The sequence below is a fragment of the Pseudomonas arsenicoxydans genome (assembly GCF_006438915.1).
In the GTDB taxonomy this organism is placed as follows: domain Bacteria; phylum Pseudomonadota; class Gammaproteobacteria; order Pseudomonadales; family Pseudomonadaceae; genus Aquipseudomonas; species Aquipseudomonas arsenicoxydans_A.
Genome location: NZ_RCZE01000001.1, coordinates 1 through 115,343 on the forward strand (window position 1 = coordinate 1; position 115,343 = coordinate 115,343).

The following is a 115,343-nucleotide window of genomic DNA, read 5'->3' on the forward strand; positions in this document are numbered from 1 at the left end:
AAGCGAACGAGCACCAGATTGCGGTGTGTGAAGACGATACATTGTCGAAAGTTCGAATCAAACACACAAATCTATTACATACCCATTCGCTGGAGCGTGATCTCGCAAGAGAAAACGACCTGGCTACCGAATTTCTTGACGACCATAGAGCATTGGAACCACCTGATCCCATCCCGAACTCAGCAGTGAAACGATGCATCGCCGATGGTAGTGTGGGGTTTCCCCATGTGAGAGTAGGTCATCGTCAAGATTAAATTCCGAAACCCCTATCTGCGTATGCAGGTAGGGGTTTTGTTTTGTCCGCAGGAAAGTTCGTACAGCATTACCGGACAGCTCCCGGCTGTCACAGTCTGCCGACAATGCTAAGGTTCGGCCCTAGCGTTTGTATTTTCCCAAGGAAGCCTTTATGCCGGACGCCACGTCCCTCAACGCTGCTTTTATGGTGGTTCAAAGCAACAGTCTGAATGAACTGCGCAGCCTCGTGATCAGCGTAATGCGGCGTTACCCGCTGGCTCCCCTGGAAAATGAAATCGCCTTGGTGCAGAGCAATGGCATCGCGCAGTGGCTCAAGTTGGCACTGGCTGAAGATCCGGAAGAGGATGACATGGGCGGCTGCGGTATCGCCGCCGCCATCGACGTGCAGTTACCCGGTAGCTTCATGTGGCAGCTTTATCGCATGGTCCTTGGACGGGATGAAATCCCGGTCAAATCCTTGCTCGATAAAGCGCCCCTGACCTGGCGTCTGATGCGCCTCCTCCCGCAACTGATCAACCAGCCGCACTTCGAGCCACTGCAGCGCTTCCTGACCCATGACACCGATTTGCGTAAGCGCTACCAGTTGGCCGAGCGACTCGCAGACTTGTTCGACCAATACCAGGTGTACCGCGCCGACTGGCTCGAAGACTGGGCAGAAGGTCGTCACCAATTGCGCAACGGCAGAGGCGAAGCCAAGCCACTGGCCCCGGCCAACTGCTGGCAGGCCGAGTTATGGCGAGCGCTGTTGCTGGATGTGGGTGAGGAAGGCATGGCGCAAAGCCGTGCCGGTGTTCATCAACGGTTTATCGAACGCATCAACAGCCTCGACGTCGCTCCCATCGGTTTACCCTCCCGGGTGATCGTTTTCGGGATTTCTTCTCTCCCAGCTCAAGCCCTTGAGGCACTCGCCGGACTGGCCCGTTTCAGTCAGGTTCTGCTGTGTGTGCACAATCCATGTCGCTACCATTGGGCTGACATCGTCGCCGATAAAGACCTATTACGGCATCAATACAAGCGCCAAGCCCGCAAGAGCGGCATGCCCGTTGTGCTCGACCCGCAAACGCTCCACCAGCATGCTCACCCGCTGCTGGCTGCCTGGGGCAAACAGGGGCGGGACTACATCAATCTTCTCGACAGCTATGACGATCCCAACAGCTACAGCTCGGCATTTCGTGACGGACGTATCGACCTGTTCAGTGACAATCAGCCGAAGAACATGCTCAATCAATTGCAGGACGACATTCTCGAATTACGCCCACTGAGCGAAACACGGGAATGCTGGCCAGCCGTCGATCTTGAGCAAGACGAGTCGATCCGTTTTCACATCGCCCACAGTGCCCAGCGTGAAGTCGAGATCCTTCATGATCAGTTGCTCGCACGCTTCAGCGCTGATCCCGATCTAAGGCCTCGGGACATCATTGTGATGGTCCCGGACATCGACAGTTACGCACCGCATATTCGCGCCGTATTCGGTCAGCTTGAACGCCAGGACCCTCGTTTCATTCCTTTCACGCTTGCGGATCAGGGCCAGCGTGGTCGCGATCCCCTGCTGATTGCGGTCGAACACCTGCTCAAACTTCCCGACAGTCGTTTCCCCGTCAGCGAGATCCTCGACCTACTGGACGTTCCGGCGTTACGTGCCCGCTTCGGCGTCGAGGAGCGTGATCTGCCAACGCTGCACCGGTGGATCGAGGGGGCGGGCATCCGTTGGGGAATGAATGCCGAGCAGCGTGCGGGTCTGGGATTGCCTGAAGCGCTGGAGCAAAACAGCTGGCGATTCGGCCTGCGCCGGATGCTGCTGGGTTATGCAGTGGGCAGCGCCATTGCGTGCGAAGGCATCGAGCCTTACGACGAAATTGGCGGTCTGGATGCCGCGCTCATCGGACCTTTGGTAGCCCTGTTGGATGCATTGGAGATCGCGCACCAGGAACTGACTCAACCTGCACCGCCCAAGCAATGGGGCGTGCGCTTGCAAGCGTTGGTGCAGCTGTTCTTCCTGGCCAGCAATGAACACGACGACTACTTGCTGGCCCAACTCGAAGAGTTGCGCGAAACCTGGCTCGACACCTGCGAGTCCGTAGGTTTGCACGACGATTTGCCGCTGACCGTAGTTCGGGAAGCGTGGCTGGCCGGACTGGATCAGGGTCGCCTGTCCCAGCGCTTTCTGGCCGGTGCCGTCAACTTCTGCACCTTGATGCCCATGCGGGCGATCCCGTTCAAACGGGTCTGTTTGCTAGGCATGAACGATGGCGACTACCCTCGTGCGCAACCGCCACTGGATTTCGATCTCATGGGCAGTGACTACCGCCCTGGCGATCGCTCCCGACGTGAAGATGACCGTTATCTCCTGTTGGAAGCGCTGTTGTCGGCACGTGATCAGCTCTACATCAGCTGGGTGGGCCGAAGCATCCGGGATAACAGCGAACGCCCGGCCTCCGTGTTGATTGGCCAATTGCGTGACCATCTCGCCAGCGGCTGGCAACTGCAGGATGAGGACAAGGACCTGCTGGAGGCCATGACTCAGGAACACCCATTGCAGCCTTTCAGTGCTCGTTACTTCCATGAGGGTGACGCGCTGTTCAGCTACGCCAATGAATGGCAGGTACTTCATCAAATCAGCAATCAGGTGGCTGAAGGCGAAGTACTTGAAGCTTACGTACAAGAGGAGCCGCTGAGCCTCGGTCAACTGCAGGATTTCCTGCGCAATCCCGTACGACACTTTTTCAGCCAGCGTCTCAAGGTGTTCTTCGAAGCGGCTGAAGTACCCTTGGCCGATGAAGAACCCTTTGTCCTCGATGCGCTGCAACGCTATAGCCTCAGCGACAGTTTGCTTGCAGCAGCGCTGAGACAGATCGATCACGCCGATCAGGCACTGGAAGACCAGGCCCAACGTCTGCAAAACAGTGGGCTGCTGCCCATGGCCGGATTCGGCGAATGCCTTCAGCGTGAGTTGATCGAGCCGCTGCCAGATCTGCTGCAGCGTTATCAACAGCTCCTGGCGTTATGGCCGACACCGCTGACCAGCGCTCTGCCTGTAAATCTTGAGCTGGAAGGACTGCGCCTCGAAGGTTGGCTCAGTGGTCTACACCAGCGTGCAGACGGCGGCTTGCTGTCGGTCACCACCATTCCCAACAGCATCGGCTCAATCAAAAACCGCAAATGGCACCGGTTGACGCGGCCCTGGGTCAACCATCTGGTTGCCTGCGCCAGCGGCATCCCGATGACCACCGCGCTGGTGGCCAGCGACGATAGCCTGCTGCTGGAGCCGCTGGAGAAGGGCGCCGCACTAAAAACGCTGGGCCAACTTCTGGAAGCCTGGCAGGCGGGCATGCGTCAACCCCTGCCGGTTGCAGTAAAAACTGCCTTCGCCTGGCTGGGCCAGACCGATCTGCTGAAAGCCGAAGCCGCTGCCCGCAAAGCCTATGAAGGCGATGGCCAGACCACTGACGGAGAGCGGCGCGAAAGCCCTGCACTCACTCGACAGTTTGCTGACTTCGACGCGCTGGTTACCGACGAAACGTTCCCTGACTGGTGCAACGCCTTGTACAAGCCAATGCTTGAAGCCCCGTGGCGTTCACTGACCAGCGAGGGGGCTCGTTCATGACCACCAAAACACCTCTGGCACTGGCCTTCCCACTGCGCGGCAGCCAACTGATCGAAGCCAGCGCCGGGACCGGCAAGACCTTCACCATCTCAGCGCTTTATCTGCGACTCGTCCTGGGTCACGGCAGTGACGAGAGTGGTTTCGGGCGTGAACTGTTGCCGCCGCAAATCCTCGTCGTGACCTTCACCGATGCTGCCACCAAAGAGCTGCGTGAACGTATCCGTACACGTCTGGCGGAGGCTGCGCGGTTCTTCCGTGATGAGACCCCGGCACCGGATGGCCTCATTGCCGAACTGCGTGATCAGTACCTGCCCGAACAGTGGTCCGGGTGCGCAAACCGGCTGGACATCGCCGCGCAATGGATGGATGAGGCGGCCGTCTCGACCATCCACAGTTGGTGTCAGCGCATGCTGCGCGAACATGCGTTCGACAGCGGCAGCCTGTTTACCCAGACTCTGGAAACCGATCACAGCGATTTGCTGGGCGAAGTCCTGCGTGATTACTGGCGGTTGTTTTGTTACCCGATGCAAGGCGATGCACTGAACTGGGTCCGCAGCAATTGGGGCGGACCGGCAGCGTTGTTGCCGCGCGTGCGTGGTTTGTTTGCCAGCGAGCGCGACAGTGTTGAAGGAAAAGAGCCGGCCGAACTGATCAACGAATGTTTGCAGGAACGACGTAGCGCGTTGCTCGAACTCAAGATGCCTTGGCGCCAATGGGCGGACGAGCTGCTGGTGATCTGTCACCAGGGGGTTGCGAGCAAAAGCGTCGACGGTCGAAAGATGCAGGCACGCTACTTCGAGCCCTGGTTCGAAAAAATCAAAACCTGGGCCGAAGATGAAGCGCTTGAACAACTGGACATCGGCACCGGTTTCACACGTCTGACGCCGGATGGCATGGCCGAAGCCTGGAAGGGCGAAGTACCCCGTCACCCTGGATTGGATGCGATGCCCGGTCTCAAGGCCAGCCTCGACGGACTGCCAACCCCCGACGCCGCGGTGCTGCAACACGCCGCCCAGTGGGTGGGAACGCGGTTCGAAGAAGAAAAGCGTCGCCGCGCCGAGATGGGCTTCGATGACATGCTGCTGCGCCTGGATGCCGCTTTGCAGTCCGAGGGCGGCGAGCGACTGGCGACCTTGATTCGGGAGCAGTTCCCGGTCGCGTTGATCGACGAATTCCAGGACACCGATCCGGTGCAATACCGGATCTTCGAGAGCATCTATCGCATCGAAGACAACAATCCCGAGTGCGGCCTGTTCCTGATCGGTGACCCAAAGCAGGCGATCTACGCATTCCGTGGGGCCGACATTTACACCTATCTGCGCGCCCGTCAGGCCACGACCGGTCGACTGCATACACTGGGCACCAACTTCCGCTCCAGCCATGGCATGGTCAATGCGGTTAACCATGTATTTGAGCGCGCCGAGTCTCGTGACCTGGGGCGCGGCGCGTTTCTGTTTCGGGAAAAGAATGGCGTCAACCCGGTGCCGTTTCTGCCCGTGGAATCCCAAGGACGTAAAGAGGTTCTGCACGTAGAGGGCCAAGTGGTCCCGTCCCTGAACATCTGGCATTTGTCTGCAGAACAACCCCTGTCGGGCGCGGTGTACCGGCAGCAATTGGCCGCTGCCTGCGCCAGTGAAATCACAGCATTGCTCAATGGTGGGCAACAAGGGCGGGCGGGTTTCATCGCGGACGGAAAGGATTTCAGAGGCCTGCTGCCAGCCGATATCGCGATCCTTGTCCGCGATGGTAAAGAAGCTCAAGCGGTGCGCGGCGAACTGTCGGCGCGTGGTGTGCGCAGCGTCTATCTGTCGGACAAGGACTCGGTGTTCGCTGCACAAGAAGCTCACGACGTGCTGACCTGGCTCAAGGCCTGTGCCGAGCCCGACGTCGAGCGACCACTGCGAGCGGCGTTGGCCTGCATCACGCTGAATCTGTCGCTGGCTGAACTGGAGCGATTGAATCAGGACGAACTCGCCTGGGAAGCACGCGTCATGCAATTTCGTGGGTATCGCGAGCTCTGGCGCAAACAGGGCGTGCTGCCGATGCTGCGACGTTTGCTGCATGACTTCCAGCTCCCACAAACATTGATCGCTCGCAGCGATGGCGAACGAGTACTGACTAACCTGCTGCACCTGTCCGAATTGCTGCAGCAGGCCGCAGCCGAACTCGATGGCGAGCAGGCGCTGATCCGTCACTTGTCCGAGCATCTGGCGTTGTCCGGCCAGGCCGGTGAAGAACAGATCCTGCGCCTGGAAAGCGACGAACAACTGGTCAAGGTCGTGACCATTCACAAGTCCAAGGGCCTTGAATATCCATTGGTGTTCCTGCCCTTCATCTGTTCGGCGAAACCGGTGGACGGCAGTCGTCTGCCGCTGCATTACCACGACGAAAACGGCAAGGCTCAGGTGAGCTTGAAGCCGACTGCCGAGTTGATTGCCCTCGCCGACGATGAACGTCTGGCCGAGGATCTGCGCTTGCTGTATGTGGCCCTGACTCGCGCGCAACATGCGTGCTGGCTCGGCGTGACCGATCTCAAGCGCGGCAATAACAACAGTTCGGTGCTGCACTTGTCGGCACTGGGTTACCTGCTGGGCGGTGGATCGCCCTTGGCCGAGTCGGCAGGCCTGAAGCGCTGGCTGGAAGACTTGCAGCAGGACTGTCCGGCGCTGACTTACGCGGAAATGCCTCCAGCCACCGCCCAGCTTTACCATCCGCCGCAAAACCAGGCGAGTTTGCTTGCGCTGCGCATCCCGAAACGCAAGGCCAGTGAAAACTGGTGGATTGCCTCGTACAGCGCCTTGCGCATTGGCGACAGTATGAGTGCGGGCAGTGACGAAGCCCCGGAGAGTCCACAAGCGCAAAAACTCTTCGACGACGAACGCCTCGATCCGCAGGCACCCCGAGAAGTGGCGGCCGGTGGCGGTGATATCCATCGATTCCCCCGAGGCCCCAACCCCGGCACCTTTCTTCATGGTTTGCTGGAATGGGCTGGCAACGAAGGTTTTACCGCGGATCCACAAGCGGTCGAAAACGCGATTGCCCGGCGCTGCAACCGTCGTGGGTGGGAAGGCTGGATCACCACGCTGAGCGATTGGCTGCAACATTTGCTCAAGTCCCCGCTGCACATCGGCGGTGGGCAGGCCCCGGTGATTTTCGAGCAACTGACCCAGTACCGGGTCGAGATGGAGTTCTGGTTCGCCAGCCATAAAGTCGATGTGCTCAAACTGGATGAACTGGTGCGCCAGTACACCCACAACGGCGTTGCCCGAGTGGCGGCCGAACCGGTCTTGCTCAACGGCATGTTCAAGGGTTTTATCGACCTCACCTTCGAGCATGAGGGGCGTTATTACGTCGCCGATTACAAATCCAACTGGCTGGGCGTTGATGACGCGGCCTACACCGAACAGGCCATGGAACAGTCGATTCTCGATAACCGCTATGACCTGCAATACGTGTTGTACCTGTTGGCCTTGCACCGACAGCTCAAGGCGCGGCTGGTCGATTACGATTACGACCGGCATGTCGGTGGTGCGCTGTACCTGTTTCTGCGCGGTACGCGTGCTGCCAGCCAAGGCGTGTACTTCGCCCGTCCACCCAAGGAACTGATCGAGCGACTGGACCGAATGTTCCAGGGCAAGCCAGAACCCAAGGCCGAACCCGCATGGGAACAGGGAGTATTGTTATGAGTCGCACCTTCGCCGATTTGCTGCCGACAGCCTTGGCGGCGGAAAGCCTGGCGGATCTCGCGCCATTGAGTCGTGCCGATGACCTGCTGCTGTTACTGACGCGCTGGGTTGAACGGGGCTGGTTACGAGCGCTGGACAAGGCCTTCGTCGCCTTCCTCCATGAACTCGCGCCTGACGATGATCCGTTGGTGCTGCTCGCGGCCGCGTTGACCAGCCACCAACTGGGCCACGGCCATGTGTGCCTGGACCTGTTCGAGACCCTGAAAGAACCGGATTTCGCCCTGTCGCTGCCCCCTGAAGGTGATGTCCACGGTGGCGCGATGTTATTGCCGTCGCAATTGCTTGAAGCACTGGACGGTGCCCATTGGTGCAAGGTGCTGGCCTCGAGCCGTCTGGTGGCGCTGGCCGCAGACGGGCGTGAAACGGCGCAATCGCGGCCCCTGGTTTTATCCGGCAAGCGTCTGTACCTGCGCCGCTACTGGGCTTACGAACGACGCATCGACGATGCCCTGCGCCTGCGCTTGGCAGAACACGAATCGACACCGGATGATTTATCCCAACGCCTGACCGGTTTGTTTGGTTCCGCCAAATCCGGTGAAGTGATCGACTGGCAGAAACTCGCCTGTGCCCTGGCGACCCGCAGTGCCTTCAGCATCGTCACCGGTGGCCCGGGCACCGGCAAAACCACCACCGTCGTGCGCTTGCTGGCATTGCTTCAGGCGCCTGCCGTGGAAGCCGGCAAACCACTGCGTATCCGACTGGCCGCACCCACCGGCAAAGCGGCGGCCCGACTCACGGAGTCGATCAGCCAACAAGTCCGGACCCTGCAAGTCGCCAAATCAGTGCGCGGGCAGATCCCGTCGGACGTCACCACCGTTCACCGCTTGCTGGGCAGTCGACCTGGCACGCGACATTTCCGCCATCACGCCGGTAATCGCTTGCCGCTGGATGTGTTAGTGGTCGACGAAGCGTCGATGATCGACCTGGAAATGATGGCCAATCTGCTGGATGCAATGCCGGCCCACGCGCGATTGGTGTTGTTGGGGGACAAGGATCAACTGGCCTCGGTGGAGGCCGGCGCTGTATTGGGCGATCTGTGCCGGGATGCCGAGGCGGGTTGGTACAGCCCGCAGACTCGCCAGTGGCTGGAATCGGTCAGTGGTGAAAACCTCGAGGCCAGTGGTTTGCAGGCCGACACCCAGGGCACTCATCCACTGGCCCAACAAGTGGTGATGCTGCGCCACTCGCGTCGGTTCGGCGAGGGCAGCGGCATTGGTCAACTGGCGCGCTGGGTCAATCAGCAACAACCCGAACACGCCCGCAAACTGTTGGCCGCTCGAAGTCACGACGATGTGTTTTCCCTGCCGCTCAAGGGAGAGCAGGACCGAGCCCTGGAGCGTTTGTTGCTCGAAGGGCATGGCGAAGGACCGCAAGGTTATCGCCACTATTTGAGTCTTCTGCGCCGTCAGCGGCCAGCGCTCGACAGCCCGCTCGACGATCCACGCTGGACCGAGTGGGCGCGTCAGGTGTTGCAAGCCTTCGACGCTTTCCAATTGTTGTGCGCCGTGCGCAAAGGACCCTGGGGTGTTGACGGCTTGAACCAGCGGGTAACCGCCGCGTTGCTCAAGGCTCGATTGATCGACAGCGATCAGCAGTGGTACGAAGGTCGACCAGTGTTGATGACCCGTAACGACTATGGTCTGGGGTTGATGAACGGTGACATCGGCATTGCCCTCAAGCTGCCGGAGCGTGATGGACCCGACGCAGGCAAGCAGGTGCTGCGCGTGGCGTTTCCGCGAAATGATGGCCAGGGCGGCGTGCGGTTTGTGTTGCCGAGCCGGCTCAATGATGTCGAGACCGTCTACGCCATGACCGTACACAAATCCCAGGGTTCGGAATTCGCCCATACGGCACTGATTCTGCCAGACGCCCTGAACCCTGTGCTCACCAAGGAACTGATCTACACCGGGATCACCCGGGCCAAGCATTGGTTCACCTTGATCGAGCCTCGCGCCGGTGTATTTGAAGAGGCTGTTCGGCGCAAGGTCAAGCGTTTGAGCGGGTTGATGCTGGAGCTGGAAGAAGGGGTTACACCGAGCGATTGAGGCGCGAGTTTCCGGCGCCAAAAAAACGTCCAAAGCGCCGTAGTACGCGGCCTCGCGGGTGTTTCATCGCTATGCTATCGTGCGGCATTATTTCGCTACGATCGAAGAGAATCACTGCATGAAGGTGGCTGCCTGGACGACAGGACGCGTCAATGGTGGCAAGCAAGTGTTGCTCGCTGGCCTGCTCTGCTGGCTGTCCGGCGCCGTTTTTGCGCAGTCGCAAACGCCGTCGAGCATGGCTGACCAGCGTGCCCAATCGGTCACTCAAGTGGTGCTCGGCATTCTCAGTTACGCCCGCTGGCCGGTTGAGCCCGCGCAACTGCGTTTGTGCGTGGTCGGCCCCACTGAATACACCGACGATCTGCTCAAAGGCAAGACTCAGGCCACCGGCCGGCCTGTCGCTGTGCGGCGCCTGCTGGCCGACAACCCGTCGATTGTCGGTGAATGCGATGCGGTGTACATCGGCAAACTGACCGGTGATGAACGCAGTCGGCTATTCGCTTCGTTGATGGGCCGCCCGGTGCTGAGCATCAGTGAAAGCGACGATCAATGCACCGTCGGCAGCCTGTTCTGCCTGCGGGTCGGCGATGAGCAGGTGTCCTTCGAGGTCAATCTCGACTCCGTCGCCCGCAGTGGCGTTCGCATTCATCCCAGTGTGTTGCAGTTGTCCCGCCGCAAGCCGGCGGCCTCATGAGCCTGTTCAAAGCCGGTACTCGCCCAACCTTGCGTTCAGTCATCGGTCGAGGGCATCTGATCGTCGCGCTGGTCGGCGTGGCCATGGCCAGCGTGTCTCTCACTCTGCTTGGCGTCCTCGCGTTGCGGGTCTATGCCGATCACAACCTGCACCTGATTGCGCGCTCGATCGATTACACCGTCGAAGCTGCAGTGGTGTTCAACGACAAAGCCGCCGCTACTGAAGCGCTGGCGATGATCGCGTCCACCGAGGAGGTCGCGGATGCCCAGGTGCTCGACGCTAAAGGGCGGTTACTGGCGCGCTGGCAGCGTTCGGAAAACGGTTTGTTCTCCGATCTCGAATTGCAGATCGCCAAGATCTTTCTGGAAAAACCCATCGACATGCCGATTGTTCATCAGGGGCAGGAGATCGGCAGCATCCATCTCACCGGACACGGCGGCAGTTTGATGCGCTTTCTGCTCAGCGGTCTGGTGGGCATTATCCTGTGTACGGCGATCAGTGCCTGGGTCGCGCTCTATCTGGCGCGGCGTCAACTTCGCGGGATCACCGGTCCGCTGCGAAGCCTCGCCGCCGTGGCTCACGCCGCTCGGAGCGAGCGTGCGTTCGACCGTCGCGTGCCGCCCGCCGACATCGCCGAACTGGACAATCTGGGTAACGACTTCAATGCCTTGCTCGATGAACTCGAATCCTGGCAGACCCACCTGCAAAACGAGAACGAAACCCTGGCGCACCAGGCCAGCCATGACAGCCTCACCGGTTTGCCAAACCGCGCGTTTTTCGAAGGTCGGTTGATTCGTGCGTTGCGCAACGCCAACAAGCTCAACGAGCGAGTGGCGGTGCTGTATCTCGACAGCGACCGGTTCAAGGAAATCAACGATAACTTTGGCCATGCGGCCGGTGATGCGGTGTTGGTGGCGGTCGCGACTCGCGTGCGCGCACAACTTCGCGAAGAGGACCTGGTGGCGCGTCTGGGCGGCGATGAATTTGCCGTGCTGCTGTCACCGCTGCACAAAACCGAAGACGCCGAGCGGATCGCTGACAAGATCCTCGCCAGCATGGAAGCGCCCATCCATTTGCCGGGCAGTGTCCACGTGATGACCTCCCTCAGTATCGGCATCGCGGTGTACCCGGATCATGGCGCCACACCGGGTACTTTGCTCCACGCCGCCGACGCGGCCATGTACCAAGCCAAACGCGTCTCTCGTGGCGCGCAGCACACGGCAGGGTCGGAGCATCCTGTCGCCCATGTTCAAATCAGGAACTGACTTTTGTTCTCAACGACCCCGCGTTCCCTGCGATTTTTCGCGATCACCCTGTTGATGGCCTTGCTGGCCTTGGCCGGGTGCCAGACCGCACCGCAAAAGGGCCTGACCCCGGCGCAGATCACCGTGCTTAAACAGCAAGGCTTCGAACTGACCGAAGAAGGCTGGGCCTTTGGCTTGTCCGGCAAAGTCCTGTTCGGCAGTGACGACGACAGCCTGAACGCCGCCAGTACTGAGATCGTCGAGCGCATTGGCAAATCATTGCTCGGCGTTGGCATCGAGCTTGTGCGGATCGATGGCCACACCGATGCCTCCGGCAAAGAGGCTTACAACCAACAACTGTCGCTGCGCCGTGCGAAAAGTGTCGGCAAGGTGCTGGCCACTGTCGGCATGCAAGAACAGAACATCCAGTTGCGCGGTTTCGGCAGCAGCGAGCCGGTGGCATCCAACACTACGGCCACGGGCCGTACCGAAAACCGCCGGGTATCGATCGTGGTGAGCGCGGATTAATCGGCGAACACCATCTCGCGCGTTTCACCCATCAACAGCGCCTGATTCTGTTCCGTGACCGAACGGATGTAATCCCACAACAGGGTGATCCGCTTGAGCTTCCTCAGATCCTCGCGGCAGTACATCCAGAATTGCCGCGTGATGTTGATCTCTTGCGGCAACACCGGCAGCAACCGTGGGTCCTGAGCCGCCAGGAAACACGGCAGAATCGCCAGCGACCGTCCTTGCTGCGCCGCAACGAACTGGGCGATCACGCTGGTGCTGCGCAAATTGGCGCTGGCACCGGGCAATACGTTCGCCAGGTACAACAGCTCTGAGCTGAACGCCAAATCGTCGACATAACTGATGAATGAATGCTTACCCAAGTCTGCCGGGCGGCGGATCGGTGGGTGTTTGTCCAGGTAGTCCTGGGTCGCGTACAGCTGCAAGCGGTAGTCGCAGAGTTTGCAGCAGACGTACGGCCCGTGCTCCGGTCGCTCGAGGGCGATGACGATGTCGGCTTCACGCTTGGAAAGGCTGATGAAGTGCGGCAGCGGCAGGATGTCGACGGAGATGGCGGGGTAGGCGTCGACGAAGTGACTCAGTTGCGGCGTGATGAAAAAGCTGCCGAAGCCTTCGGTGCAACCCATGCGCACGTGACCGGACAACGCCACCCCGGATCCCGACACCTGCTCGCAGGCCATGTGCAGCGTGCTTTCAATCGACTCGGCATAACCGAGCAAGCGCTGACCCTCGGCGGTCAGGACAAAGCCGCTGGTCCGGGATTTCTCGAACAACAGAGTCCCCAATGCTGCTTCCAGCGAACTGATGCGCCGCGACACGGTGGTGTAGTCCACCGCCAGGCGTTTGGCCGCGGTGCTGGCCTTGCGGGTGCGGGCGACTTCGAGGAAAAACTTGAGGTCATCCCAGTTCAACGAGCCTAACGACGTGATGTTTTTTTGCATGATGGACCGGCTTTTATGTGCGTTCTTATTAGAAGTTTGCACATCTATACTCCAAAAACAGCTGCACAACCAATTCGCGGCACACGCCTCATCGCAAGGCGACTTTCTCGCCTTGGCTCCCAAGATAGCTCTAACTATAAAAAGCAAACATCCGGAGACCCACATGAACGCTTCGCTCACGCCAAACGAAACCACTGTCCAAACGGTAAAGCTGTTGATCGATGGCCAGTGGGTCGAATCCAAGACCACTGAATGGCACGACATCGTCAACCCGGCGACCCAGCAAGTGCTGGCCAAGGTGCCGTTTGCGACCACCGAAGAAGTCGACGCGGCCATCAGCGCTGCCCATCGCGCCTTCCAGACCTGGAAACTGACGCCGATCGGTGCGCGGATGCGCATCATGCTCAAGCTCCAGGCGCTGATTCGTGAACACTCCAAACGCATCGCCGTGGTCCTGAGTGCAGAGCAAGGCAAAACCATCGCCGACGCTGAAGGCGACATTTTCCGTGGCCTGGAAGTGGTCGAGCACGCGTGCTCCATCGGCAGCCTGCAAATGGGCGAATTCGCAGAGAACGTGGCCGGCGGTGTCGACACTTACACCTTGCGCCAGCCCATCGGCGTATGCGCCGGCATCACCCCGTTCAACTTCCCGGCTATGATTCCGCTGTGGATGTTCCCGATGGCCATCGCCTGCGGTAACACCTTCGTGCTCAAACCGTCCGAGCAGGACCCGATGTCGACCATGCTTCTGGTGGAACTGGCTATCGAGGCCGGCGTTCCGGCGGGCGTGCTTAACGTCGTGCATGGCGGCAAGGATGTGGTGGACGCGCTCTGCACTCACAAAGACATCAAGGCGGTTTCCTTCGTCGGTTCGACCGCCGTCGGTACTCACGTCTACGACTTGGCCGGCAAGCACGGCAAGCGCGTGCAATCGATGATGGGCGCGAAGAACCACGCCGTGGTGCTGCCGGATGCCAATCGCGAGCAAGCGCTGAATGCCTTGGTCGGTGCTGGTTTTGGTGCGGCGGGTCAACGCTGCATGGCCACCTCCGTGGTGGTGTTGGTGGGCGCGGCCAAACAATGGTTGCCGGACCTGAAAGCGCTGGCGCAGAAACTGACGGTGAATGCCGGCAGCGAGCCGGGCACCGACGTCGGCCCGGTGATCTCGAAAAAAGCCAAACAGCGCATTCTTGATCTGATCGAAAGCGGCATCAAGGAAGGCGCCAAACTGGAACTGGACGGTCGCGAGATCACGGTTCCGGGTTACGAGAAGGGCAACTTTGTCGGCCCGACCTTGTTCTCCGGCGTGACCACCGACATGCAGATCTACACCCAGGAAATCTTCGGCCCGGTGCTGGTGGTGCTGGAAGTGAATACGCTCGACGAGGCCATTGCCCTGGTCAATGCCAACCCGTTCGGCAACGGCACAGGCCTGTTCACCCAGAGCGGTGCGGCTGCACGCAAATTCCAGACTGAAATCGATGTTGGCCAGGTCGGTATCAACATCCCGATTCCGGTGCCGGTCCCGTTCTTCAGCTTTACCGGTTCGCGCGGCTCCAAGCTGGGCGACCTCGGCCCGTATGGCAAGCAAGTGGTGCAGTTCTACACTCAGACCAAGACCGTCACCAGTCGCTGGTTCGATGACGACAGCGTCAACGACGGTGTGAACACCACCATCAACTTGCGTTAAGGAGCCGGACATGAAAATCGCTTTTATCGGTCTCGGCAACATGGGCGCCCCAATGGCGCGCAACCTGATCAAGGCCGGCCACGCGCTGCGTCTGGTCGACCTGAACAAAACCGTGCTGGCGGAGCTGGAGCAACTGGGCGGCAGCATCAGCGCGTCGGCCCGTGAAGCGGCGCAAGGTGCGGAGTTGGTGATCACCATGCTCCCGGCCGCAGTGCATGTGCGTAGCGTATGGCTGGGCGAGGACGGCGTTCTCGCCGGGATCGGCCAAGGCGTGCCGGCCGTGGATTGCAGCACCATTGATCCACAGACCGCCCGCGATGTAGCCGCCGCCGCTGCCAAGCAAGGCGTGACCATGGCCGATGCGCCGGTGTCTGGCGGCACCGGTGGCGCCGCGGCGGGGACGCTGACCTTTATGGTCGGCGCCACCCCTGAGCTGTTTGCCACCCTGCAACCAGTGCTGGCGCAAATGGGCCGCAACATCGTCCATTGCGGCGAAGTCGGCACTGGGCAAATCGCCAAGATCTGCAACAACCTGCTGCTGGCGATTTCCATGGTCGGTGTCAGCGAAGCGATGGCGCTGGGTGATGCCCTGGGGATCGACACGACTGTGCTGGCCGGGATCATCAACAGTTCCACCGGGCGTTGCTGGAGTTCGGAGATGTACAACCCATGGCCGGGCATCGTCGAAACAGCGCCGGCCTCGCGCGGTTATACCGGTGGTTTCGGTGCCGAATTGATGCTCAAGGATTTGGGGCTGGCCACGGAAGCGGCCCGTCAGGCGCACCAACCGGTGGTGCTTGGCGCGGTAGCCCAGCAGTTGTATCAGGCGATGAGCCTGCGTGGGGAAGGCGGGAAAGACTTCTCGGCGATCATCAACAGCTATCGCAAACCTCAATAAGGTTTTACGGGCTGTGATGGGGACGCTTTTGTGGCGAGGGAGCTTGCTCCCGCTCGGCGGCGAAGCCGCCGTAAACCCGTCAACTCTTTATGACTGAAGGAATGCAGGGGAGCGCTGCGCACTCCAGCGGGAGCAAGCTCCCTCGCCACATGTGTGAATTTTCGCTCCTCAAAGCGTATTTACCGGGAGATCACGTCGGGTGATCCCCCGGTTTTTTTGCATCAGGCAAACACGAAATACTTGCGCACGGTTTCAACCACTTCCCACGTGCCTTTCATCCCCGGCTCGATGACGAAAATATCGCCGGCACGCAGGTGGATCGGCTCTTTGCCTTCCGGGGTGATGATGCAGTAGCCCTCGCGGAAATCGCAGTATTCCCACTTCACGTATTCGACGTACCACTTGCCCGGCGTGCAGATCCAGGTGCCCATGATCTTGCTGCCGTCTTCGCTGGTGTAGGCGTTGAGGTTGACGGTGTGCGGGTCACCTTCGAGTTTTTCCCATTTGCAGGCGTCAAGCACCGGCAATGGATGAGTATCGCGAAGGACGGTAATCGGTGCGGTCATGATGACTCCGGGCAGTGGCTTGAAGAACTGAAGTGGCACCCTATAGCCCCGGTCCACCGGTCAGTTGTCTGAACTCGACATCCAGGTGTCCAGAAACGCGCAACCCCTCAAAGACTTTTCAATGGGCAATCGGCCCGGGATTGCTTAAGGCTGGCTTCGAACTCGATCAATTGGTCGTGCTGGCGTGACAGCACGGTCATTCGCTCGCTGATCTCGCGCTTCTTGGCATCGATGGCCAGATGCGCCAGTGCCCACGGCATTGCCTGACCCTGATAGCCGGCGAAGATCGCCTGCAACTCCTTGAGCCTGAAACCCAGCTGCTGGGCACACTTGATGAAAATCAGCAGGTCGACACTTTGCTGGTCATAGACGCGGTATTTTCCCAAGCGCTGGACCGCAGGCAGCAAGCCGATCGACTCGTAATGGCGGATGCTCTTGATCGTGGTTCCGGAACGTTGCGCAGCTTCGCCGATGTACATGGAAAGTCCTTTTTTACCGTGGTACAGCCCGGCGCATTATCGGCAGACTCAGCGGCTGGCGATAGCCTGGGCTTGCAGCAACCAGGCTTCACGCTGATCAGCGCTGGCGCCGAGAATCGGGCCGAACGTGAGTGTGCGCTTGGGTTCGATACCGCAGAAGGCAAGGGTGGTTTTGCGGACCTGGTGCAGCCCTGGCATGCGAAACACCCAGCGGTAGTACCAGGGTGGCGTGTCCATGGTCACCAATAAATGCGCGCTGCGACCGCGCAACAATTTATCGGGAAAGGCTTTGCCCTCACGGTACTTAAAAGCGAAACCGGGCAGGAACACACGATCAAAAAAGCCCTTGAGCAAGGCCGGAATGCCGCCCCACCAGATTGGATACACCAGCGTCAGATGCTCGGCCCAGAGGATGTCAGTCTGCGCCTGGCGCAAGTCGGCTTCCAGTGGTTGAACCTGTTGGTAGCCGTCACGCAGCACCGGGTCAAAGTGCAGCCTGCCGAGAAACAATTGGCGGACTTCATGCCCGGCGCGCAACGCCGACTGTGCGTAACGCTCGGCGAGTGCGGCGCAGAAGCTGTTGCTGGAAGGATGACCGAGAATCACCAGAATGCGTTTGCCCATCGTCTCTGTCCTTGAAGATGAAACCTCAAGGGTAAAGTCTGCCCCTCAGGGGAGAGTCAAGGCATGCAGCAGGGCTCTGGCATAACCGGGAAGCGTGGCAAAGTCCCGGGCACAAAGCAGGAGTTTGCGTTGGGCCCAGGGTTCTTGCAGCGCGATGCTCTGGAACGGGAGTTCGCCGGCCCAGCGCGAGACAGCCGCCTGCGGCACGATCGCCAGCCCCGCACCGCGTGCAACCATGCGCATGACACCCTCAAAACCGTCGGCGCGGATGCGGATTTTCAGGCGTGAACCGATGTGCAGCGCCTGTTCTTCGAGGTACACGGCCAAGGCGCTGTTGGCGTTCAGACCCACATAATCGTGGTGCAAGGTATCGCTGAAACTCAAGCCTTCGGTGTCGGCCAACGGGTGGTCGTGGGGCAGGATCAATACCAGGGGATCGTCGCGGAAAGCGCGGGTCTGCAGGTCACCGGTGTCTACGGCGTCGGACACGATGCCCAGGTCTGCCGCACCTTGGCGCAAGGCGTGGGTGATGCGTGCGCTGGGCAGTTCCTGAAGGTCGATGTCGAGGTTCGGATGCTCGCGCAGGAAGTCGGCGAGCAACTCCGGCAGGTACTCGGTGATCGCGGTGGTGTTGCACAACAACCGCACCTGACCTTTGACGCCTTTGGCGTATTCGGCCAGGTCCTGTTGCATGCGTTCGGCTTGCTGCAGCAGGGCCCGGGCGTGTTTTGCCAGGGCCTTGCCGGCCGGAGTAGGCGTGACACCGCGACGGCCGCGCTGCAGAAATTCGATGCCAAGCGAAGCCTCCATGGCGCGGATTCTCGCGCTCGCTGCTGCCAGGGACAGATGACTGCGCGCTGCACCGGCGGTGATATTGCCGCTGTCGAGGATGTTCAGGTAGAGGCGCAGGTCGGTCAGGTCGAAGTGCATTGGCAACCTCTGGATGTGTGTTGTCTGGACTGGCTCCTTCGCGAGCAAGCCCGCTCCCACAGTGGACCGCATTTTTTCAGTGAGAACTCGATCACTTGTGGGAGCGGGCTTGCTCGCGAAGGGGCCAGTAGCCTCAACTTATTTATAAGGCTCTTGCTCGGCAAGAGGCACCCTCAGTATATGGCAGATTTCCACACGGCTAATCCAGGCTCAGGATAGCCCCATGAATACACTCGTCGCGTTCTATCAAAACCTCGGGCTGGCCTTGTCTTTACTGGTCATCGCCACCTTCCTCCTGGCCGGCATGATCAAAGGCATCATCGGTCTAGGCTTGCCCACCATCGCCATGGGCCTGCTCGGTCTGGCTATAGCGCCGTCGCAGGCAGCCGCACTGTTAATCATTCCCGCGACCCTCACCAATGTCTGGCAACTGGCATTCGGCGGGCATTTGCGTGGGTTGATCAAGCGTTTATGGCCGATGCTGCTGGCAATCTTCATCGGCACGGGCGCCGGCACGTTGTGGATCGGCCTGTTGGGAGGGCATTGGGTCGTGCGGGCGTTGGGCGCGGCGTTGTTGCTCTATGCACTGAGCGGATTGTGCCTGCCGGCCTTGCGCGTCGGCAGTCGCGCCGAGCGCTGGCTCGGTCCGCTGTGCGGTGTGCTGACAGGCATCATCACCTCGGCCACCGGCGTCTTCGTGATTCCGGCGGTGCCTTACCTGCAGGCGCTCGGTTTGAGCAAGGACGAACTCGTGCAGGCGCTGGGCTTGTCGTTCACCGTTTCGACCTTGGCGCTGGCGGCTGGCCTGTGGTGGCGCGACGCCTTGGGCGGTGGCGAATTGAGCGCGTCATTGCTGGCGCTGATCCCCGCAGTGCTCGGCCTGTTACTCGGCCAATGGTTACGTCAGCGGATCAGCGCGGTGCTGTTCAAGCGAGTGTTCTTCATCGGCCTCGGCGTGCTAGGCGGCCATTTGCTGATCAGCGGGTAGCGGACGACGGGCTGAGCATGTCGATGGCGCGGACCTCGAAATCCCGTTCCAGGAATTCATCGCGCTGCTCAAGGAACTGCTTCATGTGCGGCAGGTTCGAGTGCACGTCGAGGTGCGCCTGGGATTGCCAGACCTCGTAGAAGATGAACAGCGTCGGGTCCTGTTTGTCGCGCAGCATGTGGTACTCGATGCAGCCGGGCTCGGCGCGGCTGGCGTCTACATAGCCGCTGAAAAACGCTTCGAAGGCGTCGGATTTTTCCGGGCGGGTCTTGGCGTGCAGGATAAAGCCTTGCATTTCACTCATCAGAAATCCCCTCAAGTTAAGAATCGGCGCAAGTCTATGGCAACAATCGCCTATGGATTCGTGCGTATTGGTCAAAAGGTTTTTGTGCATTCGGGCCTTATTCCGCGCGAGCCTCGCCGCTAACCTGCCGCCATCCAATTTCTAACCTTCCGAGATTTCTCATGAAAAAAGTCCTGTTGCTCAATGGCGGCAAACAATTCGCTCACTCCGATGGCCGCTACAACACCACCCTGCATGAAGCGGCGCTGAGCGTGCTGGACCGTGGCGGCGTGGACGTGAAAGCCACCTTCATCGACGAGGGCTACGACGTCGCCGAAGAAGTGGCCAAGTTTCTCTGGGCCGACGTGATCATTTATCAAATGCCGGGCTGGTGGATGGGCGCACCCTGGACCGTGAAAAAGTACCTCGACGAAGTCTTCACCGAAGGCCATGGCAGCCTCTACGCCAATGATGGCCGCACCCGTTCCGATGCGTCGCAAAAATACGGCAGCGGCGGTTTGGTGCAGGGCAAGCAATACATGCTGTCGCTGACCTGGAACGCACCGCAGCAAGCCTTTGACGACCCGACCGACTTCTTCGAAGGCAAGGGCGTGGACGCCGTGTACTTCCCGTTCCACAAGGCCAACGAGTTCCTCGGCATGACCGGGCTGCCGACCTTCCTGTGCGTCGATGTGATGAAACGCCCAAACATCGAAGCCGATGTCGCGCGCTATGAACAGCACTTGACCGAGGTGTTTGGCCTCAAGGCTTGAGGTTCCTTTTGCCCCGCATCCAGCTACTATCAAGCCAGTTTTGAACGAGGGGCCTTTGTGAAAGCCAGATCCGATGAATTGCAGATTTTTGTCTGCGTAATTGAATGCGGATCGATTTCCGCTGCCGCCGAGCAGGTCGGACAAACGCCTTCGGCAGTCAGCCGCACGCTGTCGCGGCTGGAGGCCAAACTCGATACCACGCTGATCAACCGCACCACGCGGCGCATGGACCTGACCGAAGAGGGCAAGTATTTCTTCGAGCACGCCAAGCGGATTCTCGATCAGATGGACGAGCTCGAAGAACGCCTCAACTCACGCCAGCAAACCCCGTCCGGGCGGCTGCGGATCAACGCCGCGTCGCCGTTCATGTTGCACGCCATCGTGCCGTACATCGACGAATTCCGAAGGCTCTACCCGGACATCCAGCTGGAACTCAACAGCAACGACCTGATTATCGATCTGCTGGAGCAAAGCACCGACATCGCCATTCGCATCGGCACGCTCGCCGACTCGACCTTGCACGCCCGCTCGCTGGGGTGCAGTCCGCTGCACATCGTCGCCAGCCCGGCCTATATCGAGCAACACGGCGCGCCGCAGGCAGTGGCGGACTTGAGTGAGCACGCTTTGCTGGGGTTTACACAGAACGAAGGCCTCAACCAGTGGCCGTTGCGTTACGTGCACGGTGATCGCTGGCCGATCGAAGCGTCGATCAGTGCCTCCAGCGGCGAAACCATCCGGCACCTGGCGCTGCAAGGGCAGGGCATTGCCTGCCTGTCGCATTACATGACCATCGACGACATCCGCGCCGGCCGTTTGCAGGTGCTGCTAGCGGACTTCAACAGCGGCTATCGCCAGCCGATCAACGCGGTGTACTACCGCAACTCGCAATTGGCCCTGCGCATTCAGTGCTTCCTGGATTTCATTCAGGGCAAATTGGCGGTGTATGCGAATTCCGATTTCCAAGGCTGATTCGTGATCCCTGCGCAAGAGTGAATTGGGTCAGAGGGGATTTTTCGTCAGTGATCACTCCTCGATACTCGTCGCATCACTTATTCACGCAGGGAGTTTCTCCATGAACGTATTCGTCACCGGCGCTGCAGGTTTCATCGGCGGCTCCATCGCCACCGGTCTGATCCGCGCGGGCCACAAGGTCACCGGCCTGGTGCGCAGCGAAGCCCAAGCCAATGAACTGAGCGCGCTGGGCATCACCCCGGTGATCGGCACGCTGGACGACAGCGCACTGCTCGCTGAACAGACCCGTGCGGCCGACGCCGTGATCAACGCCGCCAGCAGCGACCATCGCGGCGCGGTGCAAGCCTTGCTCGACGCCTTGCGCGGCTCCAACAAAGTGTTTCTGCACACCAGCGGTTCGAGCATCGTCGGCGACGCCTCCGGTGGTAAGTCCAGCGACGTCATCTACTTCGAAGACAAACTGCCGGAACCGACCGTCGACAAGGCCGCCCGCGTGGCCATCGACAATCTGATCCTCGCCGCCGCGAACGACGGCGTGAACTCGGCGGTGATCTGCAACACGCTGATCTACGGCCACAGCCTGGGCGTCAACCGCGACAGCGTGCAACTGCCGCGCTTGCTCAAGCAGGCGCGTAAAAGTGGCGTGGTCCGGCATGTCGGCCCGGGGCAGAACATCTGGTCCAACGTGCACATCGAAGACGTGGTGTCCCTGTATTTGCTGGCGCTGACCAAAAACGTACCGGGCACGTTCTACTTCGTTGAAAGCGGTGAGGCATCGTTCATCGACATGACCACCGCGATTGCCCAAGCGCTGGAGCGGGGCGCGCCACAAGACTGGCCGCTGAAAGACGCCGAAGCCGAGTGGGGGTATGAAATGGCCAACTATGATTTGGGTTCCAACAGCCGGGTGCGCGGGAAAAAGGCGCGTGAGTTGCTGGGCTGGGCGCCGAAGCGGGTGTCGGTGATTGAGTGGATTCGGGACGAGATGGTTTGAGTTCGCTGTAAACCGCGTCGCTGCCTTCGCGAGCAAGCCCGCTCCCACATTTGATCTGCATCGCACCGGATATCGCGGGTCAGCACAAATCGAGTGTGGGAGCGGGCTTGCTCGCGAAGGCGCTTTCAGCTGCCCAACAACTGGCCGGGCCATCCGCAATTCCGTAACATCCGCGCACTTTCTTCTCGTCACTCCCTGCGTGCGATCCCTCCCCATGAAACCAAAACGTCTACGCGCCGATGTCCTGGCCGGGCTCACGACCTCTTTCGCCCTGTTGCCCGAATGCATCGCCTTCGCGCTGGTGGCCCACCTCAACCCGCTGATGGGGCTTTACGGGGCGTTCATCATTTGCACCCTGACCGCGCTGTTTGGCGGGCGGCCGGGCATGGTGTCGGGCGCTGCCGGCTCAATGGCCGTGGTGATCGTCGCGCTGGTGGTGCAACACGGCGTGCAGTATCTGCTCGCAACGGTGTTGCTCGGCGGGTTGATCATGCTGGCGTTCGGCTTGCTCAAACTGGGCAAACTGGTGCGTATGGTCCCGCACCCGGTGATGCTCGGTTTCGTCAACGGCCTGGCGATCATCATCGCGCTGGCGCAGTTGGAGCATTTCAAAAGCGGCGACACCTGGCTCACTGGCACGCCGCTGTACGTGATGACGGGGCTGGTGGCCGTGACCATGGCCATCGTTTACCTGCTGCCGCGCCTCACGCGTGCCGTGCCGCCGGCGCTGGTGGCGATTCTGGGCGTGGGCCTGGCGGTGTATCTGCTGGGCTTGCCGACCCGTACGCTGGGCGACATGGCGCACATCGCCGGGGGCTTGCCGACCTTTGCGCTGCCAGACATTCCCTGGACGCTGGACACCCTGCGCATCATCGCGCCCTACGCGATTTTGATGGCGCTGGTCGGCCTGCTGGAAACCCTGCTGACCTTGAACCTGACCGACGAAATCACCGAGAGCCGCGGCTTCCCCGACCGCGAGTGCGTGGCGTTGGGCGCGGCCAACATGGTCTCGGGCGTGTTCGGTGGCATGGGCGGTTGCGCGATGATCGGCCAGACCGTGATCAATCTCAGCTCCGGCGGTCGTGGTCGGCTGTCGGGTATGGTCGCCGGGGGGCTGATCCTGCTGTTCATCCTGTTTCTGTCGCCGCTGATCGAGCGCATTCCGCTGGCGGCGCTGGTCGGGGTGATGTTTGTGGTATCCCAGCAAACATTCGCCTGGGCCTCGTTGCGGGTGGTGAACAAAGTGCCGTTGAACGACGTGTTGGTGATCATCGCGGTGACGGTGATTACCGTGTTCACCGACCTGGCCACCGCCGTGTTGTGCGGGATCATCATCGCCGCGCTCAACTTTGCCTGGCAGCAGGCCCGGCAGCTGTACGCCGACAGTCATCTGGAAAACGACGGCAGCAAGCTCTACCGGGTGCATGGCACGCTGTTCTTTGCCTCGACCACACCCTTCCTCAATCAATTCGACCCGGCCAATGATCCTGCCCACGTCACGCTGGATTGCCGGCATTTGAGCTTCGTCGATTACTCGGCCATCTCTGCGCTGGATACGTTGCGCGAGCGCTACACCAAGGCCGGCAAGCACCTGCGCGTGCTGCATTTGTCCGAGCGCTGCAAGAAACTGCTGAAACGCGCCCGCGTCAGTCACGACTGAGCCCTCTACGAGATCGTTCCCACGCGGAGCGTAGGAACGATCAGCGTGAGGGCTATGTAAATTCGCCTATCTGACTTTCATATTCACCGACCTCGCCTATCTCTCAGCGACAACCCTTACCCCTATACGAAAATAACTTTCACCTCGTTTGAAAATCACCTCTCGAAATGTTTTAAGAGTTTCACAATCCATTCGACGTGACCCTTTCGAGGAGTACCGCATGACCCTGTCCTTCGGCTATTGGCTGCTGGTGTATGCCGCCATCGCCATCATTGCGCTGATCGTGCTGATCGCCCGTTACCGACTCAATCCCTTCATTGTCATCACCCTGGTGTCCATCGGCCTAGCTTTGCTCGCCGGGATGCCGGCGTCTGGCGTGGTCGGCGCTTACGAGGCCGGGGTCGGCAAAACCTTGGGCCACATCGCGCTGGTGGTAGCGTTGGGCACGATGCTCGGCAAGATGATGGCCGAGTCCGGCGGCGCCGAGCAGGTGGCGCGGACGCTGATCGACCGTTTCGGCGAAAAGAACGCGCACTGGGCGATGGTCTGCATCGCGTTCCTGGTCGGGTTGCCGCTGTTTTTCGAAGTCGGTTTTGTGTTGCTGGTGCCGATCGCGTTTACCGTGGCGCGGCGCGTCGGGGTGTCGATTTTGATGGTCGGCTTGCCGATGGTCGCGGGGCTCTCGGTGGTGCATGCGCTGGTGCCACCACACCCGGCGGCGATGCTGGCGGTGCAGGTGTATAGGGCGTCGGTCGGCCAGACGTTGATGTACGCGATTTTGATCGGCATTCCGACGGCAATCATTGCCGGGCCGCTGTACGCCAAGTTCATCGTGCCGCGCATTCAATTGCCGGCGGAAAACCCGCTGGAGCGCCAATTCCTCGACCGCGAACCGCGTGACCGCCTGCCGGGCTTCGGCATCACCATGGCAACCATTCTGTTGCCGGTGGTGCTGATGCTGATCGGTGGCTGGGCCAATCTGATTTCCACGCCGGGCAGCGGCTTTAACCAGTTCCTGCTGTTCATCGGCAACTCGGTGATCGCGCTGTTGCTGGCGACCTTGCTGAGCTTCTGGACCCTCGGCATCGCCCAGGGCTTCAGCCGTGAATCGATCCTCAAGTTCACCAACGAATGCCTGGCACCGACGGCGAGCATCACCTTGCTGGTCGGCGCTGGCGGCGGTCTGAACCGGATTCTGGTGGACGCCGGCGTCACCGACCAGATCGTCAGCTTGGCCCACGAGTTTCAGTTGTCGCCGCTGATCATGGGCTGGCTGTTCGCCGCGTTGATGCGCATTGCGACCGGTTCCGCGACGGTGGCGATGACCACCGCCTCGGGGATTGTCGCGCCGGTGGCGGTTGGCTTGGGTTATCCCCATCCGGAGTTGCTGGTGCTGGCGACCGGTGCCGGCTCGGTGATTTTTTCCCACGTCAACGACGGCGGCTTCTGGTTGATCAAGGAATACTTCAACATGACCGTGGCCCAGACCTTCAAGACCTGGACCGTATTGGAGACCATTATTTCGGTGGTCGCTTTCGGCCTGACTGTCGGCCTTTCTTACCTGATCTAACCGGAGTCGCCTGCCATGGACATCCTTTATCAGATCCGCGCCCGCCAGGATTCCTTCAGCGCCGGTGAAGGGCGCATCGCTCGCCTGATGCTGGACGACGTGGGCTTTGCCTCCGCTGCCAGCCTTGATGAGCTGGCGCTGAGAGCGGAAGTCAGTACCGCCACGCTGTCGCGGTTCGCCCGCACGGTAGGCTGCCGCGACTTGCGCGACTTGCGCCTGCAACTGGCCCAGGCCAGTGGCGTTGGCAGCCGTTTTCTCGACCCGGCAGGCACGCCCGATCAGTCGGCGTTTTACGGGCAGATCGTCGGTGATATCGAGTCGACCTTGCGCCAGCACTTGTCGGCGTTCGACGAGTCGCGCTTCGCCGATGCGGTAAAACTGCTGGGCAAGGCGCGGATGATTCACGCGTTCGGCATGGGCGGCTGCTCGACCTTGTGCAGCGATGAACTGCAAGTGCGGCTGGTGCGATTCGGCTACCCGATTGCGGTATGCCACGACCCGGTGATGATGCGCGTCACCGCCGCCAGCCTTGATGCCGGCCGCGCTGTCATTGCCTGTTCGTTGACCGGCATTACCCCCGAACTCATCGAAGCCGTCGAATTGGCCCGCAGTTACGGCGCACGCATTGTCGCCATCACCCGGGCCGAGTCGCCGCTGGCGCAATTGGCGGACGTGCTACTGCCGCTGCAAGGCGTCGAAACCTCGTTTATCTACAAACCGACAGCGGCGCGCTACGGCATGCTGCTGGCCATCGATGTGCTTGCCACCGAGCTGGCGCTGGCCAATCCTGAAGACAATCAAGAACGTCTGCGGCGGATCAAACTCGCCCTCGACGATTACCGCGGCGGCGACGATCACTTGCCGCTGGGAGACTGACATGAAGTACGACACGCTGATTCGCAACGCTCTGATCATCGACGGCAGCAACGCCCCCGGTTACCCCGCCGACGTGGCGATCCTCAACGGCCGCATCGAGCGTATCGGCGACTTGCACGACGCCACTGCCAGCGAGGAAATCGACGCCGCTGGTCGCGTGTTGGCGCCGGGTTTCATCGACGTCCACACCCATGACGACACGGTGGTGATCCGCCAGCCAGAGATGCTGCCCAAACTCAGCCAGGGCGTGACCACGGTGATTGTCGGTAACTGCGGGATCAGCGCTTCGCCGGTGAGTTTGAAAGGCAACCCGCCGGACCCGATGAACCTGCTCGGCACGGCCGCAGCGTTTGTTTATCCGACCTTCAGCGACTACCGCGCGGCGGTCGAAGCGGCGAACACCACGCTGAACGTCGCCGCACTGGTCGGCCACACGGCGCTGCGCAGCAATCACCTCGACGACCTGTTTCGCACCGCCACGCCGCACGAAATCAGCGCGATGCGCGAGCAACTGCGCGAAAGTCTGGAGGCCGGTGCATTGGGGTTATCCACAGGCCTGGCGTACGCCAGCGCCTTCTCGGCCTCTACCGACGAAGTGATGCAACTGACTGAAGAACTGACCGCATTCGGCGCGGTGTACACCACCCATTTGCGCAGCGAATTCGAACCGGTGCTGGAGGCGATGGACGAAGCGTTCCAGATCGGCCGTCATGCGAAATCCCCTGTGATCATTTCCCACCTCAAATGCGCGGGTGCCGGTAACTGGGGGCGCAGTCCGCAATTGCTGGCCTCCCTCGAACACGCGGCGAAAACCCACCCCGTGGGCTGCGACTGCTACCCCTACGCGGCGAGCTCTTCGACGCTGGACCTCAAGCAAGTCACCGATGCCCATCGCATCACCATCACCTGGTCCACCCCGCACCCTGAAATGGGCGGTCGCGACCTGATGGACATCGCCGCCGAGTGGAACCTGTCATTGCTCGACGCCGCCCGCCAATTGCAACCGGCGGGCGCGGTGTACTACGGCATGGACGAGGCCGATGTACGAAGAATCCTCGCGCATCCGCTGTCCATGGTCGGCTCTGACGGCTTGCCGGAAGACCCGTTCCCGCATCCACGCTTGTGGGGCGCATTCCCACGCGTTCTCGGACATTTCAGTCGCGATGTCGGGCTGTTTCCGCTGCACACTGCCGTACACAAAATGACCGGGCTGTCGGCGGCGCGGTTTGGCTTGAAAGAGCGCGGCGAAATCCGCGAAGGGCATTGGGCTGATCTGGTGTTGTTCAATCCAGTGACCATTCGCGACGTGGCGGATTTCAACGACCCGCAACGGGCGGCGGAAGGGATCGACGGCGTGTGGGTCAACGGTGTGTTGAGTTACAGCGAAGGGCAGGCGAACGGGAAAAGGGAAGGGCGCTTTTTGGCGCGGGAAGGGGATTTACGTGTTGGGTTTCAGTGAGCATTCTTTGTGGTCTGTCACACTAGTGGCACATTGCAATTAAAGAAAGCCACCCTCAAGCCGAAGCGCTGACATTCGACCCAGCTACAATCGGGTGTCTTTTCTGTCAGGGAGTAACTGCATGAGTTTCGGTAAAACCACCCCGATCCTGCGGATTTTCGATGAAGCCAAGGCGTTGGAATTCTACGTCGACTTCCTGGGTTTCAAGATCGACTGGCAACATCGCTTCGAAGCGAATTTCCCGTTGTACCTGCAGATCTCCCGTGGCGAATGCGTGCTGCACTTGTCCGAACACCACGGCGATGCGACACCGGGTTCGGCCTTGCGGATCGAGACCACTGAGCTTGAGGCGTTCCAGCAGCAGTTGATTGCCAAGGAATACACCTTTTCACACCCACAGATTCAGGCCATGCCGTGGGGCAGCCAGGACATGACCATCGCCGACCCGTTCGGCAATCGGTTGGTGTTCACCAACGCGATCAGCCTCTGAGCGCAAATGTTGTAAGGCGCGCCAAGAAGCCCGCTGCCGAACCCTTTGGTTTGGCAGCGGGCTTTTTCGTTCAGGGATCAGAGGCCAATGTAGCAAGCGCCCTCGTCACCGCATTGATCACTCAGTGGGCACTAATTTATCCAGCACTTGATTGACCGCCATTTCCGCCACCATGACTATTTGGGCAATACCTTGCGCGGTTTTGCGGTGCGAGCCTTCGAGCATCGCGGCGAAGTCGTTGAGCATGACGGTGGCTGAGCCCAGGGTTTCACAGGCGTCGGTCAGCAAGGGTTCGGTACCGGACGCCGGGTTGGCCATGTAGAGGCGGTTGGGTTGGTAGGGTTTTGTCATGATGTGGGAGGCCGGAGGACCCAGATAGTGATTGAGGGCGCGCTCGGCGGCTTCGTGGAATTTCTTTGAATCCGGTGTTTCGTAGGGGGAGGCCGGATCGGTGTCCGGTGGGTTTGGCGTTACTTTGAACATGGGGGACTAACCTCTAGTAAGGCTGCGTCCATCTCGCTGCTAAACGAAAGGGTGGCAGCTGTGCGCAAGTTAGCAGACCGGTAGTCACCCAAACCCGGCGCACCCGAAGGTGCCATGCGCACAGCTACCATCAAGCGCAGGCAAATGCCTGACTGGATGAGACTTGTACGGCCGGGCAACTATCCGGGCTGCTAAACCCGATCACTGGGAATCAGTGACGCGAACCAAGTTACCGAGCAGCCCCCAAGCGCACAAGCCGGCGGATTCTGGCGTAGTCGTAGGCAGCGGCGCAAGGATCTGTGGGCGTTGTCGCGTAACGCCGAGTGTCTTTAAACATGTGCACTGAAAGACGTTTAATGCGCTGTCGCGACTGACGCCTTCGCGAGCAAGCCCGCTCCCACACTGAATCTCAGTGAGCACCTATTTTGTGTATGACTCATATCGAGTGTGGGAGCGGGCTTGCTCGCGAAGAGGCCAGTGCAGTCACACCCGGTAAGTCTGCCGAAACTCGCCCGGCGGCATCCCTCGCCGACTCTTGAACGTACGGTGAAAGGACCGCGGCTCAGTGAATCCCAGGTACTGAGCGATGTCCTGAATCGGCAGCGTGCTGTTAAGCAGGTAATGCTCGGCCAGTTCCTGGCGCAGGTCGTCGAGGATTTGCTGGTACGACGTGCCGGCCTGATGCAACTGGCGTTGCAGCGTGCGCACTGACACGGCGAGATGTTCGGCCACTTGCTCCTTGCGCGGCAGGCCTTCCTTGAGCAACTGGCGCAGGATGCTTTTGACCCGCTGCTCCAGCGAGGCGTCCTCCAGTGTCGCCATCAACCCCTGCGCATGTTCTTCCAGGGTGCGCAGCAATTGCGCATCGGCCTGGCGCAACGGCAACTGCAAATACGGCAGCGGCACAATCAGCGCCGAATAAGGCTGGTCGAACAGCACCGGACAATCGAAAAACTGCTCGTATTGCGCCAGTGTCGTGTCAGCCGGACGTGGATGTTCCAGCCACACAGCGTCCGGCGACATCTGCGTATCGGCGATCCAGCGCGCGTATTGCAGCCAGGAACCGAGCACGTTTTCCACCAGGTGCCGGCGAATGCGCGGGCGTTGATAGCGGCAGGTCCAGATCAGGTGCACGTTGCTGTCCTGCACCTCGGCGCGGCTGACGCCCATGTCGCCCACCAGTTTCTCGAACGGCATGATGCGGCTCATGGCATCGCCCAGTGTCGCGCAGTTCATGGTGATGTAACCCAGCACGCTCCAAGAGTTGGGCAACACAAAATGAGCGGCGTTGAGACCGAACAACGGATCGCCCGAGTGTTCGCAGAAATAATCGAGCAAGCGCTCATGGGCTTCACCCGGCAACCGCAGGCTGTTGTCATTCAACTGCTGCGCCTGCAACCCGGCCGCCGCCAACGCAGGCTCGATGGCCATGCCCAGTTGTTCGGCATGGCGCAGGTATTTGAGCAGCGGCGGAACGGAAGTGAAGCCCAGGGATTGCATGATCGTATTCCTTTGATCAAGACCCGCGTGCGCGGATGAATGCGCTGAAAGGTAATTTGAAACCACGGCTAAAGTAAATGGCTGGCATCTGTGCGACGTTTGACTCAATTGGCTACTCGAACTGGCCGGATGCGACCGTGACACTTTCGGGCAGCTGACTAGTATGGGGGCCTGAAATATCACCCATAAGAACCGCAAAAGGACACACGCATGCGACGCTGGAACGGCTGGGGAGATGCAAGCACGGTGGTCGAACTGCCGGCCCAGGGCGCGAGTTTTCTCGCCGAGCGGCTGGGTGACGGTCGAGCGTTGCCCGATGCCACGCTGGAGATGGCATTGGCCCGCGTGCCGGCCTCGCGGCTGCAGGAACACGCCTTGTACAGCGTGGTTGCGCAGGATCGTCTGCTGCACGCGCGGGGGCAGAGCCTGCCGGACTGGCTGGCGTTGCGTGAAGGCGCGCTGGGCAATTATCCCGACGCCGTGGCTTTTCCCGAGACGGCCGAACAGATCCGCCAATTGCTGGCGCTGGCTCATGAACAGGATTTGTGCCTGATTCCTTACGGTGGCGGCACCTCGGTGGCCGGGCACATCAATCCACCGAACTCCGCGCGGCCCGTGGTCACGGTGTCCCTGGCCCGGATGAATCGCCTGCTGGACCTTGACGAACAGAGCCTGCTGGCGACCTTCGGCCCCGGCGCCAGTGGGCCGCAGGTGGAAAGTCAGTTGCGCGCCCGGGGTTATACGCTGGGGCATTTTCCGCAGTCGTGGGAGCTGTCGACCCTCGGTGGTTGGGTCGCCAGTCGCTCCAGTGGCCAGCAATCGTTGCGCTACGGACGAATCGAGCAACTGTTCGCCGGCGGGACGCTGGAAACTTTTGCCGGACCTTTGGAGATTCCCACGTTCCCGGCCTCGGCTGCCGGGCCCGATCTGCGCGAAGTGGTGTTGGGTTGCGAGGGCCGTTTCGGGATTATTTCCGAGGTCAAGGTGCGGGTCAGCGCATTGCCCGCCGATGAACGTTTCTACGGCGTGTTTCTGCCCAGCTGGACCCAGGCGCTGCAAGCCATCCGCCAATTGGCCCAAGCGCGCGTGCCGCTGTCGATGCTGCGCTTGTCCAACGCCGTGGAAACCGAAACCCAGTTGGCGCTGGCCGGTCATCCGCAGCAGATCGCCTGGCTGGAAAAGTACCTGGCCCTGCGCGGTGCCGGTGAGGGCAAATGCCTGCTGACGTTCGGCGTGACCGGCAATCGCCGGCAAAACGCGCTGTCCCTGAGCCAGGCGCGGCAGCATCTCAAGGCATTCGGCGGGGTGTTTACCGGCACCTTGCTCGGCAAGAAGTGGGCGCAGAACCGTTTTCGTTTTCCCTACCTGCGCGAGAACTTGTGGAACGCCGGTTATGTGGTCGACACGCTGGAAACGGCCACCGACTGGAGCAACGTCGACAACCTGCTCACCCTCATCGAAAACAGCCTGCGCGACGCCTTGGCGGCTGAAGGCGAACGGGTGCACGTGTTCACTCACCTGTCCCACGTCTACGGCGAAGGCTCAAGCATCTACACCACCTATGTGTTTCGCCCGGCGGCGGACTATCCCGCCACGCTGGCGCGCTGGCAGGCGCTCAAACACGCGGCCAGCCAGACCATCGTCGATAACCACGGCACCATCAGTCACCAGCACGGCGTGGGCAAGGACCACGCGCCGTACCTGCTGAGCGAGAAAGGCGTGCTGGCGATGGCCACCCTGCAGGCGCTGAGCCGGCATTTTGATCCGGCCGGGCGCTTGAACCCCGGCACGTTGTTGCCGGAGTGACGGCCGTGAGACCGAACTGGAACGCCGCGTGGCGCCAGCAAGTGCTGCCGACGCTGGCGGATGAAACCTGGGACCTGATCGTCATCGGCGGCGGCATCAGCGGCGCCGGTATCCTGCGCGAAGCTGCACGCCGTGGCTGGCGTTGCCTGCTGCTGGAACAACGGGATTTCGCCTGGGGCACGTCCAGTCGATCCTCGAAAATGGTCCATGGCGGCTTGCGCTACATCGCCAAGGGGCAGTGGCGCCTGACCCGCGATTCGGTTCGCGAACGCCAGCGCCTGCTCGACGAAGCGCCGGGGCTGGTGGAACCGATGAGTTTCATGATGCCGCAATACCGTGGCGGCTTTCCCGGACCGCGGGTGTTGGGTGGTTTGTTGTCCGTCTATGACGCGTTGGCGGGGCGGCGTAGCCATCGCTTCCATGACGCGCAACAACTGCGCTATCTGGCGCCGGGGGTGAAGGAGCATGACCTGCTGGGCGGCACCTGTTTTGTCGATGCACTGACCGATGACGCGCGTCTGGTGATGCGCGTATTGGGCGAGGCCCGGGCCGATGGCGCCGTGGTGCTCAACGGCGTGCGCGTGCAGCAATTGCTGCGTGAAGAGGGCCGGGTGTGCGGAGTTCAGGTCGAGGACTGCGAAGGTGGCGCATCACTGCAATTGCGTTGCCGTGTGTTGGCCGTGGCCACCGGCGCCTGGGCCGAACGCTTGCGCCTGCCCGATGCCCCGCGTCAGTTGCGCCCGTTGCGTGGCAGCCATTTGTTGCTGCCGGGCTGGCGCCTGCCGGTGGCGCAAGCCTTCACTTTTCTGCACGAACGCGACCGTCGACCGGTGTTCGTTTTTCCCTGGGAGGGCGCCACGGTCGTCGGCACCACGGACCTCGATCATCAGGGCGATCTGGACCAGAGCGCGAGCATCAGCGCCGAAGAACTCGACTACCTGCTGGCAGCCTGTTCTCAACAATTTCCCCACGCAGAGGTGGTCGCTGGCGACGTGCTGTCGACCTGGTCCGGGGTGCGCCCGGTGGTGGGTAGCGCGGCGGGTGAACACCAAGGCAAACCGTCGAATGAAACCCGCGAGCATGTGTTGTGGCAGGAGCCGGGTTGCGTGACCTTGGCCGGCGGCAAGCTGACCACTTTTCGCCCGCAAGCCATCGAAGTGCTCAAGGCCTGCGCGAGCATGCTCGACCGCCCCTTCGATGATGACGCCGCGCCGGTGTTTGCCGTGGTGCCGCCGCTGGCGATTCCAGGGCTCAGTGGCAACCAGTGGCGGCGCCTGGCCGGGCGACATGGCCGTGACCTGCCGAAGCTGGCGAAATTGATTGTTGAATTGGGCCATGACAGCGTGGGCGCCACGGACACCTTGTGGGCGGAACTGGCGTTTGCCTGTGAGGCGGAAATGGTGTTGCACCTGGATGACTTGCTGCTGCGTCGAACCCGTCTGGGCCTGTTGCTGTCGCGTGGTGGCGAGGAATACTTTGCGGCCATCCGCCAACTCTGCCAGCCACGACTGGGCTGGGATGACGAGCGTTGGCAGCAGGAGTTGCAGCGCTATCAGGCGTTATGGCAACGCCATCACGGTTTACCGGATGCTGCGCATTGATGCCCATTGAAGAGAGCTCCATGGATAACCACCCGAACAAGCGTTACCTGCTGGCCATCGACAATGGCACCCAGAGCGTGCGCGCGCTGCTCTTCGATTTGCAGGGCCATCTGCTGGGCAAAGGCAAGGTCGAGTTGCAGGCCTATTACTCGACGCAACCCGGCTGGGCCGAGCAGGACCCGGAGTATTACTGGGCGAAACTGGGCGAGGCCTGCCAGCAGGTGTGGCAGCAAACCGGAATCGATCGTTCTCAGATTGCCGGCGTCTCTCTGACCACCCAGCGCGGCACCGTGATCAACGTCGATGCCCAAGGCAAGCCGCTGCGCCCGGCGATTCTGTGGCTCGATCAACGCCAGAGCGAAGTCGAAGGCGGGATCAAGGGGCCGTGGGGCTGGCTGTTCAAACTGGTTGGCGCGCAAGCCACCGTGGATTATTTTCGCGCCCAGGCCGAGGCCAACTGGATCGCCTGCCACCAGCCTGAAGTCTGGGCGGCGACCGACAAGTTTTTGCTGCTCTCGGGGTTTCTGACCCATCGCCTATGCGGGCGCTTTGTCGATTCCGTGGGCTGTTGCGTCGGCTACCTGCCGTTCGATTTCAAACGTCTGAAATGGGCCGCGCCCAGCGACTGGAAATGGCAAGCGCTGGCGGTGCGTCCCGAGCAATTGCCGAGCCTGCACAAACCCGGTGAAACGCTGGGTTTCATCACCGCTGAAGCCAGCCGCCACACCGGTATTCCCGAGGGGTTGCCGCTGATTGCCGCAGGTGCCGACAAGGCCTGCGAAGTCGTCGGTTCCGGCGTCGTCGATGCAGACACGGTGTGCCTGTCCTACGGCACCACGGCGACGATCACCAGCACCCGGTCGCGCTACCTGGAAATCGTCCCGTTGATCCCGCCTTACCCCTCGGCATTGCCGGATCAATACAACTGCGAGGTGATGATTTATCGCGGCTACTGGATGGTCAGCTGGTTCAAGAACGAGTTCGGCCTGCGGGAAATGCAACAGGCCAAAGCGCAGGGCATAGAACCCGAGCAACTCTTCGACGCACTGGTCGACGCCGTGCCGCCGGGGTCCATGGGGCTGATGCTGCAACCCTACTGGTCGCCGGGCATCCGTGAGCCGGGCGTGGAAGCCAAGGGCGCAATGATCGGTTTCGGCGACGTGCATACCCGCGCGCACATTTACCGGGCGATCCTTGAAGGCCTGGCGTATGCCTTGCGCCAGGGCATGGAGAAGATTGAGAAGCGTTCGAAAATCTCGGTCAAGCGGTTGCGGGTCGCTGGTGGCGGCTCCCAGAGTGATGCAGCGATGCAGCTCACAGCGAACATTTTTGGGCTGCCGGCCGAGCGTCCGCATGTGTATGAAGCGTCCGGTTTGGGCGCGGCGATTTGCTGTGCGGTGGGGCTTGGGCTGCACGCGGATTTTCCCACGGCGATGGCGACGATGACTCGGGTGGGCGCGGTGTTCATGCCGCAACCCGAGGCGCAGCAGATTTATGAGCGACTGTACAAAGAGGTTTACCTGCGCATGTACCGGCAGCTCAAGCCGTTGTACCAAAGCATCCGCAACATTACCGGTTACCCGGCCTGAAATAACACCGAAGATCCCCTGTGGGAGCGGGCTTGCTCGCGAATGCGGTGTGTCAGTCACTACTTATTTCACTGACACACCGCATTCGCGAGCAAGCCCGCTCCCACATTGATCCGTGCCGTTTCTTGCATCTTGGGCGTGGCGCTATCGGAGAACTTTTCTGGTGAGATTGGACAGTGTCAGGGGCAGGGTCGGTTGTTAGGCTCAACCCCACTGCTCATCCAATAAGAACCAAAAGCAATGAAGCTGACATTCCTCCTGTTGCTGCTTTGTGCAACGGCACCGATGGCGTGGGGCTGGTCCAACCATACGGTCGGCAGCTACCTGGCGTTGCAGGATCTGCCGGCCTTGCGCGATGCGCCGCAGGTCGAGGTCGAGCCGCTGGAGCAGTTTCTCGCGCAACAATATCCCGCCGTTTCTGCGCTGCTGGACGAACAGGAACGCTTCGCTCGCGAGCACTTCGCGCAGTACCCGCCGCGCCCCGACAACCTGAAATTGCCCGCCGTGCCCGGGGACAATCTGCGCCACGATTTTCTCACCGCGTTGCGGATCAATCCGCAGATTCATCTGGCGATGGTTGTCCAGCCGATGCCGGGCAAGGACCTGCCCGAGCGTGAACACCTCAAGGCCAAGCAAGTCATGGTTGAGCAAACCCTTTCGCCGTGGAATCGCCAGCGTTTCATCCGCGTGGCCGACGGTGAAAAAGTCGCGCCCCTGGCCGTGTTGGCCAGCGCCGCCGACGAGCCTGATTACGGCCACGACATCAACCTGTTCAGCGACAACCCCGGCGAGGTGGGCGCGTTGTACGGCTTCGGCCCGCAGCCATTTGGTGATGCGCGGTTTCAGTACAGTTCCCAGGCGCCGTTTCATATGGGGTTCTTCCATGAAAGTGCGGTGGTGTATGCCGCGGCCGGATTTCTTCAGCGCAGCTGGCCGGACTGGCGCGCCTACCAATACATGGGGTTGGCGCGGCTGGCGTTTGCCAGCGGCCATCCTTACTGGGGTTATCGGTTTCTCGGTTGGGGCCTGCACCACGTTCAGGACCTGACCCAGCCTTATCACGCCAAGCCATTGCCGGGTGTCGATCTGGCGAGCCTGCTGCTACTGGAAAGCAAGGCGCTGGCCGGCTTCGATGCCGACAAGCATGCCGCCATTGAACGGGTCGCCACCCGGCACATGGAGGTGGAGAAATATCAGTCGACCTGGCTGCGGCGCTTGCTGCGTGCCGGCCAGCCCCATCCGATGCTCGACGCTTATACCGACTCTGCACAGGACGCCAGCTACCCACCGTATTCAGTCGACTACCTGCGCGAAGTGGTGAGCGCCGAGTCCGCCGATGAATCCGCAGCGTTTGATGAAGCTATTGGGCAATGGCTGGACACGGCTCCGATCACCAGTGATTTCAGCGCCAGTAACCAGATGCAGCGCGAAGACTTCGACCATCCGGAATTGAACCAACAGCTGTTCAAACTGCTGGGGCATTTCGGTGCGCACAGCCGGATTTATGTCAGCGCGGGACTGGCGCCATAGCCATCGCGGCAACGATGTAGAAACCATAAAAACAATAAAACCAGGGAAGAGGAACACACCATGAGAACCCGATTTCGCCTGTCTGGCGCGGCGCTCCCCGGCGTCGGCCTGGCAGGGCTGCTGCAACTGTGCGCGGTCGACGGCGTGCAGGCCGAGGAATTCAGTGTGCTGAACAATTCGGTCACCGGTTCATTCGACAGCACCTTGTCCTATGGCCGCTTGTGGCGGGTCCAGGGCCGGGACAAGAACAACGACGACATCAACACCAACGACGGCAATCGCAACTTCGACACCGGGCTGGTTTCCGAGGTGTACAAGATCACCTCGGAGCTGGAGGCCAACTATCAGAACTACGGGATGTTCATGCGCGGCACCGCGTTCTATGACACCCAACTGATGGACAAGCGCAACGATTACTACCGCAACAACAACCCTTCGCAACCGAGCCAGAGCTACCCGCAGGACGACCACTTCACTGCTCAGACCCGCGATATCGCCGGCAGTCGGGTGGAGATGCTCGACGCTTACCTCTATGGCAACTGGGACGTCGCGCAGATGCCGGTCACGGCCCGTATCGGACGCCAGGTGTTCAACTGGGGCGAGGGGATTTTCTACCGTGGCGGGATCAACACCACCAACCCGGTGGACGCGTCCAAGTACCGTTTGCCCGGTGCCGAAGTCAAGGAAGTGCTGGTGCCGGTGGAGGCGCTGAGCTTCAACATCGGCCTGACCGACACCCTGACCATGGAGAGCTTTTACCAGACCAACTGGAAGGAAACCCGGATCGACCCGGTCGGTACTTACTACTCGCAATCGGACCTGTTCGCCGACGGCGGCAACACCGGTTACAACAACTTTACCGATACTGCGCTGGACACTCCGGTCCCTGGCTTCGGCAACGTGATCGGCCTGTACAGTGCGCTGGGTAACAACCCGTTGCTCAACCAGGCATTGAGCACCACTGGCCTTTATGCCAACGGGGTCACTCCGACCTTCGGCAATATCGTCAAGGTCGCTTCGGTCGGCAAGGATTACAACGCGCGCAACGACGGCCAGTTCGGTTTCGCTTTCCGCTACATTGCGGAACAACTCAACAGCACCGAGTTCGGCTTGTACATGGTCAATTACCACGCCAAGGAACCGACCGTTTCCGCCGACCTGGGCGGGTATAAGGGGGTCGACATCAACGCGCTGACCAACCTGTTGTCCGGGGTGGCTGGCAGTCAGGCCGGCGAACTGGCCAACGGCCTGACGACCATTGATGTGCTGGGCAGTATTCAGGCGCATCGTCGCTACGCTGAAGACATCCGCATGTACGGCTTCAGTTTCAACACCACCCTGGGCCAGGCGTCGGTGTTTGGTGAAGTGGCCTATCGGCCGAACCTGCCCATCGGCGTTGCCGCCACCAACGACCTGATCGGCGACCTGGCCAATGGCGCAGCTGCCGTAGCGTCCGGCAAGACCATCAACATTGGCGGGCAGATGGTCACGCTCGACAGTCAGATCAATAACGCCGAGCGGGTGGAAGCGTTCAACACCTCGCTGGGCAGCATCTACAACTTTGGTCCGAGCCTGTCGTTCGACTCGATGTTTGGTGTGTTCGAACTGGCCTCCGAGCATTTGCGCGGTAGCAGCCTGCAATACACCGCGTACGACGGCAGTACTCGTTACTACGCGGGCACCGGTAACTATTCCTATGTGTCGGGCGGCGATCGCGCCGACCAGGTCAACCGCAACTCCTACAGCTACACCGCGATGTTGAACGGTACATGGAACGACGTGTATGCCGGGGTCAACGTCTCGCCCTATGTCGTCTACAAGGACGACTTCAACGGCAACAGTTATCAGGCGGGCAACACCATCGAGGGCCGCAAGGCCTACACCCTGGGGATCAAGGCCAATTACCAGAACAAGCTGGAGGCCGAGTTGCAATACACCGAGTTCTACGGCGGCGGGCAGGACAACGGCCTGCGTGATCGCGACAACGTCGGCTTCAACCTCAAGTACTTCCTTTAAGTGCTACACGCAAACCAAGTGTGGGAGCGGGCTTGCTCGCGAAAGCGGTGTATCAGGCGACATCTGTGCTGGATGTGCCGCCCTCTTCGCGAGCAAGCCCGCTCCCACATTGGATCTTCTGTGTCTTGCAGACCGCAGCAGGATTTATTTCGGAGAACGATCATGTTTCACACGTCTCGCCTGACCAAAACCACGCTGGCGCTAATCCTGAGCCTGGCCGCCGGCAGCACGCTGGCCGCCATCTCGCCCCAGCAAGCCGAGCAATTGAAAACCACCCTGACACCGCTGGGCGCCGAGCGTGCCGGCAACGCCGCCGGGACCATTCCGGCCTGGGCCGGCGGCATCACCCAGGCGCCGGCCGGCTACAAACCGGGTCAACACCACCCGGACCCGTACGCGGCGGACAAGCCGCAGTTCACCATCACCAAGGCCAACCTTGAGCAGTACAAGGCCCACCTCAGCCCCGGCCAGATCGCACTGTTCAACAGCTACCCCGACACCTTCCAGATGCCGGTCTATCCCTCTCGCCGGTCGGGCTCGGCGCCGCAATGGCTGTATGACAACACCTTCAAGAATGCGACCTCGGCCAAACTGCTCGAGGGCGGCAGCGGGTTTGCCGATGCCTATGGCGGCGTGCCGTTCCCGGTGCCCAAGGACGGGATCGAGGTGCTGTGGAACCACATCACCCGTTATCGCGGGATCTATGTGGTGCGGCGTGCTTCCGAAGCGCCGGTACAGCGCAACGGCAGCTTCGCGCTCGTGACCTCGCAGCAGGAAGGGCTCTTCAACTATTACCGCCCCGGTGGGCAGTTCGCCGACCTGAAAAACATCCTGTTCTACTACCTGGCGTTCGTGAAGAGCCCGGCCCGGCTGGCCGGCGGTGCGGCGTTGATTCACGAGACCCTGGACCAGCTCAAGGACCCGCGTCAGGCCTGGGTCTACGACGCCGGCCAACGCCGTGTGCGCCGCGCGCCGAACCTGGCGTATGACACGCCGATCGCTTCATCCGACGGCCTGCGCACGGCCGACGATACCGACCTGTTCAACGGCTCGCCAGACCGCTACGACTGGACGCTCAAGGGCAAGCAAGAGGTCTACATCCCGTACAACAACTACAAAGTCGGCAGCCCTGACGTGAAGTACGCGCAGTTGCTCACACCGGGCCACCTCAACCCGCAATTCACCCGTTATGAGCTGCATCGGGTCTGGGTGGTCGAAGGCACGCTCAAGCCGGGCTCGCGGCATATTTATTCCAAGCGGGTGCTGTTTCTCGACGAGGACAGTTGGGGCGCTGCACTGGTGGATCAATATGACGGGCGAGGGGAGTTGTGGCGGGTGTCGATGGCCTACCTGAAAAACTTCTACGACCTGCCCACCACCTGGAGTGCGCTGGACGTTTTCCATGACTTGCAGGCGCGTCGTTACTACGTGCAGAACCTGGACAACGAAGAACCCGCCACCGTGGACTTCGCCCAACCGGTGCCGGAAGACGCGTATTTCATGCCGTCGGCATTGCGTCAACGCGGGACTCGGTGAGGGGAGCAAACTGCGCAAAAGTGGCGAGGGCAGCGCTCTTGTCACAACGCCGATCACTCGGTCGGCACAACCTTACCCAACATTCGAATAATGAAGAGTCATGGTAGCCTCATTGCTTCAACTGCCGTTAAATCGGAGGGCATGTGGCAAGTTTGAGCATCAATAATATTGATCGTCAGCTCTATGAAGAACTGCGAGTAACGGCAGATATCAGAGGTCTTTCGATTGAAGATCTCGCGTGTCGGATTTTGACCAAAGCACTGGAGCAGAATAAATGTACTGACGGCTTGGGGACTCGAATCCATAAGCGGTTCAGCCTCGATGGTGGAGTAGAACTGGATCTGCCTTCTCGCTGAAGTTGGGTCGCAAGTTTCTCGGTTCGACACATCATCATTGGTGGTTATTCAGACCGCATTCGCGAGCAAGCCCGCTCCCACATTTGATCGTGGTACGACGCCGATCAAATGGGGGAGCGGGCTTGCTCGCGAATGGTTCTTTCATTCACCGCAAAGTGAACGTCAAACGCGGAAGTGGCTGACCATCTGCTGCAATTGCCCCCCCAACCGCGCCAGTTCAACGCTCGACGCAGCGGTTTCGTCGCTGGCGGCGGCGGTCTGTTCGGACACGTCGCGCACGTTGATGATGCTGCGGCTGATCTCTTCGGCCACGGCGCTTTGCTGTTCGGCAGCGGCGGCGATCTGCTGGTTCATCGACTGGATGTTGGATACCGTGCGGGTGATGTTTTCCAGGGACACGCCAGCCTTGCGGGTCAGGGCCACGCTGCTGTCGGTCAGGGTACGGCTGTTGTTCATCACCGCCGACACTTGTTGCGTGCCATTTTGCAGGGCGGCCACCAGGCCTTCGATTTCTTCGGTCGATTTCTGCGTGCGCTGGGCCAGGCCCCGCACTTCATCGGCGACCACCGCAAAACCACGACCGGCTTCACCGGCGCGCGCGGCTTCAATCGCGGCGTTGAGCGCCAGCAAGTTGGTCTGCTCGGCGACGGCCTTGATCACGTCCATCACGCTGCCAATCTTGTCGCTTTCCTGTTGCAGCACGCTCATGGCTTCGGTGGAACGCACCACTTCGCTGGCCAGACGCTCAATCTGGGCGATGGCTTCGTTGACCACTTTGTCGCCTTCACGAGCTTCACCGTCTGCCGCGGCGGCGGCTTGCGAGGCTTGTTCGGCATTGCGCGCGACTTCCTGCACCGTGGCGGTCATCTCGTGCATGGCGGTGGCCACCTGATCGGTCTCGATCTTCTGGCTGTTCACCCCGGCGCTGGTTTGTTCGGTCACGGCCGACAGTTCTTCGGCGGCGCTGGCAATTTGCGTGACGCCGTCGCGGATGCCGCTGATCAGGTCGCGCAGGGTCACGCCCATGCGCGCGATGCCTTGCTGCAACACACCGAGTTCGTCACGGCGCGTGACTTTGACGTCATGGGACAGGTCGCCGCTCGCGATGCGTTCAACCACGGCCAGGGTGTCGCGAATCGGGCCAGTGATTTGACGGGTGATGATCACGGCGGCAATCACGCCGACCAGCAACGCGAGCAAGATGCTGATCAATTGCAGGGTACGGGCCTGGGCGCTTTCGGCGTCGCGACGGTCGAGCTGGATCTGATACAGCTGATCGCTCAGGGTCACGATGGCGGCGCCTTGGTCGGTCATTTCCTTGCGCGCCTGCACCGCCTCGGTGTTGGCCGCTTTATACGACTGCAAGGCGCTGCGGTAGTTGACCAGCGCGGTTTCCAGCTGACGCAAGGCGTCTTGCTGAGTCTCGGCGAACTGCGCGTTGAGTGGTTTGAGGCTGGCAATCGCCGCGTCCAGTTGGCCGACGGCTTTTTGCTCGGTCTCGGCGTTGGGGGCGGCGGTGTAGCCGCGCACTTCGTAGCGGGCCAGGATGAACGCTTCCTTGGCGGCGGTAATGGCCTGGAATTGTTCGAAGTGCTGATCGCTCAACGGCATTTGCTGCACGCGGCTGCTGATGGCCTCGATCAGTGTGTTGGCGGTTTCAGCATTGGCGCCCATGGTGTCGCGGGCGCTGTTGCCGGTGCGGTAGGCGCTGCGCATTTTGTTCAGCGAGGTCTGGTACGCCGCAATGAAGGTGCCTTGCTCTTTGAGTAGCTTGAGGTTTTCCGGGCTCTTGAATGTCGACAGCAACGCTTGTTGCTGAGCCGAGAAGGCGTCGAGGGTGGTCTGTACGTTCTGCGCGGCGGTTTCGTCGCCGTTGGTCAGCATGTATTGCAGGCGAACCACACGCAGCTTGGTCAGGCCGGCGTTGAGCTGGGTGATGTCGCTCATCCAGTTGCTGCGGTCAATCAGGCTGCCCAGGCTGGTCCAGCCGGTCAGGGCCAGGACGCAGGTCAATGCCAAAACCAGGCCGAATCCCAGGCCCAGTTTCATGTTCACGCTGATATTGCCGAGCCAGCTATTCATCAATTCCTCCAGGAACGTTGCGCTTGTTGATCGTCGGTTGGCTGGAAGATTGTTGTTTTTGGGAGCCAGCAAGGTAGGTAGCAGGTCTGTATCGGCCGCATTCGCGGGAGCTGAAAGGATTTTGTAGGACACAATCTGTAACAAGACTTTGCGCGGCTTTTAAGCTTTTTTTCACATACGTTTCACTCGCTGCCTACGCTTGCCTCTTTAATCTCGGCGGATTTAATGAGCGCGGTACGTGCCGGCGAGGCGGCTTGATGTGGAATTGAGACTGAATCTACTCGGGATAAAACGCTCAATCGATTTGAGCCGCTATGCCCGCTATCGCAATGCGGCGGTGGTGCTGGTGTCGGCACTGCTGGTGATTCCGTTGACGGTCTGGCTGTTGCAGCCCGCCGCGGTGCCGGACCTGGCCCATGGCAATGTTGCGGGTGCCAAGGCAATGACGGACGGATGGGCCAAGGGCGACATGATCGTGCTGGTGCGCCATGTCGAACGTTGCGATCACTCTTCGGCCCCTTGCCTGGCGGGCGATGATGGCATCACCGAGCGTTCGCGCAGTGTTGCGGCCGGTGTCGGCGAGCAGTTTCAGCGCCTCGGGATGAGCAAGGCGGACGTTTACAACAGTCCGATCCTGCGTACTGTGCAGACTGCCAATTTCATGTTCAGCAAGGCAGCGGTCGGTGAAGACTGGCTAATCAGTTGCAAGGGCACTATGTTGCGTGATGCCCTGGCGCACAAAGTGGCGGGCCGCAATCTGGTGCTGGTGACCCACAGCGAGTGCATGGCGCAACTTGAAAAAGACCTCAAGTTGCCGACCGCGACCCTGGGTTACGGCGCTTCATTGTTTATCTCCGCTCCAACACCGCAAACGACACACATGTTGGGTTTCATTGAAGCCTCCGACTGGCACACGGTAACTACCGAATGATTTTTTCTCTGGATCAGGACACACAATGCTGAATTTTTCCCGCCACCGCTTTTATTGGGTGAACTTCGGTATTGCGCTAGCCTGCGCGGCCGTGGTTTTCCTGATGTTCGACATGACCAAAATCGACATCTGGTTCAGCAACCTTCTTTTTGACCCGGTCACCCAGACCTTCCCGCTCGACAAGGTTCACCTCTTCGAGAAACTCACGCACAAGTGGGCACGGATCATTCCGAACTGGACTGCTGAAATCGCCTTGATCGGCATGTTGCTGTCGTTTGTCTGGCCATTGGTCAATCCACAAAAGCGACCGCGTATCGGTCAGTTCCTGGAGCGGATCAAAGCCGCTCCGGTGCTGCGGTTTACCGCCGACCATCGCCGTGACTTTATCTTTGTGGTAGTGGCGTTTGCCGTGTGCACCGGCGTGATCCATTTCCTCAAGGCGCACACCAGCGTGTACTGCCCGATTGAAACGACCCTCTACGGTGGCAAGATTGCCCACATGGAGTGGTACAACAATTTCCAGCTGTTCAGGGAAGCCGGTGACGGTCGCTGCTGGCCGGGTGGGCATGCGTCGGGCGGTTTCACCATGCTCGCGCTGTACTTCGTTGCCCGTCGTTACCAGTGGCGCTTTTCCAAAGCGGTGTTGTGGTTCTCGTTGGTGCTGGGTTTTGTCTACGGCACCACGCGGGTCCTGCAAGGCTGGCACTACATGTCCCACACCTTCTGGGCCGGGATCTTCGTCTGGCTGGCGTGCTTGCTGACGGCCCTGGCGTTTTATGGTCGGGCCAGGCTGGACGTGCCCGTGCTGCAAAAGACCGGGCGTTCCAGTGTAGATGTGGTTACAGGATCACAAAGTAGTAAGCCTGTCGCCCCACCCTCATTGTCTTGAGCACTTTCAACGGCGCGGCAGGTTCGGTATCACCGGACATGACCGCGACGTTGGACGCGGACGCTGCGAGAAACTCATGCAGTTGCGCGTCAGTGTCCAGGCCTTTGAGCCGGCGCTGGCTGTAGAACACACTGGCGCCGCCCATCCGCTCATTGGCCTGGAACAGGGCGACCTGTTGTCCGTTGGCCTGCATCGTCTGAATCTGCGTAGTCAGCGGCACAAAGGACAGCGTGCGATCGGCCAGCGGCATCGCCCACTGCGCGGCAGCCAGATAGCCGCCAATCACCACGGCGAACACGCCGATCACCCCCCCACGCCGATACCGTGCGATACGACCCAGCAGGGTTGTAGCGGTTTCACGGTCCTTCAGTTTTGCATACAGCACGCTCGCATATTCCGCCGCAATCACCGCTGCGGCCGGTGTCATCGACATCAGGTACACAGTGCGCTTGCTCGATGCCAACGTCAGCATGGCGAACTGCGCCACCAGCCACAGCGTGAAAAACAGCAAGTAACGGTTAGCCACCAGGCTTTTGCGGAAATGCCACAGCCCCAGGTACACCAGAATGTTCCACGGCAAAAATGCTTGTGGCAGCTTGGCCAGGTAGTAGTAGAACGGTTCGTAATGCCCGGCCTCGACGAACGACCCGCTGAAGCGTCCGACACTGTTGGTCAGCAGCACATCCGTCACGGCCTGCGCACCACTTTGCTGATAAAGCAGGGCGAGCCAGATCAGCAGCGGCACCAACCCCAGCAGCGTCAACAGTCCGGGGCGCAGCCAGGCCGCCAGGTTCAGGCGCTTGTCGATCAACGTGTCGGCCAACAGGTACGCGAAGATCACCACACCCGGCATCGCCAGGCCCAGCACGCCTTTGCTCAAGGTTGCGATGGCAATCCCTGTGCAAAACAGCAACGCGTTGCCGAGCGTCGACTGTCGTTGGCCTTGAAAGAACGCGAGCAACGCCATGCTCACGCCCAACGCCAGCAATGCATCTTCGCCGACGCCCCGCACATTGCTCCAGTAACTGGCCATGGTGGCGAGCAGGATGCCTGCCGTCCACGCGATTTCTTTGGGGCGGCCGAACTTGCGGAGCAGCGCGTAAAGAATCATCACGCTGAACAACCCGGCGAAGGCCGACGCCAGTCGCACTGCCCACGGTGTGCCGCCGAGCGCGCGGATCGCAGCGGCATCGAGCCATAAACTTAATGGGGGTTTTTCCAGAAACGGCTCGCCAAATAAACGGGGTGTCACCCAGTCGTTATCCAGGTGCATTTCCATGGCGATCCCGGCTACCCGGGCTTCGGTGGAACCTTGCAGTTGGTAATTGCCCAGCGCGAAGAAAAACAGCAAAGCGGCAAGCAGAAGCAGTGAAGCGGCGGGGCGGGACATGGACGTCGATGACCGGACAGGGAGCAGGGAGGCCGATCATAGGTAATGAGAGCTGAACGAAATGTGAACGGCGCGTAGTAATTGAGTTTTAGAAAACCCAACCCATTGGCGCCCTTTCTCGCAGGCAAAAAAAAGCCCGCGGGAGGGCGGGCAAACCGTAGTTTCTTGAATGAGCGAGGGCAATGTACCGATTGTTGGGGCGCGATGGGGTGAAGAAAAGTTCATGTAGATGAGCGCCCGCGCGCCAGCGCCTCTACGGCAAATGATCCGCCGCAAAGTCCGCCTCTGAACGCGCGCGTAACTGGCCTTTGCGGCAGGCTTGCTGGAATCGTTCATAGTCGCGGTCATTCTGATCGGTGTAGCTTTTTGCATACTTGACCAGCGCCTCTGCCACCGCATCGCTCTTGCCGATGTAGCCGCTGATCTGCGAGGCGTGTCCGGAAGATTTGGCATGCGCGCGAGCGAGGGCGCGACCACACAAGCGTCCGTAGGCCGCAAAGGCTTCGGCATCGAAGTTTTCCAGCTCGGCTGAAATCTTCATGTCGCGCAACTGACGCACATAAAAGTGTCGACCGCTGGGGCCGGTGGTCCAGCCAAGGAACAGGTCACTGGCCGACTGCATCAAGCGCTGACCATCGACCACGCGCTGACCGTCATGCCGGACACGTGATTTGACCTTCACATAATCGGCAAGCACCGAACGCCGCGCTTCCTTGAATTGCAGGAACAGCGGGAACTCCTGTTCATCCGTCAGCAACGCCACCAGGCAACGCGTGCCGACACTGCCCACGCCCACTACTTTGAAGGCCATGTCGTGAACGTGAAACCGTGACAGCAACTCACGACGGTCGGCTTGTAGCGTGGCGCGGTAATCGCTCATGAATGTTTTGTACAACGGGCGCCAGTCCGAAAGACGCAGCCAGTCATCGTCGGCATCCAGCAGTGTGGTGTCTTTGTGCAGGTGGAAAATTTCCGGCAGGTCATCGCGAATCACCAGATGACCTTTCGCATCACGTTCGCTGATTTTTGGCAGCAGTTCGGCGTGCGTCCGCCGTTCGGCTTTTTCGATGGCGCGCTCCACATGCTCCAGCGTGCTTTTGCTCGCCTGTTTGAGCAAATCATCGTAGGTGATGGACTCGTACCAGTTTTCCAGTGAGCTTTGTTGAGCACACTCCAGCAGGGTGTCCTGATAGGCGCCGACCACCTGGAGGCAGACGTTTTCTTCCACCGTCTCGCCGTGGCGCAGGTCGCGGGCCGCCACCATGAAACTCGCCACCAAACGTTTCAAATCCCATTCCCAGGGTCCGGGGTGAACCTCGTCGAAATCATTGACGCTGAACAACAGATTGCGCTCGGGCGTGGCGAAACCGCCGAAGTTCATTAGGTGGCAATCGCCACAGATCGTCGAGACCAGGCCCATGTTGGATGTCGTAGCCAGGTCGTGAGCCTGCAGCAAGGCGTTGCCGCGATAGAAGGTAAACGGCGACACGAGCATGCGCCCATACCGCAACTCGACCAGCGACTTGACCCGGCCTTCGCTGGACCGCTTGATCAGCGGTATTGGATCACGGGTCACTCTTCCCATGGACGCTTGAGCACTGCGTGAGCAGTTTTTGCGGGCAGCCTTGCCTTGCTTCAAGCGGTCGTTAAGGTCGGTCATGTGGGCTCTTTTTGGGTCGGTGTTATGGGGTGAGATCGAGGTGAGTGTAGAAGGGCTTTTGCTGGCTCATCCGAAGTGATTGAGCAGCGACTAATCTGTCCTTCATGCCTTCGTTCCCTCTCGCAACCCGGCAACAAGGAGATTTGTGCTCTCACTGCTGATATCGCTGCTGCTGGCCTTCCTGATCGGCTGGGTGTCCCAGCGCATGGGCATGTGCCTGGTCAATGCCACGGGGTTGTTGCTCAGGCGTCGACCGACGTTGTTTGTGTCTTTGATCACATGCGGTTTGTTCGGCCTGTTACTGGCGCCGCTCTATGCCTTGTTTGGTGTCAGTCAGCCGCTATTCATTCCTGAAGTCGGCTACCTGTCACTGGTAGGCGGCGGACTGTTGTTTGGTCTCGCCTCGGTTCTCAATGACGGTTGCAGCGTCGGCACGCTCACCAAACTCGCCAGCGGCAACCTGAACAAAGCGTTCACCATTTTTGGCTGGGTGCTGGGGATCGTCCTCTGGTATCGCCTGAACATGCTCGTCGAACACAAAATCCTGCAAATGCCGACCATCACCAGCCGCCACTACTGGTTGACCCTGGGTATCGTCCTGATGGTGCTGCTATTGCTGATCCGCGTTCACGGTGACAAACACCTGGTCCTGTCCAGCATGCTGCTGGGCGCCCTGACCAGCGCCCTCTACACCTTCGAACCGCAGTGGACCCCGAGCGTATTCATCTACAACGTTTCGCAAATGTTCTGGGATTCGGGGGATAGCTCCCTGACCGGTCGGCGCGTGGCGGTATTCGTCGTGCTGTTGCTGGGGATGCTCAGTTACACGCTGCACCGCCGGACCTTCCGTTATCAGCGGTTCGACGTGATGACCGCGGGCAAGCATTTACTGGCGGGTGTGCTGATGGGGATTGGGGCGTCGATGATGCTTGGGGGGAATGATTCGCAGATATTGTTGGTGTTTCCAACGATGACGTGGGTGGGGGCAGTGCCGTTAGGGGCGATTGTTTTGGGGATATTGGTGGGGGTTGTGATGAGGCGGATTAGTGGTCGAATTTGATAGGTCAGCTATTTGGGGTCGCTTGAATGTTGTGTATACGGTACGTTGGCCCACCAATGTTACGGTAACGGCACATGGACTATTCACTGATCATTTCCCGTCTGGGTACGCAAATACGCCAAAAACGTATCAATCGTGGCCTGACGCAAGTCCAACTAGCCAAACTCGCGGGGCTGACACGGCAAAAAGTCATCGCGGTAGAAAAGGGCACTCTTACCGTTGGGATGATCGCTTTTGCGCGAGTTTTAGCTGCGCTGGATAGTGAGCTATCGGTCATTCCGGCGGCGATGCCGACACTGGAAGAGCTAGAGGGGCTTTTCGATTGAAAATGCCTTCTCTCTGAGAATGGCGAACGTTAAATCTTTATCTGATCAAATTTCCCGTGGGCAGGAAATTTCCACGGCACGCGGAACGCGGCACCGCCTCTAATCAGATTGGCTTGAGCCGTGATTGCTGGCCACCAACGCACCAGATTATGCGCTTTGTTCCAATAGGACTCATTTCCCCAATGCCTGGCCAAGCAGAAAACGGGTAGGCCGGATTCGCGAAACGCCCGTTTTTCTATATCGCCCTTCGTAAATTTATCTTGTGAGATGACCGCCCAGCCGCCTTCATTGCTCAGCACTGAGATCCAGTCCACGTCGGTGGTGTTTTGCGGGAATTTGTCTCTCAGTGGCAATACCGAATGGCCTTCCACTTTAGTCAGTTCGTTTAATGCACGGGCCAAAGCGGGAGGAAGGTTGTTATCCAGTAAGAAATTCAAGCAGCATTCCTTTGCTCAAAGTGCACTGCCGCTTCAACGGCTGCCGTAGGGATTTCATAGAGCAGCGCTACGCGTTTGGTGTCGTTGCCCTCTGTCTGATAGGCGCTAAAAATTGTCGCCGTATCAATTCCGGCAGTTGTGAGAACGGGTTTGCCGAAGTTCCGAGAAGGGTCCAGAACGATGGCTTTGCTGCGCTTGACGGGATACCAACGCTGAGCGGCCTCTGATTCCGTGTAGTCAATGCCTTCATACAGAGAAGGCTTGATAACTTGCTCAAAAGCGTATTGACGCTTTATCAAATCTAGAAGGGATTCATCCCCTGTTTCACTCAGCACGGTTGCGAAAATACTTCGGCCGTCGGTTTGAAAGCGTTTGCAGGTAAATGGATAGGCTTGGTCAAACAACTCTTTTGCTTGCTGTGAGGCACTGCGGATGGCCTGCAGGCTGATGCCGTGCTGGCGGAAGGCATGGACGAAGCGAATTTCCAGGAGGTCATGAAAGCCTAGAGCGGCCTCATCCAAGTCAGCCAGTTCTGATTTCCAGATCTCTGGATACTGAACCCCCTGCGCGGTATATCCGAATAGCCATCGGCGAATATCGGCAGCTGGAATTCCTGTGTAAAGCGAGGCTTCAGCCGGTGTGTATAAGCCTATACCGACAAGGCGGCTAGGCAGTTTGATGGTTTGCAATGTGGCCTCCTTGTCATCAGGTTATTCGGCGAGGTGATTCTGGTGGGAAGGGTGATCCCAAGCAACCGGTCGCGGACGAACAGCCGTTCTGTGGGTTCCAGCGTAGGTCTAAAGGCTGAACGGCACAATCAGCTCCGAGTCGTTAAGGTTTGAAGGAAATTTCCGAGGAGCCTGTCCTTTAATTCGTTCGCAGGAAGGCCAGGAGTGAACCCAAAAAAGCACCTGCGATGTTCTCGTCAGGTGCTTTTTTGTTGATAGGTTGCGGCCGCTTCGTTAGATCGTCGAAACTTGCGTCTGCAATCGCCGGCCTACGACATCGAGCAAATCACAACCATCGCGTAGCGACGTCACTAAAACCCGCGCCAGTTCACTGTGAATACCCTCGCCAAACGCGATGCTTTCCAGTAATTGAGTCGCGGTGCGGATACGGTACGCCGCGGTTTCGTGCAGTACGTCCAGCGGTGCTTCGGTGTCGATCAGCAACGACGCGATGGTGCAGTCGATGCCAGTGATCGGCATGTATCTATCCATGACAAAACCCTCCATTGGTAAAGGAACGCGACTAAGCAGTAGTGACTGTAGGCGGAACCTCAGGCAGCCCGTCAGGCGGATCGAGATTGTCCAGCGCGCGGTTGACTAACAGCTCAGCCAGTACGCTCAACTGCTGTATGGCCAGTGCCACGTTCCGACGCGAGCCTTCGAGTTCACAGGCGAGGTCGGTGGTCATGACGTTGAGCGAGGCGAGGGTTTCGCAAGCGTGAGCGAGCAGGGTGGGTGTGTCGATGTCGGGGAGGAGGGTGAAGACGTGGCTGATGGGGTCGGTGTGTTGTGGGTTGCGTAGGCGAGCGCTGACGGTGCGTTCGGTGGCTTTTGAGAGCGCCGACAAATCGGCAGTTTCTGTTTCAGGATCCGGTGGATTAGGGCTGTGTTTTTTCATGGTGAATCTCCGGTTTATTCAAGGAGCTGCCACGCCCCTGCTGTCAAACAGGGAAGGGTGGCAGCCGTACGCGGGTTGACAGACCGGCAAACCAGAAACCGGTGCATCCGAAGATGCCCCACGCACAACCGCCATGAAAAAATGCACACGCGTAAGCATGCCGTTTTATCAGAAAGAGTGAAAGTTACTGGTTTTCAGCCTGTCAAAGCCGATCGCTGTTTTGTAGCGACATCTGAAGGCTATCGACGCAGAACCGCTTCCGCCAGTTCATGAAAGTCGATACGAGTTGCGGGAAGTTTCCTAGGACGCTGACTACGTTCCTACAAAAAACTCCTTGAAACAGACCTACTGCCTTTGTGCTGAATTCCTACGCAGTCTGGCGGTTGACGGAGAAGTGGCTAGCGGCCTAAAGTTCTCCCAACAGCCCAGTACAGCGTGCAGTCAATTGTTAGATCTGCCCAGCAGTCCTGGGCTTTTTTTCGCCTAGAGAAAAACCAATGAAGCGAACAGCCATCCTCATAGACGGGGGATTTTTCTTCCAGCGTGTCATGTTTTTTACGCGAAAGTTTTTTGGTCGGAGCCTTATGCTTTCTGCTGAGCAACTTGCGCAAATCATCAAGATAGTAGCGCGGCATCATCTGGAGGATGAGCGATCACCATGCCGAGAGTTGTATCGGATCTACTTCTATGATTGTCCTCCCCCTTCAAATCAGGTTCGCTTGCCTGTTATCCCGCACGGGCATAAAACATCGGGGTATTTGAACTTCAATACCCACAGTCCCTATCTGCTTCGGCGTAATTTGCATGCTCATCTAAAAGCCAGTCGCAAGACAGCACTACGGTTGGGGGAACTAGGTAAAAATGGTGAGTGGCAACTCAATACCCATTCGCTTAAAGCTTTGCTCAATGGGCAGAGAGAGTGGTGCGATCTTACAAACGATGATTTTCATTACAGAGTTGAACAGAAAATTGTTGATACCAAACTTGGGATGGACATCACCGTCCTTGCATTGGAAAAGCTAGTCGACGTAATAGTGTTAATGGCGGGCGACTCGGATTTTGTGCCCGCCGCAAAGCTTGCCAGAATGAAAGGAATCGATTTCGTGCTTGATCCTATGTGGGCGAATACGACGGAAAGTCTGAGTGAGCATGTAGACGGGGTCAGATCATTTGACCTAGTACGAATTCTCCAGCGTGTGACCGACGCTGAGCTCATTCAACAACCAGAGTGGTGGAGCGGAGAACAGTTGGTTGGTAGGGTTCGCACACAAAAAATCTGACACTCTCCGTCACTGGGGCGCGGACCATCAGGACGAACTTCAGTACTCAATTCCTTCACCCCCCTTCAAAACCCACCCAGCCTCCCCAGCCACCAGCCGATACTCAACCTGCCGCATCTTCCCCGTCCTCCCCGCCCCAGCCTCCGCACTGTCATAAACCGGAAACCGCCGCACCAGCACATTCTCCACCACCGCAAATTCATCTTCCCCCTGATACCCCGCCGCCACTTTCGCGTTCTCATTAACCGGCGGAAGGTAAATCTCGCTCAGCGACTTCTTATGGTTAGCCGCATACGCCACCAACTCCCCCGGCATGCCGCGTCCCGGCGCTCTGGCGAAGACGTAAATCTCCGGCGAACCATCCTGATCCAGATCGGCGACTTCGGCGTGGGCGATGTTGCCCGTGAGCGGTCGAGTGATAGCCGAGTTGTCGATTTCCAGCCCTTGCGGCGAAATGCGCACCACGGGGTTCCCGTCGACCCATTCGCCTTTCACCTGAAAACGTATGCCTTGCAGTTCGAGCGTCTGATCAAGCGGTTGGCCGCTGTCCGTCGCGGGGCTGAGGTTTAGAGAAAGGTTGTAGTTGGCCACTTCATTGCGCCGCGCAGCGTTATGCATCAGGTACACCTGAACCGTGTATACCCCATCAACGGGCAACGGACCCATGAAGTGATTGCCCATAATTGAGCCGTTGAACAGCACGGTGTCCTGGCCTTTGGCGGCGATGTTGAAGTAGGCCGATGCGTTGGAGGGGTTGAGGTCGACGGTCAGTATCTGGCCTGCTTTCGCACTGACGCGGTATTGCGCAGTGAGCGAGCCTTTGATGGATTGGTCGAACCTGGCGCTATCGCGGTCTTTATCAAAAGGAACTTGCTCGACGCGCGTTTCGACCTCCGAGGCGGCCTGCGCAAAAGTAGTGATCACTGAAAACAGACCGACGGTAATCCAGCGGTTCATGATTATTTTCCCGAAAAGCACTGAAGCGAAGGATAGATCAGCGCCTCAATTCGGCACCACAAACGGCTAATTATCGACTTGATCCGTCCCGAATATTCGCTTTGTATATCGTCGCGATCAGCCTCGATTCCGTCGTCATCGTCCAGTGGCTTGTGTCGATAAGTATTGAAGTACAGAAGCAGTTTGAATGTCGGCCGGATGAGGGTTTGTACCAGACGTAGAAGCCCGGTTTAGACGAGTCTGTCGGGCAAAAGTGGCAATAACATGACAATTTGAATCTAATAAATGCCGTCAAATAAATGACTATATTTTGGTATGGTGCTTATTTAGACAAACTATTGACAGTGCCCTCCTGAACTCCCATTATCGGCCGCGTTTTGGTGGCCTTGCGCCATAAAAGCGGCGGACCTAACCACGTGTATCCGCTCAACTATTCAGGGAGAAAGTCATGTTTGTCGAGCGAATACTGGTCACCGGCGGGGCGGGTTTTATTGGGTCGCACCTTGTTGAAGCGTTGCTTGGCAAGGGCTACAAGGTTCGCGTGCTGGATAATTTGTCGACCGGCAAAGTGGCTAATCTGCCGATGGACAATGCCAATCTGAACCTGGTCATCGGTGATGCGGCGGATGGTGCTGTCGTTGAACAGGCCATGCGCGATTGCAGCGCTGTCGTTCACCTGGCGGCGGTCGCCTCGGTGCAGGCTTCAGTAGACGATCCGGTCGCCACTCATCAAAGCAACTTCGTCAGCACCCTGAACGTCTGCGAAAGCATGTCGAAAGCCGGGATCAAGCGTGTGGTGTATGCGTCCAGCGCGGCCATTTACGGCAACAACGGTGAAGGCACGGCGATTCACGAAGACACGCCGAAATCCCCGCTCACGCCGTACGCCGCCGACAAACTGGCCGGTGAGTACTACCTGGATTTCTATCGCCGCGAGCACGGCCTGGAACCGATGATCTTCCGCTTCTTCAACATCTTCGGCCCGCGCCAGGATCCGTCTTCGCCGTATTCCGGCGTGATCAGTATTTTCACCAAGCTGGCCATGGCCGAGCAGTCGGTGGCGATTTTCGGTGACGGTGGGCAGACCCGCGACTTCGTTTACGTTCAAGACCTGGTGAGCATTCTTGTGCAAGCACTGGAAGTGAACGAACCGAAACCCGGTGCGGTCAACGTAGGGCTCAGCCGTTCCACCAGTCTCAACGACCTGATCGCTGAACTGGGGACCGTTGTCGGCACCCCGTTGAAGGTGATTCATCACGCACCACGACAAGGCGACATTCGCCACTCGCGTGCCAACAACGGTCGCCTGCTCGAGCGCTTCAAACTCCCTGAGCCGACCACCATCGGCAAGGGTTTGGCGCAGTTAATCCGCAGCCTGTAACTCGGCCGGTCACTCGGCACGACGTTCAATCAGCATCGACTCAGTCACACTCAAGAGTGCGTTATGGAAATCGTTTTTCGCAGGACGCGTGTCCGCTCGGCCGCCAAACGGCTGTTGGCTGCCATCGCGCTTATCGTGAGTGGCCCTGCTGCCCAGGCCGCCGCTTTGCCACAGCCCTCCAGCGTGACATTTTGGTACGCAGATCAGCCGCCGATCCCGGAACTCGCACAGTTCGACTGGTCGGTGGTTGAGCCTGGGCATATGCGCCAGGGCGACGTCAAAAGCCTGCGTGATTTGGGCAGCCAGCCATTCGCTTACCTGTCGATTGGCGAGTTTGCCGGCAACAAGGCCGACATCGATAAAGCCCACCTCGCCGGCGCGGTCAGCCCGGTGCGCAACGGCGCCTGGGACAGTCAGGTGATGAACCTGGCAGCGCCGGCGTGGCGTGAGCATTTGTTCGGCCGCGCCAAGACGTTGCAGGCCGAAGGCTATGCCGGGTTGTTCCTCGACACCCTCGACAGCTTCCAGTTGCAACCCGAGGCTGAGCGAGAAACTCAACGTCTGGCGCTCGCCAGTTTCCTGCGCGAATTGCATCAGCGTCAGCCGACACTGAAGCTGTTTTTCAACCGTGGCTTTGAAGTCCTGCCCGAACTTGATGGTGTGGCCGCTGCGGTGGCGGTTGAGTCGATCCACGCCGGTTGGGATGCGACCGCCAAGCGCTATCGCCCGGTGCCTGAAGCCGACCGCGCTTGGCTGGAAACGCAGATGCAACCCTTGCGTGCCAAAGGCATCCCGCTGGTGGCTATCGACTACTTGCCGCCGGAGCGTCGCGACGAAGCGCGCAAGCTGGCCAAGCGACTGCGCGAAGAGGGTTTCATTCCGTACATCGGCACCCCTGAACTGGACTCGATGGGCATCAGCAACATCGAAGTCCAGCCGCGCCGGGTCGCGCTGCTTTTCGACCCACGCGAAGGCGACCTGATCCGCAACGCCGGGCACACATTACTCGGCGGTTTGCTCGAATACCTCGGCTACCGCGTGGATTACCTGCCGGTCGACAACACCCTGCCGCAGTACCGCTTTAGTGGTTTGTACGCCGGCGTCATCACCTGGATGACCAGCGGCCCGCCGCAGGACGCCCCGGCGTTCAACAACTGGATCGGCAAGCGCCTGGACGAGCAAGTCCCGGTGGTGTTCTTTTCCGGTCTGCCGATTCAGGACACGCTGCTGCTCAAGCGTCTGGGCCTGAGCCGCGCGGCGCCGATCGGTACGCAAGCGCTGAGCATCACCTATCAGGACAAGGCGCTGATCGGAGCGTTCGAAGCACCGGTGCAGCCCCGATCCCGTGACCTGACCGCGATTTCCCTGCTGCCCAAAGGCCCGAAAGCCGCGTTGCTGCTGACCGCCGCTGACGGCCAGACCTTTGCGCCTGTGGCCGTCGCCGACTGGGGCGGCCTGGCCCTTGCGCCGTACATTCTCGAAGCGAACAACGAGCGCAGCCGCTGGATTCTCGACCCGTTCGCGTTCCTTCAAGCCAGCCTGCGCCTGCCGGCGCAACCGCGCCCGGACACCACCACTGAAAACGGTCGTCGTATCGCCACGGTGCACATCGATGGTGATGGTTTCCCGTCACGCGCTGAAGTGCGCGGCACGCCCTACGCTGGCAAACAGGTGCTCGACGACTTCATTCGGCCCAATCCGTTTCTGACGTCGGTGTCGGTGATCGAAGGTGAAATTTCGCCGCGCGGGATGTTTCCGTTTCTCGCCCGTGAACTGGAGCCGATTGCCCGTGAGCTGTTCGCCGACCCGAAAGTCGAAGTCGCCACGCATACCTTCAGCCATCCATTTTTCCTGCAGCCTGAGCAGGCCAAGCAACGGGAAAATTTCCACCCGGAATACGGCTTGAAAATGGCCATTCCGGGCTACGACAAAATCGATTTCCGTCGCGAGATTTTTGGTTCGCGCGATTACATCAACCAGCACCTCACCACCCCGGAAAAACCGGTGAAGATGGTGTTCTGGCCGGGCGATGCGTTGCCGTCGGCCGCCACCATCAAACTGGCTTACGACGCCGGCCTGAAAAACGTCAACGGCGCCGAAACCATGATGACCAAGGCCAATCCGTCGCTGACCGGTTTGAACCCGTTGCTGCGCCCCACCGAAGGCGGTTTGCAGTACTACGCGCCGATCATCAACGAGAACCTCTACACCAACCTGTGGAAGGGCCCGTATTACGGCTTCCGCGATGTGATCGACACCTTTGAACTCACCGACAGCCCGCGGCGCATGCGCGGCCTGCACCTGTATTACCACTTCTATTCGAGCACCAAGCAGGCCTCGATCAAGGCCATGGACGAAATCTACGGCTACATGAAGACGCAACAGCCGATGTCGCTGTGGATGAGCGACTACCTCGATCGCCTGCACGGTTTGTATCAAGTGAGCATGGCGAAGACCGCCGATGGTGCCTGGCAGATTCGTGGGCTCGACGCACTGCGCACCGTGCGACTCGACCCGCAAATGGGCTGGCCGGACCTGATGCGTTCGCAAGGCGTGGCTGGTGTTCGCGACTTGCCGCAGGGCCGTTATGTGGCCTTGAGCAGCGACCATGCTTTGCTTGTTTTGCGTCCTGATCGGGATGAGCGCCCGGCACTGGAGGACGCCAATTTGCCGCTGGTGGACTGGCGTTACGTGGATGAGCACCAGGTGGACTTTTCGTTTGCCGGGCAGGTCGACCTGACCTTCTCCGTTCGCTCCTCGGGCACGTGCCGGGTTGAAGTGGACGGACAACGTTTTGCAGGCAAGGCATCCGCCGGCCTGTGGACTTTTCAATTACCAATGAAGCAGGTGAGTCATGGTCAGCTCTTCTGCAACTAAAAGCAGCCGCCTGCTCAATCCGTGGACATTGGCGGTGGTGGCAGTGGCGGTCGGTGGCATCCTTTGGCTGACGTTCCAGCGCGAAGAAGTGTTCCAGCCCGATGGTCGTGAGCCGGATGCGGTGTCGGCCAATTACGCCGAATTGCTGTTGTCGGCGCACCCGGACGACGACCATTTGCGCCTGCAATTGGTCGACCTGTTGATTCGTCTCGGCGACTACGCCAAGGCGCGTCAGCACCTTGAGAATTGGCCGAAGCCGGAACTCGGGTTGCAGGCGTATTACCGGTTGGAGCTGGATGCGCTGGAAGCGGCGAAGGCTGACGATCCGGTCGCTCAAAAAGCCTTGATCGAACGCCTGCAAAGCTTCGATCACAGCATGCTGCCGCTGTCCCAATTGCAGAACCTGGCCAAGCTGGCGTTGACCCTTCAGGCGCCGGCGTTCGCCGCCAGCGTCTATGAAGAAATCGCCGGGCGCGATCCGGCGCAGCGCATCGAGTCGCTCAAGTCCGCCGCGCAGTGGTACCTGGCCGGTGAAAAACCTGATCGCGCTGCCGAGATTTATCTGCAACTGAAAAAGGACAGTCAGGGACCCGAGCGTCGTGAATACGCACAACTGGCCTTCAACAGCCTGTTGGCCGCCGGTCACGGTGACCAGGCCGCTCAGGTGCTCGCCGATGAACTGGACCAACTCAAGGACCCGCAAAATGATGCGGCGTGGCTGGAGCAGGGCGTCGATGTCGCCGTCGGCAGCCAGCGTTTCGATCTGGCGCAGCGATTCCTTGATCAGTGGCGCGTTTTGCAACCGGACAACCCGCAAATCCTCAGGAAAGAATTCGGCATGCGCCTGGCGCTCGGCGATCTGGCCGGTGCCTGGGAAAGCGGTGAGCAACTCGTGGCCGAACATCCGGATGATTTGGCCTTGCTTGAGCAAATGGCCCATCTGGGCGAATGGCGTGGCGATGGTCAGGCTGCCCTGGCCTACTGGATTCGCTTGCTGAAACTGCACGAAGACCCGCAAACCCGTGAACACGCCTGGCGTCTGGCGAGCCAGCAGTACGACTTCGATACGGCGATTCCTTTGCTCGCCGAAATCATGCAGCAGCGAGCGCTGACCGACGTCGAACTTGATGCGCTGATCTACGGCCACGAGTCACGCGGCACACCGACGCAAGCCGAAGCCTGGTTGCGCGCTTACCTGAACAAGTACCCGACCCATCGCCTGGCGTGGACGCGTCTGGTGCAGAACCTGGAAAACACCGGGCAGTACGCGCACAAGGCCGAGACCTACAAGAGCTACTCGAAACGATTTGCCCTGACCATCACCGAGCGTATCGATTGGGCCAACACCTACCTGAAGCTGTTTGATAATCAGTCGGCGTGGGACGTGGTGCAGATCGATAACCGCAAGATCACCGATGAGGAATATTGGAGCCTGCGATCCTCGCTGGCCTGGGATCTGGAGTTCGACGACGAACTGCAAGCATCACTGGAAAGACTCCTCGCCCTAAGAGGTTCGCTCAACAGCGGGGACGAAAGTCAGCTGATCACGATGTACCGCACCAGCAATCCGCAACGCTCGCTGACCATGATGGTCGGCAGTTGGCAGCGCCTGCATGATCCGCTGCGTCTGGTCGAAGCCTTGCAGCAAGCGCAAGACTTGCAGGACTGGCCGCAAGTCGCCGCCCTGCTAAAGAGTGCCGAGCAATACCCGGACGCCAGCGAGCAGGCGCAGGTGCTGGCGATTCGCGGTGCCCTGGCGGTGCAGCAGGGACAAACCGAAGAAGCGCAGCGTTTGTACCAGTTGGGCTTGTCGCGCTTCCCGGATGACAATCTGTTTCGCGAACGCCTGATGTGGCTCTACATCGATCAGGGCAACACCACCGCGCTGAAACCGTTGCTGACGGAATGGCGTCCGCAGGCACGGCAAGACCGGATTCTGTGGCTGCCGTTCGCCAGTGCCAGCCAGTTGCTCGGGCGTGAAAGCGAAGCCCTGGCCTGGTATCGCCTGTACCTCAAGACCAGCCCGAAGGATTGGCTGGTGCGTGCGGCCTATGCCGATGCCCTCGAAAGCGCCGGTTACCGCGACGCGGCCCAGCGTCTGCGCCTGAAGTTGCTGCGCAGCCCCGAGGGTGAAGAGATCAAGCCGTCGTCCCAGCGTTACGCGATCTGGTTGCGCCTCATGGCCAGCAGTTATTCGCCGGGCAAAGCGGCGCATGAAGTCGCGCAGTGGAAGGACGGTTCGCCGGCCATGTTGCAGTTGTGGTTCGAACGGTTGCTGGCGCGCCTCGACGCGACCAACCAGGAATCACAGAAAGACCAGTGGTTGGATTGGGCGCGCAGTCAGGGCTTGAAGGTCGAGCGTTATGAAGAGATTCAACAAGCGCTGCGCAGCCGCAACAAGCAACAGGTCGAAACCCTGTTGGCCAGCAACGACCTGAACCCGGCGCAACGTGCGCAGGCCCTGAGTCGGCTTGGCCGGTACGGCGAAGCCCTCGACCTTAGCGAGTCCGCACTGGGTGACGATCAACCGGCCGCCGTTCGTGAACAACTGCGTCGCCAAGCCGTGGAGATTCAGGAATTGACGCCCCAAGGCGCGCAACTGTCCTGGCATCAACAGGATTTCGGCGGCCTGGACTTCAGCGGCCCGCGCCTTGAAGTGGCGCACAACCTGGGCGATCAGTGGTACGCCAACCTTGAGCTGGAGCAGGGCACTTACAACAGCGATCAACTGATTGAAACGCGCATGGGCGACGAGAATAACGCCGGCCTGACCCTGCAGCGTTTCGACGAGGACGGCAGCTACAAACTGTTTGCCGACACCAGTCAGCGCAAGGACGACAACCGCAATGGCCTGGGCCTGTCGCGGATCTGGCAACTGGATGTCAGTGACCAGATCGAGACAGGCCTGGACTGGAATCGCAAGAGCGAAGACAGCGGCTTGATGCGCGCTTTCGGCCAACACGACAGCGTGTGGGTTGCTGGTCGTCACGGGCTAACGGCGCGCGATCAGATCAGTTGGGAAGTGGCGCAGAAATCCTTCTCCACCCGTGCCGGCGATGCCCTGGGCAACGGCCAGGAAGTGAAGATGGAATACAACCACACGCTGGAGTTCGCCGGGCCTAACTGGACCGTGCGCAGCGGTGTCGATTATCAGCACAACAACGTCAAGGACCGCACCCTGGACTATCTGTCCAGCGCCAACGGCGGCCCGGTGAAAAGTGTTGATAACTCGGACGCCCCGGCCGTCGTCACGGCCGATGATCTGCTGCAAAGCCGTTACGGCCAACTCTATGTCGGCAGCTCCTGGCGTCGCGGTATACCGGGCGCGCTGGTGCGCACTCGCCCGCAATACACCTGGCTGGTGGACGTCACGGCGGGCTGGCAATGGCTGGATCAAACCTTCAACTACGGCATCAACACCGGGATCGGCGTCGAAGTGCTGGGAGATGACGAATTGGCCCTGACCTTCGGCTACCAATCCGCGCCACAAGGCGGGGATGGTCAGGCGGGCGGAACACTGGGTGTGAGCTACGGCGTGCGATTCGGACGCTGATCATGAAATGTTTACGGGAGAAAAACTGATGCAAGCAATTCGTAATCTGAGCCTGGCTCTGGCCGTCCTGTTCGTCGCCGGTTGCGCCAGCTTCACCGGCGACACCAGCCCTAATCTGCCACGTAATGCGAAGTGGGGCGTCGTGCCGATGGTCAACTATTCGCAGACGCCGCAGGCCGGCGAGCGCAGTGAGCAAATCCTGCTCAGCGTCCTCAGCAGCCATGGTCTGAAACCACGGGTTTACCCGGCCAGCACCCAGGGCGAACAAGCGCTGATGGACGACAACGAACGCCTGGCCGGCGCCCTCGATTGGGCCCGCGATCAGAAGCTTGATTACGTGGTCTCCGGCAGCGTGGAAGAGTGGCAGTACAAGAACGGTCTGGACGGCGAACCGGCGGTGGGCATCAGCCTGCGCGTGCTTGAAGCCAGCAGCGGTCGTGTGCTCTGGAGCAAAAGCGGCGCCCGCGCCGGCTGGTCCCGTGAAAGCCTCGCCGGCACCGCGCAAACGGTGCTCGACACACTTGTTGGCGCCCTTCGGTTCGAGTGAATGCAATGAATTCTCCACACATGGATTACAGCCTCGCGCCGCGTGCCAGCGGCCCGGTGTCTTGGCTGGAAACGCTGTTGGTCACCGGTGGCGCCATCGGCCTCGGCTTGTGGCTGACCCCGCAGGACCCGCTGCAAATGCACGCCGGTTTTCCCTGGCCGGTGTTGGCGCCTTTGCTGCTGGGTGTGCGCTACGGTTTTGTGCGCGGCCTGGTCAGCGCCAGTCTGCTGGTGATGGCGATGTTCGCCCTGCGCTACGTCGGGCATGAAGGCTACGAGCAGCTGGATCCGTCGTTCATCGTCGGCGTGCTGGTCAGCGGCATGTTGGTAGGCGAGGTTCGCGATCTGTGGGAGCGGCGCTTGCAGCGTCTGCAGATGGCTAACGATTATCGCCAGTATCGACTCGACGAATTCACCCGCGCGCACCAGATTCTGAGGGTCTCCCACGACCTGCTGGAGCAGCGCGTGGCAGGCAGCGACCAGAGTTTGCGCAGTTCCTTGCTCGGCTTGCGCGACAAGCTGCGGGTGATGCCTGACGAAGGCGATGCACTGGCCGCGCTGGCCGACCCGATCGTGACCATGCTCGGTCAGTACGGCGCGTTGCGCGTGGCCGGTTTGTACCGCGTCGACGAGCGTGAAGAAAACGTCTTGCCTGAAGCCTTGGCGACCATCGGCATCATGGGGCCGTTGGGCACCGAAGATGGCCTGGTCAAGCTGTGCCTGGAGCGTGGTGAACTGGTCAGCGTGCGTCAGGAGCTGATCGATGCCGGCCAATCGGCCCAGTTCTCGTCGTTGCAGGCGTGCATTCCGTTGATCGATGCCGAAGGTCGCTTGTTGGCGATTCTGGCGGTGCGGCAGATGCCGTTCTTCGCGTTTCAGGATCGCACCCTGAGCCTGTTGGCGTTGCTCGCCGGACACATCGCCGACCTGCTGCGCCGCGACCCGCAAGTGCTGCAACTGGCCGACGCCGATGCGCAGCACTTCACGCTGCAACTCAAGCGCTCGCTGCTGGATGTCGAGCAGCACAAGCTGGCGGCCGGCCTGTTCGCCTTCGAAATGACCCGTCAAAACGATGAGCTGGCGCGACTGTTTGAACGGAGCCAGCGCGGTCTCGATCTGCAGTTGTCGCTGCGTAACAATCGCGATCACTCGTTGTTGCTGGTGCTGTTGCCGTTGACCAGTCCAGAAGGCACCGAAGGGTATTTGGCGCGGATCAACCTGTTGCTGCACGAGCACTTTGGTATCGAAAGCAGCCTGGAAAGTCTTGGCGTGCGTGTGCTGCCGTTCAACCTGGAGCCTGGCTGTGAACGCAACGGGCTGCGTAATTTCCTGTTCAACGAGTGTGGCCTGAATGATCAGCAAGTGGCTGTTTAGCGGAGCCTTGTTGTTAGAGGCGGGCAGTTGGGCCAGCTTGTGGGTCGCAGCGCCTGAATTACAACAACTGCTGGTGTTCACCTTGAGCCATGGCCTGGCCTGCGTGATGTTGTGCGCGGCCGTATGGTTGCTGTTGCCGGCACGTTACCGTTCGCCGCTGCCGTGGAGCCCGCTGTTCATCTTCAGCCTGGCGTTCTTTGTGCCGGTGCTCGGGGCAGTCGGCGTGGTTGCGGCGATTTTCCCGGCGCTGTACCTGCCGCGCAAACGCGACAAGCAGGCGTGGCAAGCGGTGGGCATCCCGAAACTGCCGTATCGGGCGCAACTGCAATTGCACAAACCGGTGTTTGCCGATGGCGGTTTGCAGGACGTTTTGCGCCATGCGCCGGATCCGGACCAGCGTCTGGCCGCATTGCTCGCCACCCGTCGCATGCCCGGCAAAGAAGCCGTGCCGATCCTCAAACTGGCACTGGCCGACCCGAGTGATGACGTGCGCTTGCTGGCGTACTCGATGCTCGACAAGCAGGAAAGCGACATCAACCTGCACATCCAGATCGCCCTCGGCGAACTGACCGATGCTAATGCCAAAGCGGCGGGTGCGCTGCACGGCCGGCTGGCGCGTTGGTATTGGGAATTGGCGTATCTGGGGCTGGCCCAAGGCAGCGTGCTCGACCACGTGCTCAATCAAGCCAGCGAGCATGCCGAGCTCGGCCTGGAAGCGGGCGAGGGCGGTGAACTGTTTCTGCTGGCCGGGCGCATCGCGCTGGAGCGTGGCGACATCGAGCGTGCTGAAGTGCTGCTCGGTCAGGCTCAGGAGAACGGCATGGGCGCGGCGCAGGTGCTGCCGTTTCGCGCCGAACTGGCCTTCGAGGCCGGTCGTTATCACGAAATTCCCGGACTGCTCGCGCGCCTTCCCGAGGAAACCCGTCAGCGGCCACCGTTCGCTGCATTGGTCAGGAGCTGGACATGAATCACAAGGAACAGGCACCCGTTGCCGACATCTGCCTGCTGCTCGAAGGCACCTGGCCTTACGTGCGCGGCGGCGTGTCCAGCTGGATTCACCAGATGATCCTTGGCCTGCCGGAACTGACCTTCTCGGTGATGTTCATTGGCGGGCAGCGTCAGGCTTATTCGGCGCGCCGCTACGAAGTGCCGGCCAACGTGCTGCACATCGAAGAAGTGTTCCTCGAAGACGCCACGCATCCGACCAAGGCGCTGGGCGATCCGCGCGAGGCTGACGAACAGCAGCTGCAAGATTTGTATCGCTTTTTGCATCACCCGGATGCACCTGACCTCGCCATGGGCGAACGCTTGCTCGACTGCATTGCCCAGGGCCGCATGACCCTCGACGACGTACTGCGCAGCCGCGCCAGTTGGGAAACACTGAGTGAAGGCTACCGTCAACATTGCGCTGACCCGTCCTTCGTCAATTATTTCTGGACCCTGCGCTCGATGCAGTCGCCGTTGCTGATGCTCGCCGAAGCCGCGCGACGGATGCCGAAAGCGCGGGTGCTGCATTCGATTTCCACCGGCTACGCGGGTTTTCTCGGGTGCATCCTCAAGCAGCGCTGGAACTGCACCTATTTGCTCAGCGAGCACGGCATCTACACCAAGGAACGCAAGATCGACCTGGCGCAGGCCAGCTGGATTGCCGAGAGTTCGGGCCAGGCGCTGAACCGCAGCCTCGATGCCGGCTCCGGTTACATCCGCACGTTGTGGGTACGCTTCTTCGAGCGCATTGGTCAGCTGACCTACAACAGCGCCGACAACATCATCGCGCTGTACGACGGCAACCGTCAGCGGCAGATCAAGGACGGCGCCATGGCGTCCCGCACCCAGGTGATTCCGAACGGTATCGACCTGCCGGTGTGGACCGCCGCGCTGGAATCCCGTGCTCACGGCATTGCGCCGGTCGTTGGCCTGATCGGCCGTGTGGTGCCGATCAAGGACGTCAAAACCTTTCTGCGGGCGATGCGCGGCGTGATCAGTGCCATGCCGCACGCCGAGGGCTGGATCGTCGGCCCGGAAGAGGAAGACCCGGAATACGTCAGCGAATGCCGCAGCCTGATGGCCAGCCTGGGCCTGGAGGGCAAGGTGCATTTCCTCGGCTTCCAGCGCATCCAGGACATCCTGCCGAAACTCGGCTTGATGGTGTTGACCTCGATCAGCGAGGCGCAACCGCTGGTGATCCTCGAAGCCTGGGCCGCCGGTACGCCGGTGGTCAGCAGTGACGTCGGCTCGTGCCGCGAACTGATCGAAGGCGGCAGCGCCGAAGACCGTGACCTCGGGCACGCCGGCAAAGTGGTGGCGATTGCCGACCCGCAAGCCACCAGCGCGGCGATCCTCGAACTGCTGCGCAGCCCGCAACGCTGGCAAGCCGCTCAGGCCAGCGGCTTGTTGCGGGTCACTCGTTACTACACCGAAGCCTTGATGCTGCAGCGTTATCGCGACTTGTATCAAGCTGCCATGGAGAACAGTTAAATGGCCGGGATTGGCTTCGAACTGCGAAAAATCCTTTCGCGGGATTCCTACACCGCGACCCTGCACGCCTACGTCTACGCGGGGCTGATCAGCTCCGGGCCGTGGGTGTTGTCGATCATCAGCGTGATGCTGGTGGGGATCATCAGTATCGGCTTGCTGCTGCCGAACGCCTTGGTCGGGCAGTTTCTGGTGACGGTGACGTACCTGATGGCCACCTCGCTGATTCTCACGGGCGGCCTGCAACTGTTCTTCACCCGCTTCGTGTCCGACCGGTTGTTCGAACACAAGTACGATCAGATTCTGCCCAACCTGTTGGGCGTGTTGTTGCTGGTCACCCTAGGCGCCGGGCTGCTGGGTATCGTCGTGCTGGGCCTGTTGTTCGACCAGCCGCTGATCTACCGCGTGCTGGTGTTGGCCAACTTCGTGGTGCTGTGCAACTTGTGGCTGGTGATCATCTTCCTCTCGGGGATGAAAGCCTATAACCGCATTTTGCTGGTGATGCTGGTGGGTTACGCGCTGATGGTCGCGAGCGCTTACCTGCTGAGCTTTCTGCAAATGCCGGGCTTGCTGTTGGCGCTGTTGATCGGGCACAGCACGCTGCTGTTCCTGTTCCTCTACGACATCCTGCGCGAGTACCGGGCCGAGAAACTGATCGCCTTCGATTTCCTCGCACGGCGCAATGTTTTCCTCAGCCTGCTGGCCACCGGTTTCTTCTACAACCTGGGCATCTGGATCGACAAATTCCTGTTCTGGTTCAACCCCGGCACCTCCAACGCAATCGTCGGCCCGCTGCGTGCCTCGATCCTGTACGACTTGCCGATCTTCCTCGCGTACCTGGCGATCATCCCCGGCATGGCGGTCTTTCTGGTGCGCATCGAAACCGACTTCGCCGAGTGGTACGACCGTCTGTTCCGGGCGATCCGCGAAGGCGAAACCTTGCAGCACATCGGTCAGCTGAAAACCGAAATGACCTTGTCGATCCGTCAGGGGTTGCTGGAAATCTGTAAGGTCCAGGGACTGACGGCGGTGCTGTTATTCCTGTTCGCGCCGCGCTTGCTCGACTGGCTGGGCATCTCCAGTTACTACCTGCCGCTGTTCTACATCGACCTGATCGGCGTGAGTATTCAGGTGGTGTTCATGGCCTTGCTCAACGTGTTCTTCTATCTCGACAAACGCACCGTGGTGTTGGAGCTGTGTGTGCTGTTCGCGGTGTTGAACGCGATGTTGACGCTGTTCAGCATGTACCTCGGCCCGAGCTTTTTCGGGTACGGGTTTACGCTGTCGCTGCTGATCTGTGTATTGCTGGGTTTACACCGGCTGACCACGGCGCTGGAAGATCTGGAGTACGACACGTTCATGTTGTCGCGCTGACGATTGTTTCAGGCGTGAGAAAGGCACTGGCGTTTATCGCTCAGTGCCTTTTTTTCATCCGACCAACGTCACGGGTGTGCGGACGCTGCGCTGCTAGGCTTGCCTCTCTGTCGCTTCCCTTCAGGAGACACGGCCATGAGTACTGCACTGGAAACCGTTCTGTACACCGCAAAAACCCACACCGTCGGTGGCCGCACCGGCACCGGAAAATCTAGCGACGGCGAACTCGACGTCACCTTCAGCTCCCCCGGCTCGGGCAAGCCCGGCACCAACCCGGAGCAACTGTTTGCGCTCGGCTATTCAGCGTGCTTTATCGGCGCGATTCAGGTGGCGGCTGGGATGATGAAAATCAAACTGCCGGAAGATACGTCGGTGGATGCCGAGGTGGATCTGGGTAAAACCAGTGGTGGGGATTTTCAGTTGGCGGTCAGGTTGAACGTCAATATTCCCGGGCTGGAGGATGGGGTTAAGCGCGAACTGGCCGAGGCTGCGCATCAGATGTGCCCGTACTCGCGGATGACGCGCGGGCATGTTTCGGTTGATTTGAAAGTGGTCTAGATCCCGGCCTCACACCGGGTTTGCCTTTGTAGGAGTGAGCCTGCTCGCGATAGCTGATGTTCATTCAACATGGATGCCGACTGACACACTGCCATCGCGAGCAGGCTCACTCCTACAAGTAATCTCCAGCGAACACAAAGCCTGTGTACGACAACAACCCAGTGTGGGAGCGGGCTTGCTCGCGAAGGGGCCGTGTCAGTCACTTTCCATGCTGAATGACACACTGCTTTCGCGAGCAAGCCCGCTCCCACATTTGATCTCCAGCGAATACAAAATCTGCGTACGACAAAAAAATCCAGTGTAGGAGTGAGCGGTGTGTCGAAGACCTCAGGGTCCAGAGCCTAGTTCGAAGCCCCAACCCCAAACTTCAACCCACCCCAACTCCAATCCTTCGACTGCTTTGTATAACACCCCGGCTGATTGGCCGGTTCGGCGTCACAGGCAATCCGCCCGTTCTTGCTGGTGTCGGTGGTGCGGTCGTTGTAGTACGAACAGCCGGACGACAGGGAGAGGGTGAATACAACAATCAGCGTTTTGAATTTCATGGCGCCATCCTTGGGAGTAGTACGTCAGCGTAGGCCGGGTTGTGTAAAAAACAAATCACCAACCCCCAGATGCAACAAAACCCGCACTTGGCGGGTTTTGGTTTGCTTCGGATTTGGTGGAGCCGGGGGGATTTGAACCCCCGTCCGCCAGTACTCCGCTGTCGGTACTACATGCGTAGCCGTTTCTATTAAGTTAACCCTCAGCGACCCGAAGGGCAGGGTGCTTTGGGCGAGTTGTGTAAGTTTTAGCCGCTTCGTCCACAACGTACTGCACGGCGATTCTGTTCTATATGACAATCACTTTGGGTTTACAGACATCCCCTGGTGATTGCTGGACCCGAAGGTACCAGAAGCTCAGGATCTAAAGCTGCTTACGCAGCGAGAGAGAATTCCTGGCCGTAGGTTTCGTCATTGGCAACTATAAGTAGTTGCAACAGTGGATTTACGAGTTCTGTTACCAACTCGGCATGCACCTAAAGTTTCGCGACCGGCGTCGAATCCTAAACGGCCCCGTGCCTGTTGCTCGGTGAATCAAAGTGAGCAACAGGCCTGCGCAGTGTACGCCAACACGCGTCAGAAGGCCAACTGCAAGGTTGCCCTCTATTGATCATGGGTGGGTTCGTTGTTCAATTCGCCATCGACAATGCCTGGCTGGCCTCGGTGGCGCATTTTTTGTCATCTTTGGCGGCCTGTGACGCTTTGGCGCTGGCCAACAGTCTTTTGATCTCCGGCGCATTGGTGGCGGTCGCTGGCAGCGAATTCACTTTGGCTTCGAGCTCTTGCAGCTTGCTCGTACACAGGTTGTTGTCCGCAGCAAAGACGGGAGAGGCCAACAGTGCAGCAGAAATGAACAGACCAGCGAGTGCGGTACGTTTCATGGGTATCTCCTCGAACTGATGGTCTCGGTGCCGCCGTTTGGGCGGGCGGATCGGCCGAGTCTGAAAAATCAGCCACGATTGATTGGGCTTATCTAAAAGACTACGGCCCGGCACAGGAATTCGGTTTGCGCAAAAAAAGCTATGAAAAAACCGATTAATGGAAGCAATGGCACTGGAACGGATTAGCCAACCCCAGATGCACCAAAACCCGCAATTGGCGGGTTTTGGTTTGCTGCGTAATGAGTAGAGCCAGTACACCAACAAGGCCAACCCGAAGGTTGGCCCACAGCTTGATTACTTCCCGCCTTTGTTCGCGTCCTTGATCATTTTGATGGTTTCGTTGGTCTCGTCGATGCAAGCTTGAGTACCTTCCTTGGTGCCTTTTGCATGGTCCGCCTGGGCTTGTTTGACGGAGTCCGCTACCTGTTCAAGCATTTCCTGAGGAACCTGTGTCTGGGCGTTGTCGATGGTTTGCAGATTGACCGAGCATAGATCTTTTTCGGCGGCAAACGAGGGGGAGGCCAGCAATGAGGCAGTAACGAACAGACCAAACAGTACAGAACGTTTCATGTGTATCTCCTTGAGCTGAGGGACTAGGCATCGCTAACCATCAGGACGGACTGCCGAGTTTTGAAAGGCCCCACGTTTGCGGGGCTTGATCAGTGGACTGCGGCGGCACATCAGGGTTCTATCTTTTTGCTGTAATGCTGTCGGTTCTGGCAAGAAGCACTAAATAAAAGCGCATGCATGCGCCTTCATTGAGGTCCTGCTCAGGTCGCCCTAGCCTGGGTAACGCGGTCCACAAGATAGACTAGTCCGTGGTAATCAATGCCGCCATGTTGCGTCAGCCCGATCTCACAGGTGCGACTGGTCGAAACCCCCTCACTGCACTGCTGCACCGCGTCCTTGAGCGTTCTTAAGGCGTGAGCATTCAATTGCGGCGTAGTGAAACCCTTGTCGCCGGCAAACCCGCAACAGTGAATCCCTTCAGGAACGACCACGTTTTTGCTGCACTTGCGCGCCAGATCAATCAACGCCTGACTCTCGCCAAGGTGCTGGGTACTGCACGTGACGTGTACCGCAATCGGTGCTTCCTGCGGTGTGAAATCCAGGCGATCCATCAAGTGCGTACGGATGAAACGCACCGGGTCGTACAGGTCCAGTCGAACTTCGCCCAGGTCCTGAACCAGTCGTAACGTGCACGGGCTGGTGTCGCAATAAATCGGATCAATCCCACCGCGACTGGCGTGCAGCAAGGCGCCGATCAGTTCCTGACGTTTGTGTTCGGCCTGTTCTGCGTAGCCCTTGGAGGCGAACGGCTGGCCACAGCAGAGGTTGTCCTGATTGTCCGGGAAGACTACTTGGTAACCGGCCTTCTCCAGCAGCCCGCGGGTTTTGTCGTACAGCGACATCTGCTCTTTATCTCCCGCCGCCGGGCCCATGACCCGCGACACGCACGCTGCCAGGTACACCACCCTAGGGCGTTCGTCCGACACTGTCGGGCTGAAACGAATGGCTTTTTCCGGCTGCGGCATGGCGTTGGTCCACTGCGGAACCTGACCTTTGGACAACTTGGTCAGCGTCGCCGAAAGTTTTGCCAGTCGTGGCGCGCCCAGCAGCATTCGTGCGCCATTGGCGACGTGCAGGGTGAAGCGGGCGCCTTGCAGTGCAGTGGCGAAATTTCCTTCGAGCCAATTAGCCGTTTTCACATGCGTGGCGTTTCGGCTGCGGAGCTTTTTCACCAGGTCGCCGGTATTGATGCCGACAGGGCAGCGTTGCGCACAAAGACCGGTGGCGGCGCAGGTGTCGATGCCTTGATATTCATAAGCGGCTTCGAGTTCGGAGGTGTCGATACCGGCGCGCTTTTTCGCCTGAATATCCCTCCAAATCACGATGCGCTGACGCGGGCTGAGAGTCAGGCCTTTCGAGGGACAGACCGGTTCGCAGAAACCGCACTCGATGCACTTATCCACAATCTCGTCGGCGGCCGGCAACGGTTTCAGGTGTTTGAGGTGGATCTGCGGATCTTCGCTGAGCACCACGTCCGGGTTAAGAATGCCGTTGGGGTCGAGCAAGCGTTTGAGCTGCCACATCAACTGGTAGGCATCGCTGCCCCATTCCAGTTCGACGAAGGGCGCCATGTTGCGCCCGGTGCCGTGCTCGGCCTTCAGCGAGCCACCGAATTCCACCGCCACCAACTGCGCCACGTCGTCCATGAACGCCTGATAGCGTGCGACTTCTTCCGGGTTGTTGAAGCCTTGGGTGAAGACGAAGTGCAGATTGCCTTCCAGTGCGTGTCCGAAAAGGATCGCTTCGTCGTAGTGATGTTTGTCGAACAACTCGATCAGGCGGTTCACACCGATGGCCAGTTGTTCTACCGGGAAGGTCACGTCTTCGATGATCACCGTGGTGCCGGTTTTGCGCACGGCGCCGACAGCGGGGAAGGTGTCTTTGCGGATCGCCCAGAGGCGGGCGTTTTCCACCGGGTCTTCGGTGAAGTCGACCTGTTTTTCCACCGGAAACGCGGTCAACGACGCCATGATTTGCGCCAGTTGTTCTTGCAGCAAAGTGGACGATGCGGCGCGGGATTCGATCAGCAGCGCGCAAGCATTGTTCGACAGCTGTTGTACGAAAGCGGGCATGCCGGGTTTGTTCTGTACCGAGCGCAGGCTGCGACGGTCCAGCAGCTCCACGGCCGACACCGGTTGGCTTTTCAGCACGGTGACCGCGTTGCAGCAGGTTTCCACGTCCGGGAAGACGATCAGCGCCGACGCTTTGTTCGGGTGATCGATCACCGTGTCGTAAGTCACGGCGCTGATAAAACCGAGGGTGCCTTCGGAACCGACCAGCAAGTGGCTCAAGATATCCACAGGCTCGTCGAAATCCACCAGGGCATTGAGTGACAGGCCAGTGGTATTTTTCAGACGGTATTTGTGACGGATTCTTGCAGCCAGTTCGGCATTGGCGCGTGTCTCGCGGCCCAACGTGGCTAGACGCTCAAGCAACGGGGCGTGGCTTTGACGAAACGCCGCCACGCTGGCTGCGTCTTCGGTATCGAGGCGACTGCCGTCGGCCAGCACCAGCCGGATGCCGGCCAATGTGTGATAGGTATTCTGCGCCGTGCCGCAGCACATGCCGCTGGCGTTGTTGGCAACGATGCCACCGATTTTGCAGGCGTTGATCGAGGCCGGGTCCGGGCCGATCTTGCGTCCGAACGGCGCCAGCCACGCGTTGGCCTGTGCGCCGATCACGCCTGGTTGCAGGCGGATTTGCGTACCTTGGCCGCGGATCTCGCGACCGTTCCAGTTATCCCCCAACACGATCAGCACTGAATCGCTGATCGCCTGGCCAGACAGACTGGTACCAGCGGCGCGGAAGGTCACTGGTACTTGATCCCGTTGCGCCAGTTTGAGCAGCGCCACCACTTCATCTTCCGACTCGACGCGAATCACCAATTGCGGAATCAGTCGATAGAAACTGGCGTCGGTGCCGAAGGCCAATGTCGACAGCGGATCGTCGAAACGTCGCTCTTGGGGAATCAGTTGCTGTGCATCTCTCAGGAAAGCCGCCGATAGACTCATTGGTCCTCCAGGATTAACACCACCAAGTCCTTCGGGCCGTGCGCGCCGTAGGCCAGGATTTGTTCAATGTCGGCGGTTTTCGACGGGCCGGACACCAGCAAGGCGTTGGTCGGCATGCCGTGGGCCCAATTGAATTCCTGCTGCACCTGATAGAAGTTGTCGCGAATTTCACTGGCCTTGAGCAGGGCGAAATGCACCGGTGGCACCAGGCTCATCAGGCGCGGCTCTTCCCGCGTCGGCCAGAGAATCAGGCTACCGGTGGCGGCGATTGCGCCGAGGGTGCCGGTGAGGCTGGCCGGGGTGTCGTTGAACAGCTTGGCTTTCCATTCTTCAATCGGGCGGTCGTAAGCCTTGAGCGTCGGCAGCCCCGGATTTTTTGCCCAGTGCTGAGTGATGTGTTGACCGTGAGGCGTGGTCGGCGCGATCAACAGGCTTGGCAACTGACGGTCCCGTAACAACTGAGCCAATAGCGAAGGCCAGCCTTCGCCCGACGTCAGGTGGATTTCGGTGTGCACCGCTTCCATCAGTTTGCGCAGTTGCGGGATGCGTTGTTCAGCAGTGTAGGTGTAGGGCGCTGTCACCAGTTCGACGTCGAATTCGTCAGGCACTGGCGTGGTGCCGGTCAGACTTTTCCGTAACTTGGCGAGGATGTTTTGCTTGGCGCTCATCAACGGTCTCCCTGTTTGGCCAAATGCTCGCGGGCCATATCGTGCAGTGAGCGGGCGGCGGGTTTGGGTGCGCTGTGGTTCTGCGTCCACGGGCCGATATTGCTCGGCGTGAGCGCGCGCAGCCGTGTGGCGAAGAAACCGAACAGCCGATACAGCGTCGGCGAACTGTTGAGCCTGGCCCAGGCGTTCCAGACGAACCGCTCTTTGCGCGAATACTTACTGCCTTGGCCGCGCATGACCTGATGTGGGCTGTCCGGGGCTTTGACGTTCTCTTCCCGTAGGCGACGCAGCAATGCAGGGATAGGGATTTTTACCGGGCAGACTTCGCCGCACGCACCGCAAAGCGATGAGGCACTAGGGTGGTCCGGGACTTTCGCCAGGCCGACCATGTGCGGCGTGATGATTTTTCCGATAGGCCCAGGGTAAACCTCCCCATAGGCATGGCCGCCGATTCGGGTGTAGACCGGGCAATGATTCATGCAGGCGCCGCAGCGGATGCAGTTCAGGGTCTGGCGCAGTTCGCTGTCGGCAAATGCTTGGCTGCGACCATTGTCGAGCAAGACCAGGTGCACTTCCTGAGGGCCGTCGAGTTCATGCGCCTTGCGCGGGCCGGAGATCATGTTGACGTAGGTGGTAATCGGAATGCCCAGCGCCGAGCGGGTCAGCAGTGACAGCAGCGGCACCACGTCGCGCAGGTTTTCCACGACTTTTTCGATGCCGGTGACGGCAATGTGCACCGGCGGTACTGCAGTGGTCATGCGCCCGTTGCCTTCGTTTTCCACCAGCAGCAGGGTGCCGGTTTCGGCCACGGCGAAGTTGACACCGGAGACGCCGATGTCCGCTTCGAAAAATTTCTGCCGCAAGACTCTGCGACCGATCTGAATGAGTTGGTCAACGTCCTTGGTGTATTCCACGCCAAGTTTGTCGTGGAACAAGGACGCGACCTGACCGGCATTCTTGTGGATCGCCGGCATAATAATGTGTGAAGGCTTCTCGTGGTCGAGCTGGACGATGTACTCGCCCATGTCCGATTCCAGGCATTCAATGCCCTGATCCGCGAGGAAATGATTCATCTCCATCTCTTCGCTGACCATCGATTTGCCCTTGATCACTTGCCGCCCCTCGTGAGCGCGGATGATCGAGAGGACGATGCCATTGGCCTCGTCCACCGTTTCCGCCCAGTGCACTGTCACACCGTTGCGGGTCAGGTTCTGTTCAAGCTGCTCGAGCAAGTCGGGCAACTTGGATAACGCACGAGCGCGGACAGCATTGCCCAGCGATCGCAGGTGTTCTCTTTCGTGGGCATCGCTGAAGGACGCTGCCCGTTTGGCCATCAGTGAATCCATCGCAGTGCGAAAGTTGTTTCGCAATTGCTTGTCGTCCAGAGCCTTGTGAGCCCGGGCGCGAAAATCTTCGTCGACGCTGACCGTCGGAATAATCGTGGAAGTGCTCATCGGGCACCTCCGGTTCGTTGCCAGAGGAAACTGGCCAGGTGTTGCCCGCGCAACGCTTCCTGCTGTTTCTCCAGCGAGCCGTTGATGTTCATCAGGCAACCGCAGTCGGCACTCAGTACCTTGTGCGCGCCGGATTCCTTCAACGACCGAGTCTTGTCCGCCACCATCGCGCCGGAAATGTCTGGCATACGGACGCTGAACGTACCGCCAAAGCCACAACATTCACTTTCGTGGTCGTGATTGACCCGCTCCACATTGCTCAATTGCGCCAACAACTCGCGACCGTGCAGGTGAGTGTTCATTTCACGGCGTGCCGAGCACGACGTGTGCAGCGCCACTTTGACCGGCTCGCCGCTGTCCTTGAGCTGCACCTTGCAGACAAAGAGCAGGAACTCGGCCAATTCATACGTCCGGGCGGCGAGCGCCTGGACTTGCTTCAACGTGTCCGGCTCGTCCTTGAACAAGTCGGCGTAGTGTTCGCGCAACATCCCGGCACACGATCCCGATGGCACTACCACCGGATAATCCCCGGCGAACAGCGCCAGTTGCGAGCGCGCCACGGTCCTTGCCTGCTCGGTGTAACCCGAGGTGTAGGCCGGTTGTCCGCAGCAGCTTTGCCCTTGTGGATACTCGACACGAATGCCTTCGCGCTCCAGCAAGTGGATCGCGTCCATCCCGGCTTCCGGGTAGAACAAATCCACCACGCAGGTCCCGAACAGGTACACCCGTGACGGTTTCTCGCTGGGGTATTGCCGAGGCTCGGGCAGTGGCGGGGCGACGCGGGTCGCGTTCGGCACAGCGTTGTAAAAAAGCTCGCTCATCAGGCGTGTCTCCGGGTGGGCCCGGTTATCCGTCTGTTGAGGCTGCTGAATATAGAGCCGGAAGCTTTCAGCAGCCTTACAGACCGGGTTGTGAATTGCTGACGCCGGAATCGTGGTCCGGCGTCGGTTTTTGCTGTTTTTGCTTGTAGTACTTAGTGCACCAGCATGCCGGTGAACCAGTAGGCCTGAGCCAGGGTGATCAAACCGACTATCGTTGCAAAGAATAGGCTGTGCTTGAGGGTGAAGCGGAACAGATCCGACTCCTTGCCCACCAGACCGGTCGCGGCGCAGGCCACGGCGATCGATTGGGGCGAGATCATCTTGCCGGTCACGCCGCCGCTGGTGTTCGCCGCCACCAGCAACACATCGCTGACACCGATCTGGTGCGCGGTGGTCGCTTGCAACGAGCTGAACAGGGCGTTGGACGAGGTGTCGGAGCCGGTCAGAAACACGCCCAGCCAGCCGAGGAAGGGCGAGAAGAACGGGAACGCTGCGCCCGTCGCCGCCAATACCAATGCCATGGTCGACGACATGCCCGAGTAGTTGGTGACGAAAGCAAATGCCAGCACCATGCCGATGGACAGGATCGGCCAGCGCAGTTCGTAGAAGGTCTCTTTAAAAGTGGTCAGACCAGTTTTGAAATTGATCTTCAGTACCAGCATCGAGATCAGCGCAGAGAAGAAAATCGCCGTACCGGTCGCGGAAATCGGGTCGAGCTTGAACACTGCCGGGATGGCTGTCGGGGCCGCTACGATTGGAGCAACCTTGATCACCATTTGATCCAGGTGCGGGATGGCGAAGTTGAACACCCAGCTGTACATCGAGCCGCCGGCCGCGAACATCGCCTTGAAGGGTTTCAAGGTCCAAATGGTGACGAGCACAGTGAGGATCAGGAACGGCGACCAGGCTTTGAAGATTTCCAGCAGGCTGAAAGGCGACGCGACAGTGGTGCGTTTCTGGCCGAAACCACCGACGCTGGCTGTCACGACGGAGGCCGAGACAGCGCCCGCGATGTGTTGGCCGGCGGCGCGTTTCGGCTGCCAGACTTTCAGGAACAAGGTCAGGGAGATCAGGCTGACCAGGGCCGAGGTGATGTCCGGCAGTTCCGGGCCAATGAAGTTCGACGTGAAGTATTGGGTGATGGCAAAGCTCAAACCGGCCACCAGCGCAGCTGGCCAGGTTTCCTTCACGCCGCGCATGCCGTCCATCATGAACACCAGCCAGAACGGCACGAACAGCGACAGCAGCGGCAGTTGGCGGCCGGTCATGGCGCCGATCTTGAACGCGTCGATGCCGGTCACTTGCCCGGCCACGATGATCGGAATCCCCAGGGCACCGAATGCGACGGGCGCGGTGTTGGCGATCAGGCACAGGCCGGCTGCGTACAGTGGATTGAAGCCCAGGCCGACGAGCAGGGCGGCGGTAATCGCGACCGGCGCACCGAAACCGGCGGCGCCTTCGAGGAACGCACCGAAGCAGAACCCGATCAGCAGAACCTGCAAGCGCTGGTCGTCGGTGATCGACAGCACCGAGCTGCGGATCACTTCGAACTGGCCACTCTTGACCGTCAGTTTGTAGAGGAACACAGCCGCCACGATGATCCAGGCGATGGGCCACAGACCGTAAGCGAAACCATAACCGGCGGCGGCGAATGCCATGTCGACCGGCATCTGGAAGGCAAAGATCGCCACGGCAATGGACAACGCCAGGGTGATGCTGCCGGCCACATGGCCTTTGAGGCGGAACACCGCCAGCGCCAGGAAGAAAAACACGATGGGAATAACGGCCGCGAGGGCGGAGATGCCGAGACTGCCGAGCGGGGTGTAGAGCTGTTGCCAGGTTTGCATATGGGGTGGCCCCTAATTGTTGTTGGTCAGGCACTGGGCAGCGTTCTTGGTTAATTGGTAAGACCAATTTACAATCGCTGTTGGCTAGGGTAAAAGCCTTCTGTGCGGTGTGTCAATTTGCCGCCCTAAAACTTTTGTCGAATACGCCGTGTGCGATGCCTCTGACCGGTTTGATCGAGCGTCTTTTTGGCAGGTGCTGGCGCCGCGCCAATAGGCCAGAATAGAGGGCCCGGCGAGCGGTCGGGATCGTGGAGAAGTGAGTTATGGGGTTTGATCAGATACGTCAGCGCCGTTTGTCTGACGATATTGTCGAGCGGCTCGAGGGGATGATCCTTGAAGGCACGCTGAAGTCTGGCGAGCGCTTGCCGGCCGAACGTGCGCTGGCCGAGCAGTTCGGCGTGTCACGCCCTTCGTTGCGCGAGGCGATCCAGAAACTCGGGGCCAAGGGCTTGCTGGTCAGTCGTCAGGGCGGCGGCAACTATGTCGTCGATTCGCTGGGGTCGACCTTCAGCGATCCATTGCTGCACCTGCTGGAAAACAACCCCGAGGCGCAACGCGATCTGCTGGAGTTTCGCCACACTTTGGAAGCGTCCTGCGCTTATTACGCGGCCTTGCGCGCTACCGATGTGGACCGTGAGAGGCTGACGGCCGCGTTTGAGCTCTTGCAGGACTGTTATTCGCGTCATGACGATGTGAGCCGGGCCGAAGAGGGCGCGGCGGACGCCAGTTTCCACCTGGCCATTGCTGAAGCCAGTCATAACGCGGTGTTGTTGCACACGATTCGCGGGCTGTTCGACCTGCTCAAGCGCAACGTGGTGACCAACATTGGTGGCATGTACAAACAACGCACGGAAACCCGCGACATGCTGATCACACAGCATCGGGAGTTGTACATGGCGATTATCGAAGGGCGGGCGGAGCAGGCGCGGGAAGTCTCCAGTCGACACATTTTGTATGTGCAGGAAGTGCTGGAAGAGGTGCGTCAGGAAGTGCAGCGCATGGCTCGGGCGGAGCGGCGCAAGGGGATGTAGTCAGTGGGTTTTGTGGTGCTTGTGCTATCGCCTTCGCGAGCAAGCCCGCTCCCACTTTGGATTTGTGAACCACACAAAACAAATGTGGGAGCGGGCTTGCTCGCGAAGGCGGTATCAAGCAGCAGGAGAGTTAATCTTCCTTGCCCTTGTTGCGCACCGCACGCGCCAGTTCGCGACCGGCGTCGCGTTCGCGTTCGGTATCACGCTTGTCGTATTCCTTCTTGCCCTTGCCCAGTGCGATCTCGCACTTGACCATGTGCTTGCTCCAGTACCAGGACAGGCACACGCAGGCATAGCCTTTTTGCTGCACCGCGGTCGCGAGCTTTTCAAGCTCGCGGCGATTGAGCAGCAATTTGCGGGTACGGGTCGGATCAGCGATGACGTGCGTGCTGGCAGTCATCAGCGGCGTGATGTGGCTACCAAGCAGCCAGGCTTCGCCATCCTTGAGCAGCACATAACTGTCGACCAGTTGCAGCTTGCTTGCCCGCAGACTTTTTACTTCCCAGCCGGCCAGGACCAGACCAGCCTCGAACTTATGCTCGATGAAGTAATCGTGTCGCGCCTTTTTGTTTTGCGCGATGGTCCCTGTAGGGTGTTTCTTCTGTTTAGCCATAGGGGCGGCATTATAGGGAGTTGCACGCGAGTCGGCTACGGTATCGCTACGTGCTTGAGCAGGTTGATTGAATCCCGGACAATGCGGCCTCTTTTTTGAACGCTTGGGCGTGATAACGATGTCGACAGACAAGGTTTCTGTCCACGGCAGTTGGGCTAGCCGCTGGGTCTTCATACTCGCCGCGACCGGTTCGGCCGTGGGCCTGGGTAGTATCTGGAAATTCCCGTACATGGTCGGCGTCTACGGCGGCGGCGCCTTTGTGCTGATGTTCCTGGCCTGTATCGCGCTGATCGGTGTGCCGGTCATGCTGGCCGAAACTCTGATCGGCCGTCGCGCCCGGCAAAGTCCGGCCAACGCCCTGAAGGTGCTGGCGCTGGAGGCGGGGCATTCGGGCAAGTGGTCCTGGGGCGCCTTCGCCGGGATGATCACGGCGTTGCTGATCCTGTCTTTCTATAGTGTGGTCGGCGGCTGGTCGCTGGATTACATCATCGACATGGGCCGGGGTGACTTCCAGGGTGTGATGGCTGATCAGGTCGGTGCGTACTTTGGCAATGTGATCGCCGACCCGTGGCGCCTGACACTTTGGCACACGATTTTCATGCTGCTGTCTGCCGTGGTGATCGCCAAAGGCGTGGTCGCCGGGCTTGAGCGCAGCTTGCGGATCATGATGCCGCTGCTGTTTGTGATGATTCTGGTGCTGCTGGGTTACAGCATGACCACCGGTCATTTCATGGAGGGCGTGCATTTCATGTTCGACTTCCATCCGGAAAAAGTCCTGGACGGCTTGCTGCCCGCCATGGGCCATGCGTTCTTCTCCCTGAGCGTGGGCGTCGGTTCGATCATGATCTACGGCGCATACATGCCGAAGAACTCGTCGATTTCCGGAACCGTCGTTGGCGTTGCATTGCTCGATACGTTTGTTTCGCTGGTGGCCGGTCTGGCATTGTTTCCGATTGTATTCGCGGCGGGCCTGAACCCGAGCGAAGGCCCTGGCCTGATGTTTGTCAGCCTGCCCTTTGCCTTTGGTAACGTAGTGTTTGGCCAGTTGATGGGCGTAGTGTTCTTCGTGCTGGTTGCGGTGGCGGCCTGGAGTTCAGCGATTTCGTTGCTCGAGCCGATGGTCGCGTACTTGGTTGAACGCACCAAAGTCAGCCGCGCCTGGGTAACGTTCTGGTTGGCGTTTACTTGCTGGTTCGTTGGTCTGGGCACTGTGTTTTCTTTCAATATCTGGAAGGAAGCCAAGTTTTTCGTGAACGAAGGCGGGATGTTCCATCTCTACCAATGGGGTGCGGCCGGCGGTCTGGACTTCTTTGGTGTGATCGATTTCTTCACCTCGCGGATCATGTTGCCACTCGGTGGTTTGTGTTTCGTGGTGTTTGCAGGCTGGATCATGGGGCGTGAAGCGGTGCGCGACGAGTTGTCGATCCGTAGCCCGATGCTGTTTGGCCTGTCCCTGTTCTTGATGCGCTATGTGGCGCCCATCGGCATTCTTGTAGTGTTTGCCGCCCAGCTGTGGAAGTGACGCTGACATGACGACGCATATTCAACGCTCGGCCCTGCTGCCGTACCCGGCGCAGGCGCTGTATGACCTGGTGAACGACGTAGCGCGTTATCCCGAGTTTCTGCCGTGGTGCTCGGCTGCTGAAGTCCTGGAAAGCTCGCCGGAGCACATGCGCGCCAGCGTTGGTGTGGCCAAGGGTGGTTTGAGCCAGCATTTCGTCACCAGAAACACGTTGGTGCCCGGGCAGTCGATCGAGATGAACCTTGAAGAAGGGCCTTTCACTCAGTTGCACGGTATCTGGGTGTTCAAGCCGCTGACTGACAAGGCCTGCAAGATCAGCCTGGACCTGTCGTTCGACTACGCCGGACCGATTGTTCGCGCGACGTTGGGGCCGTTGTTCAATCAGGCGGCCAACACGCTGGTGGACGCGTTCTGCCAGCGCGCCAAGCAGATTCATGGTTGAGTCGGTGATTGAGGTCGAAGTGGTGTATGCCGCGGTTGATCGTCAGGTGTTGCTGACGGTCGCCGTGCCTGCGGGCACGTCGGTGCGCGAGGCGTTGCGCAATTCAGCGGTGGATGCGCAGTTTCCGGAGCTGGATTTGGGCAATTGCCCGGTGGGTATCTTTGGCAAGGTCATTGCCGATCCAGAGGTGCGCCCGGTTCAGGCGGGTGATCGCCTAGAGATTTACCGGCCATTGCTGGCGGATCCCAAGGAGGTTCGTCGCTTGCGTGCCGCCAAGGCGGCCGATGCCAAAGCGCGGAATCAGTGATTCACTAAACGCCAGACAATAAAAAACCCGGACATTCCGGGTTTTTTATTGCGTCGCAAATTATTGCGGCGAGGTGTCCAGCGGTGTCGGCGTCGGGACTGGAACGGTTTCTACACCGTCGACGTCCTTCTGGATCTGGTCCAGCAACGAACCTGGCTTGACCGGTTTCTCCGGTTTCGGCTTCTCGACGTTTTCTACTGGAGCTGCGACTTTCGTGCCGCTGTCCTTGCCGAGAATGGCTTCGTCGCGGCTCACGCCTGGCATGAAATCACCAGAGAGGCTGACAAGCTGGTCATTTGGGTTGAAGATAACGCTAATGCGTTCCTGTTGGCGTTCACCGCCACCCGGTTGCAGGCTGTACAGATAATCCCAGCGATCGGCATGGAACGTGTCGGTCAGCAGAGGGTTACCCATGATAAACCGTACTTGCTTGCGGGTCATTCCCGGGCGTAACTGGTTTATCATGTCCTGCGTGACGACATTGCCCTGCTGGATGTCGATTTTGTAAACCCCGGGGAATGAACAACCGGCGAGTGCGAGCAGTCCCACAAAGGTGAAACTGGTTAGCAAGAGCTTGGTGTTTTGCATCGGTGGGCGACTTCCACTATCTTGGCTGGGACAACGTAAACGCCGATCATACCCGCATTAAGAGAAGCTGCGAAGCAGCATCGCGAGAAAGCTGACCATGGTTGAAAATAGCGAACTACGCAAAGCCGGCCTCAAAGTGACCCTGCCACGGGTCAAAATTCTGCAAATGCTCGATTCCGCCGAGCAGCGCCACATGAGTGCCGAAGATGTCTACAAGGCACTGATGGAGGCTGGTGAGGACGTCGGTCTGGCCACGGTTTACCGTGTACTGACTCAGTTCGAGGCAGCTGGCCTTGTGGTGCGGCATAACTTCGACGGAGGCCATGCGGTCTTCGAACTGGATGACGGCAAGCATCACGACCATATGGTCAACGTCGAAACCAGCGAAGTGATCGAATTCTTCGACGAAGAAATCGAGCGCCTTCAGAAAGCCATCGTCGACAAGTATGGTTTCGAGATGGTTGATCACAATCTGGTGCTGTACGTACGCAAGAAAAAGTAAGCATGTCGCGCGAATTTCATATTCGCGAAACGAACGAAGGCGACCCCAGGGTCGCCTTCGTGCTGCTTGCCATTCTTAAATTTTTGCAGTGACGACCATCTTTTTCGCGTGAGCCAGAGACTCCTTGGTCAGGTCGATGCCGCCCAGCATACGTGCCACTTCTTCGACGCGATCATTTTTACTCAGCTTGGAGACGGCTGTGTGAGTCGCCTCTTCGCCACGCACCTTGTGCACGAATAAATGTTGGTGACCCTGCGCCGCCACTTGCGGCAAGTGAGTGACGGTCAGCACTTGCCCGCGCTCTCCGAGGCGCCGTAACAACTGGCCTACGATCTCAGCGGTCGGACCGCCAATGCCCACGTCCACTTCGTCGAACACCAGCGTCGGGACGCGAGAGGTCTGTGCGGTGATCACCTGAATCGCCAGGCTGATCCGCGACAGCTCACCGCCCGAGGCCACTTTGGCCAATGCCTTTAATGGCTGGCCGGGGTTGGCGCTCACCAACAATTCGACCTGTTCAAGGCCATTGGGCAGCAGTTCATCGCTGCTGTTAGGGCGTAATTCGATGGTGAAACGACCGCCAGGCATGCCCAGCCGCTGAATTTCCTGCTCAACGGCGCTGGCCAGACTGTTCGACGCTTGATGGCGCAAGTCACTCAGCTCCCGCGCCTTCTCCTGGTAATGACGGGCATAAGACGCCAGTTCATCGCTCAGCCGTTCGATGGATTCATCGTTGGCATTCAGCGTTTCGATTTCATCCAGCAGGCGCTGCTGCATCTCCGCGACCTCGGTCGGCTGGATGCGGTGTTTGCGCGCCATGGTGTAGATCGCATCGAGGCGTTCTTCCAGGTATTGAAGGCGTGCCGGGTCGGCGTCGAAGTTGTCGAGGAAGCGGTTCAACTCGCCCACCGCTTCTTCGACCTGAATCTGCGCACTGGTCAGCAGGCTGCTGGCCTCGCCCAAGGCGCCGATCGAATTGTTAACGCTGGATAGACGATTGAGGCTGGCGGTCAGGGCATTCAGGACATTGCCGGAATCACTTTCGCTGCACTGTTCGACGACTTGTCGGCAGATCCCCAGCAGGGTTTCGGCGTTGGTGAGGTTCTTGTGTTCCTGCTCCAGCTGCTCCAGCTCGTTTTCGCCGAGCCCGAGGTTTTCGAGCTCTTCAAGTTGATAACTGAGCAATTGGTGGCGAGCGCGTTGCTCGTCGCCGGAGTTGGACAGGCGTTCCAGTTCCTGGCGGGTCTGGCGCCAGCGTTGGGCGGCCAGTTGCACCTGGCGGGCAAGGTCCGTGGCGCCGGCATATTCATCGAGCAGGCGGCGGTGGGTGTCGGTCTTGAGCAGCGATTGGTGCTCGTGCTGGCTGTGGATATCAATCAGCAACTCACCCAGGGCTTTGAGATCGCTGAGCGGGCAGGGTGTGCCGTTGATGTAACCACGGGAACGGCCTTCGGCGGTGATCACCCGGCGCAGGATGCACGGGCCATCGCTTTCAAGGTCGCGCTCGGCGAGCCAGGCGCTGGCTTCCGGGATATCGACGAGGTCGAAAGTCGCCAGAATGTCGGCCTTGTCTGCGCCGGGCCGGACCACCCCGCTGTCGGCGCGATCACCCAAGGTCAGGCCCAGGGCGTCGAGCATGATCGACTTGCCGGCACCGGTTTCCCCGGTGATCACGCTCATCCCGCGATCGAGTTCGAGATCGAGGTGTTCAACGATGGCGTAGTTATGTACGGACAGGTGCACCAGCATAAAGGCCGCTCCCAGGCTTTAGGTCTGGTTATTTATACAGTGTTTTATTTGCGCCTGACAATGCCCTCGCTTAGCTCGATTTGCTCGGTCTGACGAAATGCTTAGCGCGTTGGGTAAACGCAATGCAGCGCTTTTTGTAGGGTTAATCGCAACAAACCCCTTGAAGCTGATTTTTGCGGCCCCATATACCGGGACAGAAGCGTGAGTTGAGCTCACGGACGATATTGAAAGGAGAAATCTATGGCTGACGAACAGACAGTGGATACGCAAAATCAAGACGCCAACCAGGGTTCCGCGGCTTCGGGTGAAGACCTGGCGGCTCGTGTACAAGTGCTCGAAGAGCAGCTGACAGGCGCGCAGGATCAGGCTTTGCGTGTTGCCGCCGATCTGCAGAACGTCCGCCGTCGCGCCGAGCAGGATGTAGAAAAAGCGCACAAATTCGCCCTGGAAAAATTCGCAGGCGATTTGCTGCCGATCATCGACAGCCTGGAGCGTGGTCTGGAGTTGTCCAACCCGGACGACGAAAGCATCCGCCCAATGCGCGAAGGCATTGAGCTGACCCTGAAAATGTTCCAGGACACCCTGAAGCGTTATCAGCTGGAAGCCATCGATCCGCATGGCGAACCGTTCAATGCTGTTCAGCATCAGGCCATGGCCATGCAGGAAAGCGCTGACGTTGAGCCGAACAGCGTGCTCAAGGTGTTTCAGAAGGGCTATCAGCTCAATGGCCGCCTGCTGCGCCCGGCCATGGTCGTGGTCAGCAAGGCCCCGGCGCCAGTTTCGCCTTCGATTGACGAACAGGCTTGAAATTGGCCGCAAGGCCCCCATTTATAAGTCAAGCGTTTAAGTGCTACCGCAGTTAGCCACCACTGCTGCGGCAACCAAATCCAAAGTTTCGGGAGAGTGAACATGGGCAAAATTATCGGTATCGACCTGGGGACTACCAACTCCTGCGTCTCCGTCATGGAAAATGGCAAAGCCAAAGTTATCGAAAACGCTGAAGGCGCGCGTACCACGCCGTCGATCATCGCTTACGCCAACGATGGCGAAATTCTGGTTGGCCAATCGGCCAAGCGTCAGGCTGTGACCAATCCGCATAACACCCTGTACGCGGTTAAGCGTCTGATCGGTCGTAAGTTCGACGAAGAAGTCGTACAGAAAGACATCAAGATGGTCCCTTACAAAATCGCCAAGGCTGACAACGGCGACGCGTGGGTAGAAGTGAACGGCCAGAAAATGTCGCCGCCACAAATCTCGGCTGAAATTCTGAAGAAAATGAAGAAAACCGCCGAAGACTACCTCGGCGAGCCAGTGACTGAAGCGGTGATCACCGTTCCGGCCTACTTCAACGACAGCCAGCGTCAAGCCACCAAAGACGCCGGCCGCATCGCGGGTCTGGACGTAAAACGCATCATCAACGAACCAACCGCAGCTGCTCTGGCTTACGGTATGGACAAGGCGAAGGGCGATCACACCGTGATCGTTTACGACTTGGGCGGCGGTACTTTCGACGTTTCCGTGATCGAAATCGCTGAAGTCGATGGCGAGCACCAGTTCGAAGTATTGGCCACCAACGGCGACACGTTCCTGGGCGGTGAAGACTTTGACATTCGTCTGATCGACTACCTCGTTGACGAATTCAAGAAAGAAAGCGGCATGAACCTCAAAGGTGACCCGCTGGCGATGCAGCGCCTGAAAGAAGCCGCTGAAAAAGCCAAGATCGAGCTGTCCTCGGCGCTGTCGACCGACGTGAACCTGCCGTACATCACTGCAGACGCAACCGGTCCAAAGCACTTGAACGTGAAGATTTCTCGCGCCAAGTTGGAAGCACTGGTTGAAGACCTGGTTCAGCGCACCATCGAACCTTGCCGCATCGCTCTGAAAGACTCCGGTATCGACGTTGGCGCGATCAACGACGTGATCCTGGTAGGCGGTCAGACCCGTATGCCACTGGTTCAGAAGCTGGTAACCGAGTTCTTCGGCAAAGAAGCTCGTAAAGACGTGAACCCGGACGAAGCAGTTGCCATGGGTGCTGCTATCCAGGGCGCTGTATTGGCTGGCGACGTTAAAGACGTTCTGCTGCTGGACGTTAGCCCGCTGACCCTGGGTATCGAAACCATGGGCGGCGTGATGACCGCGCTGATCGAGAAAAACACCACGATTCCTACCAAGAAATCGCAAGTGTTCTCGACTGCCGACGACAACCAGGGCGCTGTAACCATTCACGTGCTGCAAGGTGAGCGTAAGCAAGCGGCCCAGAACAAGTCCTTGGGCAAGTTCGACCTGGCCGAGATTCCACCAGCACCACGTGGCGTGCCACAAATTGAAGTGACCTTCGACATCGACGCCAACGGCATCCTGCACGTAGGCGCCAAAGACAAGGCCACCGGCAAGACTCAGTCGATCGTGATCAAGGCCAACTCCGGTCTGTCCGAGGAAGAAATTCAGCAGATGATTCGCGATGCTGAAACCAACGCCGACGCAGACCGTCAGTTCGAAGAGCTGGCAACCGCTCGCAACCAGGGCGATGCACTGGTTCACTCGACGCGCAAAATGGTCGCTGACGCTGGCGATAAAGTGACTGCCGAAGAGAAGACTGCAATCGAAGCCGCTGTTGTTGCTTTGGAAGCCGCTGTTAAAGGCGACGACAAAGCTGCAATCGAAGCCAAGGTTGAAGAGTTGTCGAAAGTCTCTGCTCCAGTGGCGCAGAAGATGTACGCCGAACAGGCCCAGCCTGCTGAAGGCGCGGCACCGCACGACGAAAAAGCTGAAAAGGCTGATGACGTTGTCGATGCCGAGTTCGAAGAAGTCAAAGACCACAAGTAAGTTGTTGGTCGCCCGGTTGACTGCCTTCAGGCGGTGACTGGTAGGATGTCGCCGCGCGGGAGCTTGCTCCCGCGTTGGCGTGTCTGGAACACGCGAATTTTTACAGCATGCGACAGCGTTCGCGTGCTGCTGGTATGGCCGGGAATGCTCCTGCTTTTCGAGCCGAAAGTACCGCAATGAATCAAAGACCAGGATCGTTGAATTGACGTGAGTTGGGTCCGGGCCTGTATTGGGGCTCAACGAGTTTGGCAAGGCTCAGGAGAGGTTTGCCGGACGTCCTCAAGAGTGCAAAGACATATGGCAAAGCGTGACTATTACGAAGTATTGGGTGTTGAGCGTGGCTCAAGCGAAGCAGACCTGAAGAAGGCCTACCGTCGCCTGGCGATGAAGCATCACCCGGACCGTAATCCCGATGACAAAGCGTCGGAAGAGATGTTCAAGGAAGCCAACGAGGCCTACGAAGTACTGTCCGATTCCAGCAAGCGCGCGGCGTACGATCAATACGGTCATGCTGGTGTTGACCCAAGCATGGGTGGTGGCGGTGCCGGTTTTGGCGGTCAGAATTTCTCTGACATCTTTGGCGATGTATTCAGTGACTTCTTCGGTGGCGGTCGCGGCGGTTCCCGTGGCGGTGCCCAGCGCGGCAGTGACTTGCGTTACACCCTGGAACTGAACCTGGAAGAAGCGGTGCGCGGTACCACCGTGAATATCCGCGTTCCGACGCTGGTCAACTGCAAGCCGTGCGACGGTTCGGGTGCCAAGAAAGGCTCCTCGCCAGTCACTTGCCCGACGTGCGGCGGTATCGGCCAGGTCCGTATGCAGCAAGGCTTCTTCTCGGTGCAGCAAACCTGCCCGCGCTGCCATGGCCAAGGCAAGATCATTTCCGACCCGTGCAACTCCTGCAACGGCGAAGGTCGTGTCGAAGAGTACAAAACCCTTTCCGTCAAAGTGCCGGCCGGTGTCGATACCGGTGACCGCATTCGCCTGTCTGGCGAAGGCGAGGCGGGCGCTCAGGGTGGCCCGACGGGCGACCTGTACGTGGTGATCAATGTGCGCGAGCACGCGATCTTCCAGCGCGACGGCAAGCATTTGTTCTGCGAAGTGCCAATCAGCTTTGTCGATGCGGCGTTGGGCGGCGAGCTGGAGATTCCGACCCTTGACGGTCGAGTCAAACTGAAAATCCCAGAGGGAACTCAGACCGGCAAGCAGTTCCGTGTTCGCGGCAAAGGCGTTGCGCCAGTGCGTGGCGGCGGTGCCGGTGACCTGATGTGCCGTGTGGCGGTCGAAACCCCGGTCAACCTGGGCCGTCGTCAGCGTGAATTGCTGGAAGAATTCCGTAGTTCCCTGGCAGACGACAACAGCCATTCGCCGAAAACCACCGGTTGGTTTGAAGGCGTGAAGCGCTTCTTCGGCGATTTGTAAGGAGTCGGCATGCGACGTATAGCTGTGATGGGCGCTGCCGGGCGCATGGGCAAGATTCTGGTCGAGGCCGTGCAACAGCGCGCGCCGCTGACCGGCCTGACGGCGGCCGTCGTTCGCCCTGGCAGCACGTTGATTGGCGTGGATGCCGGCGAGCTGGCCTCGCTGGGCCGCATCGGCGTGCCGTTGTCCGGCAATCTGGAATCGGTCGCTGATGAGTTCGATGTGTTGATCGACTTTACGCTGCCGGAAGTCATGCTGAAAAACCTCGCGTTCTGCCGCAAGACCGGCAAGGCCATGGTCATCGGCACGACGGGTCTCGATGCTGCGCAGAAGCAGTTGCTGGCTGAGGCGGGCAAAGACATTCCGATCGTGTTCGCGGCCAATTTCAGTGTTGGTGTCAACCTGTCGCTGAAGTTGCTCGACATGGCGGCGCGCGTGCTGGGTGATGACGCGGACATCGAAATCATCGAAGCGCATCACCGACACAAGATCGATGCGCCTTCAGGCACCGCGTTGCGCATGGGTGAAGTGATCGCCAGTGCGCTGGATCGTGATCTGCAGAAGGTCGCGGTTTATGGTCGTGAAGGCCATACCGGCGCGCGTGAGCGTGAAACGATCGGCTTTGCCACTGTTCGCGGCGGTGATGTGGTCGGCGATCACACGGTGCTGTTCGCCTGCGAAGGTGAGCGTCTGGAAATCACGCATAAAGCGTCCAGCCGCATGACCTTCGCCAAGGGTGCGGTGCGTGCTGCGTTGTGGCTGGATGGTCGTGAGCCCGGCCTCTACGACATGCAAGACGTTCTCGATTTGCGTTAAGATGCGCCCGAAATCGGGTTCAAATTCTGCGTTTGAGCCCGGTTTTACACTGCCAAGCGACGTCCTGTCGCATTCTCCAGCCTTTCGGGCTCATTGGCGGTAGACCAAAAATGCCTTTTTCTGTAAGCTACAGCTTTAGTGTGTCCACTAAAAGCGCGCAGAATTATTCGGTGAAGAAGCGGGGTGACGTGTCCATACGTCACTCCGCTTTTTTACAACCTGCGATCGCCCTTTCAGGCTTTATTTACGGGAGGTCTTCTTGACTAAGCCAGCCATACTCGCCCTTGCTGATGGCAGCATTTTTCGCGGCGAAGCCATTGGAGCCGACGGTCAAACCGTTGGTGAGGTGGTGTTTAACACCGCAATGACCGGCTATCAGGAAATTCTTACCGATCCTTCCTACGCCCAACAGATCGTTACCCTGACCTATCCGCACATCGGCAACACCGGCACCACGCCGGAAGACGCCGAGTCTGACCGCGTCTGGTCCGCTGGCCTGGTCATCCGTGACCTGCCACTGGTTGCGAGCAACTGGCGTAACACGATGTCCCTGTCCGACTACCTGAAAGCCAACAACGTTGTGGCGATCGCCGGTATCGACACTCGCCGTCTGACGCGCATCCTGCGTGAGAAGGGCGCGCAGAACGGCTGCATCATGGCCGGTGACAACATTTCCGAAGCCGCCGCCATCGCCGCTGCACAGGGTTTTCCTGGCCTCAAAGGCATGGACCTGGCAAAAGTCGTCAGCACCAAAGAGCAGTACGAATGGCGCTCGACTGTCTGGGATCTGAAAACCGACAGCCATGCGACCATCGACGCTTCCGAGCTGCCGTACCACGTGGTTGCCTACGACTACGGCGTCAAACTGAACATCCTGCGCATGCTGGTCGCGCGCGGTTGCCGCGTGACGGTGGTGCCGGCGCAAACCCCGGCCGCTGACGTTTTGGCGATGAAACCGGATGGCGTGTTCCTGTCCAATGGTCCGGGTGATCCGGAGCCTTGCGATTACGCGATCCAGGCGATCAAGGACGTGCTCGAAACCGAGATTCCGGTGTTCGGCATCTGCCTGGGTCACCAACTGCTGGCGCTGGCCTCCGGCGCCAAGACCCTGAAAATGGGCCATGGCCACCACGGTGCCAACCACCCGGTCCAGGATCTGGACACCGGTGTGGTGATGATCACCAGCCAGAACCACGGTTTTGCCGTAGACGAAGCGACCCTGCCGGCCAACGTTCGCGCGATCCACAAATCGCTGTTCGACGGCACCCTGCAAGGCATCGAGCGTACCGACAAGAGCGCCTTCAGCTTCCAGGGTCACCCGGAAGCCAGCCCTGGCCCGAACGACGTAGCGCCATTGTTCGATCGCTTCATCAACGAGATGGCCAAGCGACGCTGATCGCTCGCCTTGATGGTGCAAGGCTTGAGGGCGGTCCCGACACCGGCGGCCCCCTCAAGGCTTCAAAGATTGAACAAGACGGCTTGCCGACTGACCTGCGGATTTGAGTGACAAACCCATGCCAAAACGTACAGACATTAAAAGCATCCTGATTCTCGGCGCTGGCCCGATCGTTATCGGCCAGGCCTGCGAATTCGACTACTCCGGCGCCCAGGCCTGTAAAGCCCTGCGCGAAGAGGGTTACCGCGTCATCCTGGTGAACTCCAACCCAGCGACCATCATGACCGACCCGGACATGGCCGACGCCACGTACATCGAGCCGATCAAGTGGCAGACCGTTGCCAAGATCATCGAAAAAGAGCGTCCGGACGCGCTGTTGCCAACCATGGGTGGCCAGACCGCTCTGAACTGCGCACTGGACCTGGAGCGCGAAGGCGTTCTGGAGAAGTTCGGCGTTGAAATGATCGGTGCTAACGCCGATACCATCGACAAGGCTGAAGACCGTTCGCGCTTCGACAAGGCGATGAAGTCCATCGGCCTGGACTGCCCGCGATCCGGTATCGCCCACAGCATGGAAGAGGCCAACGCAGTCCTCGAAAAGCTGGGCTTCCCGTGCATCATCCGTCCGTCCTTCACCATGGGCGGCACCGGTGGCGGTATCGCTTACAACCGTGAAGAGTTCGAAGAAATCTGCGCCCGCGGTCTGGACCTGTCTCCGACCAAAGAGCTGCTGATCGATGAATCCCTGATCGGCTGGAAAGAATACGAGATGGAGGTTGTCCGCGATAAGAAGGACAACTGCATCATCGTTTGCTCGATCGAAAACTTCGACCCAATGGGCGTGCACACCGGTGACTCGATCACCGTTGCTCCGGCACAAACCCTGACGGACAAGGAATACCAGATCATGCGGAACGCCTCGTTGGCGGTACTGCGTGAGATCGGCGTGGAAACCGGCGGCTCCAACGTTCAGTTCGGCATCTGCCCGGACACTGGCCGTATGGTCGTGATCGAGATGAACCCGCGTGTATCCCGCTCTTCGGCACTGGCCTCGAAAGCCACTGGTTTCCCGATTGCGCGTATCGCTGCCAAGCTGGCGATCGGCTACACACTCGACGAACTGTCGAACGAAATCACCGGCGGCGCTACGCCTGCGTCCTTCGAGCCGTCCATCGACTACGTCGTGACCAAGCTGCCACGGTTCGCCTTCGAGAAATTCCCGAAAGCCGACGCGCGCCTGACCACTCAAATGAAGTCGGTCGGTGAAGTCATGGCCATCGGCCGGACCTTCCAGGAATCCCTGCAGAAAGCCCTGCGCGGTCTGGAAGTGGGGGTTTGCGGCCTGGACGAGAAGCTCGACCTGAGCAACCCGGAAAGCATGAGCGTGCTTAAGCGCGAACTGACCGTGCCGGGCGCCGAGCGTATCTGGTATGTGGCTGACGCCTTTCGCGCCGGTCTGTCGGTCGAAGACATCTTCGGCATGAACATGATCGACCCGTGGTTCCTGGTGCAGATCGAAGATCTGATCAAGGAAGAAGAGAAGGTCAAGACCTTGGGTCTGGCCAGCATCGACCGCGACGTAATGTTCCGCCTCAAGCGCAAAGGCTTTTCCGATATGCGTCTGGCCAAGTTGCTGGGCGTGACCGAGAAGGCGCTGCGTCGCCACCGTCACAAGCTCGAGGTTTACCCGGTCTACAAGCGCGTTGACACCTGCGCGGCCGAGTTCGCCACCGACACCGCCTACATGTACTCGACTTACGAGGAAGAGTGCGAAGCCGCACCGTCGGGCCGTGACAAGATCATGATTCTGGGCGGCGGTCCTAACCGTATCGGCCAAGGCATCGAGTTCGACTACTGCTGCGTACACGCGGCACTGGCGCTGCGCGAAGACGGGTACGAGACCATCATGGTCAACTGCAACCCGGAAACCGTATCTACCGACTTCGACACTTCTGATCGCCTGTACTTCGAACCGGTAACCCTGGAAGACGTGCTGGAAATCGTCCGCGTCGAGAAGCCGAAAGGCGTGATCGTCCAGTACGGCGGCCAAACCCCGCTGAAGCTGGCTCGCGCCCTGGAAGAAGCCGGCGTGCCGATCATCGGCACCAGCCCTGACGCCATCGACCGCGCCGAAGACCGTGAGCGCTTCCAGCAAATGGTTGAGCGCCTGAACCTGCGTCAGCCGCCAAACGCCACGGTGCGCAGCGAAGACGAAGCGATTCGCGCTGCCGCCAAGATCGGTTACCCGCTGGTGGTTCGTCCGTCCTACGTACTGGGCGGCCGTGCGATGGAAATCGTCTACGAAGAAGAAGAGCTGAAGCGCTACCTGCGTGATGCGGTGAAAGTGTCGAACGACAGCCCGGTGCTGCTCGATCACTTCCTCAACTGCGCCATCGAAATGGATGTGGATGCGGTTTGCGACGGCACCGACGTGGTGATCGGCGCGATCATGCAGCATATCGAGCAGGCCGGCGTTCACTCCGGTGACTCCGCGTGCTCCCTGCCGCCGTACTCGCTGCCTGGCCACATCCAGGACGAGATGCGCGAACAGGTCAAGAAAATGGCCCTGGAGTTGGGCGTTGTCGGCCTGATGAACGTTCAGTTGGCGCTGCAAGGCGAAGACATTTACGTCATCGAAGTCAACCCGCGCGCTTCCCGTACCGTCCCGTTCGTGTCCAAGTGCATCGGTGTTTCCCTGGCAATGATCGCGGCTCGCGTCATGGCCGGTAAAACCCTGAAGGAAATTGGTTTCACCAAAGAAATAATCCCGAACTTCTACAGCGTGAAAGAGGCGGTGTTCCCATTCGCCAAATTCCCTGGTGTGGACCCGATCCTCGGCCCAGAGATGAAGTCCACCGGTGAAGTGATGGGGGTGGGTGACACCTTCGGTGAAGCATTCGCCAAAGCCCAGATGGGCGCCAGCGAAGTGCTGCCGACCGGCGGTACCGCGTTCATCAGCGTACGTGACGACGACAAACCGCTGGTTGCAGGCGTAGCCCGTGATCTGATCAACTTGGGCTTCGAAGTGGTCGCCACTGCCGGTACTGCCAAGCTGATTGAAGCCGCAGGCCTGAAAGTGCGCCGTGTGAACAAGGTGACCGAGGGTCGCCCGCACGTGGTAGATATGATCAAGAATGACGAGGTCACGCTGATCATCAACACCACCGAAGGTCGTCAGTCGATCGCCGACTCGTACTCCATTCGTCGTAATGCCCTGCAGCACAAGATCTACTGCACCACGACTATTGCTGCTGGCGAAGCCATCTGCGAAGCGCTGAAGTTCGGTCCCGAGAAGACCGTACGCCGCTTGCAGGATCTACACGCAGGATTGAAGGCATGATCAAATACCCAATGACCGTCCAGGGCGCGAAAGCCCTGGAAGAGGAACACGCTCACCTGACCAAGGTCGTTCGTCCTAAGCTCAGCCAGGACATCGGAACGGCCCGCGAGTTGGGTGACTTGAAGGAAAACGCCGAATATCACGCTGCTCGCGAGCAGCAAGGTATGGTTGAGGCGCGGATCCGTGACATCGAAGGCCGGATTCAGAATCAGGTCATCATCGACGTCACGAGCATTCCTCACACCGGCAAAGTGATTTTCGGCACCACCGTTGAAATCGCCAACGTCGAGACCGATGAGCGCGTCACTTACCACATCGTGGGTGAGGACGAGGCTGATTTCAAACTCGGCAAGATTTCCGTCGGTTCGCCACTGGCCCGCGCCTTGATTGCCAAGGAAGAGGGTGATGTGGTTTCCGTGAAAACGCCGGGTGGCGTGATCGAGTACGAGATTGTCGAAGTCCGCCACATCTAAAGGCCTGCGCCCGCTGCGTGCGGGCGCCATGGTTTGGCAGCTGACTCAGATGTTGTGGGTTGGCGGCTTGTGGCTGTTACACATCGGTCTGGTGCCGGCGTTGGGCCAAATAGGTCTGGCGCCGCTATTGGTCGACGAAATTGCAGGCATGCTGAATGCGCTGATGGTGGGATTTGCCACAGCGTGTGTGATTTTTCAGGCTTTGGTGCTGGTACAGGCCGATGGCCTTGCCAGTCTATGGCGCGATATTCGTGGGCAGCTGCTGCTGATGGCGCTGTATGCGTGTGCGATGTTTTTCGCGGTGCGCACCGGTTGGCCGGAGGCGGTGCGGTGGCAGGTGTTCAGCTACCTGATCCTGGGGTTTTCCGGGCTGGTGCTGGTGTTGCAGCCGGTGCCGGGAGGGAGCGGCAGGGTGCGCGAAGCACACCCTTGACCCTTGCCATCACTTGAAGCGATGGACGTTCGACAGCTGCTTGTTGACGCTGAAGTTTTTGCGGTAAATCAGTGCCATCTTGCCGATGACTTGAACCAGATCCGCTTTGCCGACCTTGCAGAGTTCTGCAATGGACGCCAGGCGCGATTCGCGATCGAGGATGTTGAGCTTGATTTTAATCAGCTCGTGATCCGCCAAAGCGCGTTCAAGTTCGGCTAACACACCTTCAGTCAAACCGTTGTCAGCCACAATCAAAACTGGTTTCAGATGGTGGCCAATGGATTTGTACTGTTTCTTCTGCTCTTGAGTGAGCGGCATAATCTGACCCCTGCGTCTGATCTTGTAAAAAGCGGCGGCCAGTTTACCCGAGCGAGTCCGGGACCGCCCAGTTAATCACGACCCGTTTTATTTTCGAGGTGGCCTGTGGCCCGTTCCAAGACAAGCCTTAAGTGGCTGCAAAGACATGTCAATGATCCCTATGTGAAGCAGGCCCAGAAGGATGGTTACCGCTCGCGTGCGAGTTACAAGCTTCTGGAGGTCCAGGAGAAATACAAACTGATCCGTCCAGGTATGAGTGTTGTCGACCTGGGAGCGGCGCCCGGCGGCTGGTCGCAGGTCACTAGTCGGCTGATCGGTGGTCAGGGGCGTCTGATCGCTTCGGACATCCTGGAAATGGACAGCATTCCAGACGTGACTTTCATCCAGGGTGACTTCACCCGGGACGACGTGCTCGCTCAGATCCTTGAGGCCGTTGGTAATTCGCAGGTAGACCTTGTGATTTCCGATATGGCCCCCAATATGAGTGGTACGCCTGAGGTGGACATGCCGAAAGCCATGTTTCTATGTGAGCTGGCTCTTGATCTGGCGGCTCGGATACTCAAACCGGGTGGTAATTTCGTGATCAAGGTGTTTCAGGGCGAAGGGTTTGATGCTTTCGTGAAGGACGCTCGTCAGAAATTCGACAAGGTCCAGATGATCAAGCCGGACTCTTCCCGTGGCAGTTCCCGCGAGCAATACATGCTGGCTTGGGGCTACCGCGGCCGTAGTGAGTAAATCGAGGTTTTTTAGCGGGTCGATAGGATTTTCGTATTTCGCCCCGCGAGCAATAGCGAATATTGTGTAGAAAGTGTTTCACAAAGGGTTACAGACGGCGCCTGCCAGAGCCGTAGGTAATGTAGTAAGTTAGGCCGGTGAATATCATGCGAAGCGCGCGCCATTAGCGGAGCTTGCTTCAGAGGGTAGTTAATTGAACGATATGGCAAAGAATCTGATCCTGTGGTTGATCATCGCGGCTGTCCTGGTGACAGTGATGAACAACTTCTCCAGCCCTAACGAGCCGCAGACCCTCAACTATTCCGACTTCATCCAGCAGGTCAAGGATGGCAAGGTCGAGCGCGTAGCGGTTGACGGTTACGTGATTACCGGTAAACGCAACGATGGCGACAGCTTCAAGACCATTCGTCCGGCTATCCAGGATAACGGTCTGATCGGCGACCTCGTGGACAACCACGTCGTGGTCGAAGGCAAGCAGCCTGAACAGCAAAGCATCTGGACCCAACTCCTGGTCGCAAGCTTCCCGATCCTCGTGATCATTGCCGTGTTCATGTTCTTCATGCGGCAGATGCAGGGCGGTGCAGGCGGCAAGGGTGGGCCGATGAGTTTCGGGAAGAGCAAGGCGCGCCTGCTCTCTGAAGATCAGGTGAAAACCACCTTGGGCGACGTTGCCGGTTGCGACGAAGCCAAGGAAGAAGTCGGTGAGCTGGTCGAGTTCCTGCGCGATCCGGGCAAGTTCCAGCGTCTGGGCGGCCGTATTCCTCGCGGGGTGCTGATGGTTGGCCCTCCGGGTACCGGTAAAACCTTGCTGGCCAAGGCGATTGCCGGCGAAGCGAAAGTGCCGTTCTTTACCATCTCCGGTTCTGACTTCGTCGAAATGTTCGTGGGTGTCGGTGCAAGTCGTGTCCGCGACATGTTCGAGCAGGCCAAGAAGCACGCGCCATGCATCATCTTCATCGATGAAATCGACGCCGTTGGTCGCCACCGTGGCGCCGGCATGGGCGGCGGTCACGATGAGCGTGAGCAGACTCTCAACCAGTTGCTGGTAGAGATGGACGGCTTTGAAATGAATGACGGCATCATCGTTATCGCTGCAACCAACCGTCCGGACGTATTGGACCCTGCGTTGCTGCGTCCAGGCCGTTTCGACCGTCAGGTTGTGGTGGGGCTGCCAGACATTCGTGGTCGCGAACAGATTCTTAAGGTTCACATGCGTAAAGTGCCAATGGGTGACGACGTTGCTCCGGCAGTAATTGCTCGCGGTACACCTGGTTTCTCCGGCGCTGACCTGGCTAACCTGGTGAACGAGGCCTCCTTGTTCGCAGCCCGTGCTGGCAAACGCATCGTCGAAATGAAAGAGTTCGAACTGGCGAAAGACAAGATCATGATGGGCGCCGAGCGCAAATCGATGGTCATGTCCGAGAAGGAAAAGCAGAACACCGCTTATCACGAAGCCGGCCACGCTATTGTTGGTCGTGTCGTGCCAGAGCATGATCCGGTCTACAAGGTGTCGATCATCCCGCGCGGTCGTGCGCTGGGTGTGACCATGTTCCTGCCGGAAGAAGATCGTTACAGCCTGTCCAAGCGCGCGCTGATCAGCCAGATCTGCTCGCTGTACGGCGGCCGAATTGCTGAAGAAATGACCCTGGGCTTCGATGGCGTCACCACGGGTGCCTCTAACGACATCATGCGTGCCAGCCAGATTGCGCGGAACATGGTGACCAAGTGGGGTTTGTCAGAAAAGCTCGGTCCGTTGATGTATGCCGAAGAAGAGGGTGAAGTGTTCCTCGGTCGCGGCGGCGGTGGTCAGGGTGCGAGCTTCTCCGGTGAGACAGCCAAACTGATCGACTCTGAAGTGCGCAGCATTATTGATCAGTGCTACGGCACGGCGAAACAGATCCTTACGGACAACCGCGACAAGCTTGATGCCATGGCAGATGCCTTGATGAAATACGAGACGATCGATGCTGATCAGATCGATGACATCATGGCGGGTCGTGCGCCTCGCGAACCTCGTGACTGGTCAGGCGGTACCGGTACATCCGGGACACCTCCGGTGGTGCAAGATGAGCGTCCGGAAACACCGATCGGCGGTCCGGCTGCTGACGTATAAGGTTTGAAATGACTTCTGTTCAGTCCTCGACCCGGTTGCCTTGCGGCAACCGGGTTCTTGATTTGGCCCAGACGCATGTCATGGGCATACTCAATGTCACTCCTGATTCCTTTTCCGACGGCGGCCGATACAGCCAGCTCGATGCGGCTTTGCGCCACGCCGAGTCGATGGTGTTGGCGGGTGCGACACTGATTGATGTCGGTGGCGAATCAACCCGCCCAGGCGCCCGGGCGGTTTCGCCGCTTGAGGAGTTGGAGCGCGTAGCGCCTATCGTTGAGCGCATCAGTGGCGAGCTGGATGTGATTATTTCTGTCGATACCTCCACTCCAGCGGTCATGCGCGAGACTGCGCGGCTTGGTGCGGGTTTGATCAACGATGTGCGCTCGCTACGTCGAGACGGTGCCCTGGATGCGGCCGCTGCCACGGGGTTGCCCGTGTGTCTGATGCATATGCTCGGTGAGCCGGGCGACATGCAGGACAATCCGCACTACGAGGACGTCACCAGGGAGGTCGGCGAATTTCTCTCCGAGCGAATGGCTCAATGCGCGTTGGTGGGTATCCCGCCGGAGCGGATTATTCTTGATCCGGGTTTTGGCTTCGCGAAAACCTTGCAGCACAATCTAAGCTTGTTTAAGCATATGGAAGCCTTGCATGCCTTGGGGCGGCCCCTGTTGGTCGGGGTTTCGCGAAAGAGCATGATTGGTCAGGCCTTGAATCGGCCGGTTGGTGAGCGACTTTATGGTGGTCTTGCACTCGCAGCACTGGCTTCAGCCAATGGGGCGCGTATATTGCGCGTCCATGATGTAGCTGAAACAGTGGACGTAGTGCGGATGATCGCCGCAGTGGAATCAGCCGAATAAGAATGATGGAGCACTTATGAGCAAGAAATACTTTGGTACCGACGGTATTCGTGGTCGTGTCGGTGAATACCCGATTACTCCTGACTTCATGCTCAAGCTCGGCTGGGCAGCGGGTATGGCGTTCCGCAAAATGGGCGCTTGCAAGGTATTGGTCGGCAAGGACACCCGGATCTCGGGCTACATGTTTGAATCTGCACTCGAGGCCGGGCTGACGTCGGCGGGGGCCGATGTCATGCTCTTGGGGCCGATGCCAACCCCGGCGATCGCCTACCTGACGCGTACCTTCCACGCTGAAGCCGGTATCGTGATCAGTGCCTCGCACAACCCTCACGATGACAATGGCATCAAGTTCTTCTCCGGAAAAGGCACCAAGCTGCCGGATGAAGTCGAGCTGATGATTGAAGAGTTGCTCGACACCCCGATGACCGTGGTTGAGTCGAGCAAGATCGGCAAAGTGTCGCGCATCAACGACGCTTCTGGCCGATACATCGAATTCTGCAAAAGCAGCGTCCCGACGGGCACCAGTTTCGCGGGCCTGAAGATCGTGATCGACTGCGCCCACGGTGCGACCTACAAGGTTGCCCCAAGCGTATTCCGTGAGTTGGGTGCTGACGTCGTAGTACTGTCCGCGCAGCCGAACGGTCTGAACATCAACGACAATTGTGGTTCGACCCATATGGGTCAATTGCAGGCTGCCGTATTGGCCGAGCACGCCGATCTGGGTATCGCGTTCGATGGTGACGGTGATCGTGTCCTGATGGTCGACCATACGGGTGCCATCGTTGACGGTGACGAACTGCTCTACATTATCGCCCGCGATCTGCATGAGTGTGACAAGTTGCAAGGCGGTGTGGTCGGAACGCTGATGAGTAACCTGGGGCTGGAATTGGCCCTGGCTGATCTGTCGATTCCTTTTGTGCGTGCCAACGTTGGCGACCGTTATGTCATCGCTGACTTGCTTGAGCGTAACTGGCTGGTGGGTGGTGAGAATTCGGGGCATATCGTTTGCTTCAATCACACCACGACCGGTGATGCGATCATTGCTGCATTGCAGGTGTTGATGGCGTTGAAGACTCGTTCCGAAGGGCTGGCTCAGGCCCGCCAAGCGCTGCGCAAGTGCCCTCAAGTGCTGATCAATGTCCGTTTTGGCGGTGGTGCGAGCCCGCTCGACCATCCAGCGGTCAAGGAAGCCAGTGACCGTGTTACCAAGGCGATGGCGGGGCGTGGTCGGGTGCTGTTGCGCAAGTCCGGGACAGAGCCATTGGTGCGTGTCATGGTCGAAGGCGAGGACGAAACACAGGTTCGCGGTTACGCCGAAGAGCTGGCAAAACTCGTTACTGAAGTTTCTGCCTGAATTCGGCTTGCCAGCCTTGATTGTGTTGGGTAACATCTGCGCCCACTTTGACCGACGAGGTACAGCATGCGTCGCCCTATGGTAGCTGGTAACTGGAAGATGCACGGTACCCGCGCCAGCGTCGCTGAGCTGATCAACGGCCTTAGTCATCTGGCCTTGCCGAGCGGTGTTGATGTAGCGGTATTCCCGCCTAGCTTGTTCATCAATCAAGTGGTTGGTGGCGTGAAAGGCAAGTCGATTTCGGTCGGCGCGCAGAATTCTGCGGTGGAATCCGAGCAAGGTGCGTTGACCGGTGAAATTGCGCCGAGTCAGTTGGTGGATGCAGGTTGTTCCCTGGTGCTTGTCGGGCACTCCGAGCGCCGCCAGATATTGGGCGAGCAGGACGCAGTGCTGATCCGCAAGTTCGCAGCGGCACAGGCATCTGGCTTGATTCCGGTGTTGTGCATAGGGGAAACTCTTGAGCAGCGCGAAGCCGGGAAAACGATTGAGGTTGTCTCGGCTCAGCTGGACAGCATCATCGATGAGCTGGGTGTCGGTGTATTTGCAAAAGCAGTGATCGCTTACGAGCCGGTTTGGGCCATTGGCACCGGGCTGACTGCTTCACCGCAACAGGCGCAGGATGTGCATGCAGCCATTCGCGCGCAGTTGGCGGCAAAGAATTCTGAAGTCGCACAAGGTGTGCGGCTTCTATACGGCGGCAGCGTGAAGGCGGCCAATGCGGTCGAACTGTTCGGCATGCCGGATATCGATGGGGGTCTCATTGGTGGGGCTTCCCTGAATGCAGATGAGTTCGGTGCGATCTGTCGCGCCGCGGGAAACTGAAAAAATGCTGGAAACAGTCGTAGTCGTTTTTCATCTGCTGGGTGCATTGGGCGTAGTTGCTCTCGTATTGCTGCAGCAGGGTAAAGGTGCGGATGCTGGCGCGTCTTTCGGAGCAGGTGCTTCAAATACTGTGTTCGGAAGCCAAGGTTCCTCTACCTTTCTTAGTAAGTTTACTGCTATACTTGCCGCAGGTTTTTTCATAACCAGCTTGGGGTTAGGTTACTTTGCTAAAGAGAAAGCTCACCAGCTGACTCAAGTAGGTCTCCCAAATCCAGCGGTGTTGGAAGTTCCAAAGCAACAACCGGCTTCTGATGATGTCCCGGTGCTTCAAGAGCAAAAGTCGGCTACTCCAGCGACTGACGTGCCACCAGCTCAAGAGCAAAAGTAAGAAGGGTTTCAAACGTAGTATTGCCGAGGTGGTGGAATTGGTAGACACGCAACCTTGAGGTGGTTGTGCCCATAGGGTGTAGGGGTTCGAGTCCCCTTCTCGGTACCAATTATCAGGAGAGCCCGCTGTTGCGGGCTTTCTTGTAGGTGGAAGGTTACATTGACCCTGTTAGGGATCGGTCGTATACTTCCGCCCCAGCTTTGTCGCGGGGTGGAGCAGTCTGGTAGCTCGTCGGGCTCATAACCCGAAGGTCGTCGGTTCAAATCCGGCCCCCGCAACCAGTTTAAGGAGCCCCTTTTAAGGGGCTTTTTGTTAGCTGGACACTTTCTACGCCGCTGTTCGACGGCGTTTCAAGGATGGGCGTTTCGCCCATTTTTTTATTTTGCATAGCATGCACATACATGCACGAGGGGGTTCAGGTGTCGAGCAAGCTAGAAGAGTTGCAGGCCTTGTTGGCCCCGGTGGTCGTGGCCCTGGGCTATGAATGCTGGGGTATTGAGTTTTCGGCTCAAGGTCGTCACTCGATGTTGCGCGTTTATATTGATAAAGAGGGCGGTGTGCTGGTGGACGATTGCGCCATTGTCAGCCGTCAGATCAGCGGTGTCCTGGATGTTGAAGATCCAATCGCCGTTGAATACACCCTTGAAGTTTCCTCGCCTGGCATGGAACGCCCACTGTTCACTATTGAGCAGTTTGCAAAATTTGCCGGTGAACAAGTGAAGATCAAGCTGCGCTCGCCGTTTGAAGGACGACGCAACTTTCAGGGCCTTCTGCGCGGTGTAGAAGAGCAGGACGTCGTGGTGCAGGTAGAAGACCATGAGTTCCTGTTGCCGATCGATATGATCGACAAGGCCAACATTATTCCCAGTTTTGACTGAGACGCGGATCCCGCGGATCCAATGGCTTGCGAAAGGCGAGGCGTACGATGAGCAAAGAAGTACTGCTGGTTGTTGAGTCGGTATCCAATGAAAAGGGCGTACCGGCAAACGTAATTTTTGAAGCGCTGGAGCTGGCTCTGGCCACTGCTACCAAAAAGCGTTTTGAGGACGAAGTCGATCTGCGTGTGGAAATCAATCGCCACACCGGTGCTTACGAGACATTCCGTCGCTGGACGGTCGTCGAAGAAGCAGACCTGGACGATCCGGCCATCGAAACCTGGCCGAGCAAGGTTGCCGAAACGCATCCTGGTTCCCAGGTTGGCGATGTCGTCGAAGAAAAAATCGAATCCATCGAGTTCGGCCGTATTGCTGCACAGACTGCGAAGCAAGTCATCGTGCAAAAAGTTCGTGAAGCCGAGCGCGCTCAAGTTGTTGACGCTTATCGCGAGCGCCTGGGGGAAATCATCTCCGGCACCGTGAAGAAAGTGACTCGCGACAACGTGATCGTCGACCTGGGCAACAACGCTGAAGCGTTGCTGGCTCGTGAAGATATCATCTCTCGCGAAACCTTCCGTGTGGGTGTACGTCTGCGTGCACTGCTCAAGGAAATCCGCACCGAGAACCGTGGCCCGCAGCTGATCCTGTCGCGTACCGCACCGGAAATGCTGATCGAGTTGTTCCGCATCGAAGTGCCGGAAATCGCTGAAGGCCTGATCGAAGTTATGGCTGCGTCCCGTGATCCGGGTTCGCGTGCCAAGATCGCGGTCCGCTCCAAGGACAAACGCATCGACCCACAGGGCGCTTGCATCGGTATGCGCGGTTCGCGCGTCCAGGCAGTGTCGGGTGAGTTGGGCGGTGAGCGTGTTGATATCGTCCTGTGGGACGACAACCCGGCTCAGTTCGTGATCAATGCCATGTCCCCGGCAGAGGTTGCAGCAATTATCGTTGACGAAGATGCCCACGCAATGGACATCGCCGTTGGCGCAGACAATCTGGCTCAGGCCATCGGTCGTGGGGGTCAGAACGTGCGTCTGGCTAGCCAATTGACTGGCTGGACCCTGAACGTGATGACCGAATCGGACATCCAGGCTAAGCAGCAAGCAGAAACCGGCGACATCCTGCGCAACTTCATCGACGAGCTGGAAGTCGACGAAGACCTGGCACAGGTGCTGGTAGATGAAGGCTTCACCAGCCTGGAAGAGATTGCCTACGTACCGTTGGAAGAAATGCTCAACATCGACGGCTTTGACGAAGAAACCGTCAACGAGCTTCGCGCTCGTGCCAAGGATCGTTTGTTGACCAAAGCCATCGCTACTGAGGAAAAGCTGGCAGACGCCCATCCGGCCGAAGACCTGCTCTCGCTTGAGGGTATGGACAAGGATTTGGCGATGGAACTGGCGGTGCGCGGCGTAATTACCCGCGAAGACCTGGCCGAGCAGTCTATTGACGACCTGCTCGACATCGACGGCATTGACGATGATCGTGCCGGCAAGTTGATCATGGCCGCCCGAGCCCACTGGTTCGAGTAATTAGGCGCGGCCTGAGGAGAGAAGTGCATGACGCAAGTCACGGTGAAACAACTGGCCGATGAGGTCAAAACACCGGTAGAGCGCCTGTTGCAGCAGATGCGTGAGGCAGGTCTGCCGCACACCGCCGCCGAAGAAAGTGTGACTGACAGTGAGAAGCAATCGTTGCTGACTCACTTGAAAAGCAGCCACAAGGCGAAAGTGGAAGAACCACGCAAGATCACGCTGCAGCGTAAAACCACCAGCACGCTGCGTGTTGCTGGCAGCAAAAGCATCAGCGTTGAAGTCCGTAAAAAGAAAGTTTTCGTACAGCGCAGCCCGGAAGAAATCGAAGCCGAGCGTAAACGCGAACTGGACGAACGTCGCGCAGTAGAAAATGCTGCTCGTCAGAAGGCTGAAGAAGAAGCCAAGCGTCGCGCCGAAGAAGAAGCGCGTCGCCAGCCTGCTGCGGCGCAAAACGGTACGACCGACGCTGTTGCAGCGCCTGCTGCGGTTGCCGAGCCAGTGCGTGAAAGCGCTCCGGTTGTGGCGGCTGCACCAGCACCGTCTGCTGACGTTCGCAACAAGCAGAACGAACAGCGCCGTCCGGACAAACCGCGTGCCGACGATAACAATCGTCGCAGCGGCGGTGGCGATGGTGAGCGCAAAAACGCTCCGCATCGTGCTTCGGTCAAAGAGAAAGCGCCTGCTCCACGCGTTGCGCCACGTACTACCGACGAAGAAAGCGATGGCTTCCGTCGTGGTGGTCGCGGCAAGGCCAAGCTGAAGAAACGCAACGCGCACGGTTTCCAGAGCCCAACCGGTCCTGTCGTGCGTGATGTGCAGATCGGCGAGACCATCACTGTTGGCGATCTCGCCAATCAGATGTCGGTCAAGGCTGCTGAAATCATCAAGTTCATGTTCAAACTGGGTACTCCAGCGACCATCAACCAGGTGCTTGATCAGGAAACTGCTCAACTGGTAGCCGAAGAGCTGGGCCACAAAGTGACCCTGGTCAGCGACACCGCCCTGGAAGATTCCCTGGCCGAGTCCCTGAAGTTTGAAGGTGAAACGTTCTCCCGTGCACCAGTCGTGACCGTCATGGGCCACGTTGACCACGGTAAGACGTCGCTGCTTGACTATATCCGTCGTGCCAAGGTAGCCGCTGGCGAAGCCGGCGGTATCACCCAGCACATCGGTGCGTACCACGTTGAAACTGATCGCGGCATGGTCACTTTCCTCGATACCCCGGGTCACGCCGCGTTTACCGCAATGCGTGCCCGTGGTGCCAAGGCGACTGACATCGTGATCCTGGTCGTTGCAGCGGACGACGGCGTAATGCCGCAGACCATTGAAGCGGTCCAGCACGCCAAGGCTGCCGGTGTACCACTGGTTGTTGCAGTGAACAAAATCGACAAGCCGGGCGCTGATCTCGATCGCATCCGTAGCGAACTGTCGGTTCACGGCGTGACTTCGGAAGAGTGGGGCGGTGACACCCCGTTCGTATCGGTTTCGGCGAAAGTCGGTACTGGCGTAGACGAGTTGCTCGAAGCTGTTCTGCTGCAAGCTGAAGTTCTGGAACTGAAAGCGACTCCTTCGGCTCCTGGCCGTGGCGTTGTGGTTGAATCGCGTCTCGACAAAGGTCGTGGCCCGGTTGCAACCGTTCTGGTTCAAGACGGTACCCTGCGCCAAGGCGACATGGTGTTGGTCGGTTCGAACTATGGCCGTGTACGTGCCATGCTCGACGAGAACGGCAAGCCAATCAAGGAAGCCGGTCCTTCCATCCCTGTCGAGATCCTCGGCCTGGACGGTACCCCGGATGCTGGCGACGAGATGAGCGTGCTGTCGGACGAGAAGAAAGCCCGAGAAGTGGCTCTGTTCCGTCAAGGCAAGTTCCGCGAAGTCAAACTGGCTCGCGCTCACGCCGGCAAGCTGGAAAACATCTTCGAAAACATGGGTCAGGCAGAGAAGAAGACGCTCAACATCGTCCTCAAATCCGATGTCCGTGGTTCGCTGGAAGCGTTGAACGGTGCCTTGAACGGCCTGGGTAACGACGAAGTGCAAGTGCGTGTTGTCGGTGGCGGTGTCGGTGGTATCACCGAGTCCGACGCCAACCTGGCACTGGCCTCCAATGCTGTACTGTTCGGCTTCAACGTGCGTGCCGATGCTGGCGCTCGCAAGATCGTCGAGCAGGAAGGTCTGGATATGCGTTACTACAACGTGATCTACGACATCATCGAAGACGTCAAGAAAGCTCTCACCGGTATGCTGGGCAGCGATGTTCGCGAGAACATCCTGGGTACCGCTGAAGTGCGTGACGTGTTCCGTTCGCCGAAGTTTGGCGCGATCGCCGGTTGCATGGTTATCGAAGGTGTTGTTCACCGTAACCGTCCAATCCGTGTACTGCGTGAAGACATCGTTATCTTCGAAGGCGAGCTGGAATCCCTGCGCCGCTTCAAGGATGACGCTTCCGAGGTACGTGCCGGCATGGAATGCGGTATTGGCGTCAAGAGCTACAACGACGTCAAGGCTGGCGACAAGATCGAAGTCTACGAGAAGGTTCAGGTTGCTCGCAGCCTCTAACTCGCGCACTTCAAGGGCCACGATGAGCCGCCGCATGCACATGCGCGGCACAGCGTCAGGACTCTAAACGCAACGCCCGGTCTGGCTTTTGTCAGGCCGGGCGTTTGCCGCTTTCAGACCCCACGGGTTTCACCGTGTGGCAGTAACAGGTAACAAGACATGGCAAAAGAATACAGCCGTACCCAACGTATCGGCGATCAGATGCAGCGTGAGCTGGCACAGCTGATCCGTCGTGAAGTCAAAGACCCGCGCGTCGGCCTGGTCACCATTACTGCTGTTGAAGTCAGCCGTGACGTCGGTCACGCCAAGATCTTCATCACCGTGATGGGGCAGGACAATGCCGAAGACATCGCACAAAGCATCAAGGTGCTTAACTCCGCCGCCGGTTTCCTGCGTATGCAGTTGGCTCGCGAAATGAAGTTGCGTAGCGTTCCTCAGTTGCACTTCCACTACGACGAAAGCGTCGTGCGTGGTGCGCACCTGTCGGCCCTGATCGAGCGTGCGGTGGCTGAAGACAATCAGCACCCGGTAGCGGCTGAACCCGAAGACGCCAAGGAGTAATCGGTGGCTCAGGTCAAACGTATCCGTCGTAACGTCAGCGGCATTATCCTGCTCGACAAGCCGCTGGGGTTCACCTCCAACGCCGCGTTGCAGAAGGTTCGCTGGTTGCTGAACGCCGAGAAGGCCGGGCACACCGGCAGTCTTGATCCGCTGGCCACCGGCGTGTTGCCGTTGTGCTTCGGTGAGGCCACAAAGTTCTCGCAGTACCTGCTCGACTCCGACAAGGCCTATGAAACCCTGGCGCAATTGGGCAAAACCACCACCACGGCCGATGCCGAGGGTGAAGTTTTGCAGGAACGCCCGGTGACCGTTGGTCGCGCCGATGTCGAAGCTGTTTTGCCAGGTTTTCGCGGACAAATCAGTCAGATACCGCCGATGTACTCGGCGCTCAAGCGTGACGGGCAGCCGCTGTACAAGCTGGCTCGTGCTGGCGAAGTAGTGGAGCGTGAACCGCGTTCTGTTACTATTGCGCGCTTGGAATTGCTGGCCTTCGAGGGTGATACTGCGCGGCTTGCGGTGGATTGCAGCAAAGGCACCTATATTCGCACCCTGGTGGAGGATATCGGTGAGCAACTCGGTTGTGGCGCTTACGTTGCAGAACTGCGACGTACCCAGGCCGGGCCTTTCACGCTGGCGCAGACGGTCACGCTGGAAGAGTTGGAAGCAGTACATGCCGAAGGCGGCAATGAAGCGGTTGATCGCTTCCTGATGCCATCGGACAGTGGCCTGCTGGATTGGCCACTGTTGCAGTTCTCGGAGCACAGCTCGTTCTACTGGCTTAACGGCCAACCGGTACGAGCCCCGGATGCACCGAAGTTCGGCATGGTACGGGTACAGGATCACAATGGTCGCTTCATCGGTATCGGTGAAGTGAGCGAAGACGGGCGCATCGCGCCACGTCGACTGATTCGGTCAGAATGACCGGACGAGGGTGGCTGTTAACAGGCACGGTCACTACTCATTTTTAGATACAGGGATTTGTCCCTGGCCTGTTGAAACTGTTTTTCTGAAACAGTTTCCTGATAAAAGGATTGCCTCATGGCTCTCGACGTTCAAGAAAAAGCTCAAATCGTAGCTGACTACCAGCAAGCTGTTGGTGACACTGGTTCGCCAGAAGTGCAAGTTGCACTGCTGACCCACAACATCAACAAGCTGCAAGGTCACTTCAAGGCCAACGGTAAAGATCACCACTCCCGTCGTGGTCTGATCCGCATGGTAAACCAGCGTCGTAAGCTGCTGGACTACCTGAAAGGCAAGGATCTGGGTCGTTATCAGACTCTGATCGGTCGCCTGGGTCTGCGTCGCTAATAAGCGATTGCGCTAGAGGTTGGTTGTCTGTCGTGCGTCAGCGGGTTTCCTGCTGGCGCATGGCAGGCTCCCAGCCTCAAGTTTTATCTGGACTCACGTTTTACCCTGGACAGGCGTTGGGCCGATTCCCGACATTGCCCAAGAATTTCGCAAGAAGACAAGTTCCCCAAGAGCCACAAAAGAAGGTAGGACACCGTGAACCCGGTAATCAAAAAATTCCAGTTCGGTCAGTCGACCGTTACCCTCGAGACTGGCCGTATCGCCCGTCAGGCCTCCGGCGCAGTATTGGTCACCGTTGACGACGACGTCAGCGTATTGGTGACCGTAGTCGGTGCCAAACAAGCCGATCCAGGCAAGGGCTTCTTCCCTCTGTCCGTTCACTACCAGGAAAAGACTTACGCTGCCGGTAAGATCCCTGGCGGTTTCTTCAAGCGCGAAGGCCGTCCTTCCGAGAAAGAAACCCTGACTTCCCGACTGATCGACCGTCCGATCCGTCCGCTGTTCCCAGAAGGCTTCATGAACGAAGTGCAGGTTGTCTGCACCGTCGTTTCCACCAGCAAGAAGACCGATCCGGACATCGCTGCGATGATCGGTACCTCGGCGGCCCTGGCCATCTCCGGCATTCCTTTCGATGGCCCGATCGGCGCTGCCCGCGTTGCGTTCCACGAAAGCACCGGTTACCTGCTGAACCCGACTTACGAACAACAGAAAGCTTCGAGCCTGGACATGGTCGTTGCCGGTACTTCGGAAGCCGTGTTGATGGTTGAATCGGAAGCTAAAGAGCTGACCGAAGACCAGATGCTGGGCGCGGTACTGTTTGCTCACGACGAGTTCCAGGTGGTGATCCAAGCCGTTAAAGAACTGGCCGCTGAAGCTGCCAAGCCGACCTGGACCTGGGCTCCACAGCCAGAAGCCACCGCGCTGCTGGGCGCTATCCGTGCCGAGTTCGGCGACGCGATCTCCCAGGCTTACACCATCACCATCAAGGCCGACCGTTACGCTCGTCTGGGCGAACTGAAAGACCAGGTGGTTGCCAAGCTGTCCGGTGAAGAAGGCCAGCCTTCTTCCAGCGAAGTCAAAGCAGCGTTTGGCGAAATCGAATACCGCACCGTTCGCGAAAACATCGTAAACGGCAAGCCACGTATCGACGGCCGCGACACCAAGACCGTACGTCCTCTGAACATCGAAGTCGGTGTTCTGCCAAAGACCCACGGTTCGGCACTGTTCACCCGTGGCGAAACCCAAGCTCTGGTTGTTGCAACACTGGGTACCGCCCGTGATGCACAACTGCTGGACACCCTGGAAGGCGAGAAAAAAGACCCGTTCATGCTGCACTACAACTTCCCTCCGTTCTCGGTAGGTGAGTGTGGTCGCATGGGTGGCGCTGGTCGTCGCGAAATCGGTCACGGCCGTCTGGCCCGTCGTTCGATTGCAGCCATGCTGCCTGCTGCCGACGTGTTCCCGTACACCATTCGTGTGGTGTCGGAAATCACCGAGTCCAATGGTTCGAGCTCGATGGCTTCCGTTTGCGGCGCGTCCCTGGCCCTGATGGACGCTGGCGTTCCGATGAAGGCACCAGTTGCCGGTATCGCCATGGGTCTGGTTAAAGAAGGCGAGAAATTTGCCATCCTGACCGACATCCTGGGTGACGAAGACCACCTCGGCGACATGGACTTCAAAGTAGCCGGTACCGCCAAAGGTGTTACCGCGCTGCAGATGGACATCAAGATCAAAGGCATCACCGAAGAAATCATGGAAATCGCTCTGGGCCAAGCCCTGGAAGCGCGCCTGAACATTCTCGGTCAGATGAACCAGATCATTGGCCAGTCGCGTACCGAACTGTCGGAAAACGCTCCGACCATGATCGCGATGAAAATCGACACCGACAAAATCCGTGATGTCATCGGTAAAGGCGGCGCGACCATTCGTGCGATCTGTGAAGAGACCAAGGCTTCGATCGACATTGAAGACGACGGCTCGATCAAGATCTTCGGCGAAACCAAGGAAGCGGCTGAAGCAGCACGTCAGCGCGTTCTGGGCATCACCGCAGAAGCTGAAATCGGCAAGATCTACGTCGGTAAGGTTGAGCGCATCGTCGACTTCGGCGCATTCGTCAACATCCTGCCGGGCAAGGACGGTCTGGTTCACATCTCGATGCTGAGCGACGCTCGTGTTGAGAAAGTGACCGACATCCTGAAAGAAGGCCAGGAAGTGGAAGTACTGGTACTGGACGTGGACAACCGCGGCCGTATCAAGCTGTCCATCAAAGACGTAGCTGCTGCCAAGGCTTCGGGCGTTTAATCACTCCCCACGCCTGACCGCTTCAACGTTATAAAAAATGCCCCGCAGTGAACACTGCGGGGCATTTTTTTGTCTGCGAAACAGGGTGTGAAGTTGCTGACCCTCGAACCCGGTGCTAGGTTTAGCCCACTGCCCGTGTAGCTCAGTTGGTAGAGCAGCGCACTCGTAACGCGAAGGTCGCAGGTTCGACTCCTGTCTCGGGCACCATCTCCCGTTATTTCACCTTTCTGCTCAGGTCATCCACGGTGCGTTTGAGCTGATCCAGCTGCTTGTCCTGATCGCTGACTTCGCGCTTCAGGCTGGACAGCTCACTGGAGCTTGAGCTGGAACTCGATCCGGCACTGCGCTTGAGGTCTTCAACCTGGCTGGCGAGCTTTCTCAGCTCGATGTTCTGTGCACTGACAGTTCGCTTGAGGTCGCTGACTTCGCTGGCACTCGAGCTTGAACTGGACCCCGCATTCTTTTTGAGTTCTTCGATGAGTCTGGTTTGTTCCTTGACCGTTTTCTCAAGGTTTGCAATGTCAGTTGTGTTGGTTTTGGCGGTGCTCGATAATTGCGTAACCATGTCGATACTGATATCGCTCCTCGTCATCACATCCTTGCCATACAAATTGTGAAAGGTGAGGAATTTGTCGCTGGAACTAGAACTGTCGGAACTGAACTCCAAACCGGCCTGGGCGGTACTGGACAGAGCCAGGCTGCCGAGAAGAAGGGCCGCCATGCTGGCTGCGAGAAGGGCAGTCGAACGCTTTGCAAGACTGGACATCACTAGGGTTCCTTGTGAAGTGCCTATATGGCACATCGCTATGACTTTACCGTTTTAGCGTTGTTCCGGCGACGCGAGACAATATTTTCAAAAAGCCCCTCCAGGGTTTTTTTGTAGATTTGATGTAAAAGTCCATATAAATCGTCAACCAAACGTCCTATATTCGGAGCCTGCACACGTACCACTTTGCAGTTTTCAGATGATCCCCGAATGGTTCTGAAGGCCAGACAAACCGGGCTTCACACGGTTTTTTGCGTCAGAGAGATCCTTGATGATCCAGATCCATCTTCCATTCCCCAGATCAGCGAGAACGACATGACTGTTAAAGAATTGACCCAAGAAGCCAGACACGAAGAAGCGCTCAAAAAGTACTTGCTGGATTCGCCCCAGCTCGCCGACGAGATCAAGGACCTGCCGGCCGACGATCAGAAAGACCAGATTCAGTGGGCGTTCGAGGATGAGGCCGAGTCCCAGGGCTTGCAGCCGTGGGAATTGACGCTCAAGTACACCTCGACCCCTGAAGAGTTCGAGGCTGCGCGACTGGTGCTGCACAAAGAGGCAGCCGAGGTGCTGGGCGTCGAGTGGGAAGAGTACTGCGAGATGAATAATCTGGTGGTCTGACCTGTAGGAGCGAAGCTTGCTCGCGATAGCGGACTGACATTCAACATCAATGTTGACTGAAAGGGCCTCATCGCGAGCAAGCTCGCTCCCACATTTGTTGATCAGAGGCTCAGGCGCATCGACAGGTCGACAGCCTTTACGTCCTTGGTCATCGCGCCAATCGAAATGTAATCCACCCCGGTTTCGGCGATCGGTAGCAGCGTGCTTTCGTTAATCCCGCCGCTGGCTTCCAGTTTTGCCTTGCCCGCGTTCAGGCGCACGGCTTCACGCATATCATCCAGGCTCAACTCATCGAGCATGATGATGTCGGCGCCTGCCGCCAGTGCTTCCTTGAGCTCTTCGAGGCTTTCCACTTCGATCTCCACCGGTTTTCCCGGGGCAATCTTGTGCGCGGCGTTAATGGCTTCAGGGATGCCACCGCTGGCGGCGATGTGGTTTTCCTTGATCAGGAAGGCGTCGTACAGACCGATGCGGTGGTTGTGGCAGCCGCCGCAGGTGACGGCGTACTTTTGCGCCAGGCGCAGGCCCGGCAGGGTTTTTCGGGTGTCGAGCAACTTGACCTGGGTGCTGGCGACAAAGTCCGCCAGATGCTGCGCACGTGTGGCCACGCCTGACAGCAATTGCAGAAAGTTCAGCGCACTGCGTTCGCCAGTGAGCAGCGAGCGCGCCGGGCCTTCGAGGTGAAACAGCGCCTGATTGGGTTGAACCCGTTCGCCATCACGCACCTGCCAATGCACCGCGACCCGCGGGTCCAGTTGCCGGAACACTGCATCGACCCACGCCGTGCCGGCAATGACGGCGGCATCACGCGTGATGATGGTGGCTTTTGCCAGGCGTTCGGCCGGGATCAACTGTGCGGTGATATCGCCGCTGCCGATGTCTTCGAGCAGCGCACGGCGTACGTTGGCTTCGATTTCGGCGGTCAAGTCGGCGAGACGTAGATTCGGCATAACGGGCTCCACAAACAAAGTGGCCCAATTATAGGGGTATGGCACGAGTCAACCCAAGGTGTCAGAGGCTTTCCGTTTGCGCTGAACCCTGCATTTGGTCGATTTATCGTTTAAGTAGGTGCCCGTCCTACGCGTCTATTTGGAGGGGAGGTGAAGAGTCTGCTGGCACAGCAGGTGCTTTTTGGGAGCGCAGCCGCACTGGCCTGGCACTGGAATTTCGTCGCGGCGCGGTGCGCGCGTTGGACGATACTTTGCTGTTTGACCGGGCGCTGGCCTCGGTGCTCGGTAACCTGCGCCGCCTCAATCGCGGCAAGTGATCGCGTCCCGGTGGGCTATCGCGGCATACTGGGCGCCAACACAGTCGTCGCTGAAGGAACCTGTATGCAGTTGGACCCCGCGAGCGGTTGGTGCCAGGACGTGCGTTTATGCCCCTCACCCAACTTCAATGCGCGCCCTTCGGGCGAAATTTCCCTGCTGGTGATCCACAACATCAGCTTGCCGCCAGCGCAGTTCGCGACCGGCAAAGTGCAGGAATTCTTCCAGAATCGTCTGGATGTCACGGAGCATCCTTATTTTGAAGGTATAGCTGACCTGCGGGTATCAGCGCACTTTCTGATTGAGCGTGACGGCACGGTCACTCAGTTTGTCTCTTGTCTTGAGCGCGCCTGGCACGCCGGTATATCGAGCTTCGAGGGCCGGGAAACCTGTAACGATTTTTCCGTGGGCATCGAGCTTGAAGGCACGGATGATCTGCCGTTCACCGATGCTCAGTATCACGCGCTGACGGCCTTGACCCGACAGCTGCAAAACGCCTACACCGGCATCACTGCGCAGCGCATTTGCGGGCACAGCGACATTGCCCCGGGGCGCAAGACCGATCCAGGCCCGGCGTTCGACTGGGCACGCTATCGCGCGACCCTGGCAAAAGAGGAAGGACAATGAGTTTTCTGGTGTTGCTGTTGGCGGTATGGATCGAGAAGTTCTCGGCACTGCGCCATCGGGTTCAGCGTGATGGCGGTTGGGTACGCGAGCTGAACAAGCTTGAGGTCATGCCACGCCTGATCGACCGGCCCTGGTTGATATTGGCCCTTATGGTGTTGTTTCCGGTCGCGCTGCTGGGGATGCTGCTGGTGGTGCTGGATCCGGTGGCCTACGGTCTGTTGGCGTTACCGGTGCATTTGCTGGTGGTGATTTACAGCCTGGGGCGCGGCGATCTGCTGGCCGGGTTGGGGCCGTTTCGCGATGCCTGGCGCCGGGAAGACCTGCAAGCCGCCGCGCATGTGGCCAAACGTGACCTGGATATATGCGCCGAAAACGGCGAGCAATTGCTGGAACGGGTCGAAGCGAACCTGCTCTGGGAGGCTTACCAGAGTTTCTTCGCGGTCATTTTCTGGTATTTCCTGCTGGGGCCGGTTGCCGCCCTGAGTTATCGCTTGCTGGCACTGGCCGAAGAGCATGGCCAGAACCCGGCCGTGGTTGAGCGCGCGGCACAACTACGCCACGCCTTTGATTGGGTGCCCGTGCGGTTGCTGGCGGCGAGTTTTGCACTGGTCGGCAACTTTGTGGCGGTCGGTCGGGTGATGTTGCATGAGTTGCTGAATTGGAACATCAGCGCCGCTCAGTTGATCGAGAAAGTCGGGATGGTGGCCGGTGAAATTCCGGCACCGGTCGTCGGACCGGATGGCATCAACAGCCTGGACCGGATCTGGGAGTTGCTGCTGCGCGCGGCAGTGCTCTGGTACGCCGGTTTTGCGCTGTGGACAGTCCTCCCTTAACTCAGCGCTGTTGTGGCGAGGGGGTTTGCCCCCGTTCAGCTGCGAAGCAGTCGTAAATCTGGAACACTTCCTGGAACTGATAAATTGCGCAGGGAGGCTTCGCTACCCAACGGGGCGAGGCCCCTCGCCACACCTCGTTAACCTTAAGTTACAAAACCCCCTGCCGATTTAAGATATACAGGGATAGCGCTGAATAGTGGCTATCTGCCGCCGAGGCCGCGCCTGCCAAATAAAAATAAGAATGCAATGGGAGACTTCCAGTGAAGAGCTTGCTCTATCCCGCCGTCGCGCTGATGAACCGCCTGAGTTTCGGCATGAAGTTCAGCCTGATCAGCGTGCTGTTCCTTGTGCCCATGCTGGTCACCAACTTTTATCTGGTGCGCGACTCCTATCGCGAATTTCAGGGCACGCAAGTCGAGCTGCAAAGCCTCGACCTGCTGGGCAGTGGCATGACGCTGCGGCGTGACCTGGAGACCCTGAACAATCTGGTGCAGATCAACGTCACGCTCGGTCAGTCTGGCAAGGCTGGCAATGTCGAGTCGAAGATCGGCACGTTGGAGCAAAGTATTCTGGCGCGCCTGCACGGGCTGACCGCGATGACTACCGATCCGGAGCAGATCACCATTTTCGACGGCAAACGCGATGAAATGATCGCCGCGTTCAAGGCCCAGCAAGCGGAAACCTCCCTGCAAAGCAAAAGTGGAATGATCGGCAAATTGCTCGGCAACGCGCAGATTTTCAGCCAG

At 59.1% G+C, this 115,343-nt stretch carries 97 protein-coding genes, 3 tRNA genes, 1 rRNA gene, 1 other RNA gene and 1 pseudogene; 71 read left to right on the forward strand and 32 right to left on the reverse strand.

Going from position 1 to position 115,343, the window contains the following annotated elements; translation table 11 throughout:
* Positions 1-134 precede the first annotated feature (134 nt).
* The 7 genes from rrf to EAH78_RS00035 all read left to right on the forward strand — a co-directional run bounded on the left by rrf (position 135) and on the right by EAH78_RS00035 (position 12,116).
* A 5S ribosomal RNA gene (rrf, locus tag EAH78_RS00005) occupies positions 135-250 on the forward strand.
* 156 nt (positions 251-406) lie between these two features.
* Positions 407-3,859 carry an exodeoxyribonuclease V subunit gamma gene (gene recC / locus EAH78_RS00010; protein WP_140663805.1) on the forward strand — a complete coding sequence of 1,151 codons (3,453 nt, stop codon included), beginning with the start codon at positions 407-409 and terminating at the stop codon, positions 3,857-3,859.
* The gene (gene recB / locus EAH78_RS00015) at positions 3,856-7,545 is read left to right on the forward strand and encodes an exodeoxyribonuclease V subunit beta (protein WP_140663808.1); all 3,690 of its coding nucleotides are present in this window, start codon (positions 3,856-3,858) and stop codon (positions 7,543-7,545) included. Before recC ends, recB begins: the two co-directional genes overlap by 4 nt.
* On the forward strand, positions 7,542-9,650 hold the full coding sequence (gene recD / locus EAH78_RS00020) for an exodeoxyribonuclease V subunit alpha (RefSeq protein WP_140663811.1): 2,109 nt from the start codon (positions 7,542-7,544) through the stop codon (positions 9,648-9,650). Before recB ends, recD begins: the two co-directional genes overlap by 4 nt.
* A gap of 118 nt (positions 9,651-9,768) precedes the next feature.
* The gene (locus EAH78_RS00025; RefSeq protein WP_140663814.1) at positions 9,769-10,344 is read left to right on the forward strand and encodes a YfiR family protein; all 576 of its coding nucleotides are present in this window, start codon (positions 9,769-9,771) and stop codon (positions 10,342-10,344) included.
* Entirely contained in the window at positions 10,341-11,609 is a 1,269-nt protein-coding gene (locus EAH78_RS00030; protein ID WP_140663817.1) for a diguanylate cyclase domain-containing protein, read from the forward strand. Before EAH78_RS00025 ends, EAH78_RS00030 begins: the two co-directional genes overlap by 4 nt.
* A 54-nt stretch (positions 11,610-11,663) precedes the next feature.
* Entirely contained in the window at positions 11,664-12,116 is a 453-nt protein-coding gene (locus EAH78_RS00035; RefSeq protein WP_193560063.1) for an OmpA family protein, read from the forward strand.
* Here EAH78_RS00035 and EAH78_RS00040 read toward each other — a convergent pair.
* On the reverse strand, positions 12,113-13,060 hold the full coding sequence (locus EAH78_RS00040; protein ID WP_140663823.1) for a LysR family transcriptional regulator: 948 nt from the start codon (positions 13,058-13,060) through the stop codon (positions 12,113-12,115). The two genes, EAH78_RS00035 and EAH78_RS00040, sit on opposite strands and share 4 nt — an antisense overlap.
* Positions 13,061-13,223: 163 nt before the next feature.
* Between EAH78_RS00040 and EAH78_RS00045 the strand changes: the two genes are divergently transcribed.
* Together EAH78_RS00045 and mmsB are read left to right on the forward strand one after the other, a co-directional pair.
* On the forward strand, positions 13,224-14,750 hold the full coding sequence (locus tag EAH78_RS00045; RefSeq protein WP_140663826.1) for a CoA-acylating methylmalonate-semialdehyde dehydrogenase: 1,527 nt from the start codon (positions 13,224-13,226) through the stop codon (positions 14,748-14,750).
* Between the two features lie 10 nt (positions 14,751-14,760).
* Positions 14,761-15,648 carry a 3-hydroxyisobutyrate dehydrogenase gene (mmsB, locus tag EAH78_RS00050; RefSeq protein ID WP_140663829.1) on the forward strand — a complete coding sequence of 296 codons (888 nt, stop codon included), beginning with the start codon at positions 14,761-14,763 and terminating at the stop codon, positions 15,646-15,648.
* A gap of 221 nt (positions 15,649-15,869) precedes the next feature.
* Here mmsB and EAH78_RS00055 read toward each other — a convergent pair whose 3' ends face one another.
* From EAH78_RS00055 to EAH78_RS00070, 4 genes are all read right to left on the reverse strand, one after another.
* Positions 15,870-16,214, reverse strand: coding sequence for a cupin domain-containing protein (locus EAH78_RS00055; RefSeq protein WP_007946320.1), 345 nt, complete (start codon positions 16,212-16,214; stop codon positions 15,870-15,872).
* A 107-nt stretch (positions 16,215-16,321) separates the two neighbouring features.
* Positions 16,322-16,693 carry a MerR family transcriptional regulator gene (locus EAH78_RS00060; protein WP_140663833.1) on the reverse strand — a complete coding sequence of 124 codons (372 nt, stop codon included), beginning with the start codon at positions 16,691-16,693 and terminating at the stop codon, positions 16,322-16,324.
* Between the two features lie 48 nt (positions 16,694-16,741).
* Entirely contained in the window at positions 16,742-17,317 is a 576-nt protein-coding gene (locus tag EAH78_RS00065; protein WP_140663836.1) for an NAD(P)H-dependent oxidoreductase, read from the reverse strand.
* Between the two features lie 45 nt (positions 17,318-17,362).
* Positions 17,363-18,247 carry a LysR substrate-binding domain-containing protein gene (locus EAH78_RS00070; protein WP_140663839.1) on the reverse strand — a complete coding sequence of 295 codons (885 nt, stop codon included), beginning with the start codon at positions 18,245-18,247 and terminating at the stop codon, positions 17,363-17,365.
* A gap of 223 nt (positions 18,248-18,470) precedes the next feature.
* Here EAH78_RS00070 and EAH78_RS00075 point away from each other — a divergent pair, with 223 nt between their 5' ends.
* Positions 18,471-19,235 carry a sulfite exporter TauE/SafE family protein gene (locus tag EAH78_RS00075; protein WP_140663842.1) on the forward strand — a complete coding sequence of 255 codons (765 nt, stop codon included), beginning with the start codon at positions 18,471-18,473 and terminating at the stop codon, positions 19,233-19,235.
* Here the strand turns inward: EAH78_RS00075 and EAH78_RS00080 are convergent.
* On the reverse strand, positions 19,225-19,539 hold the full coding sequence (locus tag EAH78_RS00080) for a putative quinol monooxygenase (protein WP_140663845.1): 315 nt from the start codon (positions 19,537-19,539) through the stop codon (positions 19,225-19,227). The two genes, EAH78_RS00075 and EAH78_RS00080, sit on opposite strands and share 11 nt — an antisense overlap.
* 161 nt (positions 19,540-19,700) lie before the next feature.
* Between EAH78_RS00080 and EAH78_RS00085 the strand changes: the two genes are divergently transcribed.
* The 8 genes from EAH78_RS00085 to EAH78_RS00120 all read left to right on the forward strand — a co-directional run bounded on the left by EAH78_RS00085 (position 19,701) and on the right by EAH78_RS00120 (position 28,312).
* The gene (locus EAH78_RS00085; RefSeq protein ID WP_140663847.1) at positions 19,701-20,291 is read left to right on the forward strand and encodes an NAD(P)H-dependent oxidoreductase; all 591 of its coding nucleotides are present in this window, start codon (positions 19,701-19,703) and stop codon (positions 20,289-20,291) included.
* 57 nt (positions 20,292-20,348) lie between these two features.
* Positions 20,349-21,260 (forward strand): LysR family transcriptional regulator, encoded by a 912-nt coding sequence (locus tag EAH78_RS00090; protein ID WP_140663850.1) that lies wholly within the window; start codon positions 20,349-20,351, stop codon positions 21,258-21,260.
* Between the two features lie 103 nt (positions 21,261-21,363).
* Positions 21,364-22,257 (forward strand): NAD-dependent epimerase/dehydratase family protein, encoded by an 894-nt coding sequence (locus tag EAH78_RS00095; protein ID WP_140663853.1) that lies wholly within the window; start codon positions 21,364-21,366, stop codon positions 22,255-22,257.
* A gap of 214 nt (positions 22,258-22,471) precedes the next feature.
* Entirely contained in the window at positions 22,472-23,917 is a 1,446-nt protein-coding gene (locus EAH78_RS00100; protein ID WP_140663857.1) for a SulP family inorganic anion transporter, read from the forward strand.
* 220 nt (positions 23,918-24,137) lie between these two features.
* Positions 24,138-25,487: a gluconate:H+ symporter gene (locus tag EAH78_RS00105; protein ID WP_140663860.1), complete on the forward strand. Its 1,350-nt coding sequence runs from the start codon at positions 24,138-24,140 to the stop codon at positions 25,485-25,487.
* 15 nt (positions 25,488-25,502) lie between these two features.
* Positions 25,503-26,363, forward strand: coding sequence for a MurR/RpiR family transcriptional regulator (locus tag EAH78_RS00110; protein WP_140663863.1), 861 nt, complete (start codon positions 25,503-25,505; stop codon positions 26,361-26,363).
* 1 nt (position 26,364) lies between these two features.
* On the forward strand, positions 26,365-27,822 hold the full coding sequence (locus EAH78_RS00115) for an N-acyl-D-amino-acid deacylase family protein (RefSeq protein WP_140663866.1): 1,458 nt from the start codon (positions 26,365-26,367) through the stop codon (positions 27,820-27,822).
* Between the two features lie 121 nt (positions 27,823-27,943).
* Positions 27,944-28,312, forward strand: a complete 369-nt coding sequence (locus tag EAH78_RS00120; RefSeq protein ID WP_140663869.1) for a glyoxalase superfamily protein — start codon at positions 27,944-27,946, stop codon at positions 28,310-28,312.
* Positions 28,313-28,429: 117 nt separating this feature from the next.
* Here EAH78_RS00120 and EAH78_RS00125 read toward each other — a convergent pair whose 3' ends face one another.
* Positions 28,430-28,795, reverse strand: a complete 366-nt coding sequence (locus tag EAH78_RS00125) for a DUF6124 family protein (RefSeq protein WP_140663873.1) — start codon at positions 28,793-28,795, stop codon at positions 28,430-28,432.
* 483 nt (positions 28,796-29,278) lie between these two features.
* Positions 29,279-30,295, reverse strand: coding sequence for an AraC family transcriptional regulator (locus EAH78_RS00130; RefSeq protein ID WP_140663876.1), 1,017 nt, complete (start codon positions 30,293-30,295; stop codon positions 29,279-29,281).
* A 210-nt stretch (positions 30,296-30,505) separates the two neighbouring features.
* Between EAH78_RS00130 and EAH78_RS00135 the strand changes: the two genes are divergently transcribed.
* The 7 genes from EAH78_RS00135 to EAH78_RS33190 all read left to right on the forward strand — a co-directional run bounded on the left by EAH78_RS00135 (position 30,506) and on the right by EAH78_RS33190 (position 40,729).
* Complete coding sequence (locus EAH78_RS00135; RefSeq protein ID WP_140663879.1) at positions 30,506-32,101, forward strand: FAD-binding oxidoreductase; 1,596 nt, start codon at positions 30,506-30,508, stop codon at positions 32,099-32,101.
* Positions 32,102-32,106: 5 nt separating this feature from the next.
* Positions 32,107-33,702 (forward strand): glycerol-3-phosphate dehydrogenase/oxidase, encoded by a 1,596-nt coding sequence (locus EAH78_RS00140; protein WP_140663884.1) that lies wholly within the window; start codon positions 32,107-32,109, stop codon positions 33,700-33,702.
* 20 nt (positions 33,703-33,722) lie between these two features.
* The gene (locus tag EAH78_RS00145) at positions 33,723-35,291 is read left to right on the forward strand and encodes an FGGY-family carbohydrate kinase (RefSeq protein WP_140663887.1); all 1,569 of its coding nucleotides are present in this window, start codon (positions 33,723-33,725) and stop codon (positions 35,289-35,291) included.
* A gap of 240 nt (positions 35,292-35,531) precedes the next feature.
* A complete protein-coding gene (locus tag EAH78_RS00150; RefSeq protein WP_140663891.1) occupies positions 35,532-36,821 on the forward strand; it encodes a phospholipase in 1,290 nt (429 codons plus the stop codon).
* Positions 36,822-36,881: 60 nt separating this feature from the next.
* Positions 36,882-38,837: a DUF1302 domain-containing protein gene (locus tag EAH78_RS00155; RefSeq protein WP_140663895.1), complete on the forward strand. Its 1,956-nt coding sequence runs from the start codon at positions 36,882-36,884 to the stop codon at positions 38,835-38,837.
* 162 nt (positions 38,838-38,999) lie between these two features.
* Positions 39,000-40,373: a DUF1329 domain-containing protein gene (locus EAH78_RS00160; protein WP_140663898.1), complete on the forward strand. Its 1,374-nt coding sequence runs from the start codon at positions 39,000-39,002 to the stop codon at positions 40,371-40,373.
* 143 nt (positions 40,374-40,516) lie between these two features.
* Positions 40,517-40,729 carry a FitA-like ribbon-helix-helix domain-containing protein gene (locus tag EAH78_RS33190; protein WP_140663900.1) on the forward strand — a complete coding sequence of 71 codons (213 nt, stop codon included), beginning with the start codon at positions 40,517-40,519 and terminating at the stop codon, positions 40,727-40,729.
* 162 nt (positions 40,730-40,891) lie between these two features.
* Here the strand turns inward: EAH78_RS33190 and EAH78_RS33195 are convergent, their stop codons facing one another.
* Positions 40,892-41,755, reverse strand: a complete 864-nt coding sequence (locus tag EAH78_RS33195) for a methyl-accepting chemotaxis protein (protein ID WP_430539920.1) — start codon at positions 41,753-41,755, stop codon at positions 40,892-40,894.
* A gap of 42 nt (positions 41,756-41,797) precedes the next feature.
* Positions 41,798-42,811, reverse strand: a pseudogene (locus EAH78_RS33200) (methyl-accepting chemotaxis protein); the annotation flags it as partial.
* 259 nt (positions 42,812-43,070) lie between these two features.
* On the opposite strand from EAH78_RS33200, the gene EAH78_RS00175 reads away from it, so the two are divergent.
* Positions 43,071-43,742: a histidine phosphatase family protein gene (locus EAH78_RS00175; RefSeq protein ID WP_140663905.1), complete on the forward strand. Its 672-nt coding sequence runs from the start codon at positions 43,071-43,073 to the stop codon at positions 43,740-43,742.
* Positions 43,743-43,767: 25 nt separating this feature from the next.
* The gene (locus EAH78_RS00180; RefSeq protein ID WP_140663907.1) at positions 43,768-44,631 is read left to right on the forward strand and encodes a phosphatase PAP2 family protein; all 864 of its coding nucleotides are present in this window, start codon (positions 43,768-43,770) and stop codon (positions 44,629-44,631) included.
* On the opposite strand, the gene EAH78_RS00185 is transcribed toward EAH78_RS00180, so the two are convergent.
* Positions 44,582-46,021, reverse strand: a complete 1,440-nt coding sequence (locus EAH78_RS00185) for an ArnT family glycosyltransferase (protein ID WP_140663910.1) — start codon at positions 46,019-46,021, stop codon at positions 44,582-44,584. The two genes, EAH78_RS00180 and EAH78_RS00185, sit on opposite strands and share 50 nt — an antisense overlap.
* Positions 46,022-46,274: 253 nt before the next feature.
* Entirely contained in the window at positions 46,275-47,681 is a 1,407-nt protein-coding gene (locus tag EAH78_RS00190; RefSeq protein WP_140663914.1) for a DUF2252 domain-containing protein, read from the reverse strand.
* 145 nt (positions 47,682-47,826) lie between these two features.
* On the opposite strand from EAH78_RS00190, the gene EAH78_RS00195 reads away from it, so the two are divergent.
* Positions 47,827-48,741: a YeeE/YedE thiosulfate transporter family protein gene (locus tag EAH78_RS00195; RefSeq protein ID WP_140663917.1), complete on the forward strand. Its 915-nt coding sequence runs from the start codon at positions 47,827-47,829 to the stop codon at positions 48,739-48,741.
* Positions 48,742-48,815: 74 nt separating this feature from the next.
* Positions 48,816-49,067, forward strand: coding sequence for a helix-turn-helix domain-containing protein (locus tag EAH78_RS00200; RefSeq protein ID WP_140663920.1), 252 nt, complete (start codon positions 48,816-48,818; stop codon positions 49,065-49,067).
* A 29-nt stretch (positions 49,068-49,096) separates the two neighbouring features.
* On the opposite strand, the gene EAH78_RS00205 is transcribed toward EAH78_RS00200, so the two are convergent.
* From EAH78_RS00205 to EAH78_RS00220, 4 genes are all read right to left on the reverse strand, one after another.
* Positions 49,097-49,504, reverse strand: coding sequence for a hypothetical protein (locus EAH78_RS00205; RefSeq protein ID WP_140663923.1), 408 nt, complete (start codon positions 49,502-49,504; stop codon positions 49,097-49,099).
* A complete protein-coding gene (locus tag EAH78_RS00210; protein ID WP_140663926.1) occupies positions 49,501-50,193 on the reverse strand; it encodes a DUF433 domain-containing protein in 693 nt (230 codons plus the stop codon). Before EAH78_RS00210 ends, EAH78_RS00205 begins: the two co-directional genes overlap by 4 nt.
* A gap of 273 nt (positions 50,194-50,466) precedes the next feature.
* Positions 50,467-50,724 carry a hypothetical protein gene (locus EAH78_RS00215; protein ID WP_140663931.1) on the reverse strand — a complete coding sequence of 86 codons (258 nt, stop codon included), beginning with the start codon at positions 50,722-50,724 and terminating at the stop codon, positions 50,467-50,469.
* Between the two features lie 31 nt (positions 50,725-50,755).
* Entirely contained in the window at positions 50,756-51,130 is a 375-nt protein-coding gene (locus EAH78_RS00220; protein WP_140663936.1) for a DUF6124 family protein, read from the reverse strand.
* Positions 51,131-51,627: 497 nt separating this feature from the next.
* Here EAH78_RS00220 and EAH78_RS00225 point away from each other — a divergent pair, with 497 nt between their 5' ends.
* The gene (locus EAH78_RS00225; RefSeq protein WP_140663939.1) at positions 51,628-52,410 is read left to right on the forward strand and encodes an NYN domain-containing protein; all 783 of its coding nucleotides are present in this window, start codon (positions 51,628-51,630) and stop codon (positions 52,408-52,410) included.
* 39 nt (positions 52,411-52,449) lie between these two features.
* On the opposite strand, the gene EAH78_RS00230 is transcribed toward EAH78_RS00225, so the two are convergent.
* On the reverse strand, positions 52,450-53,367 hold the full coding sequence (locus EAH78_RS00230; RefSeq protein ID WP_140663942.1) for a hypothetical protein: 918 nt from the start codon (positions 53,365-53,367) through the stop codon (positions 52,450-52,452).
* Positions 53,368-53,815: 448 nt separating this feature from the next.
* Here EAH78_RS00230 and EAH78_RS00235 point away from each other — a divergent pair, with 448 nt between their 5' ends.
* The 9 genes from EAH78_RS00235 to EAH78_RS00275 all read left to right on the forward strand — a co-directional run bounded on the left by EAH78_RS00235 (position 53,816) and on the right by EAH78_RS00275 (position 67,505).
* A complete protein-coding gene (locus EAH78_RS00235; protein ID WP_140663945.1) occupies positions 53,816-54,748 on the forward strand; it encodes an NAD-dependent epimerase/dehydratase family protein in 933 nt (310 codons plus the stop codon).
* 63 nt (positions 54,749-54,811) lie between these two features.
* On the forward strand, positions 54,812-57,625 hold the full coding sequence (locus EAH78_RS00240) for a bifunctional glycoside hydrolase 114/ polysaccharide deacetylase family protein (protein ID WP_140663949.1): 2,814 nt from the start codon (positions 54,812-54,814) through the stop codon (positions 57,623-57,625).
* Positions 57,603-61,178: a tetratricopeptide repeat protein gene (locus tag EAH78_RS00245; RefSeq protein ID WP_140663953.1), complete on the forward strand. Its 3,576-nt coding sequence runs from the start codon at positions 57,603-57,605 to the stop codon at positions 61,176-61,178. The genes EAH78_RS00240 and EAH78_RS00245 overlap by 23 nt, the downstream gene beginning before the upstream one ends.
* Positions 61,179-61,206: 28 nt before the next feature.
* Positions 61,207-61,725, forward strand: coding sequence for a penicillin-binding protein activator LpoB (locus tag EAH78_RS00250; RefSeq protein ID WP_140663956.1), 519 nt, complete (start codon positions 61,207-61,209; stop codon positions 61,723-61,725).
* Between the two features lie 5 nt (positions 61,726-61,730).
* A complete protein-coding gene (locus EAH78_RS00255) occupies positions 61,731-63,098 on the forward strand; it encodes a PelD GGDEF domain-containing protein (protein ID WP_240051836.1) in 1,368 nt (455 codons plus the stop codon).
* Positions 63,076-64,065, forward strand: a complete 990-nt coding sequence (locus EAH78_RS00260) for a HEAT repeat domain-containing protein (RefSeq protein ID WP_140663960.1) — start codon at positions 63,076-63,078, stop codon at positions 64,063-64,065. The genes EAH78_RS00255 and EAH78_RS00260 overlap by 23 nt, the downstream gene beginning before the upstream one ends.
* Positions 64,062-65,576, forward strand: coding sequence for a GT4 family glycosyltransferase PelF (pelF, locus tag EAH78_RS00265; RefSeq protein ID WP_140663963.1), 1,515 nt, complete (start codon positions 64,062-64,064; stop codon positions 65,574-65,576). Before EAH78_RS00260 ends, pelF begins: the two co-directional genes overlap by 4 nt.
* On the forward strand, positions 65,577-66,947 hold the full coding sequence (pelG, locus tag EAH78_RS00270; RefSeq protein WP_123435170.1) for an exopolysaccharide Pel transporter PelG: 1,371 nt from the start codon (positions 65,577-65,579) through the stop codon (positions 66,945-66,947).
* A gap of 135 nt (positions 66,948-67,082) precedes the next feature.
* Positions 67,083-67,505, forward strand: coding sequence for an organic hydroperoxide resistance protein (locus tag EAH78_RS00275; protein WP_140663967.1), 423 nt, complete (start codon positions 67,083-67,085; stop codon positions 67,503-67,505).
* A 341-nt stretch (positions 67,506-67,846) separates the two neighbouring features.
* Here the strand turns inward: EAH78_RS00275 and EAH78_RS00285 are convergent, their stop codons facing one another.
* From EAH78_RS00285 to EAH78_RS00325, 9 genes are all read right to left on the reverse strand, one after another.
* Complete coding sequence (locus EAH78_RS00285; protein ID WP_140663970.1) at positions 67,847-68,050, reverse strand: hypothetical protein; 204 nt, start codon at positions 68,048-68,050, stop codon at positions 67,847-67,849.
* Between the two features lie 114 nt (positions 68,051-68,164).
* Positions 68,165-68,562, reverse strand: a transfer-messenger RNA (tmRNA) gene (ssrA, locus tag EAH78_RS00290).
* A gap of 114 nt (positions 68,563-68,676) precedes the next feature.
* Positions 68,677-68,928, reverse strand: a complete 252-nt coding sequence (locus tag EAH78_RS00295; protein ID WP_140663973.1) for a hypothetical protein — start codon at positions 68,926-68,928, stop codon at positions 68,677-68,679.
* Between the two features lie 294 nt (positions 68,929-69,222).
* On the reverse strand, positions 69,223-69,498 hold the full coding sequence (locus tag EAH78_RS00300) for a hypothetical protein (protein ID WP_140663976.1): 276 nt from the start codon (positions 69,496-69,498) through the stop codon (positions 69,223-69,225).
* Positions 69,499-69,698: 200 nt separating this feature from the next.
* The gene (locus EAH78_RS00305) at positions 69,699-72,509 is read right to left on the reverse strand and encodes an FAD-binding and (Fe-S)-binding domain-containing protein (RefSeq protein WP_140663979.1); all 2,811 of its coding nucleotides are present in this window, start codon (positions 72,507-72,509) and stop codon (positions 69,699-69,701) included.
* Positions 72,506-73,177 (reverse strand): LutC/YkgG family protein, encoded by a 672-nt coding sequence (locus tag EAH78_RS00310; RefSeq protein WP_140663983.1) that lies wholly within the window; start codon positions 73,175-73,177, stop codon positions 72,506-72,508. Before EAH78_RS00310 ends, EAH78_RS00305 begins: the two co-directional genes overlap by 4 nt.
* Positions 73,177-74,631 (reverse strand): LutB/LldF family L-lactate oxidation iron-sulfur protein, encoded by a 1,455-nt coding sequence (locus tag EAH78_RS00315; RefSeq protein ID WP_140663986.1) that lies wholly within the window; start codon positions 74,629-74,631, stop codon positions 73,177-73,179. Before EAH78_RS00315 ends, EAH78_RS00310 begins: the two co-directional genes overlap by 1 nt.
* Entirely contained in the window at positions 74,628-75,452 is an 825-nt protein-coding gene (locus EAH78_RS00320; RefSeq protein WP_140663990.1) for a (Fe-S)-binding protein, read from the reverse strand. The genes EAH78_RS00315 and EAH78_RS00320 overlap by 4 nt, the downstream gene beginning before the upstream one ends.
* Positions 75,453-75,604: 152 nt before the next feature.
* Positions 75,605-77,299 carry a lactate permease LctP family transporter gene (locus EAH78_RS00325; protein ID WP_140663993.1) on the reverse strand — a complete coding sequence of 565 codons (1,695 nt, stop codon included), beginning with the start codon at positions 77,297-77,299 and terminating at the stop codon, positions 75,605-75,607.
* Between the two features lie 263 nt (positions 77,300-77,562).
* Here EAH78_RS00325 and EAH78_RS00330 point away from each other — a divergent pair, with 263 nt between their 5' ends.
* Positions 77,563-78,330, forward strand: a complete 768-nt coding sequence (locus EAH78_RS00330; RefSeq protein ID WP_140663996.1) for an FCD domain-containing protein — start codon at positions 77,563-77,565, stop codon at positions 78,328-78,330.
* A gap of 130 nt (positions 78,331-78,460) precedes the next feature.
* On the opposite strand, the gene smpB is transcribed toward EAH78_RS00330, so the two are convergent.
* Positions 78,461-78,943, reverse strand: coding sequence for an SsrA-binding protein SmpB (gene smpB / locus EAH78_RS00335; RefSeq protein ID WP_007942908.1), 483 nt, complete (start codon positions 78,941-78,943; stop codon positions 78,461-78,463).
* Between the two features lie 118 nt (positions 78,944-79,061).
* On the opposite strand from smpB, the gene EAH78_RS00340 reads away from it, so the two are divergent.
* Genes EAH78_RS00340 through EAH78_RS00350 form a run of 3 tightly spaced genes read left to right on the forward strand, consistent with a single transcriptional unit; the run spans position 79,062 to position 81,214 of the window.
* Positions 79,062-80,465 carry a sodium-dependent transporter gene (locus EAH78_RS00340; RefSeq protein ID WP_140664001.1) on the forward strand — a complete coding sequence of 468 codons (1,404 nt, stop codon included), beginning with the start codon at positions 79,062-79,064 and terminating at the stop codon, positions 80,463-80,465.
* Between the two features lie 7 nt (positions 80,466-80,472).
* Positions 80,473-80,907: a type II toxin-antitoxin system RatA family toxin gene (locus EAH78_RS00345; RefSeq protein ID WP_027924446.1), complete on the forward strand. Its 435-nt coding sequence runs from the start codon at positions 80,473-80,475 to the stop codon at positions 80,905-80,907.
* Positions 80,900-81,214, forward strand: a complete 315-nt coding sequence (locus EAH78_RS00350) for an RnfH family protein (RefSeq protein WP_140664005.1) — start codon at positions 80,900-80,902, stop codon at positions 81,212-81,214. The genes EAH78_RS00345 and EAH78_RS00350 overlap by 8 nt, the downstream gene beginning before the upstream one ends.
* A gap of 60 nt (positions 81,215-81,274) precedes the next feature.
* Here EAH78_RS00350 and EAH78_RS00355 read toward each other — a convergent pair whose 3' ends face one another.
* Positions 81,275-81,802 carry an outer membrane protein assembly factor BamE gene (locus EAH78_RS00355; RefSeq protein ID WP_140664009.1) on the reverse strand — a complete coding sequence of 176 codons (528 nt, stop codon included), beginning with the start codon at positions 81,800-81,802 and terminating at the stop codon, positions 81,275-81,277.
* Positions 81,803-81,899: 97 nt separating this feature from the next.
* On the opposite strand from EAH78_RS00355, the gene fur reads away from it, so the two are divergent.
* Positions 81,900-82,304 (forward strand): ferric iron uptake transcriptional regulator, encoded by a 405-nt coding sequence (gene fur, locus EAH78_RS00360; RefSeq protein WP_003197684.1) that lies wholly within the window; start codon positions 81,900-81,902, stop codon positions 82,302-82,304.
* A 75-nt stretch (positions 82,305-82,379) separates the two neighbouring features.
* Here fur and recN read toward each other — a convergent pair whose 3' ends face one another.
* Positions 82,380-84,053: a DNA repair protein RecN gene (gene recN, locus EAH78_RS00365; RefSeq protein WP_140664013.1), complete on the reverse strand. Its 1,674-nt coding sequence runs from the start codon at positions 84,051-84,053 to the stop codon at positions 82,380-82,382.
* Between the two features lie 240 nt (positions 84,054-84,293).
* On the opposite strand from recN, the gene grpE reads away from it, so the two are divergent.
* The 8 genes from grpE to EAH78_RS00405 all read left to right on the forward strand — a co-directional run bounded on the left by grpE (position 84,294) and on the right by EAH78_RS00405 (position 94,759).
* Positions 84,294-84,860, forward strand: a complete 567-nt coding sequence (gene grpE, locus EAH78_RS00370) for a nucleotide exchange factor GrpE (protein WP_140664017.1) — start codon at positions 84,294-84,296, stop codon at positions 84,858-84,860.
* A gap of 102 nt (positions 84,861-84,962) precedes the next feature.
* Positions 84,963-86,879: a molecular chaperone DnaK gene (gene dnaK / locus EAH78_RS00375; protein WP_140664020.1), complete on the forward strand. Its 1,917-nt coding sequence runs from the start codon at positions 84,963-84,965 to the stop codon at positions 86,877-86,879.
* A 297-nt stretch (positions 86,880-87,176) separates the two neighbouring features.
* Positions 87,177-88,301, forward strand: a complete 1,125-nt coding sequence (gene dnaJ, locus EAH78_RS00380; RefSeq protein ID WP_109627906.1) for a molecular chaperone DnaJ — start codon at positions 87,177-87,179, stop codon at positions 88,299-88,301.
* 9 nt (positions 88,302-88,310) lie between these two features.
* A complete protein-coding gene (gene dapB, locus EAH78_RS00385) occupies positions 88,311-89,117 on the forward strand; it encodes a 4-hydroxy-tetrahydrodipicolinate reductase (RefSeq protein ID WP_140664023.1) in 807 nt (268 codons plus the stop codon).
* A gap of 259 nt (positions 89,118-89,376) precedes the next feature.
* Positions 89,377-90,513: a glutamine-hydrolyzing carbamoyl-phosphate synthase small subunit gene (carA, locus tag EAH78_RS00390; RefSeq protein ID WP_140664026.1), complete on the forward strand. Its 1,137-nt coding sequence runs from the start codon at positions 89,377-89,379 to the stop codon at positions 90,511-90,513.
* Between the two features lie 118 nt (positions 90,514-90,631).
* Complete coding sequence (carB, locus tag EAH78_RS00395; protein ID WP_140664028.1) at positions 90,632-93,853, forward strand: carbamoyl-phosphate synthase large subunit; 3,222 nt, start codon at positions 90,632-90,634, stop codon at positions 93,851-93,853.
* Complete coding sequence (gene greA, locus EAH78_RS00400) at positions 93,850-94,326, forward strand: transcription elongation factor GreA (protein WP_140664031.1); 477 nt, start codon at positions 93,850-93,852, stop codon at positions 94,324-94,326. Before carB ends, greA begins: the two co-directional genes overlap by 4 nt.
* A 28-nt stretch (positions 94,327-94,354) precedes the next feature.
* On the forward strand, positions 94,355-94,759 hold the full coding sequence (locus tag EAH78_RS00405; protein ID WP_140665603.1) for an MFS transporter: 405 nt from the start codon (positions 94,355-94,357) through the stop codon (positions 94,757-94,759).
* Positions 94,760-94,768: 9 nt separating this feature from the next.
* Here the strand turns inward: EAH78_RS00405 and EAH78_RS00410 are convergent, their stop codons facing one another.
* Positions 94,769-95,077, reverse strand: a complete 309-nt coding sequence (locus EAH78_RS00410) for a YhbY family RNA-binding protein (RefSeq protein ID WP_007942889.1) — start codon at positions 95,075-95,077, stop codon at positions 94,769-94,771.
* A gap of 105 nt (positions 95,078-95,182) precedes the next feature.
* Between EAH78_RS00410 and rlmE the strand changes: the two genes are divergently transcribed.
* The 16 genes from rlmE to EAH78_RS00490 all read left to right on the forward strand — a co-directional run bounded on the left by rlmE (position 95,183) and on the right by EAH78_RS00490 (position 110,692).
* Positions 95,183-95,812 carry a 23S rRNA (uridine(2552)-2'-O)-methyltransferase RlmE gene (rlmE, locus tag EAH78_RS00415; protein WP_140664036.1) on the forward strand — a complete coding sequence of 210 codons (630 nt, stop codon included), beginning with the start codon at positions 95,183-95,185 and terminating at the stop codon, positions 95,810-95,812.
* A gap of 202 nt (positions 95,813-96,014) precedes the next feature.
* A complete protein-coding gene (gene ftsH / locus EAH78_RS00420; RefSeq protein WP_140665606.1) occupies positions 96,015-97,925 on the forward strand; it encodes an ATP-dependent zinc metalloprotease FtsH in 1,911 nt (636 codons plus the stop codon).
* A gap of 8 nt (positions 97,926-97,933) precedes the next feature.
* Complete coding sequence (folP, locus tag EAH78_RS00425; protein ID WP_140664039.1) at positions 97,934-98,785, forward strand: dihydropteroate synthase; 852 nt, start codon at positions 97,934-97,936, stop codon at positions 98,783-98,785.
* A gap of 16 nt (positions 98,786-98,801) precedes the next feature.
* A complete protein-coding gene (glmM, locus tag EAH78_RS00430; RefSeq protein ID WP_140664042.1) occupies positions 98,802-100,139 on the forward strand; it encodes a phosphoglucosamine mutase in 1,338 nt (445 codons plus the stop codon).
* A 66-nt stretch (positions 100,140-100,205) separates the two neighbouring features.
* Positions 100,206-100,961, forward strand: a complete 756-nt coding sequence (tpiA, locus tag EAH78_RS00435) for a triose-phosphate isomerase (protein WP_140664045.1) — start codon at positions 100,206-100,208, stop codon at positions 100,959-100,961.
* Positions 100,962-100,965: 4 nt separating this feature from the next.
* Positions 100,966-101,349 carry a preprotein translocase subunit SecG gene (secG, locus tag EAH78_RS00440; RefSeq protein ID WP_017336473.1) on the forward strand — a complete coding sequence of 128 codons (384 nt, stop codon included), beginning with the start codon at positions 100,966-100,968 and terminating at the stop codon, positions 101,347-101,349.
* Positions 101,350-101,371: 22 nt separating this feature from the next.
* A tRNA-Leu gene (locus tag EAH78_RS00445) sits at positions 101,372-101,457 on the forward strand.
* Between the two features lie 96 nt (positions 101,458-101,553).
* Positions 101,554-101,630, forward strand: a tRNA-Met gene (locus EAH78_RS00450).
* Positions 101,631-101,768: 138 nt separating this feature from the next.
* The gene (gene rimP, locus EAH78_RS00455) at positions 101,769-102,227 is read left to right on the forward strand and encodes a ribosome maturation factor RimP (protein WP_010463487.1); all 459 of its coding nucleotides are present in this window, start codon (positions 101,769-101,771) and stop codon (positions 102,225-102,227) included.
* A gap of 47 nt (positions 102,228-102,274) precedes the next feature.
* Positions 102,275-103,756 carry a transcription termination factor NusA gene (gene nusA / locus EAH78_RS00460; RefSeq protein ID WP_140664048.1) on the forward strand — a complete coding sequence of 494 codons (1,482 nt, stop codon included), beginning with the start codon at positions 102,275-102,277 and terminating at the stop codon, positions 103,754-103,756.
* 27 nt (positions 103,757-103,783) lie between these two features.
* Entirely contained in the window at positions 103,784-106,315 is a 2,532-nt protein-coding gene (gene infB / locus EAH78_RS00465) for a translation initiation factor IF-2 (protein WP_140664052.1), read from the forward strand.
* Between the two features lie 159 nt (positions 106,316-106,474).
* On the forward strand, positions 106,475-106,876 hold the full coding sequence (gene rbfA / locus EAH78_RS00470; RefSeq protein ID WP_007942872.1) for a 30S ribosome-binding factor RbfA: 402 nt from the start codon (positions 106,475-106,477) through the stop codon (positions 106,874-106,876).
* A 3-nt stretch (positions 106,877-106,879) separates the two neighbouring features.
* Complete coding sequence (truB, locus tag EAH78_RS00475) at positions 106,880-107,797, forward strand: tRNA pseudouridine(55) synthase TruB (RefSeq protein ID WP_123405159.1); 918 nt, start codon at positions 106,880-106,882, stop codon at positions 107,795-107,797.
* A 117-nt stretch (positions 107,798-107,914) separates the two neighbouring features.
* Positions 107,915-108,184, forward strand: a complete 270-nt coding sequence (rpsO, locus tag EAH78_RS00480; protein ID WP_003177875.1) for a 30S ribosomal protein S15 — start codon at positions 107,915-107,917, stop codon at positions 108,182-108,184.
* A gap of 195 nt (positions 108,185-108,379) precedes the next feature.
* Positions 108,380-110,485 carry a polyribonucleotide nucleotidyltransferase gene (gene pnp, locus EAH78_RS00485; RefSeq protein ID WP_140664055.1) on the forward strand — a complete coding sequence of 702 codons (2,106 nt, stop codon included), beginning with the start codon at positions 108,380-108,382 and terminating at the stop codon, positions 110,483-110,485.
* Positions 110,486-110,616: 131 nt separating this feature from the next.
* A tRNA-Thr gene (locus EAH78_RS00490) sits at positions 110,617-110,692 on the forward strand.
* Between the two features lie 7 nt (positions 110,693-110,699).
* Here EAH78_RS00490 and EAH78_RS00495 read toward each other — a convergent pair.
* Complete coding sequence (locus EAH78_RS00495; protein ID WP_140664057.1) at positions 110,700-111,251, reverse strand: hypothetical protein; 552 nt, start codon at positions 111,249-111,251, stop codon at positions 110,700-110,702.
* Positions 111,252-111,566: 315 nt separating this feature from the next.
* Here EAH78_RS00495 and EAH78_RS00500 point away from each other — a divergent pair, with 315 nt between their 5' ends.
* Entirely contained in the window at positions 111,567-111,872 is a 306-nt protein-coding gene (locus tag EAH78_RS00500; RefSeq protein ID WP_140664060.1) for a DUF6388 family protein, read from the forward strand.
* Between the two features lie 101 nt (positions 111,873-111,973).
* Here EAH78_RS00500 and nadC read toward each other — a convergent pair whose 3' ends face one another.
* Entirely contained in the window at positions 111,974-112,822 is an 849-nt protein-coding gene (nadC, locus tag EAH78_RS00505) for a carboxylating nicotinate-nucleotide diphosphorylase (protein WP_140664063.1), read from the reverse strand.
* Positions 112,823-113,203: 381 nt separating this feature from the next.
* Between nadC and ampD the strand changes: the two genes are divergently transcribed.
* A complete protein-coding gene (ampD, locus tag EAH78_RS00515; RefSeq protein WP_140664066.1) occupies positions 113,204-113,764 on the forward strand; it encodes a 1,6-anhydro-N-acetylmuramyl-L-alanine amidase AmpD in 561 nt (186 codons plus the stop codon).
* Positions 113,761-114,597: a regulatory signaling modulator protein AmpE gene (gene ampE, locus EAH78_RS00520; protein WP_140664069.1), complete on the forward strand. Its 837-nt coding sequence runs from the start codon at positions 113,761-113,763 to the stop codon at positions 114,595-114,597. The genes ampD and ampE overlap by 4 nt, the downstream gene beginning before the upstream one ends.
* The last annotated feature ends 746 nt before the right edge of the window (positions 114,598-115,343 follow it).

Bases quoted from the DNA above. Each gene is read 5' to 3' on its own strand.
- EAH78_RS00145 (WP_140663887.1), top strand. From the start codon at position 33,723: ATGGATAACCACCCGAACAAGCGTTACCTGCTGGCCATCGACAATGGC.
- EAH78_RS00310 (WP_140663983.1), bottom strand. From the start codon at position 73,177: ATGAGCGCCAAGCAAAACATCCTCGCCAAGTTACGGAAAAGTCTGACC.
- recD (WP_140663811.1), top strand. From the start codon at position 7,542: ATGAGTCGCACCTTCGCCGATTTGCTGCCGACAGCCTTGGCGGCGGAA.
- pelG (WP_123435170.1), top strand. From the start codon at position 65,577: ATGGCCGGGATTGGCTTCGAACTGCGAAAAATCCTTTCGCGGGATTCC.
- EAH78_RS00065 (WP_140663836.1), bottom strand. From the start codon at position 17,317: ATGGGCAAACGCATTCTGGTGATTCTCGGTCATCCTTCCAGCAACAGC.
- EAH78_RS00345 (WP_027924446.1), top strand. From the start codon at position 80,473: ATGACGACGCATATTCAACGCTCGGCCCTGCTGCCGTACCCGGCGCAG.
- nadC (WP_140664063.1), bottom strand. From the start codon at position 112,822: ATGCCGAATCTACGTCTCGCCGACTTGACCGCCGAAATCGAAGCCAAC.
- EAH78_RS00180 (WP_140663907.1), top strand. From the start codon at position 43,768: ATGCTGAATTTTTCCCGCCACCGCTTTTATTGGGTGAACTTCGGTATT.
- EAH78_RS00250 (WP_140663956.1), top strand. From the start codon at position 61,207: ATGCAAGCAATTCGTAATCTGAGCCTGGCTCTGGCCGTCCTGTTCGTC.
- EAH78_RS00305 (WP_140663979.1), bottom strand. From the start codon at position 72,509: ATGAGTCTATCGGCGGCTTTCCTGAGAGATGCACAGCAACTGATTCCC.
- pelF (WP_140663963.1), top strand. From the start codon at position 64,062: ATGAATCACAAGGAACAGGCACCCGTTGCCGACATCTGCCTGCTGCTC.
- EAH78_RS00055 (WP_007946320.1), bottom strand. From the start codon at position 16,214: ATGACCGCACCGATTACCGTCCTTCGCGATACTCATCCATTGCCGGTG.
- infB (WP_140664052.1), top strand. From the start codon at position 103,784: ATGACGCAAGTCACGGTGAAACAACTGGCCGATGAGGTCAAAACACCG.
- EAH78_RS00240 (WP_140663949.1), top strand. From the start codon at position 54,812: ATGGAAATCGTTTTTCGCAGGACGCGTGTCCGCTCGGCCGCCAAACGG.
- smpB (WP_007942908.1), bottom strand. From the start codon at position 78,943: ATGGCTAAACAGAAGAAACACCCTACAGGGACCATCGCGCAAAACAAA.
- EAH78_RS00185 (WP_140663910.1), bottom strand. From the start codon at position 46,021: ATGTCCCGCCCCGCCGCTTCACTGCTTCTGCTTGCCGCTTTGCTGTTT.
- folP (WP_140664039.1), top strand. From the start codon at position 97,934: ATGACTTCTGTTCAGTCCTCGACCCGGTTGCCTTGCGGCAACCGGGTT.
- grpE (WP_140664017.1), top strand. From the start codon at position 84,294: ATGGCTGACGAACAGACAGTGGATACGCAAAATCAAGACGCCAACCAG.
- EAH78_RS00350 (WP_140664005.1), top strand. From the start codon at position 80,900: ATGGTTGAGTCGGTGATTGAGGTCGAAGTGGTGTATGCCGCGGTTGAT.
- ampE (WP_140664069.1), top strand. From the start codon at position 113,761: ATGAGTTTTCTGGTGTTGCTGTTGGCGGTATGGATCGAGAAGTTCTCG.
- EAH78_RS00340 (WP_140664001.1), top strand. From the start codon at position 79,062: ATGTCGACAGACAAGGTTTCTGTCCACGGCAGTTGGGCTAGCCGCTGG.
- EAH78_RS00060 (WP_140663833.1), bottom strand. From the start codon at position 16,693: ATGTACATCGGCGAAGCTGCGCAACGTTCCGGAACCACGATCAAGAGC.
- fur (WP_003197684.1), top strand. From the start codon at position 81,900: ATGGTTGAAAATAGCGAACTACGCAAAGCCGGCCTCAAAGTGACCCTG.
- EAH78_RS00355 (WP_140664009.1), bottom strand. From the start codon at position 81,802: ATGCAAAACACCAAGCTCTTGCTAACCAGTTTCACCTTTGTGGGACTG.
- EAH78_RS00040 (WP_140663823.1), bottom strand. From the start codon at position 13,060: ATGCAAAAAAACATCACGTCGTTAGGCTCGTTGAACTGGGATGACCTC.
- carB (WP_140664028.1), top strand. From the start codon at position 90,632: ATGCCAAAACGTACAGACATTAAAAGCATCCTGATTCTCGGCGCTGGC.
- dnaK (WP_140664020.1), top strand. From the start codon at position 84,963: ATGGGCAAAATTATCGGTATCGACCTGGGGACTACCAACTCCTGCGTC.
- EAH78_RS00315 (WP_140663986.1), bottom strand. From the start codon at position 74,631: ATGAGCACTTCCACGATTATTCCGACGGTCAGCGTCGACGAAGATTTT.
- EAH78_RS00115 (WP_140663866.1), top strand. From the start codon at position 26,365: ATGAAGTACGACACGCTGATTCGCAACGCTCTGATCATCGACGGCAGC.
- EAH78_RS00325 (WP_140663993.1), bottom strand. From the start codon at position 77,299: ATGCAAACCTGGCAACAGCTCTACACCCCGCTCGGCAGTCTCGGCATC.
- EAH78_RS00410 (WP_007942889.1), bottom strand. From the start codon at position 95,077: ATGCCGCTCACTCAAGAGCAGAAGAAACAGTACAAATCCATTGGCCAC.
- EAH78_RS33195 (WP_430539920.1), bottom strand. From the start codon at position 41,755: ATGGGCGTGACCCTGCGCGACCTGATCAGCGGCATCCGCGACGGCGTC.
- EAH78_RS00150 (WP_140663891.1), top strand. From the start codon at position 35,532: ATGAAGCTGACATTCCTCCTGTTGCTGCTTTGTGCAACGGCACCGATG.
- EAH78_RS00025 (WP_140663814.1), top strand. From the start codon at position 9,769: ATGAAGGTGGCTGCCTGGACGACAGGACGCGTCAATGGTGGCAAGCAA.
- EAH78_RS00200 (WP_140663920.1), top strand. From the start codon at position 48,816: ATGGACTATTCACTGATCATTTCCCGTCTGGGTACGCAAATACGCCAA.
- EAH78_RS00285 (WP_140663970.1), bottom strand. From the start codon at position 68,050: ATGAAATTCAAAACGCTGATTGTTGTATTCACCCTCTCCCTGTCGTCC.
- EAH78_RS00245 (WP_140663953.1), top strand. From the start codon at position 57,603: ATGGTCAGCTCTTCTGCAACTAAAAGCAGCCGCCTGCTCAATCCGTGG.
- glmM (WP_140664042.1), top strand. From the start codon at position 98,802: ATGAGCAAGAAATACTTTGGTACCGACGGTATTCGTGGTCGTGTCGGT.
- EAH78_RS00100 (WP_140663857.1), top strand. From the start codon at position 22,472: ATGAAACCAAAACGTCTACGCGCCGATGTCCTGGCCGGGCTCACGACC.
- tpiA (WP_140664045.1), top strand. From the start codon at position 100,206: ATGCGTCGCCCTATGGTAGCTGGTAACTGGAAGATGCACGGTACCCGC.
- EAH78_RS00160 (WP_140663898.1), top strand. From the start codon at position 39,000: ATGTTTCACACGTCTCGCCTGACCAAAACCACGCTGGCGCTAATCCTG.
- EAH78_RS00500 (WP_140664060.1), top strand. From the start codon at position 111,567: ATGACTGTTAAAGAATTGACCCAAGAAGCCAGACACGAAGAAGCGCTC.
- EAH78_RS00130 (WP_140663876.1), bottom strand. From the start codon at position 30,295: ATGCAATCCCTGGGCTTCACTTCCGTTCCGCCGCTGCTCAAATACCTG.
- rbfA (WP_007942872.1), top strand. From the start codon at position 106,475: ATGGCAAAAGAATACAGCCGTACCCAACGTATCGGCGATCAGATGCAG.
- secG (WP_017336473.1), top strand. From the start codon at position 100,966: ATGCTGGAAACAGTCGTAGTCGTTTTTCATCTGCTGGGTGCATTGGGC.
- ampD (WP_140664066.1), top strand. From the start codon at position 113,204: ATGCAGTTGGACCCCGCGAGCGGTTGGTGCCAGGACGTGCGTTTATGC.
- EAH78_RS00235 (WP_140663945.1), top strand. From the start codon at position 53,816: ATGTTTGTCGAGCGAATACTGGTCACCGGCGGGGCGGGTTTTATTGGG.
- EAH78_RS00070 (WP_140663839.1), bottom strand. From the start codon at position 18,247: ATGCACTTCGACCTGACCGACCTGCGCCTCTACCTGAACATCCTCGAC.
- EAH78_RS00155 (WP_140663895.1), top strand. From the start codon at position 36,882: ATGAGAACCCGATTTCGCCTGTCTGGCGCGGCGCTCCCCGGCGTCGGC.
- EAH78_RS00215 (WP_140663931.1), bottom strand. From the start codon at position 50,724: ATGGATAGATACATGCCGATCACTGGCATCGACTGCACCATCGCGTCG.
- EAH78_RS00220 (WP_140663936.1), bottom strand. From the start codon at position 51,130: ATGAAAAAACACAGCCCTAATCCACCGGATCCTGAAACAGAAACTGCC.
- recB (WP_140663808.1), top strand. From the start codon at position 3,856: ATGACCACCAAAACACCTCTGGCACTGGCCTTCCCACTGCGCGGCAGC.
- EAH78_RS00190 (WP_140663914.1), bottom strand. From the start codon at position 47,681: ATGACCGACCTTAACGACCGCTTGAAGCAAGGCAAGGCTGCCCGCAAA.
- greA (WP_140664031.1), top strand. From the start codon at position 93,850: ATGATCAAATACCCAATGACCGTCCAGGGCGCGAAAGCCCTGGAAGAG.
- EAH78_RS00085 (WP_140663847.1), top strand. From the start codon at position 19,701: ATGAAAAAAGTCCTGTTGCTCAATGGCGGCAAACAATTCGCTCACTCC.
- EAH78_RS00125 (WP_140663873.1), bottom strand. From the start codon at position 28,795: ATGTTCAAAGTAACGCCAAACCCACCGGACACCGATCCGGCCTCCCCC.
- EAH78_RS00495 (WP_140664057.1), bottom strand. From the start codon at position 111,251: ATGTCCAGTCTTGCAAAGCGTTCGACTGCCCTTCTCGCAGCCAGCATG.
- EAH78_RS00295 (WP_140663973.1), bottom strand. From the start codon at position 68,928: ATGAAACGTACCGCACTCGCTGGTCTGTTCATTTCTGCTGCACTGTTG.
- dnaJ (WP_109627906.1), top strand. From the start codon at position 87,177: ATGGCAAAGCGTGACTATTACGAAGTATTGGGTGTTGAGCGTGGCTCA.
- EAH78_RS00230 (WP_140663942.1), bottom strand. From the start codon at position 53,367: ATGAACCGCTGGATTACCGTCGGTCTGTTTTCAGTGATCACTACTTTT.
- EAH78_RS00030 (WP_140663817.1), top strand. From the start codon at position 10,341: ATGAGCCTGTTCAAAGCCGGTACTCGCCCAACCTTGCGTTCAGTCATC.
- EAH78_RS00120 (WP_140663869.1), top strand. From the start codon at position 27,944: ATGAGTTTCGGTAAAACCACCCCGATCCTGCGGATTTTCGATGAAGCC.
- mmsB (WP_140663829.1), top strand. From the start codon at position 14,761: ATGAAAATCGCTTTTATCGGTCTCGGCAACATGGGCGCCCCAATGGCG.
- EAH78_RS00405 (WP_140665603.1), top strand. From the start codon at position 94,355: ATGGTTTGGCAGCTGACTCAGATGTTGTGGGTTGGCGGCTTGTGGCTG.
- EAH78_RS00135 (WP_140663879.1), top strand. From the start codon at position 30,506: ATGCGACGCTGGAACGGCTGGGGAGATGCAAGCACGGTGGTCGAACTG.
- recN (WP_140664013.1), bottom strand. From the start codon at position 84,053: ATGCTGGTGCACCTGTCCGTACATAACTACGCCATCGTTGAACACCTC.
- rpsO (WP_003177875.1), top strand. From the start codon at position 107,915: ATGGCTCTCGACGTTCAAGAAAAAGCTCAAATCGTAGCTGACTACCAG.
- EAH78_RS00105 (WP_140663860.1), top strand. From the start codon at position 24,138: ATGACCCTGTCCTTCGGCTATTGGCTGCTGGTGTATGCCGCCATCGCC.
- EAH78_RS00110 (WP_140663863.1), top strand. From the start codon at position 25,503: ATGGACATCCTTTATCAGATCCGCGCCCGCCAGGATTCCTTCAGCGCC.
- EAH78_RS00255 (WP_240051836.1), top strand. From the start codon at position 61,731: ATGAATTCTCCACACATGGATTACAGCCTCGCGCCGCGTGCCAGCGGC.
- ftsH (WP_140665606.1), top strand. From the start codon at position 96,015: ATGGCAAAGAATCTGATCCTGTGGTTGATCATCGCGGCTGTCCTGGTG.
- EAH78_RS00045 (WP_140663826.1), top strand. From the start codon at position 13,224: ATGAACGCTTCGCTCACGCCAAACGAAACCACTGTCCAAACGGTAAAG.
- EAH78_RS00260 (WP_140663960.1), top strand. From the start codon at position 63,076: ATGATCAGCAAGTGGCTGTTTAGCGGAGCCTTGTTGTTAGAGGCGGGC.
- EAH78_RS00330 (WP_140663996.1), top strand. From the start codon at position 77,563: ATGGGGTTTGATCAGATACGTCAGCGCCGTTTGTCTGACGATATTGTC.
- EAH78_RS00080 (WP_140663845.1), bottom strand. From the start codon at position 19,539: ATGAGTGAAATGCAAGGCTTTATCCTGCACGCCAAGACCCGCCCGGAA.
- nusA (WP_140664048.1), top strand. From the start codon at position 102,275: ATGAGCAAAGAAGTACTGCTGGTTGTTGAGTCGGTATCCAATGAAAAG.
- recC (WP_140663805.1), top strand. From the start codon at position 407: ATGCCGGACGCCACGTCCCTCAACGCTGCTTTTATGGTGGTTCAAAGC.
- EAH78_RS00300 (WP_140663976.1), bottom strand. From the start codon at position 69,498: ATGAAACGTTCTGTACTGTTTGGTCTGTTCGTTACTGCCTCATTGCTG.
- EAH78_RS00320 (WP_140663990.1), bottom strand. From the start codon at position 75,452: ATGAGCGAGCTTTTTTACAACGCTGTGCCGAACGCGACCCGCGTCGCC.
- dapB (WP_140664023.1), top strand. From the start codon at position 88,311: ATGCGACGTATAGCTGTGATGGGCGCTGCCGGGCGCATGGGCAAGATT.
- EAH78_RS00225 (WP_140663939.1), top strand. From the start codon at position 51,628: ATGAAGCGAACAGCCATCCTCATAGACGGGGGATTTTTCTTCCAGCGT.
- EAH78_RS00095 (WP_140663853.1), top strand. From the start codon at position 21,364: ATGAACGTATTCGTCACCGGCGCTGCAGGTTTCATCGGCGGCTCCATC.
- EAH78_RS00275 (WP_140663967.1), top strand. From the start codon at position 67,083: ATGAGTACTGCACTGGAAACCGTTCTGTACACCGCAAAAACCCACACC.
- EAH78_RS00075 (WP_140663842.1), top strand. From the start codon at position 18,471: ATGAATACACTCGTCGCGTTCTATCAAAACCTCGGGCTGGCCTTGTCT.
- EAH78_RS00035 (WP_193560063.1), top strand. From the start codon at position 11,664: ATGGCCTTGCTGGCCTTGGCCGGGTGCCAGACCGCACCGCAAAAGGGC.